Here is an 86,893-nt window from a genome sequence, read left to right on the forward strand (position 1 = left end):
GGACATCGCCGAGTTCCACCTCCATGGCGGCCCGGCCGTCGTTACCGCCTGCCTCCAGGCGATCACCGCGGCCGTCGGCACGCGCCTCGCCGAGGCCGGAGAATTCACCCGGCGATCCTTCGAGAACGGCCGCGTCGACCTCACCGAGGCCGAGGGCCTCGGCGATCTCATCGCCGCCGAGACGGAAGGCCAGCACCGGGCGGCGGTCCTTCAGGCCGGCGGCGCGCTACGGATACTCTACGAAGGTTGGATGGCTCGTCTCACCCAGGCGCGGGCACATCTCGAAGCCTCCTTCGACTTTTCCGACGAAGGCGACGTCAGCGAGGACGTCGCCGACACGGTGAGGGACGAGGTCGCCGAAATCGTCGCCGAGATCCGCGCCCATCTCGCCCGCGCCGATCGCGGCGAGATCCTGCGCTCCGGCTACAAGGTGGCGATCGTCGGGGCGCCCAATGCCGGCAAGTCGAGCCTCCTCAACGCGCTCGCCGACCGGGAGGTGGCGATCGTCACCGAGGTTCCCGGCACCACCCGCGACGTCATCGAGGCGACGCTCGACCTTTCCGGCATCCCGGTGCGGTTTTCCGACACGGCCGGCATCCGCGAGACCTCGGACAGGGTCGAGGCGATCGGCGTCGAGCGGGCCCGCGAGGTGATGGCTAAGGCCGACCTCGTCCTCGCCCTCGTCGATCCCCAGCAGGGCCACGGGCCGCTGGCGCGCTTCACCGAGCTTCTGTCTCACGTGAAACATCCGATGATGCTGGCCGCCGACGCCTCGCTCGAAGACCTCGCCGAGGGCACAGCCAGGGGCCGCCGGCGCATCCTCACCGTCCGCACCAAGGCCGACCAGCCGGCGCCGAGCGGGCTGACCGCCCGCTTCGGCAACGAATGGACCGATTTCCGCTTCGACTTCACGGTGTCGGCGAAGACCGGCGCGGGGCTCGACACCTTGACACAGCGGATCGCCGAACTCGCCGCGGCGGCTGCCGGTGTCGACGGCGGCGGTGAGGTGGCCATCCCGCTGCGCACTCGCCAGCGCGACCTCGTCACCGAGACCCTGCATGTCCTCGAAGAGTTCATCGGCAATTCGGCGTTGCCGGCGGAGGTCGGCGCCGAAACCCTGCGCCGAGCCTCGGACACGCTCGGCCGGCTCACCGGCAAGGTCGGCGTCGAAGACCTCCTCGACGTGATCTTCTCGCAGTTCTGCATCGGCAAGTGAGGGAGAGGCTGATCACGGCGGCCCCCTCGCCGCGCGGCCGAGGGTTTGGACGGCGGGTCGCGGCGATTGACGCTCGTCGTCCCGGACTCCGAGCCGGCCTATGACAGCCAGAAGAGTGAGCATGCGAAGGCCGCCCAAGAGCGTCGCGTTTCATCATCCCTCATCCTGAGGTGCCGCCGAAGGCTCCTGAGCCTGTCGAAGGATCGAAGGGCGAGGGATGACAGGCGCCCCGCCCCGCCCCTCGCCCTTCGAGGCTTCACCGGCCTTCGGCCGGCTCGCACCTCAGGATGAGGGGCTCAGAGCGGCGACCGCCGGAGCGGATGGGCTCGGCGCGGGGAACGGCGTTCTGCAAGGATCCGGGGTTGAAGACGCTTCGGTCTGCTCGATCCTGCGGCCCGGCCATGTCTCGGGGCGTGGGACGACCGCCGAAGCACCAACGAAGCACGCGCGCGAAGCCGTGAACCCGTCGGGCTTGGTAACACGGATCGACCGGCCCCTGCCCGGCCGGAGAGCCCGGACGTCCAACGTCTCGCCAGCGAGCGCCCCCTACGCCGCGCGCTGGTGGATGTCGCGGATTTCCTCGGCGACGAGTTCCTGAAGCCGCCAGAGATTGCGGTCGCGGATGCCGAATTCTTCGAGATGGCGGACGGTGTTGTGGAGATATTCGGCGCAGGAGCCGGCGTGGCCGCAGGCGCGGGCGAGGATCGGCGCGACCTCTTCGAGCGGCAGCCGGCTGGCGATCCGCTCGCCCTTCGGCCCCGCCCAGAAGGTCAGTGCCCGGAGCCGGCCCTGGCTGGTGCGCACCGGCACCCAGCGGGCCATCGAGGCTGCCTGATGGAAGCGGATCTCGCGATAGAGGACCCGCCGGAGCTGGGCCCTGCGGTCCGCGTCCCGGAGCCGGTAGATCACCCCGTCGCAGCGCCCGCCCCGCTCCAGCGCCATCATCAGCCCGGGCTGCTCGGGCGAGCCGCGCCAGCGGGTCATCTTCAGGCAGAAGGAGCGATGCCAGCCATAGGCCGTGGCGAGCTTGTGATCCACGGCGTCGAAGTCCGGCTTCCAGATCAAAGATCCATAGGCGAAGACCCAGACGGGCTCCTCGCCGCTCTCTTCGTCATAGCGCTCCGCCAGCGCGTCCAGCTCCTCGTCGCTCAAAAGGGTCCAGCCCGGCTCGGGCCCGCGTTCCGGCTCCGGCCGGATCGTCAGCGCCACGAGGTCGGGCGTCAAAGCGAGGGGTGAGGAGGCCGGGGCGGTGGAATCGCGATGGTCGGTCATGAAGTCCTGTCGCCAGCTGGTGGATTTGCAGCCACTCGTCAGATCTGCCGCGAAAACGGGCGGATCCGTTGCGAGGGGAGATTAACGCGACGGACTGCGCGGTCCACACTCTTTCTGATCGACGGTCCGTTTCGGATTACCAGCCGATGGTGTCGTCAGCTGAAGGCCGGGGCGACCGGAATGACATACCGGTGAAGCGCGCGGCCCGCCTCATGGCTGGAAAGTCAGCCGGTCATAGAGTTCGGCAAGCGGCAGGTCGATGGAAACGGCGTCGAGGTGGATGACGCCATCGACGCCGAGGATCTCCTCCGGGGTCCAGTCGCTCCCCTCTTCGCCGCCGCGCGACCAGACCAGCACCTGCGGGCGCGTCGGTTCGACCACGACGATGTGGCGCATGGTCGAGACGCGCTTGTATTCGTCGACCTTGCGCAGCCGGTCGAAGTCCCGCGTCGAGGGCGACAGCACCTCAAAGACGACCACCGGTTCGGCGGCGAGATAGCCGTCCGGATCGAAGCTGCCGCAATCGATGCCGGCGTCCGGCCGGCGGATCTGGCCGGGAAGGGTTTCGATGCCGATGTCGGCGGTAAAAACGCGACACGGTTCGCCGCGCAATCGCTGTCCGATTTCACCGATGATGTTCGCAACGGCGAGGTTGTGGCCCATCAGGGAACGGGATTGCAGCAAAGGGAATCCACCGACGAGTTCATATTGCTCCTCCTGCTCCACCTGCCAGGCGAAGAACTCATCGAGCGTCCAGGGACGGGTCTCCAGAAGGCTCATGGTCGTGGTCCTCGCGGCGTCGACCGGGCTCCGGGCGGCAGCGTTGTTCGTGCGGCGCGTTTCCCTTATACGGACGATTGTAAAGCATGAGTGGGCAAAGACCCATATGGGTTTCGGAGACACCTGATATCGGGTTCGACCCCGGGTGGACTGCCGCCGCCTCGTGCTGACCTTGCCACCGTGTCCGCGCAGGACGTCCGCTTGAACTGACCCGAAGACGCAAAGACGATCATGACCGCCACCCGCGCCCCCTCCCCTGTCCCGGCCGCCATGCCCGCTCGCGCCGACGTGGTCGTGGTCGGCGGCGGGCATGCCGGCTGCGAGGCCGCCAGCGCCGCGGCGCGGGCCGGCGCGAACACGGTCCTCGTCACCCATCGCTTCGACACGATCGGCGCGATGAGCTGCAACCCTGCCATCGGCGGCATCGGCAAGGGCCATCTGGTGCGTGAGATCGACGCCCTCGGCGGGCTGATGGGCCTTGCCGCCGACCGTGGCGGCATCCAGTTCCGCATGCTCAACCGGAGCAAGGGCCCGGCCGTCTGGGGCCCGCGCACCCAGGCCGACCGCAAGCTCTACCGCGCCGCCATGCAGGGCCTGATCCGGGAGACGGAGGGGCTGACGGTGGTCGAGGGCGACGTCTTCGATCTCAAGCTTGATGCCTCCGGCGCCGTCTCGGGCATCGTATTTGCCGACGGCCGAAGCATCGCCTGTCGCGCCGTGGTGCTGACCACCGGCACGTTTCTCGGTGGGCTGATCCATATCGGCGATCGACAGATTCCCGCCGGCCGGATGGGCGAGGATCCCTCGCTGGGCCTTTCGGGCACGCTGCGCCGCCTTGGCCTGTCGCTGGGACGTCTGAAGACCGGGACGCCGGCCAGGCTCGACGGCCGGACGATCGACTGGGCGAGCCTCGACAGCCAGAAGCCGGACGAGGAGCCGGTGCCCTTCTCCTTCCTGACGGATCGCATCGACAATCCGCAAATCGACTGCGGCATCACCCGCACGACGCCCGAGACCCACGCGATCATCCGCGACAATCTCGCCCGCTCGGCGCTCTATTCGGGCAAGATCGAGGGTGTCGGGCCGCGCTATTGCCCGTCGATCGAGGACAAGATCGTCAAGTTCGGCGACCGCGACGGCCACCAGATCTTCCTCGAACCGGAAGGGCTCGACGACGACACCGTCTATCCGAACGGCCTGTCGACCTCTCTCCCGGAAGAAGTGCAGGACGCCTTCCTCCGCTCGATTCCCGGGCTCGAAAAGGTGGCGATCCTGAAGCCCGGCTACGCCATCGAGTACGACCATGTCGATCCGCGCGAGCTCGACCGGGCGCTTGCCGTCCGCAAGGCGCCGGGGCTTTTCCTCGCCGGCCAGATCAACGGCACCACCGGCTACGAGGAGGCCGGCGCGCAAGGGCTCGTCGCCGGGCTGAACGCAGCCCGCCTCGCCGGTGGATCGGAGCCGGTCGTTCTCGGCCGCGCCGACGCCTATATCGGCGTGATGATCGACGACCTGACGCGCACCGGCGTCACCGAGCCCTATCGCATGTTCACCTCCAGGGCGGAGTTCCGCCTGTCGCTCAGGGCCGACAATGCCGACCGGCGGCTGACGCCGCTGGCGACGGAACTCGGCATCGTCTCCGCCGATCGGGCCGAGCGCTTCTCCCGTGCCGAAGCTGCCTTCCTGGCGGCCCGAGCGGCGCTGGAAGCGGCGAAGCTCACTCCGTCCGAGGCGGGCCGGCACGGCATCGCCGTCAATCAGGACGGCCGGCGGCGGAGCGCCTGGCAGTTGCTCGCCCAGAGCGCCATCGAGCCGGACCGGCTGGTCGCGGTGTTTCCCGAACTCGCCGCCATCGACGAAAAGACCTTTGCGCGAGCGCGGATCGAGGCGGGCTACGACGTCTATCTCGATCGCCAGAAGAAGGATCAGGAGCGGCTGCGGAAGGACGAGGCGCGCGAAATCCCGGTCGATCTCGATTACACCGGCATTCCGGGGCTCTCCAACGAGCTACGCCAGAAGCTGACGGCCCGGCGCCCTGGCAACGTCGCCGAGGCCGAACGCATCGACGGGATGACGCCGGCAGCGCTTGCCCTCGTCCTTCTCGCCATCCGCCGGAGTTCACTCGCCGATGCGGCGTGATCGCTCGGGCCGCTCGCGTCCTGTGACCGGCGAGCCATCGAACCGGGCGACGCGGCCCGACGGCCGCAACTCCGTCGACCGATCCGTTACGAGCGCCTCGCCAGCCGCCTCCGATGCGCGGCCCCCGAAGCCGCTGGATCTTGAGAATATTGCACTGCAACAAGCTGCCGGCCGCGCGTGGCTCATCGACCATTACGCCGTTTCACGTGAAACGCTGGCGCGGCTCGACGCCTATGTGGCGATGCTGACCGACTGGCAGACGCGGATGAACCTCGTCGCGCCTTCGACGCTCGGCGACGTCTGGCGGCGGCACGTCGCCGACTCGCTCAGTCTCGAACGGCTGCTGCCGGAGTTTTCGCAGGCGGTCGATCTCGGCTCGGGTGGCGGCCTGCCCGCCCTCGTCATCGCGGCCTGCCGGCCGGAGAGCGCTGTCGACATGGTGGAGTCGAGCCGCAAGAAGGCGGCCTTTCTGGCGGCCGCGCGGACGGAAATGGGCGTCATGGGTACGGTCCATCCGGTACGGATCGAGACGGCCGGTCAAGTTCTCGGCCGGGCCGAGGTCGTCACCGCCCGCGCATTGGCGTCGCTGGACGATCTCCTGGCCATGGTCGCACCGCATATTTCACGTGAAACACGGTGCTTCTTTCAAAAGGGGCGCAGTCATGAACAGGAAATAGCGGCCGCGACTGCCAATTGGCGATTCACCATGATAATTCATGAATCACAGGTGGAGGCTGATTCGGTCATCCTCGAGGTCGCCGCCATCGCGCGGCGCCAAGGCTGAGACGGCCCTGCCGACGGGCGATGTCGCCATTCCCGACCTGCGGCGGGCGGGGGTGACCGATGCCGACACCTCAAAAGACTTGGAATTCAGCCGATGGACGTGGCGGAGCCTATGCGGATCATCACGATCGCCAACCAGAAGGGCGGTGTCGGCAAGACGACCACCGCCATCAATCTCGCCACTGCGCTCGCCGCGGTGGACAAGCGCGCCCTCCTGATCGATCTCGATCCCCAGGGCAACGCCTCGACCGGGCTTGGCATCGACAAGGAAGATCGCGAACTCTCCTCCTACGACGTCCTGAAGGAAGACGCTTCGATCAGTCAGGCGGCGATGCGGACGGCCGTGCCGAACCTGTCGATCATTCCCTCGACCATGGATCTTCTTGGCCTGGAGACGGAGATATCCGGCATCCACGGGCGGGCCTACCGGCTGCGCGACGCGCTGCATTTCCATCAGCAGGAAGGCGCCGATTACGACTTCGTTCTGGTCGACTGCCCGCCCTCGCTCAACATCTTGACCATCAATGCCATGGCCGCCGCCGATGCCGTCCTGGTGCCGCTGCAATGCGAGTTCTTCGCCCTCGAAGGCCTGTCGCAGCTCTTGCAGACGGTGGAGCAGGTGCGCGACAGCCTCAATCCGATGCTCGGCCTGCACGGCATCGTCCTGACCATGTATGACAGCCGCAACAATCTCGCCGCCCAGGTGGTCCGGGACGTCCGCTCCTATATGGGCGAGCATGTCTACGACACGGTGATCCCGCGCAACGTCCGGATCTCCGAGGCGCCTTCCTATGGGAAGCCGGCGATCCTCTACGACCTCAAATGCCCCGGCAGCCAGGCCTATATCCAGCTCGCCTCCGAGGTGATCCGGCGCGAGGAAAGGCTCGTCGCCGCGTGAGCCGGACGGACGGGACGGGGACGGGCGGCGAAGCGACGAACAAGGCGGTGCAGACGGAAGATGGGAAGAGGCCAATGACCGAAGACAGATCGCGCCAGAGACTGGGACGAGGCCTCGCCTCGCTGATCGGCGGCGGCGCCTCCGGCCCGTCCCGCCCGGTCCCGGGCTTCGATCCGCAGCCGGCTACTCCCTCCGTGGCGCCCGAGCGGTCGGTGCCGATCGCCAGCATCACCCCCAATCCGCACAATCCGCGGCGCTATTTCCGCGAGGACGAGCTTGCCGAGCTCGCCGCCTCGATCCGCCAGCACGGCGTCGTCCAGCCGCTTCTGGTGCGCCCGCTCGGCAGCGACAGGAGCCGGTTCGAGCTCGTCGCCGGTGAGCGCCGCCTGCGCGCGGCCATCCTGGCTGGGCTATCCGAGGTTCCGGTGGTCCTGCGGGAGCTGAACGACCGCCAGTCGCTCGAAATCGCCATCATCGAGAACGTCCAGCGCGCCGATCTCAACGCCATCGAGGAGGCGCTCGGCTATCAGTCGCTGATCGACGAGCACGGCTATACCCAGGCCGATCTCGCCGAGATCCTCGCCAAGAGCCGCAGCCACGTCGCCAACACGCTGCGGCTGTTGAAGTTGCCGCCCGAGGTGCGGGCGATGGTCGAGGAGGGCGTCCTTTCGGCGGGTGCCGCCCGAACGGTGGTCACCGCCGACGATCCGGTGACGCTGGCAAAGCGCATCGCCTCGGAGAACCTGTCGGTGCGTGAGGCCGAGGCGCTGGCGCGCGATCCGGCGGCGGCCGAGGAAACGCCGAAGCAGGCGGCCCGCCGCCGCGGCCGCAAATCGGCCGAGACCGCCGAAGAACCCAAGAGCGAGGCGATCCTCGGCTATGAGCGCCGGCTCCGCGAGGCGACCGGCTTCGACGTGTCGATCGTCGTTTCCGGCGGCCGGCCGGTGGTCCAGTTCGATCTCGACCGGGAGGCCGATCTGGAGGGGCTCGTTCGGCGCCTCGAGAATCAGGGCGGCTATACGGCGGGGTTCACCAGCCCGCGTTTGCGCTCGCTCTGAAGGCGGGCGCCCAGGGGCGGCTGCTTCTGCTCCCGTCTGCTTGCCCCCTACCCTGCCCGATAGTCCTCGTCGGAGACCTGCTCCAGCCAATCGACGGCGCTGCCATCGACGCGTTCCTGAATGGCGATGTGGGCCATGCCGGTGGTCGCCGTCGCGCCGTGCCAGTGCCGCTCGCCGGGTGGAAACCAGACGACGTCGCCGGCCCGGACCGTCTCTTTCGCCCCGCCCTCCCGGCGCACTCAGCCGCAGCCGTCCGTGACGATCAGGGTCTGGCCGAGCGGATGGGTATGCAGGCGGTGCGGGCGCCGGGCTCGAAGGTCACCCGCGCCATGGCAACGCGCGCCGGCTCCGGCGGGCTGATCAACGGATCGAGCCGCACCCGACCGGTAAAATATTCCGCGGGGCCTTCGCCCGATGGCGTATCGCCGATGCGCTTGATCTCCATGGGTCGTCGCTCCTGCTGTCGCGGCCGGAATGGGGCCGCCTGGCCATGATAGATAAGGCGCAAATGGCGGGAGACACTGGCCGCATCGGCGAGTGCATGACAGGATGATCGTCGGCGCGGAGCGGTGCGCGGCCGGATTGACCGATCTGGAACGGCCGACCCTTTATCGCCGCGGCGAGCAGCGGTGTCGGCGATCGGTCCGAGGCCGAAGGGCAGAGGTGAGGCCGCATGACGGCGCAAATGAACACCCGGGCGTGGAAATCGACGCATGACCGGAGCTATGACGCCGCCCGCGGCATCAAACCGTCAGCCTGACATGGCGGAAGCGACCGAGGCGGCCCGCACCCTCGCCCTGACGGCGGGCGAACTCTCTTTGAACGTCGCCCCGACGGTCGGTGGCGCGATTGCCGCCTTTTCGGTTGGGGCGGTGCCGATCCTCCGCCGGACGCCGCCTTTGGCCCTTGCGGAGCGACGCGCCGGCCTTTGCGGCTCCTATGCGATGATCCCCTATTCCAACCGCATCGCCGACGCCGCCTTCGACTTCGGCGACGAGCGGTTCCAGCTCGCGCGCAATTTCGGCGACAACCCGCACAGCCTCCACGGCAATGGCTGGCAGCGGGCCTGGACGGTGGTCTCGGCCGCCCCCGACGCGGCGGTGGTCGCGCTCGACCATGATCCGCAGGAGAGCGCGGCAAGGGCCGCGGAATGGCCCTTCGCCTATCGCGGCGAGCAGCGCTTCGTCCTGACGCCGCAGGGCCTCGCGGTCACGCTTTGCCTGGAGAACCGCGACGACCGGCCCATGCCCGCCGGCTTCGGCCTCCACCCCTATTTCGACCGACCGGGCGCGTATCTGCGCTTTGCGGCGAGCCGCGTCTGGCAGAGCGACGGGCGCGTTCTGCCGACCGGGCGCATGACCGTGCCGCAATCCTGGGACTGCCGAACGATGCGCCGGGTGGATGGTATCGGCGCGGTGGATCACTGCTTCGAGGGCTGGGACGGGACGGCCGAGATCGCCTATCCGGAGCGTCGCATACTGATCCGTATTAAAACCGATCCCGTGTTCGGCAAGCTGGTCGTCTTCCGCGCCGACGAACGCGACTTCTTTGCCGTCGAGCCGGTGAGCCACATGGTCGACGCGGTCAACCGGGTGGAAACGGGCGATCACGGGCTCCGGGTGCTGGCGCCGGCCGAGCGGATGGAAGGAACCGTCCGTTTCGACATCGAACGGCTCCCCTGATCCGAGGCTTCCTTACCTGGCATGATCGGCGACAGTCGGGCTTGTGGGTCGATCCCTCGCGCCAGGAGGCGGGGGGCAGGACGCCACATGTGGATGCCACGCGCTGACAGGCGCCCGGGCGCGAGGCCGCGGCCTCAAAGCCGCCCGCGGGCCCGCAACCTTGCGGCCTCCACCGCCGTGTCCATCAGCGTCTTGTGGGTGATGGTCAGCGCCAGGCCGGAATCCTTGCGGCTCGACAGGATGTCCGCCTCGATCGCCTGGACGCGGCGGTCGATCGCCGCCAGCGGCCAGGCATTGAGCGCCGCCTCCAGAGCCGGCTTGCGGCGGAAATGCGGGCGGCGGCGTTCGACCGCGCGGGCGACCGGCTCGCCATGCTTCTCGACGCTGTCGCGCAGCGCCTGCAACTGCTGGAAATAGCGCAGCAGCGCCTGATGCAGCTGGAAGGTCGCGGTGCCGGCCGTGGTCAGCCGGTCGATCAGATGCGGCAGGCGCTTGACCTCGCCGGAAGCGGCCGCGTCGATCGCTTCGTCGAGCGCGTCGGCCGAGACGTCGCCGACGATCGCCGCCACGTCCTCCTCGGTCACGGTCGCCGTGCCGAGCGCATAGAGGCAGAGCTTCTTCACCTCGCCGCGCGAGGCGATGCGGTCCGCCCCGAGCCGGGCCTTCAACGCCTCGCGGGCCTCCCGGTCCATCGACAGGCCCGCAGCGGACAGCTCCTCGTCGATCATCAGGTCGAGCGACCGACCCTCGTCCTGATAGCAGGGCAGGGCCATGGCGTGGCGGCCGCGCTCGACATGGGTGCGAAGCCCGGCGCTCTTCTTCAGATCGCCCGCCTCGACGACGATCAGCGTCTCGGCGAGCCGCGTCCCCGCCAGCTCGCCGATCGCATCCGCCAGTGCACGGCCGGCTCCGGCCCCCCGCACCCGGACGAGACGCTTGCCGCCGAGCAGCGACAGCGTGTTCGCCTCGTCATAGAGCCGGCCGATGTCCTTCTCGATCTCGTCGGCCGACAGGGTGACGGCGGAAAACGGGTCGGTCGGATCGACGCCGAAGGCCTTGGCGAGCTTGGCCGAACGCTCCGCGACGAGGCCGGTGTCCGGCCCGTAGAAGAGGACGACGGAGAAGGCGAAGTCCGGCCGATTGAGAAAGGCCTCGACTTCGCCGGCTTTCTTCTGGGCCATGGGGCGGGGTCCTTTCGTCGGCGATGGGGGCGGCAATCGAGCGGCCGGGAGCCCGCCCGTCGAGGGGGCAGGGGCTCGGCATGGCCCTTCGCTATCCTTGCGGCGGGGATGAACCAATGACGACGAAGCCGCTGCTTCGTCGTCACGCAAAGCCCTGCCGCACCCCGCGTTCGCATGTCGGATGAGGGGCGCCGCCATCGGCCTCGCGCCCGCTCCGGCTCCTCACCCCGCGCTGCGCGAAAGCGACGAGGCGATGGCGATTTCGAGCTGGGCGGCGAGCTGTTTGCTGGCCTCTTCGCGGGCGTTCTTCAGCGCCCGCTGGCTGGCATAGAGCTGCACCGTCTGATCGTAGGGGACCGTCGCCGACCGCTCGCCCGTGGCGACCACGACGCGGTCGGAAAGGCGGACCAGCCGATACTTGGCCCTTTCGACGTAGATCACCGAGCGCGAGACGCCATCGCTCTGCACGACCACGCCCCGGGCCTTGCCCGTCACCTCGAGATGAAGCTCGTAAAGCGGGTCGGAGACCGGTGTGCCGCGATTGAGGCGGAACAAAAGCTCGTTGCGCACCAGCTGGTCGGTGCGGGTATCGGCCTCGGTGATGGCGATGCGCCCGGCATAGGGCAGCCGCATGGCGCCGGCGCCGACATCGGTTCCGCCCACCCCGTGGGTGCCGTAGAGCGGCCCTGCGGTACAGCCGGCGAGGAGCGCGGTGCCGAGCAACGCCGCCACGAACGTCCGGCGCGGAGAGGGGGCGGACAGGCCGCCCTTCGGAGCGGCGCGACCGGCGCGATCAGACGACGACATTGACGATTCTCCCCGGCACCACCACCAGGCGTCTGGGCGCCTGGCCGGCCAGCGCGGCGACGACGAAATCGAGCGCCAGCACGGCCTTCTCGATGTCAGCTTTGCCGGCGTCCGCGGGCAGGGTCAAGTCGCCTCGCTTCTTGCCGTTGATCTGCACCGGGAGTGTGACCTGATCGTCAGCCAGAAGGCTCTCGTCGACCTGCGGCCATGGCGCCGAGGCTGCGAGGCCGGCGCCGCCGATCGCCGCCCAGAGGCTTTCGGCGAGATGCGGCATCATCGGCGCGACGATGCGTGCGAGCATCGACATGGCTTCGCGGGCGGCTCCCGCCTGGCTCCGATCGGCCGGGTTCACCTTGGCGAACGACGCCGCCAGCTCGTTGACGAGTTCGTGGACCCGGGCGATCGCCTTGTTGAAGGCGAGGCGCTCGATGTCGTCGGAGACGCCGGCGACGGTACGGTGGGCCGCCTTGCGGATCTCGAGGGCGAGGCCTTCACTGCCCGGTGCCGGAACCTTGCCGTCCGCCGGACCGAGCTTGCCGGCGGTTTCTGTGACCAGCCGCCACAGCCGCTGAACGAAGCGATGGGCGGCCTCGACGCCGGCCTCCGACCAGATCACGTCGCGGTCCGGCGGGGAGTCGGACAGGACAAACCAGCGGGCCGTGTCGGCGCCATAGGAGGCGATGATGTCGTCCGGATCGACGACGTTCTTCTTCGACTTCGACATCTTCTCGATGCCGCCGATCTCGACGGCGGCGCCGGTCGACAGGCGGGTCGCGACGCGCTTGCCGTCCGCCTCTTCGATCCGCACGTCCTCCGGCGGCAGCCATTCGCGGCCGTCCTTGTAGGTCTCGTGCACCACCATGCCCTGGGTGAACAGGCCCTTGAACGGCTCGTCGAGATCGAGATGGCCGCATGCCCGCATCGCCCGCACGAAGAAGCGCGAATAGAGGAGATGCAGGATCGCATGCTCGATGCCGCCGATATACTGGTCGACGGGGAGCCAGGCATTGGCCGCCTGCGGGTCGGTCGGCTCGTCGGTGTGAGGTGCAGTGAACCGCGCGAAATACCACGAGGAATCGACGAAGGTGTCCATCGTGTCTGTTTCACGTGAAGCATCGCCGCCGCATTGCGGGCAGGTGGCCTTTCGCCAGGTCGGGTGCCGGTCGAGCGGATTGCCGGGCTTGTCGAAGTCGATGTCGTCGGGGAGCTTGACGGGCAGGTTCTCGCGCTTCTCCGGCACGACGCCGCAGGCGGCGCAATGCAGGACCGGAATCGGGCAGCCCCAATAGCGCTGGCGCGAAATCCCCCAGTCGCGCAGGCGATAGTTCACCTTGCGGCTGGCCTGGGGCGCGCCGAAGAGCTCAGTCGCTTCCAGCTTCGCGGCGACGGCGTCGAAGGCCTCGTCCGGCGTCTTGCCGTCGAGAAACTGCGAATTGTAGATCGTGCCGTCCTCGACATAGGCCTTGTCCGCCACGGAGAACGCCACCGGATCCTCGTGGGGCGGCAGGACGACGGGTCTCACGGGAAGATTGTATTTGCGGGCGAAGTCGAGATCGCGCTGGTCGTGGGCCGGGCAGCCGAAGACTGCGCCGGTGCCGTATTCCATCAGGACGAAATTGGCCACATAGACCGGCACGCGCCAGCTCGCGTCGAGCGGATGCACCGCCTCGATCGTCGTCCTGTAGCCCTTCTTTTCGGCCGTCTCGATCGCTTCGGCGGTGGTGCCGGTCTTGCGGGTCTCGGCGATGAAGGCGGCGAGCTCGGGATCGGTCCCGGCGGCCTTCTGCGCCAGCGGGTGGTCGGGCGCGACCGCGATGAAGGACGCGCCGAAGAGCGTGTCCGGCCGGGTGGTGAACACCGTCACGTCGCTGGAGCCCTCGGGCGCGGTGCCCTCCGCCAGCGCCCAGCGCAGCATCAGGCCTTCCGACTTGCCGATCCAGTTCTTCTGCATCAGCCGAACCTTTTCCGGCCACTCCGGCAGCCGGTCGAGGGCGGCCGCGAGGTCGTCGGCAAAGTCGGTGATCTTGAAGAACCACTGGACGAGTTCGCGGCTCTCCACCTCGGCGCCGGAGCGCCAGCCCTTGCCGTCGATCACCTGCTCGTTGGCGAGCACCGTCATGTCGACGGGGTCCCAGTTGACCTTCGACTTCTTGCGATAGGCGAGGCCCTTGTCCAACATGTCGAGGAACAGCATCTGCTGGCGATGGTAGTATTCGACGTCGCAGGTGGCGAATTCGCGCGACCAGTCGAGCGACAGCCCCATCGATTTCAGCTGTTTGCGCATCGTGTCGATGTTCTGGTAGGTCCATTTCGCCGGATGGACCTTGTTCTGCATCGCGGCGTTCTCGGCCGGCATGCCGAAGGCGTCCCAGCCCATCGGGTGCAGCACGTTGAAGCCCTTCGCCCGCTTGTAGCGCGCCACCACGTCGCCCAGCGCATAGTTGCGCACATGGCCCATGTGGATGCGGCCCGACGGGTAGGGGAACATCTCCAGGACGTAGTATTTTTCGCCCGCCGCATCAGTCTTGGTCTCGAAGAGCTTCGCCTCGGCCCAGGCGGACTGCCATTTCGGCTCGGCGGTGCGGGGATTGTAGCGTTCGGTGGTCATGTCGGGCATCTCGTCGGAATGTCGGCGCGGGAGCAGGGAACGCTCCGTCTGAAAGCTCCGCAAGGGGTTATCCGGGCCTACGCGAAAGCGCAACGCCGGCCTTCCCAAGCCGCACTCCAGCTCGCATAAATGACGTCAGTGAAGGCAGAAGCAGAAGCGCCGAGGCCAGCCGGCGCTGCCGCGGAGGATGAGGCCCCGCGGCCGTGGCAACGGCTTTGTCTTCATTCGGAGTGACTGTGATGTGGCTCCTACCACTGACTGTCACGCTTAGAGTGAAACGGACCCGAAGCGGCTGGCTGGTCGAACTCCGGGTCCAGATCATCACCTGAGCGAGAGGCGTCGGGGCAATTGCCCCGGCGCCCACTCCGACAAGATAGAACGGAACTCTTTCCGCATCAAGAAAGCGCGACCCCAAGCATGACGACGACAGATCAACTCAGCGGCTACGACGACGTCCGGCAACGCATCGCCAAGGCCGCCGCAAGTGCCAACCGCCCCGCCGACGCCGTCACCCTCGTCGCGGTCTCCAAGACTCATGGCGAGGAGGCGATCCTGCCGGTCATCGAGGCCGGGCAGCGGGTGTTCGGCGAGAACAAGGTGCAGGAATCGCAAGGCAAGTGGCCGGCGCTGAAGCAGCGCTTCCCCGATATCGAACTCCGGCTGCTCGGGCCGCTGCAGTCCAACAAGACGGCGGATGCCGTGGCGCTGTTCGACGTGATCGAGAGCGTCGACCGGGATAAGATCGCCCGCGAGATCGCCAAGGAGATGAAGAAGCAGGGCAGGGCGCCGCGCCTCTACGTCCAGGTCAATACCGGCGAGGAGCCGCAGAAGGCCGGGATCATGCCGACCGAGGCCGTCGCCTTCGTCGAGCGCTGCAGGACGGAGCACGGGCTCTCCATCGAGGGCCTGATGTGCATCCCGCCGGCGGAGGAAAATCCCGGCCCGCACTTCGCGCTTCTGAGGAAGTTAGCCGGCGAAGCAGGTGTTGAAAAGCTGTCCATGGGCATGTCAGGCGACTTCGAGATCGCCGTCGAGATGGGCGCGACCTCGGTGCGCGTTGGCTCGGCGATTTTTGGAGCGCGGGATTACCGGTGAAGGCACACCCATGATTCTCCACGGCCGATCCTGGCCGAAGGCCGTCCGCGCCAGGCCGACGGTCCCGCTAAGCCCGACGCAACGGTGAGGGTGCGCCGGCTTTGCGGGAACCCCGGGAAAGCGGTTGCCGCGCCGTCTACCACGTATAACGCAGCGTTCCACGCACGGTGCGGCCGTCATTGTAGTAGGCGGTGTCGCTGAACGTATCGACATGGGCGACAGTGCGCTTGTCGAAGATGTTGGTGGCGTTGACCTGCAGCGTGGCGGTGTCGGTGATCTTGTAGGTCAGCGCCGCGTCGACCGTGGTGCGGGCATCGAGGTCGATCGTGTTGGCGTCGTCGGCAAAGCTCGGGCCGAAATAGCGCAGGCCAGCGCCGAGCGTCAGGTCGCCGAACATGCCTTCGCCGGGGATGGTGTAGTCGGCCCAGATCGAGGCGAGGTGCTCGGGCACGAGCTGCGGGCGGTTGCCGGCATTGCCGAGGATGTCCTCCTCGATCTCGGCGTCCCAGTAGGAATAGGCGAGGGTGAGGTTCATGCGGTCGTCGAGGGCCATCTTGCCCTCCAACTCGACGCCGCGGACATTGACCTCGCCGAGCTGATACTGCGCCGTGAAGTTCGGGTCCCACTGGGTGACGTTCGACTGGGTGAGGTCGAAGAGCGCCAGCGTGAACAGGGCGTCGACCGCTTCCGGCCGGTACTTCGCGCCGACCTCGTACTGCGTGCCTTCCTGCGGCTCTGCCGGGGCGGCCAGGAAGGCGCGGCTGGTGCCGATCGGCTGGAAGGATTCGGAGTAATTGGCGTAAAGCGATACCTCGTCGGTGGCCTTGTAGGTCAGGCCGAGCCGGGAGGTGAAGGCCTCGTCGGTGACGGCGTCGGTCCCCTGCGAGAGGAAGCCGCCGCCATAGTCGTAATCGTAGTCGTTGGTCTGCTCGACGTGATCGTAGCGGCCGCCGAGCGTCAGGATCCAGCGCTCGTCGATGGTCAGCTCTTCCTGGGCGTAGAGGCCGACGATCTCGATCTCGGTGTTGTCGATGAGCTGGCGGTAGGGGACGACGCAGCCGCGGCCGCAATGGCTCGGCTTGGTGATGTCGATCGGGCTCGCCGTGCCGTCGTCGCGGGTCTCGGTGATGTCGTAATGCGAATAATCGAGGCCGATAAGGGTGCGGCTGTCGAATAGGCCCAGCGACGCGTCATATTGCAGCTGGTTGTCGATCAGGAAGCTCTCGCTCTTGCCGTAGACGCCGAGGGAGGAGCGGGCGATGCTGCTGGAGCCTGAGACCAGGGGCGAGCCCGGAAAGACCGATTCGTAGGTGAGGTCGAGATTGGTGTAGCGGGCGTTCGAGCGGACCTCGAGGCCATTGTCGAAATCGTGGCTGAACAGCCAGCCGATGTTGAACTCCTCGGTGTCCATGGCGTCGTAGTCGCTCTCGCCCAGGAACGTATCGGGATCGATGCCCGAGCCGAAGGGGATGCCGTGGGAGGTGTTGCCTTCGCGCTTGTTGTAGTCGCCGAGGATGGTGAGGCTGGTGGCGGCGTCGGGACTCCATGTGAGGGCCGGCGCGACATAGAGGCGGTCGTCCTGGGTGAAGTCTTCGCCGTTGTTGCCGTCCTGCCATTTGGCGGTCATGCGGTAGGACCAGTCGCCGGTGGCCGTCAGCGGCCCGCCGAAATCCGTCCCGGTCTCGATGTGGCCGTCGCCGAAGCTGGTATAGACCTCGCCGAAAGCCTGGTCCTGCGGCCGCTTGCTGATGGCGTTGACGAGGCCGCCCGGCCCGTTCAGCCCGAACAGCGTCGAGGTCGAGCCCTTCAGGACCTCAAAGCGCTGGGCGCCATAGGGCTCGATCCGGCTGCCGGTGAAGTTCCAGTTCCGGTTCGGCAGGCCGTCGCGATATGTCCCGTAGTTGGACTGGTAGAAGCCGCGAATGAGATAGAAGTCGTAGCGGTCGTCCGAGCCGTAGATGTCGGAGGAAACGCCGGCGGTATAGGCGAGCACCTCGTCGAGATTGTCGACGCCGCGCTGGCGCATCTCCTCTTCGGTGACCACCGAGACGGCCGCCGGCACGTCGAGAATGGGCGTGTCGGTCTTCGAGCCGACGGCGGTATCCCCAGCGACGATGGTGGCGTCGGGACCGACGGCGCCGCCGGTTCCGCCGTCGATGACGACGGTGTCGAGGTCGATCTGGGTGACCGGCGCGCCGGCATCCTGGGCGAGCGCGAGACATGGCTGGATCAGGCCGAGCGCCGTCCCACAGGCGAGAAGGGCGGCCGTGCCGCGAGGCCGGCGCATGCCCCCGTGGCGGGCGGCATGCCCCGCCTTGCGCCCCCGAAATGACCTGTCGCCTGCCCTGGCCTGCCGCTCTTCATGTTCCATGATTCAGCCCCTCACTGTCGTCCCCGACCCTCATGCGACGGAGCCTTGTCGCCCGCCGCGCCGGTCCGTTCGTCCCCGCCGGCAGCCGGAAAGTCCGGACCCCACGCTTTTTCGAGCGACCTGCGGACGGTGGACGCTGCTCGATCGCAGCCGCGTTTCGATAACTTGATAGTGATTGTCCGGTATTGTAGTTTTGGCCGTCTTTGTAGGAATCCCCGGCGGGTTCCCTGTCTCGCCCGACGCCCTGTGGCTTCGCCGCCACTGTCGCCGGCAGGGCCGGCCGAGCATTGAGAGGAAGGATCGAGACTTGCACCCGCCCGCGATCCAACCGGCCCGGCATCGGCCCGGCAGCACAGGCGGTTCACCGCGTTGAGCTTTCGCCATTCCATGCACTGCCGCACCGAGGGCATCCGGCCCATCGAGCCGGTCCGATGGCGAAGCCTCGAGGGAATTGCCGGCGTCTTCTGGGTGGCGGAGGGGCGGCCCGGGGCGACGGGCTACTACCTGTCCCCCGATCCGAGGATCGTCGTCTTCTTCAACGACGTTTCCTCGCACATCCGCATGTGCAACCACGAAGGCCGTCCGCCGTCGCAGTATCGTCCGATGACGCGGGCGATCTACGTGCCCGCGGGCGTGCCGCTGTGGACGGATTTTACCGGCATGCACCGCTTCTCGCATCTGGACCTGCATGTGCATCGCGACCGGATGCTGCGGTTCCTGGCGCCTTCACTGGGCCGTTCGGCCGCCCATGCAGCCCTGCGACGGCCGGCGGAGATCGCCGATGTCGGCCCGGTCGAGACGCTGGCGACGTTGCTCGTCAAGGAGTTGTCCGACCCGGCGAGGCACGGCGTCTATTGCGAAAGCCTCGTCGGCAGCATCGCTTCGGCCCTCCTCGACATCCCGATGGAGACGGCCGAAACCGCAAGCGGGGCAACCGAAAGTCGCAGGCTCACCGAGGCGCAGATGGACCGGTTGATCGCCCGGATCGACGCCGAAGGCGGCCGGCGCCTCACGGTCGCGCAGATGGCGGCGACGGTCGGCCTGTCCGAAAGCTGGTTCACCTCGCTGTTCAAGGCGACCACCGGGCAGACGCCACTGCAGTGGCAGCTGGCGCATCGGATCGCCCTCGCCAAGCAGCTTCTCTTGAGCAGCGATCTGACCGTCGCCGGCATCGCCTCGCAGCTCGGCTTCACCGACCAGGCCCATTTCACCAAGGCCTTCCGGCAGATTGCCGCGGAGACTCCCGCAGCCTGGCGCCAGGCGCGGCGGGCCACCGAACGCGAGCGGTAGAGACGGCGGCTGAGGTCGAAGCAGGCCGCGGCCTCAGGCGCTCAAACGACGGCTTTACGTCGTGACCATGCTCTTTCGTCCTGTCGCGGCAGGATGACCGCACCATATGGCCGCTCATAACGCGAGCGAGCCGGGGGCAGGGTGAAAGACAGGGTCGAGGTCGAACTCACCAAGCGCGCGACGATCGTCACATCCGTGGTTCTGGCGATGACGGCGACGGTCGCGCTGGTCTGGGCGGCGGCCGGCGCGCTTCTGATGATTTTCGGCGGTCTGCTTCTGGCCGCGATCATCGCCGCGCTCGCTCGTCCGCTGCAATGGGCCGGGCTGTCGCGCGGCTGGGCCTTCGGCATCGTCATTGCCTTCCTGTCCCTGGCGATCGCCGGCGGGCTGTTCTACGGCGGGCTGACCCTCGTCAGCCAGTTCAACGAGCTGTGGAATCAGCTGCGCGAACAGCTTCAGGCGTTGGCAAAGACCATGGCCGACATGGGCATCGGATCGGGCGGCGAGGGCGGCAGCGGCTCCGAGGACAGCGGCGAGATCGGCCTCGACACGCTGCTGCCCAACCCGTCCGGCATCTTCTCCTCGGCCTCCCGGGCGATGTTCTCGGTGCTCGGTACCCTCGGCAACGTCTTCATCGTCGTCTTCATCGCGATCTTCCTCGTCGTCCAGCCGGAGCTCTATCGGCACGGCATCGTCAGCCTGTTTCCGCCGTCGAAGCGCAAGCGCCTCGACGAGACCCTCGGCGCTGCGGCGGACGAACTGGTTCTCTGGGTCTGCGGGACCGGGATATCGATGGTGATCGTCTTCGTCGTCACCTGGATCGGCCTCATACTGATCGGCATGCCGAGCGCCTTCGTCCTGGCGCTGCAGGCCGGGCTTCTGGCCTTCATTCCGACCCTCGGCCCGTTCATCGCCGGTATCCCCATCGTTCTCGTCGGTCTGTCGGAATCGCCGTCGATGGCGTTGTGGGGGCTCGGCGTCTACATTCTCGTCCAAGGGGTGGAGAGCAACGTCTCCCAGCCGATCGCCCAGCGCTACACCTCGGCGCTGCCGCCGGCGCTGACGCTCGGCTCGCAGGCGGTCTTCGGCGTCCTGTTCGGCACGCTCGGCATCGCGCTCGCCGTGCCGCTGGTCGCCGTCCTGATGGTCTTCGTGCGGGAGCTCTACGTGAAGGATACGCTCGGCGGGGCCTACGGGGAAAAGACCACGACATAGGCAGCCTGCCTGATCTTTCGTCTTGCGACGGCAGGACCCCGCGGCCTAAATCGCCGTCTCGCCCGCAGTGCAGGAGCCTTGCCGTGAAATTGCCGATGAAATCCCTCGCCGCCGCCGGCCTTGCCGCCCTCGCCCTGCCGGGCTCGGCCGCAGCGCAAGCTCCCGCCGAGCCCTACGCGCCGAAGGTCGTCGTCGTCTCCATGTTCGAGCACGAAGCGAAGAACTGGCGGAAGAACGAGGCGCTCGACCAGACGATCGCCGTTCCTGGCCTGTCGCAGGCGTTTCCGGACCTCTCCTGCAGCGAGGCCGGCCTTTGCCTCGTCACCACCGCGATGGGCTATGCCAACGCCGCCAGCTCGATCGCGGCCCTCGTCTATTCCGACAAGCTCGACCTGTCGCGGACCTATTTCCTGATCGCCGGCATTGCCGGGGTGGATCCGGCAGACGGGACCACCGGCTCGGCCCACTGGGCGCGCTACGTCGTCGACGGCGGCCTGATGTGGGAGATCGACGGACGCGAGGCGCCGGAAGGCTGGACTTCGGGGCGCTTCGGCTTCTTCACGAAGGAGCCGGGCGAAAAGCCGAAATCGGTCTATGGCACCGAGGTCTACCACTTGAACGAGGCCCTGACCGAGAAGGCATACCAGCTCTCCAAGAGCGTCGAACTCGCCGACGACGAGAAGGCCGCGGCCTATCGCAAGAATTACGAAGCGGCGCCCGCCAATGGTGCGCCCATCGTGTCGATCTGCGACACCGTCTCGGCCGACACCTGGTGGCACGGCAAGTCGTTCAGCGACGCGATGAACGAATGGGCGAAGCTCCTGACCGACGGCAAGGCGAACTACTGCACCACCCAGCAGGAGGACAACGCCACGCTGACGGCGCTTTCCCGGGGCGCCGAGATGGGCCGGATCGACATGGACCGCATCGCCGTCCTGCGCACCGCCTCCAATTTCGACCAGCCCTATCAGGGCCAGGCGCCCGACGCCTCGCTCAACGCCCAGTCCGGCGGCTTCGGCATCGCGCTCGAGAACGCCTATCGCGTCGGCTCGAAGCTGACGGACGCGATCGTCGGGAACTGGGATGCGTGGAAGGACGGCGTACCGACGAAGTAGGGTGGCGTTCCTGCCGGCGCCGATCGAGCGCCGCCGGCAGGTGCTGCAGCGTCGCCTGCCCCAACCGGGCCCTCTCACTTCACTCGTCGGAATAGTCCTGCGGACCCTCGGAAAGGAAGGTCTGGAGCGCCTTCTGGCCTTCGGCGGTCGTCTCGATATCCGCCGATTCGGCGCCGGTCGTGGTTTCGGCGTCGGGCATCGTGCATTTCGGCGAGAGCGTCGTTCCCCAGGCGTTGAAGACCACCGACGTCGTCGTCGAGGGCGTATAGGTGAGGTTGTCGGGCGAGCAGGTGACGGTCTTGCCCAGCACGGCCTTGACCACCACCGAATAGGGCGTGCCCTGGACCATCCCTTCGACCGGCAGGGCGATGCAGCGCGTCTTGCCGATCGGGAAGCTGGACGACCAGTCGGTGCCCTGGCCGACCTTGACGCCCATCCAGGCGGCATAGCCGGCGCCGACCAGAAGATTGACGCAGGCGGCCGACTGGGCCGCGGCGGGCGCTGCGCCAAGCGTCGACGCCCCGAACAATGCAGCGGCTGCGACGCCGGCGGATGCGATGCACTTGCGGTTCATCGTTGTGTTCTCCCGTAAAGTGATGCCCGCATAGATTGCATGCAATGCCGAAAAAATACAATCCTTGTTTGTAAAATTATGCTGGGACAATTCGACGAACGCTGTCGCCGCGGGCTTGCCTGATCGTCGGCAATGCCCCTTTCGTCGTTTCCGCATGGCTTGCACGCAACGCCGGGGAGCCGACAGGAGCGTCGCCACGAAGACTACCGGCCGCGTACCGCCGGCGCTTCCGGAAACGAAGCCTTGGCTGGCGCGTTGCGCAAGACGTCCGACTACAGCCCGACAGGAGTCGTTTCATGGGTTTTGCCGCCGCCGCCAATCCGCTGACCTGCCTTCTTGCCGCAGCCCTCGCCTTCGGCTTCGGCTTTGTCTGGCACCGGATGTTCGAGAAGCGCTGGATGACGGCGCCGGGCTATCGCGGCAAGCCGGCCCTGAAGATCGCGCCCCTCGTCATCGTCTTCATCGCCTATTTCGTCATTGCCGAGATGCTCTCCGGCATCACCGCGCATATCGGCGGGATCACGCTCGGCAACGCTCTCACCAACGCCGTCCTCGCCTGGGCCGGCTTCGTGCTGACGACGATGGTCGTCGACCATTCCTACGAGGCGCGGCCGCGCAAGCTGACGCTGATCAATGCCGGCCACTGGCTCGGCGCCTTCGTCATCATGGCGGTGGTGATCGGCCTGATGGGCTGACGGCCTCGCCCTTCTCCCGGCGGGACCGGGACACGAGGCGGACCCCGGCGAAAGTCTAACCCATCGTCAACTGGACCTGCCGGGGTGCTTCGTCCTAAATCTCTTTCGGGAGACCGCCGTCAGGGCGGCAAGGCATGAAACCGGGAGGAAGACGATGACGACGATCCCCGTCAAGGACGAATGGAAGAGCCGCGCCAAGATCGACGACGCGACCTACCGCGCCTGGTACGAGAAGAGCGTTTCCGACCCGGACGGCTTCTGGGCCGAGCATGGCAGGCGCATCGACTGGATCAAGCCGTTCTCTCGCGTGAAGAACACCTCCTTTGCGCCCGGCAATGTCGACATCCGCTGGTTCGAGGACGGCACCCTGAACGTTGCCGCCAACTGCATCGACCGGCATCTGGGCAAGCGCGGCGACCAGGTGGCGATCCTGTGGGAAGGCGACGACCCGAAGGATTCCCGCAAGATCACCTATCGCGAGCTGCACGAGGAGGTTTGCCGCATGGCGAACGTCCTGAAGGCGCGCGGCGTCAAGCGCGGCGACCGGGTGACCATCTACATGCCGATGATCCCCGAGGCGGCCTATGCCATGCTCGCCTCGGCGCGGATCGGCGCCGTCCACTCCGTCGTCTTCGGCGGTTTTTCGCCGGATGCCCTGGCCGGCCGGCTGGAAGGGGCGCAGTCGAGCGTCCTGATCACCGCCGACGAGGGGCTGCGCGGCGGCAAGAAGGTGCCGCTGAAGAAGAACGCCGACAAGGCCTGCGAGATCGCGGCGAAGGCCGGACAGACGGTCGACACCGTCCTCGTCGTCAAGCGCACTGGCGGCGAGATCGCCTGGAGCGAGGGCCGCGACGTCTGGTGGCACGAGGCGCGCGGGAGCGCCGCGACCGACTGCCCGCCGGAAGAGATGAACGCCGAGGATCCGCTGTTCATCCTCTATACGTCCGGCTCCACCGGCAAGCCGAAGGGCGTCGTCCACACCTCCGGCGGCTATCTCGTCTACGCCTCGATGACCCACGAATACGTCTTCGACTATCATGAAGGCGACATCTACTGGTGCACGGCCGACGTCGGCTGGGTCACCGGCCACAGCTACATCGTCTACGGCCCGCTCGCCAACGGCGCGACGACGCTGATGTTCGAGGGCGTGCCGAACTATCCCGATGCCGGCCGCATGTGGGAGGTCGTCGACAAGCACAAGGTCGCCATCTTCTACACCGCGCCGACGGCGATCCGCGCGCTGATGGGCGCCGGCGACGACAAGGTGACCCGTGCTTCACGTGAAACGCTGAAAGTGCTCGGCTCGGTCGGCGAGCCGATCAATCCGGAAGCCTGGAACTGGTACTACCGTGTCGTCGGCGACGAGCGCTGCCCGATCGTCGACACCTGGTGGCAGACCGAGACCGGCGGCATCCTGATCACGCCGCTCCCCGGCGCCACCGATCTCAAGCCCGGCTCGGCGACACGGCCGTTCTTCGGGGTCCAGCCGCAGCTGGTCGACAACGAGGGCGGCGTGCTCGAGGGCGCGACCGAGGGCAATCTCTGCATCACCGATAGCTGGCCCGGCCAGATGCGCACCGTCTATGGCGACCACGAGCGCTTCGAGCAGACCTATTTCTCGACCTACCAGAACAAGTACTTCACCGGCGACGGCGCCAAGCGCGACGAAGACGGCTACTGGTGGATCACCGGCCGGGTCGACGACGTCATCAACGTCTCCGGCCACCGCATGGGCACCGCCGAGGTGGAATCGGCGCTGGTCTCCCATCCGAAGGTCTCGGAAGCTGCGGTCGTCGGCTATCCCCACGACATGAAGGGCCAGGGCATCTACTGCTACGTCACCCTGATGGAGGGCGAGGAAGGCTCCGACGACCTGCGCAAGGAGCTCGTCGCCCATGTGCGCAACGAGATCGGCCCGATCGCCTCGCCGGATAAGATCCAGTTCGCCCCCAGCCTGCCGAAGACCCGCTCGGGCAAGATCATGCGCCGGATCCTGCGCAAGATCGCCGAGGACGATTTCGGGGCGCTGGGCGACACCTCGACGCTAGCGGATCCGGGCGTCGTCGACGATCTGATCGACAGCCGCCAGAACAAGAAGGGCTGACGGTCGACACGAACGATTCGTGCCGTGGTGCGTTGAAACGAAAGGCCTGGGCCGTATCCGCCCGGGCCTTTTTCATGCCGCAGGCCTCCGTGAACGGCGCCGGGTGGCCGATCGAAACGCTCGACGAAGAGGCCACGGCCATGACGCGGAACCCCTACCATTCCGGCCCGATCTCCGACCATTTCGACGGCACGCGCTTCTTCAATCCTGGCCAGCCACGGACCGATCGGCGGTTCAAGGACCTCCTCAAATGGCAGTTCAGCGGCGAGCGGGCGAAATGGCCCGACCATCTGCCGGTCGAGCCGGCGACGCCCGCGGCCCGTGTCGCGGGGCTGAGGGTGACGATGGTCGGCCATGCCAGCGTGCTGATCCAGGTGGCGGGGCTCAACGTCCTGACCGATCCGGTCTGGTCGGATCGCGTCAGCCCCTTCAGCTTCGCCGGTCCAAAGCGGGTCGCAGAGCCGGGCGTCCGCTTCGAGGACCTGCCGCCGATCGACCTCGTCCTCCTCTCGCACAACCACTACGACCACTGCGACGTCGCGACGCTTGAGCGACTTCACACGGAACACCGCCCGAAAGTGATCACGGCGCTCGGCAACGACACCCTGTTGTCGCGGACAATCGCCGGCATCGACGTCGTCGCCGGCGACTGGGGCGACGAGATCGCGTTCGGGGAACAGCCGATCGGTGCGATGGGCCGACCAGACGCTGCGCCTGTCGACGCGTCGGGCGGTGGAGCGGGCGATCGGGCGAGTAAGGCCCAGCGAGCGGCGATTGCCATCGTGCCGGCCCATCACTGGAGCCGCCGCGGGTTCAGCGACACGCGCATGTGCCTGTGGTGCGGCTTCGTCCTCAAGGCCGGGGGGCGAACCGTCTACTTCGCCGGCGACAGCGGCTATGGCGGCGGACGGATCTTTCGCGACATCGGCGAAAGGCACGGCGCGCCGGATCTGGCGCTGATCCCGATCGGCGCCTATGCGCCGCGCTGGTTCATGGAGCCCCAGCATATGAACCCCGAGGAGGCGGTGAAGACCTTCGTCGACGTTCAGGCCCGGCAGGCGGTCGGCATCCATTGGGGAACGGTCCAACTGACCGACGAACCCGTTGATGAGCCGGCTAATATGCTGGTGCGCCATCTTTCAGACGCTGGAATTCGCGCCGACCGCTTTCGTCCGCTGACGCCCGGCGAGAGCCTTGACGTCGGCGAGACGTGACGAGAGCCGGAATTCAGGGGGGCTGAACCCAGCCGGGAGAGCGGTTGGTCAGCCGCTGGACGAGCATCGACTATCCGCCAAAATCTCAACATTGCGCGAAGCTGACGAAAATTGCGGCAGGCTCTTGCGTTGCCTGATTCTGCGCACCATACTCTTCCTCGTGTTCAACGAAGCGAAAGGAGGTGATCCAATGTCGAGTGATTGTCTGAAGCCGGTTGGGTCTTTGATTCTCGGTGTCACGATGGAGCAGTCTCCTCGCTTCGCCTAAGAATTGCAGACGCCGACAACGGTCTCTGACGACCGCCGGCTGATGCCCATCACGGGGCCGCTTTCCTGACAAGGGAAGCGGCCTTTTGATTGTTGAACGGTCCTCTCCGGGCTCGGAGCGCCCGCTTTCGGTGACCAGGGACGCTCTCCCGGCATGGCTGCTGCCCGGCAGCCCTTTTGCCGCGACGAGGCTGCCGAGCCCGGCGGTGGCTGGATGCGCCGACCCGCCGAGCCCTTGGCTGGACCTTGCCCACGGCCCCTAAGGCGCCGCGTCACGACCGTCCGACCTGCGAAGGCGTAATCCGAGGATCAGAGGATCGAGCCGCGACCGGACGTGGGACGGCCCATTCCGTTGCCGGAGCGGGCCGCTTCATGTCGTGCCGCGTGGCGGCTGCAGGTCGCGATGGCCCGACCCCGAAGGGCCGGGCACCGACGTCAGTTCGCCGGAGCGGTCGCGGGCTGCGAGGCATCGCCCGCGGCCGGATCAGTGGGCGCGGCAGCGTCGTCCGCGGCATCATCCTCGCCCTCGGGCTCGCCATAGGCCGGCGCATCCTCGAGCTGTTCGCGCGAGACGTTGAGGACGATGCGGTCGGGCAGGTTGTCGTCGCCGACCACCGGCTCCTCCGGCGCGGCCGCAGGCGCGGGAGCCGCACCGCCAGCCGTGCCTCCGGCCATCCCGGTTCCACCGGCCGTGCCACCCGCCATGCCGGTGCCGCCGGCCGTGCCGGAGGAGGCGCTGGCCGCGGCATTGACTTCTTCCTCTGTCTTCAGCCCCTCGGTCTTGCCCGGGCCGAATTCGAGGGCGCTCATCGAGACGGCGACGTCCTTCTCGCCGATGCCGAGGAAGCCACCGACGCCGACCAGCACCGCGATGACCTTGCCGTCCTCGGAGACCAGCACATCGGTGATCTCGCCGATGCTCTCGCCCTGGGTGTCGTAGACGTCCTTGCCGTCGAGATCCGTGACGCGCCAGGCTCCCGTCGGCGGAACCGTCACCAGCGGACCGCTATCGGCCATCGTGCTGTCCGAAGAGGCGGCGCTGTCGGTGGTGGCGCTGTCTGCCGGGGCAGCGGCGCCGTCGGCCGGAGCGGTGCTGCTGTCCGCGGCACCAGAGGAGCCCATCGAGCCCGCCGACGAGCTGGAATCCGGCGTATCACTCATCGTGCCGGCGTCGCTGCCGCCCGCGGTACCGGCGTCGGAATCGCTTGCAGGTGCGGTGTCCGTGGACTGGGGGGTCGTGGTGTCGGACGCTGCAGGGGGCGTGGTCTCGCCGGCGGCCGGCGGCGTCGTGCCGGAATCCTGGGCGTAGGCCGAAAGCGGCAGGGCAACGCCGGCGAGGAGGCTGATGAAAATTGACTTGCGCATGATCGAAGTCTCCCGATTGGTTATCGAACCGGGAAATTTCCTTGGCCGCTTTCCCGTTCCTTCACGCTTTGTGTGTCTTGGTTACAAGACCATTGGCGATGCGGCGAGCCGGCCGTCGATGACAGACGCTTTCGATCCCTTCGCAGGTGCGGAAAGCCATTCAAAAAGCTCGCCGGACTGAAAGTTGCGCTGCACAACCGCCGGTCCGCCTCCGAACCCGAGGCGCCGCTGCTTCGATCACGAAACGTCTCCCCGAGTCGGTGTGCGGTAAAGCGCCGGTCTCGGCGCGAGGTGCGGCACGTCGCACAGTCGCCTCCGTTGCGATCTTTCTCCGACTCCACGCCAGCCCCCGATACCCGTCGGTGCTGAGCCTCTTGCGAGCGTGAAGCGACCGACCGTTTCATTCGCGCGGGGCATCAAATGTCTTCGTCTTCGGCAAGCCAGGCGACGTGCCGCGCCACCGAGCGTTCGAAGATCTCCCGCCCCTCGGCCGCAACCACCCGGCCCCAGAAGGCGCCGTAGACCGCCTCGAACGGGACGCCGTCGAGCGCCGCCTCGATCCGGCGGACGGCCGGCACGCCAAGCGGAATGAAATTCGGATAGCTGCGCATGAAGCCGAGCCGGTCGCAGCCCGGCGTCACCTGCAGGATGTCGCCGGACAGGATCGCCCCTTCGCCCCGATGAGCGTCCGCCAGATGGAGGACCGTGCCGCCGGCGAAATGCCCGCCGCAGCGAATGAGTGTCGCACCCGGCAGGAGTTCGCGGCGGTCGCCCTCCCAGAGGCGCACGTGCTCGCCCGGGTTCATCACCCATTGCCGGTCCTTCGCATGGATGTGGACCGGCACGTCGAAGGCGGCCGCCCATTCGGCCATGGTCGAGTAATAATGCGGGTGGGAGATGGCGATCGCCGCAAGGCCGCCGAGGCCTTCGATCACCGACACCAGTGCCGGGTCGATCAGCGGGATCATGTCCCACAGGATGTTGCCGGCGGGCGTTCTGACGAGGAGCGCCCGCTGGCCGATGGCGAAATGCGGCGTCATGCCGATGCCGAGGAATTCGCCGTCATGGGAAACCACCGCACGGTGCCCCGCCTGCATCGCCTCGAAGCTCGTCCAGCCCTGGCCGGTCGGCGGCACGAACTGGCGTTCGTCCTGGCAGATCGGGCAGGCGGGCGGCGGCGCGTCAGAGGGTGGATACTGGGTGCCGCAGGCGGTGCAGAGAAACGAGGTCATGCGGGAGATGCCTTTCGGGCGCGAGGGAAAGGGCGGCCGCCGCCGGGGCCGTAGGACCGAAATATCGTCGCGCCGGGAAGCAAGACGAGGGTTTCGTTGCGACGGGATGCCGGCCACCCGCCGTCAAGCCGCTCTCGGGGCCTGCGAGCGCCGCGATCTCGAGGTGACAAGGTCGCGGCGATCTGGCATCGGTGACGGCCATGCAGAGCCTGCGCCGCGTTCTGGAGGATCGTCTGTCGGCGGCCGCGATCGCGCTGATCGCCGCCTGCCTCATGCTGTTCCAGGCGATCGCCGGCCAGGCGGCCGAGATCGGCGCGGCGACCGGAAACGCCACGGGTGTCATCTGCTCGGCGGCGCTCGGCCCGACCATCTCCAAGGCCGGCAGCGAAGAGCGTCAGGGCGCCGCGCTCTGCGCCGAATGCTGCGCCGTCTGCCAATTGTCGCAGTCGCTCGCCCTGATCGCGCCGGTGATGCCGCCGGCGGAGCCGATCCGCCTCGTCGCAAGCCGAACCCTGGCATTGGCGCCGCGCGGCCCGCCGCCGCTTCCTGCGCCGCGCGAAAAGAACGCGCCGACGCGCGGGCCGCCGATCCTGTCCTGACATGTCGCCGCCCTGCCGGGCCGATCCCGCGCGGGCTTGCAGCTCATTTCATTCCTGTCAGGACAATCTCGATGACCGATGTCAGCCTCGGGCGGACGAAGGACGGCGCTGCCGCGCGTTCCGCCACCGATCTCTACCGCGCCGTCTGGCGATGGCACTTCTATGCCGGCCTCCTGGTGCTTCCCTTCCTCGTCTCGCTGGCGATCACCGGTGGGCTCTATCTCTTCCGCGACGAAATCGACGCGATCGTCCATGCCGATCTGAAGCGGGTGGAGATCGCCGAGGGCGCGGCACCCGTGGCGCCCTCGGCCATGGTCGCGGCGGCGCTCCGTGCAGTGCCCGGCACGGCGGTGAAATATACCGACCCGACCGATCCTGGCGCCTCCGCCGAGATCACCGTGGCGACGGCGGAGAAGGGCAAACTCGCCGTCTATGTCGATCCCTACGACGGCAAGGTGCTCGGTTCGCTGCCGGACCGGGGGACGGTGATGTGGACCATCCGCACCCTCCACAGCCTGAAATATTTCGGCACCACCGCCCGCACTCTGATCGAGATCGCCGGCGGCTGGGCGATCCTGCTCGTCGGCACCGGCCTCTATCTCTGGTGGCCGCGAGGCAAGGGCGGCGGCGTCGTCACCCTCCGCGGCGCGCCACGAAACCGGATCTTCTGGCGGGATCTCCACGCCGTCACCGGCCTCTTCGTCGGCGGCTTCATCGTCTTCCTCGCCGTCACCGGCATGCCCTGGTCGGGCGTCTGGGGCGGCAAGGTCAACGAATGGGCGAACGGCAGCAATTTCGGCTATCCGTCGGGGGTCCGCACCGACGTGCCGATGTCGGACGTCAAGCTCGCGGAGACCGGCCAGACCACATGGTCGTTGGAACAGGCGAAGCTGCCGGCCTCGACCGCGCCGGCGACCGCCGATCCGACGCCGATCGGCATCGACCGGGCGATCGCGGTGGTCGAGAAACTCGGGCTTCACCGCGGCTATGCGCTTGCCTTGCCGGCGGGCGCGACGGGGGTCTACACCGCCTCGGTCTATCCTGACGACCTCTCGCAGCAGCGCGTCGTCCATCTCGATCAGTATTCCGGCAAGCCGCTTCTCGACATGAGCTATGCCGACTACGGGCCGCTCGGCCGGGCGCTGGAATGGGGGATCAACACCCATATGGGCCAGGAATTCGGCCTGTTGAACCAGATCGTCCTGGCGCTCGCCTGCCTCGCCATCGTGGTGATGTCGGTCGCCGCCGGCGTGATGTGGTGGAAGCGCCGGCCGAAGGGCTCGCTCGGTGTGCCGCCCTTGCCGGCCGATGCCCGCGCCTTTCGCGGGGTGATCGCGATCCTCATCGTCGGGGGCATCGTCTTCCCGCTGGTCGGCCTGTCGCTGCTGGTGATGCTTGTCCTCGACGTCGGCTTCATCCGGACGATGGCGCGCTCGACGGTCGGCTGAGGCGATCTTGAACGTCGAAGGGGCGGGCTCTGCCTTCGAGCCCGCCCCTTGGCGATGATGTCCGTCGTCCGGACCGCCCGTCGGGGCAGGGCGTCAGCCCTTGATGAAGGCCTCGACGTCGGCATTGAAGCGCTGGGGATCGACCTGGGCGAGGCCGTGGGAGCCGCCCTCGTAGATCTTCAGCGTTCCATTCGCGACGATCTCGGCGCTCAGCTTGCCGGAGGCCGCGATCGGCACGATCTGGTCGTCGTCGCCGTGGATGACGAGCGTCGGCACGGTGATCGCCTTCAGATCCTCGGTGTAGTCCACCTCCGAGAATTCGCGGATGCAGGCATATTGCCCGACGATGCCGCCGGCCATGCCCTGGGCCCAGAAGGCGTCGCGAAGACCCTTGCTGTCCGTCGCGCCGTCGCGGTTGAAGCCGTAGAACGGCGTGGTGAGATCCTGATAGAACTGGGAACGGTTGTTGGCGACGCCGTCGCGGATGCCGTCGAACACCTCGATCGGCGTTCCGTGCGGATTGGTGTCCGACTTCAGCATGACCGGCGGCACTGCCCCGACGAGCACCACCTTGGCGACCCGTCCATTGCCGTGGCGGCCGACATAATGCGCCACCTCGCCGCCGCCGGTCGAATGGCCGATCAGGACGATGTTCTTCAGATCGAGATGCTCGATGAGTTCCGCCAGATCGTCGGCATAGCGATCCATGTCGTTGCCGGTGAAGGGCTGGGCCGAGCGGCCGTGTCCGCGGCGGTCATGGGCGAGGACCCGGTATCCGGCCGCGGCGAAATACAACATCTGCGCATCCCAGGCGTCGGCCGACAGCGGCCAGCCGTGCGAGAACAGGATCGGCTGCCCGGTGCCCCAGTCCTTGTAGAAGAGTTCGACGCCGTCACTGGTGGTGAATGTGGTCATGTCCATCTCCGCGCTCTGATTTCGTTCACGATTAAATCGTGCGCGATCTAAATAGCCGAAGGCGATCGAGACGTCAAGGGTTGCGATTCAATCGCGCGCGATTTAATTACCGCCGATAAGGAGCGCGAAATGCCGAACGATGTCGAACGGGCGGACGAACTGGCAGATTTCCTCTGCTTTTCGGTCTATGAGGCGGGTCACGCCTTCAACCAGCTCTACCGCGAGTTGTTGGCCGAACTCGGCCTGACCTATCCGCAATATCTCGTGATGACGCTGCTCTGGCGCCGCGACGACCGGTCGGTGAAGGATCTCGGCCTCAAGCTGGGCCTGGCGTCGAACACCCTGACGCCGCTATTGAAGCGGCTCGAAAGCAACGGGCTGATCGGCCGCCGCCGCGACCCGGCGGACGAGCGCTCGGTGCGGATCGTCCTCACAAAAGCCGGCCGCGATCTGAAGGCGCGGGCCAAGATCGTCCCGGAGCGGGTGGCGGAGGCGACCGGGCTGACCCAGGCCGAACTCGCCGAACTGGCCGAAACCTTGCGCCGGCTTCGCTCGACGCTTTCCGAACGGGCGCCCGGCTGAGACGATCGTTCCTCGGACGGTGGAAGTCCGTCGCGCTCGCCCGCGCATCTCTGCCCGGCAGCCGTCCGGCTCAGGCGTAGAGATCGCGCCGCGTCGGCGGTAGGCCGCTCGGGCCCTTGGCGCGTTTCGAGGCAAGCGTCTGGTAGATGAGCAGGCCGCCGCGCTCAAAGCCCAATGAGACGCCGGCGAGATAGAGCAGCCAGAGACGGGCCTTGTCCTCGCCGGCGATGGCCGACGCCTCGTCCATGCGCGCCAGCAGCCGGTCGTGCCAGAGCCGGCAGGTGCGGGCATAATGCTCGCGCCAGTTCTCGACGTCGTGGACCTCGAAGCGATGCTTCTCCAGGAACTGCGCCGAATGGCCGACATGGTCGAGCTCGGCGCCGGGGAAGATGTAGCGGATGATCGCCGCATATTCCTTGGTGCCTTGCCGAAACTTCTTTTCGGTCTCCTTGGCCGGCCGGGTGATGGCATGGTGGAGATAGAGCCCGTTCGGCCGCAGCAGCTTGCGGACGGCGGCGAAATAGGCGTCGTGCCTGTCCCAGCCGACATGTTCGAACATGCCGATCGAGGCGACCTTGTCGAACTGGCCGGTCAGTTCCTCGAAGGGTTTCAGCTCGACGGTGACCTTGTCGGCCAGACCCTTGGCGGCGATGCGCTCCTTTGCCAGATCGAACTGCGCCTGGCTGAGCGTCACGCCATGACCGGAGACACCGTAGTTCTCCGCCGCGTGGATCAGCAGCGCGCCCCAGCCGCAGCCGATGTCGAGGAAGCGCTCGCCGGGTTTCAGCCGCAGCTTGCGGCAGATCATGTCGAGCTTGTCGACCTGCGCCTTGTCGATGTCCTCGTGCCAGCCGTCGAAATAGCCGCAGGAATAAAGCATGCGGGTGTCGAGGAAGAGCCGGTAGAAGTCGTTCGAGACGTCGTAGTGGAACTGGATCGCCGCCTTGGACGAGCCGCTGGCCGCGGCGTCCTCGCCGGAGGCGGGACCCTTCGTCTTCGCCCGCCGCGACAAAGCGTAGAGGGAAGGCAGGGCGGCGGCGACCTTCAGCTTGTCGATCCGCTTCATCGCCGCCTTGGTGCGGATGTCCGGCCGGGCGGCGGCGAGATCGAAGATCGTCCCGTGCTCAACGTCGATCGCCTTCGACATCCACAGGCCCACGGCGGTGGCGATGTTCGGGCTGACGGCGAGGCGGGCGATCGCGGCGGGATCGTTGAGGGCCAGCACAGGGCCGCCCGTCGTCGGCCCGAGCCACTCGCCGTTCCACAGCCGGACGGCAATCTTCGGTTCGAGCGCGGCGACCACGTGGCGCACGAGATCCGCCAGTTTCTCCTCGCCACTCGCCATTCGATCTGCTCCGATTTCACGTGAAACTGTTCGCCTTGCCGTGGCTTATCGCGCCGGTGGCGGCGGTGCAATTGCCGCGGGCTGGGGCCGCGCGCTCCTCGCCGCAGGCCCTACAAGGTTTACGCATTTGGTCGAGAGACGGTCGCAGCCATGCCACGGGCTCAGGCGGGCAGACTAAAATTGGCCGAAACCGTCGAAATTGCGTCATCCTTGGGCTTGTCCCAAGGATCTATTGCCGGCTCAACGACAGAATCCGAGCAGAATGGCCCTCTTCCGCGAGGCGCACAACAATCAACCTGCAGTAGATCCTCGGGACAAGCCCGAGGATGACGACGCGGTGATGTGAGCGGCTGAACGATCACATGTCTTAGCGGTTCGATTGGGCTGGAGCCAGCATCCGCATCGAGCGATCATCCGGCGAGAAGTGTGAATGCGGTAGCCGCAGGCCAGCGGATGAATTTTCGGCAATGGTGCTGGCGGCAGGTGACCCGGCTCTATGTTGCATTGCACAAGAACCGCGACAGCGAAGTGGTTCCCCCAAACGAGAGGACGCCGCCATGCGCCTGCCCCTGATCGCGCCTGCCGATCTCACCGCCGAGCAGAAGCCGCTCTACGACGACATGAAAGCCGGCATCTCCAGCAACTTCAACGCCTTCGAGGCCGTGCGCGAGGACGGCGCGCTGATGGGGCCGTGGAACCCCTGGCTGCACGAGCCGAAGATCGGCGGCGCCATATGGGCGCTGACCAAGGCGATGTCGATGGAGGCGACGCTTCCGGACAATGCCCGACAGATCGCCATTCTCGTCACCGGGGCCCATTTCAACGCCGCCTACGAGATCTACGCTCATGTCGCCGTCGCCGAGAAGGAGGGGATGACCGACGAGCGGCTGTCCACCCTCGTCGCCGGGGTCAAGCCGACCGGGCTGGAAGGCGGCGAGGAGGTCGCCTACGACGTCGCCTGGGCTCTGCTCAACGGCGGCGGCATCCTGCCGCGCCCGACCTATGACCTGGCGGTGAAGACCTTCGGCCAGCATGGCGCGAGCGAGCTGATCTATCTCGTCGGGCTCTACAGCCTGGTGTCGGTGACGCTGAATGGCTTCAACGTGCCGGTTCCCGAGAAGGACTGAGCCGACCAAGCAAAGGCTTCTGGCACCGGCTGGCCGGCGCGTCAGCGGCGGGCAAGCGCGAGGGCGGACGGATCGTCGCCGTGCAGCGCGCCGCTGCGCAGATCCGCATCGGCGCACCAGTTGCGGCGCTTGCCGCCTTTGTAGGGGGCGACGAGCCCTTCCTTCAGGAGGGTCCGCGCGAGATCGTCATTGCCCTTGGCCGAAAGTCTGGCCAGGACGCGGCCGAAATACTTGTCGCCCGAAACGTCGCTGAGGCGCACCTCGCCGGCGCCGACGAGCTCCGTCAGCCGCGCCGTCGCGCGGGCGGCGGCGGCCTTTTCGGCCGCGCATTTGCCCCGCTTTTCCGGCGCGTCGATGCCGCGCAGCCGCACCGCGACATGGACGCTCTGCATCGGCCAGACGAAGGCCTCGACCTCGACCGTGTCGCCGTCACGCACCTTGACGACGTTCGCCGCGACGGGTCCGGCGATCTCGCGCTGATAGGCGGCCTCGCCCGCCAGCCCCGGGCTGGCGGCGGCGACACATCCTATGAGGGCAAGGTACGCGATTGCGCGCATCGGGTCGATGCTCCGGTTGAGAACATCTTCCTATGTATGCGGCGACGCTCGATTCGGCAAGACTGCGAGATTCACAGTGCCGAGATGGGATTGTCGACGGTATGGAGGGCGGGCGAAAGAACGACTCGGTGGAGTTATAGGATGTTCACCCTACAACCCCCGCGAGCTGCCGGTTGCGGGCGATCTCAGAAGTCCGAGATGATGCCGTTCTTCTCCCAGTCGCCGTAGCGGATGGGTTCCGGGCCGTTTCGGCCATTCACCTCTTTCGGCATGTCTTCGGGATGAACGGTTTCGGCCGCGCGCTTGCGACGGCGTTCCTCCGCCTCGGCGAGCGCCCGCTGTGCCGCCTGGGTGAGCTGGCGGCCGCCATGGCTTCCCGGCTGTTCGGAGGAAAGGCGCATCCGATCGAGGATATCGTCTTCCCGATCGACCTTGCCGCTCCTGTCGTCGCTCATCGCCGTTGTCCTCGATGCGGGGTGAATGGTTTTCGCCCCTCACATAGTCGGTGGCGGCGCGGCGCCAAAGCCCCGATCGGCCTGAAAATCGACATGACGGCGACCTTCGACAGGCAGCCGCCGGCCGCCGGGCAATTCGGAGTGACTCCGACGAGACTTTGCTAATATTGAAGCGCGGCCGCGAAAACCCCAGATTTCCGGCAATCGGGCGCAATTCGCCCCTGAACTTCTGGGACGCGGGGTCTCGCATGAGCACGATCAAGACGGCGATGCTGATCGCCTTTCTCACCGCCCTCTTCATGGGCGTCGGTCTTTTGATCGGCGGGCGCGGCGGCATGATGATCGCGCTGGTCATCGCGCTCGGCATGAACCTCTTCGCCTATTGGAACGGCGACAAGATGGTTCTGAAGATGTATGGCGCGCGGCAGGTCGATGCCCGCACGGCGCCGGAATTCTACCGCATCGTCGAGGGGCTGGCGGGCCGCGCCGGCCTGCCGATGCCGCGGGTCTTCGTCATCGACAGCGATCAGCCCAACGCCTTCGCCACCGGCCGTAATCCGCAGAACGCCGCCGTAGCGGCCAGTACGGGGCTTTTGCGGACGCTGAGCGAGGAGGAGATCGCCGCCGTCATGGCCCATGAGCTCGCCCATGTGGAGAACCGCGACACGCTGACCATGACGATCACCGCGACGCTGGCCGGTGCCATCTCGATGCTCGCCAATTTCGGCATGTTCTTCGGCGGCAGCCGCGACAACAACAATCCGCTCGGCTTCGTCGGCGTCCTTGTCGCGATCATCGTCGCGCCGCTGGCGGCGATGATGGTGCAGATGGCCGTCAGCCGGACGCGCGAATACGAGGCCGACCGGCGCGGCGCCGAAATCTGCGGCGAGCCCAGGTGGCTCGCCTCGGCGCTCGGCAAGATCGCCGGCGCGGTGCGCCAGCGGCCCAACTGGAGCGCCGAGCGCAATCCCGCGACGGCCCACATGTTCATCATCAATCCCCTGAACGGTCAGCGTATGGACAGTCTGTTCTCCACCCATCCGGCGACGGAAAACCGCATTGCCGCGCTGAACCAGCTGGCGGCCGAGATGGGTGGCGGGGCTCTCGGATATGAGCGCCAGGAGCGGCTCGGCCGGGACCGGGCTGGCAGCCGGGCGGTCGCCGCCGACGGACGCGGGCCGCGGGCGCCATGGGGAAGGGCGGCTTCCGGCGGCGCCAAGGCCGGCCCCTGGGATGGACGGCCCTATGACCCGAGCAAGGACGACGACGATGACAAGCGGCCTGGACCGTGGGGCCGCGGTGGCACCGGCCGAGGCCCGTCGGGCAATCGTTCGTCGCGCAAGGGGCCCTGGGGTTGAGCGCGGGGAAAGGGTCGCATCCGAAAGACGGGGCAGGCAGCATGAAGGCAGCGACCGGGCGCGGCGGCGGCAAGGCCGCTCGCCCTCACACCCCTCGCGACGTCGACGACCGACCGGGGCTCGCGGCCCGTCAGGTGGCGGCGCGGCTCATGGCCGCCGTCATCGACAAGCAGACCTCGCTCGACGGCCTGACCGACGCCGCGACCGGCCACCCGCATCTGCGCCAGCTGGAGCCGCGGGACCAGGCGCTGGTCAAGGCGATCCTCACCTCGGCCCTGAGATTTCGCGGCACCATCGAGGCGGAGATCGCAGCAAGGCTCGAACGGCCGCTGCCTTCGGGCGCGGCCTCGCTGCGGCATGTCCTGCATGTCGGCGCGGCGCAGATCCTCTGCCTCGACGTGCCGGATTCGGCGGCGGTCGACCTCGCGGTCGCCAGCGCCAATGCCGATCCGCGCGCCGCGCGCTTTTCCGGGCTCGTCAACGCCGTCCTGCGTCGGATCGCCCGGGAGGCGAAGCGCCTGCCAGACCTTCAGGCCGATCCGCGCCAGAACTGCCCGGATTGGCTGTGGGGCCGGCTCGTCGAACAATACGGCTCGGAGCGCGCCGCCGGCATCGCCGGCGCCCATCTCGCCCGCGCGCCCATCGACCTGACGGTGAAAACCGACGTGCGAGGCTGGGCGGCGCGCCTCGGCGGGCGGGCGATCGGCACTCATTCGGTGCGGCTCGCCGCGATCGAGGGCCCGATTTCGGGGCTCGACGGCTTCGAGGCGGGGGAATGGTGGGTGCAGGACGTCGCCGCGGCGCTGCCCGTCCGGCTGTTCGGCGATGTGGCGGGCAAGCGCGTCGCCGATCTGTGCGCGGCGCCGGGCGGCAAGACGGCGCAGCTCGCTGCCGCCGGCGCCCGCGTGACGGCGCTCGACCAGTCGTCCTCCCGCATCCGGCGGCTGAAGGAAAATCTCGGGCGCCTCGGCCTTTCCGCCGAGACGCTGACCGGCGACGTCATGGCGTTCGAGCCGGACCAGCGCTTCGAGGCGGTGCTTCTCGACGCGCCCTGCTCGTCGACCGGCACCATCCGCCGCCACCCGGACGTTGCCTATACCAAGGACGATGCGGAGATCGACAAGCTGGCCGGCCTTCAGCTGCGCCTTCTGACCCGGGCGGCGGATCTCGTCGAAGCCGGCGGCATGCTCGTCTTCGCCAACTGCTCGACCGACGGGCGGGAGGGGGAAGACGTCGCCCGCGCTTTCCTGCAAGCGCGGCCAGACTATGCGCTTGAGCCGGTCGCTCCGGCCGAGCTCGAAGGCTTCGAATTCGCCGTCTCGCCGGCAGGGATCCTGCGCACGACGCCCGAGATGCTGGGCGGCGGCGAGGCGGGCGGCGGGCTCGACGGCTTCTTCGCCGCAAGGTTCAGGCGCGAAACAGCTTGATTTTCCCTACGGTCGCGGCTCACATTCCCTTGCGGTAGTCACGGGACTTAAGGGTTTGTTTACCCTATTGGCAGAAACTTGGCGCAAGACGAGCCGCGAGGGATCCTTACCGGGCCCGCGCGGTACCGCCGCAGCGCGAGGAACGGACCGGATCTTCGGCACCGACGACGCGTCGTGTGAATGAGGAGCGTCCTTTGTGCGTCCCGTCGGGCGCACGGCGCTAGGCCGCCCGGGCACGACGTCGCGGGAGCCCGGCCGGGCTGAGCATGGGGTGATCGGAGTGTCGATGTCCTTGGCGGACAAGCCGCAGATCGCGGTTCTGACGATTCAGGAGGCCTGGCGCCGCCTTCGCCGGCGGCTGCGCAACGGGCCGATCCATCGTCTGCGCTTTTCCGGCGCCGGCCCCGATCGTCTCGCCGTGGTGCCGCCGACCTTGTTTCAGGGCGATCCGTTCATTGCCGAGGCGATCTATGGCGGCCGCTTCCTCTTCGCCGGGCGACTGGTGGAAGCCGGCCGCGGCTCGATCTTCCAGCTTGCACCGCCGACCGCAGAGTTCGCCGCCGAGCTGCACGGTTTTGCCTGGCTTTCCCACCATGCGGCCGCCGCCGACGCGCTGTCCGCGCAGAACGCCCGCGCGCTGGTTGCCGACTGGCTCCGCTTTTCCGCTGGCCGTCTCGGCGGCGCGGCCTTCGAGCCGGAAGTGGCGGCGCGGCGGGTGATCGCCTGGCTGAGCCATGCGGACCTTTTGCTCGGCTCGGCCGAATACGATTTCTATCGTCGGTTTTTGAAGAGCCTGACGATCCAGACCCGCTATCTGCGTTCGATCGCCCAGGAGGCGCCGGTCGGCCTGCCGCGGCTGACGGTGCGCATGGCGCTCGCTCTTTCCGCACTCTGCCTGCCGGGTCCGTCGGGGAGGATGCGGGCCGCAGCCCAGCAGCTCGCCGACGAGCTCGACAGGCAGATCCTGCCCGACGGCGGCCATGTCAGTCGCGATCCGGCGGCTCTGGCGACGATCCTCGGCGACCTTCTCCCGATCCGCGAGACGCTGCAGGGCCAGGGCCAGCCGGTGCCGAAGGGGATCTACTCGGCGATCGACCGGATGCTGCCGGCGCTGCGCTTCTTCCGCCACACCGACGGCACGCTGGCGCTGTTCAACGGCACCGGCTGCTCGAACATGCAGCTGATGGCGGCGCTGATGCGCTTCGACGAGACCCTCGGCGAACCGCTGTCGCATGCGCGCCACTCCGGCTACCACCGCCTTGCCACAGGCGGCACCGTGGTGATCGCCGACACCGGCTGCCCGCCGCCGGTGGCGCTGTCGCGCAACGCCCATGCCGGGACGCTGGCCTTCGAATTGTCCTCGGCGGCGGCGCGGATCGTCGTCAATTGCGGCTCGCCGCAGGCGGGCCAGGCGGCGCTGAAGCGGCTCTCCCGCTCGACGGCGGCCCATTCGACGGTGACGATCGGCGACCGTTCCTCCTCGCGCTTCGCCGGCCAGCCGCATCTCGACCGCTTCCTCGGCTCGCCGCTGGTGCCCGGCCCCACCAACGTCCAGCTGGACGAAATCGTCGGCGAAGGCGATCGCACCACCGGTTTCGAGGCGACCCATGACGGCTACGACCGCGACCTCGGCTACCTCCACACCCGCCGCCTCGAACTGGAAAACGACGGCTGGACGCTGTCTGGCCGCGACCGGCTTACCCCGACCCGCAGGCCGCGGGGGCGGGAGGAAGCGCGCGAGGCGGCGCTACGCTTTCATCTTCATCCGCAGGTCAGCGTCGAGACGATCGGCGACATCGCGCGGCTGTCGATGCGCGGCCAGACCTGGCGTTTTGCCGTGGATCGGCCGTTCACCATCGAAGATTCCATTCTGTTCGCCGACAGTTCCGGCCCGCGCCGGACGCTGCAAATCGTCGTCACCGTCGATCCGGGCCTGACGCCGGAGATTTGCTGGAGCTTCGAACGCCTGTCCTGAGGGGCGGGCGACCCGGCAACGGCCGGCCGGCGGGGCTGGATCTCGCCGGCAGGAAGCCCACTTGCCGGTTCCATGACCGTCCGCGCGTTCCTCTTCCTCGCCGCACTCGTCCCGCTGGTCGGCCTTGCCGGCTGCGGCGGGATGAACCGCGCCGTGACCGCTTTGCCGAAGACGTTCGACGACCTCGGGGAGAAGACCGCGCGGCTGCGCGGCGCGGGATCCGGGGATGATTCACGCCCGGTGCGGCAGGAATCGGCGGGCCGGCGCGACGATCCTGCTTCCTCTCGGTGAACCGAATGCCGGGACGAACGTTGCTGCGCTCGTAAATCCTGCTTCCAATCCCTAGATCGTGACGAGGAAAGGGTCTATCGACGCCCCGCGGATGAACGGGGCGATGCCCGACGAGGCCGGTCCACCGACGGCTGCGACGCCGCTTCCCGCGATACCCCCACAAGTTCCGACGATTTCGGGCCGCCCAAAGCGGGTCGCCCCTGTAACGGAGTACGGCCGCCCGGCCGCTCGATCATGATCGACACCCCCATCGGCGGGTCGAAGACCGCACCGGTCTCCAGGCTCGGCCAGCATTCCAGCCGGCAGATGACGCTCACCCTCGGCGCCCTCGGCGTCGTCTTCGGGGATATCGGCACGAGCCCCCTCTACGCCTTCAAGGTCGCCATCGACGCCGCCGGTGGCCCCACCCCGGAAGCGGTCTTCGGCGTCCTGTCGCTGATCGTCTGGGCGCTCGTCCTCGTCGTCACGGCGAAATATCTGTTCTGGATCCTCAGGGTCGACAATGCCGGCGAGGGCGGCATCCTGGCCCTCGCCGCGCTGCTGCGGCTCGACCGGCCGCGCGGGCTGAAACCGCACACGGTCGTCCTTCTCGCCATCGCGCTGGCGGGCGGGGCGCTGCTCTTCGGCGATGCGGTGCTGACCCCCGCGATCTCGGTGCTCTCGGCCGTCGAGGGGCTCGGCGAGATCACCACCAGCCTCGATCATCTGATCGTGCCGGTGGCGCTCGCCATCATCGTCGGCCTGTTCGCCGCCCAGCTTCTCGGGGCGGGGCGGATCGGCAAGGCCTTCGGGCCGGTGATGCTCGTCTGGTTCGCCATGCTGGCGATCTCCGGCGGCATCCAGATCGTCAAGGTGCCGGCGGTGCTGGAGGCGGTGTCGCCGCATTACGCCCTGTTCTATCTCGTCGGCCATCCGGCCACCGCCGCGGCGATCTGTGGCGCCGTCTTCCTGGCGGTGACCGGCGGCGAGGCGCTCTATGCCGATCTCGGCCAGTTCGGCCGGCAGGCGATCACCCGCGCCTGGGTCTTCGTCGCCTTTCCGGCCCTCATCATCAACTATTTCGGCCAGGGCGCCCTGGTCCTCTCCGGGACTGCCGTCGGCGAGAGCACCTTCTACGGCCTGTTCGGCGGCGCCGTTCTGCCCTTCGCGGTGGTTCTGGCGACGCTCGCCTCGATCATCGCCTCCCAGGCGGTGATCACCGGCATCGCCAGCCTTGCCAGCCAGTCGATGCGGCTCGACTTCCTGCCGTCGATGCGGATCCGCTATTTCTCGGCCACCAATCCGCATGATCTCCTGGCGCCGGGGGTCAACACCCTGGTCGGGGTCTGTACGGCCATCGTCGTCCTCTCCTTCGGCTCGTCGGATGCTTTGTCCAACGCCTATGGCATCGCCGTCGCCGGCGCGATGGCGAGCACCACGGCGCTCTATCTCGCCTACCGGCTGCAGCAGAAGGGCCGGGGCGTCTGGCGCGTCGTCTCGATCGCCGTAACGGTGCTTTTCCTGCTCCTCGACGTCGCCTTCGTCGCCGCCAATCTCGGCAAGATCGAGGGTGGAGGCCTCTTGCCCATCGGCCTTGCCGCCGCGGTGGTCTTTCTCGCCGTGTCCTGGCGGTTCGGCCAGATGCGCATGGGAACGCTGCAGGAGGGCGACGAGCAGGACCTGCGCGACTACATCAAGGCCTGCGGCAACCGGCCGCCGACGACCCAGCGGGCGGCGGTCTTCCTGGTCCGACGCGGCGCCAGTGTGCCGCGGGCCCTGGCGGAGCTCAACGAACTGACCGAAACGCGCTTCGCCAAGACGATCCTCGTCAGCGTCAGGACCTGGGCAATCCCGCGGGTGTCGCAGGACGAGCGGATCCAGCGCACGCAGATCCGGCCGGGGCTTTCGCGGATCGTCGTCAGCGTCGGCTACATGCAGCGCATCAACCTGCCCTCGCTGATCGCCGCCGAGCTCCAGGGCCTCGGCGTCGATCCGGACGAGTCGGTCTACATCGCGGGGCTGGAGCGCCCGGTGCCGCCGCCGCTCTTCGCCAAGCCGGAGGGGTTGTTCCTTGCCGCCTATGCGGTGATGGCGCGGCTGGCGCTGCGGCCGCCGGACCGCTTCATGCTGCCGCCCTCGCGCACCCTCGAAGTCGGCATGCCGCGCTATCTGTGAGGCGTGAGCGCCGGCGCGGCGCGCCGCGCGGGGCAGGGAAGGCCGCGAGGGCATCGTCCGGCGCGCCCTCGCCATTGCCGCGACGCGGCGGGCCGACTATCAGGGGAAGAGATCCCGCGCGGGTTCCGCCGAGCCGCCGCCAAGGCCGGCGATGCACCGAGCGCCGCGAAGACATCCACCGAGCCAGCCTGCCGAGGAAGCCTGCAATGTCCGTCCAAGCCAACGCCACGCCGCTGCCCGACCGCGTCCGCATCCGCCGCGCCTTGCTGTCGGTCTCCGACAAGACCGGACTGGTGGAATTTTCAAAGGGCCTCGCGGCGCTCGGCGTCGAACTGGTCTCGACCGGCGGGACGTCGAAGACCCTGGCGGAAGCGGGGCTCGCCGTCCGCGACGTTTCCGAGCTGACGGGCTTTCCGGAGATCATGGACGGACGGGTGAAGACGCTGCATCCCGGCGTTCATGGCGGCCTCCTTGGCATTCGCGGCGACGCGGCGCACCGGCAGGCGATGGACGAGCACGGCATCGCCGGGATCGACCTTCTCGTCGTCAATCTCTATCCCTTCGAGGAAACCCGCGCCTCCGGTGCTTCCCGTGAAACCATCGTCGAGAACATCGACATCGGCGGCCCCGCGATGATCCGCGCCGGGGCGAAGAACCACGGCTATGTCGCGGTCGTCGTCGATCCGGCTGATTACGGCGAGGTTCTCGCCGGCCTCGAAGCGAATGGCGGCGAGACCGACATCGCGCTGCGCCGGACGCTTGCCGGCCGCGCTTTCGCCCGCACGGCGGCCTATGACGCGGCGGTCTCCGGCTGGTTCGCCGAGAGCCTCGGCGAGACGACGCCGAAACGCATCGCCATCGCCGGGGAACTCGCCGAGGCGCTGCGCTACGGCGAGAACCCGCACCAGTCGGCCGGCTTCTACCGGACCGGCGAAAGCCGCTCGGGCGTCGCCACGGCACGGCAGCTGCAGGGCAAGGCGCTCTCCTACAACAACATCAACGACACCGACGCCGCCTTCGAGCTGGTCGGCGAGTTCGATCCCGCCCGCACGGCGGCCGTCGCGATCATCAAGCACGCCAATCCCTGCGGCGTCGCGGAAGGGGGCGATCTCGTCGCCGCCTACAAGGCGGCGCTCGCCTGCGATCCCGTCTCGGCCTTCGGTGGCATCGTCGCGCTCAACCGGCGGCTCGATGCCCGCACGGCGGAAGCGATCGTCAAGGTGTTCACCGAGGTGATCATCGCGCCCGAGGCCGACGACGAAGCGATCGCCATCGTCGCGGCGAAGAAGAATCTGCGTCTTTTGATCACCGGCGGGCTGCCGGACCCGCGCGCTGCGGGGCGCTTCGTCAAATCGGTGGCCGGTGGGCTCCTCGTCCAGTCGCGCGACAATGGCGTCGTCGACGATCTCGATCTGAAGGTGGTGACCAAGCGGGCGCCGAGCGCGGCGGAACTGTCGGACCTGCGTTTTGCTTTCCGGGTCGCCAAGCACGTCAAGTCCAACACCATCGTCTATGCCAAGGGCGGCGCGACGGTCGGCATTGGCGCCGGGCAGATGAGCCGGGTGGATTCGGCCCGGATCGCCGCCCGCAAGGCCGAGGATGCGGCCAAGGCGGCCGGCGCGGACAAGCCCGCCACCATCGGCTCGGTGGTTGCCTCCGACGCCTTCTTCCCCTTTGCCGACGGCCTCTTGTCGGCCGTTGAGGCGGGCGCCACGGCGGTCATCCAGCCGGGCGGCTCGATGCGCGACGACGAGGTCATCGCCGCGGCCGACGAGCACGGCCTCGCCATGGTGCTGACGGGCATGCGGCATTTCCGGCATTGAAACGCGGCTGGCTTTCGGTGCCAGGCGGGAGACGGAAGGGCGGACGCGTCGGCGTCTTGCCCTGGGTCTCGAAATCGGACGGGCGCTCGGTGGTGTCAGGGAGGTCCTTGCCCCGCTATCAGGGCGCGATTTTCGACGCCGTTCGCAAGGCGGGGGTTCTGAAGTAAATGTCGGCGACCTTGCATTTCAGCCCGAAATCCGGAAGCGCGATCTCGTCGTCCGGCGAATCGTAGCGTGACTCGATCCAGCCCTGATCGGTTCGGATCAGGGCCATCACCGCTATCTCGCTCTGGTCGACCACGAGGATCGCCATGCAGGATGGCAGATTTCGGTACCCCTCGAGCTTGATGTCGATCTTCGGGCGAGCAGATCCGGCGATGGGCTTTCGATCGCTCGGGCTGACGACTTCCACCGCAAGATGACAGGTTGCCGTGCTGGTGAGGCCTTCCTGGAGGTCGGCCTCGTCGAGGACGGCGACGTCCGGGACGTAGTTGCCGCCTCCCACGATGCCGGCCGCTTCCATGACGATCGTCACTTCCCTGCAGGCGAGCAGATCCGGAAGGACGTTCGCCAAGGCATCGTTGAGCAGGCGTTCGATGTTCGAGGCGATGACCGAGTGAGGAATGGTGGGCGTGGCTTGCATGACGAAAAGCCCGTCGATCAGTTCCCACGTTTCTCCTTCGGGCCTGCTTGCCACGAAGTCGTCGAATGTCGATGCCGAAAGATGCTCTGGCATGGATTGTGACGGCAATCCCATGACCGGACCTCCCTGGTGACCCCGTTCCGTCATTCGTTAGCACGACGCGGTTGTCGCGTCGCGATCAGATGTTCCGTTGGGCCGAGTGTCGGTCCTACGCCCGTCTCGCCTCGGCGCTGGCGCGCGATATCGGCGTCCTAGACTCCGCAGCGAGACGGGCGCGGTGCAAGGAGACGGCTCAATCCGCCGGAAGCGCTTTCGCGCGTTTCGTGCAGCGACGCCCTTCTAAAAAAGGCGAGAAGTCGTCCTCAGGCCAGCACCGTTTCCGGTTCCATGAAGCGCTTGAGGACGGCGTCCAGCGCCGCCCGGTCGAAGGGCTTGTAGAGGTAGCATTCGACGCCGGCCCGTTTCAGCCGGGTCATCAGTCCGAGATTGGCCTCGACGATCATCGCCACCAGGTGGGTGGAGCTTCCCGCCCGTTCGCGCACCGCCTTGATCTCCTCGACGACCGCCTTGTCGCGGGCGCTGACGCCGACGACGAGGATGTCCGGGGCGCCGTGGTTGTCGATCCAGGCCAGGGCCTCGCCCGGCTTTTCCAGCGTGTCGACGTCGAGACCCTCGCGGCTGAGCAGCCGGAAGGCGATCTTGCGGATGACCGGCGCCTCGTCGATGATCAGACAGGTCTTCATGGGCTCATCCTTTCGACACGGCCGGGCTGGTTCGCGATCCCTCCAGGTGGAAGACGGCCACCCGAAGCCACGGCGGCATCGGCGAGACACCCCGGCGGTGGCAGCGAAAGAGCGCGGCCGGCTTCGGAGTGGAATCGCCCGCCCCGGCAACGCAACGTAACCCGACGGCTTTTCCGAATGGTTGAGAGAAACGGCTAACGTTGGGTAAAATCCGGCCGGTATTCCGGATGGCAGGGCGACGGCGCCCGCGGGCCTATGCGGCCGGCGCGGGACCCGGCCCGGCGGGCTCGTTTGCGGTCGCGGCCGCCTTGGGGCCGATCTTGAAGACGACGCGGTCGTCGGTCTTCTCGTAGGTCACGGCGAGGCCGGATTCCTCGGCGAGGAACAGCGTGTAGTAGGGCTGGATCGCCTGGGCGTCCATCGCCTCCTCGCCCATGGTGCCGTCGAGCATCGCGACGAGCCGCTGCTGCATCCGGATCCGGTCGCCGGTCGCGGTGATGGTGGCGCCGAAGGGTTCGATGCCGTCGATCTGGACGTGGACCTTGCCGCCGCGGCTGATCGAGGCGCTCGCCATGACGATCAGGTTGAGGACGATCTTGGCGCAGTTCTTCGGAACGTAGCCCGGCTCGCCCTCCCAGACGAGGCTCGGTTTCTCGTGCTCCATGTAGCCGGTCGCCACCGTCTTGGCGTCGTTGAGGTCGATCATCGCGGTCTGCGAGCCGGCGGCGCCGAAGGCGATCCGGGCGAACTGCAGCTTGGCGACCGCCGACTTCAGCGACGAGCGGACGAGCTGCATCGATTCCTTGTCGCCCGGCATGTCGTCGAGGAGTTCCAGCCCGCTCTGGATGCCGAAGACCGGCGAGATGATGTCGTGGCAGAGGCGGCTCGACAGGAGCGCCGCAAGATCGGCCGCGGAGATGGGAGGCAGGCTGGTCATGGTCGAACCGTCCGCTGGTTGGGCGATTTTCGTCTGATCGAATTGGCGAATCATCGCCCGTGATGTTCCTCGACCATGATTCCAAGGCGGGTGGCCGTCAACCGAGCCCGGGCGAAACGCGTCGAAGCGCCGCCACGAGATCGAGAAACGTCACCTTCTCGACGGTTCGTTAGTGTTTCGGAAACCACGATCGGCGCAAAATGCGCGAAAGCGGGATTTTGACCGCGTTTTTCGCCGAAACGATCAATCCTCGCGAAAGGAATGGATCATGCGCTCGATCGTCGGAACGTTTCGCAGCCTCGCCGCCGCGGCCCTCATCGGCCTTGCGGCGACGACCGGCTCCACCGCTCCCGCCACCGCCCAGGTCGCGGCGCAGGAAGGCTACACCATGGACGAGGTGGTCGGGACCGGCCACCGCTTCTTCGGCACCACCTCCGGCGGCCTCGCCCAGCTGCTCGAGCGGGCCTTCCAGAGCTACGGCCTGCCGAACGGCTACATCCTCGGCCAGGAAGCGGCCGGTGCCTTCTTCGGCGGTCTGCGCTTCGGCGAGGGCACACTCTACACCAAGAATGCCGGCCAGCGGCGGATCTTCTGGCAGGGGCCGTCGCTCGGCTTCGACGTCGGCGGCGACGGGGCGCGGACGATGATGCTGGTCTACAACCTGCCCAGCATCGAATCGGTCTATGGCCGCTTCGGCGGGGTTTCCGGCAGCGCCTATCTGGTCGGCGGGCTCGGCATGACGGTGCTCGCCCGCGACAACGTCCTGCTGGTGCCCGTGAAGACGGGCGTCGGGGCGCGGCTCGGCCTCAATCTCGGCTATCTGAAGTTGACCCCGATGCCGACCTGGAATCCGTTCTGATTTCGGGGGGCCGCGGCGTGACGCATTCACCATAGCGAGTTGTCTTTATTGCGCAGGAGGGCGCCAGGACGCGCATTTGGCGAGCTTTTGCTCTATATGTCGGGGTGAAGGACGAGAACCCCCGGATATGAGATGATCGCCACCGCCCTGACCTTCGTGTTCGGCTTCCTCGCGGCGACGCTGATCGCGCTCGTCGTCTCGCCGCTATTCTGGTCGCGGACGCGCCGTCTCGCGCTGAGAGAATACCAAGCCAGCATTCCCGCTTCCGCCCGGGAGGTCCGCGCCAGCCTCGACCACGTTCGGGCCGAAGCGGCGCTCACCGCCCGTCGCCGCGAGATGAAGGCCGAGGCCGAGATCGAGAAGGCGGCGCTCGCCCGCATCGAGGCGGGACGGCTGGCGGGGGAAAACGCCGAACTGCGGGCGCGCAATGCGGCGCTCTCGGGTACGCTCGGCGATATGAGCGGTGAACTCCGGGACGCCAGCGAACAGCTCGCCCTGCGTGATGAAGAGATCGAGGAGCTGGGCGCCGAATTGCGGGCTCTTTCCCACGATTTCGACCTGAAATCCGACGAACTCGAGGCGCTCGACGCCCGCTTTGCCGACCTCGGCGCGATCGCCGACGAACGCCGGGCGACGATCGAGGAGCAGGACTTGCGGATCGAGGAGCTGTCCGACGCGCTGCGCGAGGCCGAACGCGAAAGACGCGAGGCCGGCAAGGCGCTCGAGCGCCTGCGTAGCGAGGCAGGTGTGCTCGAGGCGCATCTCGCCAAGGAGCGGAACGCCGTGAAGCGCCTCGACGACAAGGTCGCCCGGCTGACCGGCCAGCTGGCCGAGCGGGACGAGCAGATCGCCCGGCTGCTCGGCGAGGCGGCGAGTTCGGCAGCCGCGTATTCCTCCGACGACCATGCCGAGGTCGAGGCCGCGGAAGCCTTCCGCCTCGACGAGGGCCGGAATCGGCAGGGCGAGGGGCGCCTCCAGGTGCGGCCCGCCATCCGCCCCGCTTTCGGTCGCAGGAGCGACGAAGCCGCCGCGCCTGCGAGCCGGCATGGAGAGACAGGACGAGAACCCGCCGGAAAAGCAGTCGAAGAACCCGAGGGCGACGTCGCGATCGCCGCAGAGGGCCCTGCATCGCCGGCGCTTTCGCCGCAACCTGCCGGTCCCAAGGATCGGCCGAATGCGAACCGCGAGCCGGAGCCCGTCCCCTCCCTCGCCATGCGGCTCGGCCTGCCCGAACGGCCGGAATTTGCCGACGATCTCGGTGATGGCGAGCTGCGCGACAAGGTCGGCGAACTTGCGGCGAAGGTCGTGGCGCTCACCGCCGAGCGAGAAGGCGCACGCTCGCCGCTCGACGCCATCCTCGATGCCGAAGCGACGATGGCGATGCCGCGGCGGCACGATGCCGCCGGCCCGTCGCTGGCCGAGAGGGTGCGGCGGCTGCGCCAGGAGGCGCGCGATCACGCCGCCGAATAAAGCCGCGACAACACGATCGCCGCACTCGTCGCGACGTTGAGGCTGTCGATGCCGGGCGCCATCGCGATCCGGGCCGTCTCCGTCTGGGCGAGAAGCGATTCGGGGAGCCCTCGGCCCTCGCTGCCGAGGAGAAGCGCCAGCCCTTCGCCGGGCTTCAGCTCGGCAAGGTCGACCGTGCCCCGCGGCGACAGGGCGATCGGGCGATGACCGGAGCGCTCCAGAGCCTTCCAGATCGCCTGAACGTCGGCACCATGGTGGAACGGCAGCGTCAGGGCCGTGCCGACCGAGACGCGGATCGCCTTGCGGTAGAGCGGATGGCACGACGCTCCGTCGAGGAGGAGGCCGGACGCGCCGAAGGCGGCGGCGTTGCGGAACAGGGCGCCGACATTGTCGTGGTTGGCAAGGCCGATGGCGACGACAAGCGGGGCGCCCGCACGCCGCGAGCGCGCGAGAAACTCCGCCAGTTCGGCCGTCTCCCCGCCATCTTTCGCCGACTCTCCGGCACGTTGCCGGGCGTTGCGATCGACGGCATGGGCGAGGACGCCGCGATGGATGGCAAATCCTGCCACCGTGTCCATGACCGCGCGTTCGGCGGCGAAGATCGGCACGTCGTGCGGGACCAGCGCCAGCCGGTCGGCGATCCCCGCGACACGGCTTTTCAGGAGGAACAGGCTGGTCGGGCGGAAGCGTTCGGAGCGCAGGAGATGATCGAGGACGACGGTGCCCTCGGCGATGAAGCCGCTGCGGGCGACGAGATCGCGCTCGCGGATGTCGAGATAGTCGGCGATGCGGGGGTCGGCGGCATCGTCGATGTCGACGAGGCGGGCGGCGAGGTCGGGCGCAAGGGTCATGGTTTTTTCCTACGGCATCGGCGTCGTAGAATTAAGAGCCTGCCGGCAACCGGCACCGGCTCATCCCGCCCCACCTGCCGATCTCTCGCCCACGGAGATCAGGCAGCTTCGCAGCTCGCGCCCGTCATCCGGCCGCCGATGGGCGTGGCAACGGTTGAAGGCGCGCTGAAACCCATGCGCGAGATCGATCTCCCCCTTGCGGGGGAGAGGCTCGGCAGGGCAGGAGGGGAGAGTTTGCCGGGGCGCCGCCGCTCGACCGAGGACGCGCGCATCCGCTCCACGTCGCGGCGCCGCGCGGGCGCCGGACGCGTCATCGAAAGGCGAGACCATGATCCTGTTTCCGGCAATCGATCTGAAGGACGGCGCCTGCGTGCGCCTGAAGCTCGGCCTGATGGACGAGGCGACGGTCTACAATCCCGATCCGGCCGGCCAGGCGAGAGCCTTTCACGACGTCGGCTTCTCGCATCTCCACGTCGTCGATCTGAACGGCGCCTTTGCCGGCCAGGCGATGAACGAGCCCGCCGTCGACGCCATCCTCGCGGCGGTCGGCCGCGACATGAAGGTGCAGCTCGGCGGCGGCATCCGCACCATGGCGGACATCGAGCGCTGGCTGGAAAAGGGCCTGTCGCGGGTGATCCTCGGCACCGTCGCGGTCCGCGAGCCGGAACTCGTCCGGCAGGCGGCCGGGCGGTTTGCCGGCCAGATCGCCGTCGGCATCGACGCCAAGGGCGGCAAGGTGGCGGTCGAGGGCTGGGCCGAGACCTCCGAACTCACCGCCATCGATCTCGCCAGGCGCTTCGAAGACGCCGGCGTCGCGGCGATCGTCTACACCGACATCGACCGGGATGGCATCCTGTCCGGTATCAATTGGGAATCCACTATCGAACTGGCCGAGGCCGTGTCGATCCCGGTGATCGCCTCCGGCGGCCTCGCCTCGATCGCCGACGTCGTCCGCCTGAAGATGCCGGATGCCGCACGGCTCGAAGGCGCGATCTCCGGCCGGGCGCTCTATGACGGAAGCCTCGATGCCGGCGAGGCTCTGCGGGTGCTGGCGGGCGAAGGCTGAGGCGCGGCGCGGGTCGTTCCTTCCGGCGAGCCGAAACGAGCGGTCTTCTGGCAAATTGCCGTGACATCGGCCTGTCCGATCATTAGATTAGAATAATTCCAATCTAATCGCGTCCGGCCTGAGCTTGGGGCCTGCCGCCATGGTGAGGCAGCCGATGTTTTCCTTCACGCCCCCGTCCTTCGCGCCCGGCCGCCGCCGGTTTGCCGACCTGTCGGAACGCGAGATCCTGGCGCTGGCCATCTCCGCCGAGGAGGACGACGGGCGCATCTATGACGGCTATGCCGAAAGGCTGGAGGCCGACTATCCGGCCACCGCCAAAGTGTTTCGCGAAATGGCGAAGGAGGAGGACGGCCATCGCCGGGCGCTGATCGCCGAGCACGAGCGGCGCTTCGGCCCGACGATCCCGCTGATCCGGCGCGAGCACGTCGCCGACTACGTCTCCCGCCAGCCGGTCTGGCTGGTCGAAAATCTCGGGCTGGAGCGCATCCGCACCGAGGCCGAGCGGATGGAGAAGGACGCCGCGCGCTTCTACGAGATGGCGGCGCAGCGGGCGGGCGATGCCGGCACGCGTCGGCTGCTCGGCGATCTGGCGGCGGCCGAGCGCGAGCACGAGCACCGGGCCGAGGTGCTGACGGAGGAAAACCTTGCCGGCGAGGACCGCGCCGAGGAGGACAGGACGGCCCGGCGCCGGCTGATCCTGACATGGGTGCAGCCGGGGCTTGCCGGGCTGATGGACGGCTCGGTCTCGACCCTCGCGCCGATCTTCGCGACGGCCTTTGCCACGAAGGACCCGCACACGACGCTGCTTGTCGGCCTCGCCGCGGCGGTCGGCGCCGGCATCTCGATGGGCTTCACCGAGGCCGCCCATGACGACGGCAAGCTCTCGGGCCGCGGCTCGCCGATCAAGCGCGGCCTCGCCTCCGGCATCATGACCACCGTCGGCGGGCTCGGCCATGCGCTGCCCTATCTCATCCCGGACTTCTGGACGGCGACCACCATCGCCTTCGCCGTCGTCTTCCTGGAACTCTGGGCGATCGTTTGGATCCAGCACCGCTTCATGGAGACGCCGGTGATGCGCGCGGCCGTCCAGGTTGTCGTCGGCGGGGCGCTGGTGCTGGCCGCCGGCACGCTGATCGGCGGCGGCTGACCGGGGAGGGCAGGGGGCTCGCCACATGAAAAACGCCGCACCTCTCGAGGAGGCGCGGCGTCTCTTAACTTGCGGAAAACCGGCCGCAGCGGCGGCCGGGGGATATCAGGCGGCGACCTCTTCCGGTTCCCGCAGCACGTAGCCGCGACCCCAGACGGTCTCGATGTAGTTCTTGCCGTCGGCGGCCGTCGCTAGCTTCTTGCGCAGCTTGCAAATGAAGACGTCGATGATCTTCAGTTCCGGCTCGTCCATGCCGCCATAGAGGTGGTTGAGGAACATTTCCTTGGTCAACGTCGTGCCCTTGCGCAGCGAAAGCAGCTCGAGCATCGCGTATTCCTTGCCCGTGAGATGCACCCGCTGGCCGGCCACCTCAACGGTCTTGGCGTCGAGATTGACCAGAAGGTCGCCGGTGTGAATCACCGACTGGGCATGGCCCTTGGAGCGGCGCACGATGGCGTGGATGCGGGCGACCAGCTCGTCCTTGTGGAACGGTTTGGTCATGTAGTCGTCGGCGCCGAAGCCGAGGCCGCGGACCTTGTCCTCGATCCCCGCCATGCCCGAAAGGATCAGGATCGGCGTCTTGACCTTCGAAAGCCGGAGGGTCCGCAGAACCTCGTAGCCGGACATGTCCGGCAGATTGAGATCGAGGAGGATGAGATCGTAGTCGTAGAGCTTGCCGAGGTCGACGCCCTCTTCGCCGAGATCGGTCGTATAGACGTTGAAGCTCTCAGATTTCAGCATCAACTCGATGCTCTGGGCGACCGCGCTGTCGTCTTCGATCAAAAGAACGCGCATCAGAAAGTCCTCTCAGCCAGCCGAGCCGAACCCGGGAAATTCGGCAATGCATTTTTTGTCATCGTTTGGCCCAAACTGGCACTGAATGGTTAACAAATCCTCCTGGCCCTTCATGGACCCGGATCGCGGGGGGACCGCGATCCGACATTGGGTCCGGCGAAGCACCCGAGCCCATGGTCCGCACCGCGGGACCGTTTGGCTTGGATCGGTTTACCCTGCCTTAAACCCTCGACCCTATGATTAACCGTGCGCGTAAACAGACGGTTAAGGGCATAGGCCACGAGCCTTGCCCGAAGCCGTCAAACGCGGAGTTCCAACGTGCCCTGCCTGGCAGGGCCGTGAGTTGAGGGTGTGTGCATGAAACGCGACAACATGGTGCGGCTGACGCGCTTCAAGGTGCTGGAAAAGCGCCGTCAGGTCGAACAGCTCGAGCTCATGATGCAGGATTTTTCGCGGATGGCCGGGGAACTGGATGCGCAGATCATCAACGAGGAAAAGAAGTCGGGGATAACCGACATCACCCATTTCGCCTATTCGACCTTCGCCAAGGCGGCGCGCCTACGGCGCGACAATCTGCAGAACTCGGCCAAGGACCTGAAGGTCCAGATCAACGCTGCACGGCTTTCGCTGGAGGAGGCCGAGGCCGAGCTCGAACATGCCGAGAAGATGGAGCAGCGCGACGGCCTGCGCGACGATCACGAGACGCGGCGCTCGGCGATCGCCTGAGAGGCGAGACATCTTGCAGCCGAAAGCGCGGCCGGATGGCGGCGCGACGTCAGATCGCGCCGCGCCCGCCGGCGCGTCGTCCCTGTCGGCGGCGCCGGAGAAAAACCGGCTGCTCCCGGGCGGAGCCCGGCTTCCTCACCACTTCTTGTAGGGCAAGAACTTTCCGGTCATTTCGACCTTCACCCGGTCGCCCTTCGGATCCTCGACCTTCGAGACGACCATGTCGAAATCGATCGCCGACATGATGCCGTCGCCGAATTTCTCGTGCACCAGCGCCTTGAAGGACGGACCGAAGACTCCGGCGATCTCGTAGAGCCGGTAGATGCAGGGATCGGTGGGCACGTCCCGGCTCCAGTCCTTGCTCGGGCATTCCTGCAGCTCCTCGACGGCCGCCTCGGGCAGGTCGAGCAGCCGGCCGAGGATCTCGGCCTTGTCGGGCGGGCAGGCGCCCATGCCGGTGGCGACCATGTGGGTCCAGATCGGCGACATGCCGAGCTCGGCGGCGATTCCCTCCCAGGTCAGTTTCTTGCGTTTCTTCTGGGCGAGGACGAGGGCGGTGACGTCGTCGCGGCTCATGATGTCGGTTGTCATCGAAAAATCTACTCCTTCACGGGTTGCGGTCGAGGCGGAATCATCCGGCGAGCAGAAGGCCGGCCAGGACGATGACGGCGACGGCGAGGACGGTCGAGACCGCCTGCCAGAAACGGACGGGATCCCGCATGGCCAGCGGCTGGCGCTCGCGCGGGGTGAAGGCGGGGTTCGGATGGGAGAGGTCGTGGACGAATTCGGCGACCTCGGCGTAGCGGCGGGCGGGGTCGATCGAGACCGCCTTCCTCAGCGCCCCCGCGACGAAGTCGGGAACGTCGCGGTCCTCGTCTGCGGCCGGCCGATAGGCGAGGCGGCGCTGCTCGCGTGCGGTGCGGGTTCTCGCCAGCGCTGCCCCATAGGGCAGGCGCCCGGTGAGCATGTGATAGGTCAGCACACCGAGGGAGAAGACGTCGGAGCGCACCCGCCCGACCTCGCCGCAAAGCTGTTCGGGCGCGGCGAACTGCAGCGCGCCGGCCGCCGGCGTGTCGAGCGCGACGGGTCTCGCCTCCTCGACGCCGGCGACCCTCGCGGCGCCGAAATCGACGAGCACGGCGCGGCCTTCGCCGTCGATCATGACGTTTTCGGGCCTGAGATCCTGATGCACCATCTCCTTGCGATGCATCGCCTGGAGGCCCTTGGCGACGTCCGCGACGATCCGCCGGACCTCGGCGAGAGGCATGTGCGACCTCTCGTCGAGAATGGCGCGGAGGGTACGGCCTTCGAGCAATTCCATCGCCGTGTAGAGCGCCGAGCGCGGCCGCTGGCGGGGGAGCGTCCGCATGCAATGGCGGCTGGAGAGCCGCGCGGCGATCCATTCCTCCATCAGCAGGCTGCGACGGGCGGACGGATCGTCGCGAAGCTCCGAGGCGAGGAACTTCAGCGCCGCGCGCTCCCCGGTCGCGGCGTCGCGGGCGGCATAGACGTGGCTGCGCGGGCCGATGTGAAGGCGGCGTTCGATCGCCCAGCCGTCGAAGGTCTCGCCCTCGCCGGGAATGACCGCCGGCGGTTCGAGATCGCCGCCCGCCAGCCATTCGCTGGCCTCGGCCTGGGGCAGCCGGTCGACGCGGAGGATCTGGACGGTGAGATTGTCGCGGCTGCCGCTTGCGAGCGCCTTGGCGGCGATCGCCTTCGCCGCGGAGCCCAGATCGGCGCCGGCTGCAAGGACGAGGGCGGCGAGTTCGGTGGGTGGCAGATGCTCGTGGACGCCGTCGGTGGTGAGAAGAAAGACGTCGTTCTGGCGAAGCGGCAGGGCGCGATAGTCGATCTCGACATTCGGCGCCATGCCGAGCGCCTTGGAGAGATAGCTCTCTGACGACGAGAGAATCAGCCGGTGATCTTCGCTCAGGGGCTCGAAGGTCTGCCCCGAAAGCCGGCTGATCCGGGCGTCGCCGACATGGAAGAGATGCGCCGTCCGGCCTTTCAGGACGAGCGCGCTGAAGGTGGTGACGTGGCCGCGATCGGGATCTGGGCCGTCGGGGCCGAGGCCGGAGCCCGCGTCGAGACGGGCGGCGCGGCGGGTCTCTGCATGCAGCCAGGCATTGGCCGCGTCGATGACCCGGCTCGCCGAATGGCGGACGCTCCAGGCCTCTGAGGTGCAGTAATAATCGGTGAGGAAGCTCTTCACCGCGGTTTCGGCGGCGACGCGGCCGTGGCGCGAGGAGGAAATGCCGTCGGCGATGGCGACCGCGATGCCCTTGGCGGACAAAGCCGCGCCGCGCGGCACGACGGCGCCGTAAAAATCCTGGTTCGCCGGCTTGGCGCCGGCCTCGGACCAGCCGCCGAGAGAGACGGCGAGGGTGTCGATGGCCGGGTTCGCCGGGTCTTCGGTTTGGCGCGGGACCGCGTGCGCGACCGGATCGGCAGGCCGCTCCTCGGGCCGTTGTTCCGATCGCCGCTCGGTCCGGCCTCCAGTCCGACCGTCGCCGGCCGGTGGTCCACCGGGGGGCGGGCTTTTGTCGGGCTTCGGCGCGGCCGTTCTTCCCGCCGGTCCGTCGGACGGCGGGAAGATCTCTTGGAGGGAGCGCAGCAGCGGGCGGGTCATCGTCTTTGCGACGCCTCTCGCCTCACTCGGCCGGCTGGGCCAGCGGGCTGACCGGGCCGGCGGCGTTGCGAGCCTGCTTCGTGCCGTAGTGGGTCGAATAGAGCGTCGCGCCGACGAAGGTCAGGCCGCCGACGATGTTGCCGATGATCGTCGGGATCTCGTTGAAGAGGAAATAGTCCATCCAGGTGAACTGGCCGCCGAGGATGATGCCGGACGGGAACAGGAACATGTTCACGATGGAATGCTCGAAGCCGAGATAGAAGAACACCAGGATCGGCATCCACATGGCGACCACCTTGCCGGTCACCGAGGTCGACATCATCGCCGCGACCACGCCGGTCGAGACCATCCAGTTGCACATCACGGCGCGGATGAAGAGCGTCAGCATGCCGCCGAAGCCGGCCGCCGCATAGCCGAGCGTGCGGCCCTCGCCGATATGGCCGATCTTCTGGCCGACGGCGTCGGGCTCCTGCGTGAACCCCATGGTGAAGATGATCGCCATGAACAGGGCGACGGTCAGCGCACCGGCGAAATTGCCGAGGAAGACCAGGCCCCAGTTGCGGGCGAGGCCCTTCATGTCGCAGCCCGGCCGCTTGTCGAGGAGGGCGAGGGGCACGAGGGTGAAGACGCCGGTGAGGAGGTCGAAGCCGAGCAGGTAGAGCATGCAGAAGCCGACCGGGAAGAGCAGCGCGCCGATCAGCGGATTGCCGGTGTTGACCGTGATCGTCACGGCGAAGGCGGCGGCGAGCGCCAGGATCGCGCCGGCCATATAGGCTCTTATCAGCGTGTCCTTGGTGCTCATGAAGATCTTCGCCTCGCCGGCGTCGACCATCTTGGTCACGAATTCCCTGGGTGCGAGATATGACATCGTGTCGAATTCCCCTGCTTGAAGTTGATTTTGGTCGTCGGTCTCACGCGCGAGGGGCGGTTCCCCCGCCGTCCTGGCGCCGGTCCTCCCCCACGGGTGTCTCGCCGCTGTCTCTGCGGGCTGTGCGCTTCCCGGCCCCAGAGCGGGGACTTGCCGTCATTCGGCGGCTTCCCGGATGGCTGCCGCCTCGTCTTCGAGCGAAAGCTCGATCACCTCGGTGAGCGGATCGACCCTGGTGGCGAAGACGCGCACCCGGCCTTCGTCCGGTCCGCGCATCTCGCCGCTCTTGAGCGAGATCACCGCGTTGTGGAGCGGGCAGGTGACCGAGGAATCGTGGACGATGCCCTGGGACAGCGGCCCGCCCTTGTGGGGGCAGCGGTCCTCGGTGGCGAAGATCCGGTCCTCGGCCGTGCGGAACACCGCGATGCGGCCGAAGGGGGAATTGACGCAGCGGGCGCCGCGCCGCGGAATGTCGGTGACGAGGCCGATCCGGTGCCAGTCGCTCATTCGGCGGCCTCCTGGAACGGGATGTCGGCCATCGGCTTGAACTCGTGGCTCGCCATGCCGCCGCTCGCCCGGTCGGCCCAGGGATCGCGTTGGGAGAACTTTTGGCTGTAGATGAAGCGGTCGAAATAGACCCGGCGCTTCGCCGGATCGTCGACGACGGCCGCCTTGATCGACGCCATGCCGACCCGCTTCAGCCATTTGTAGATGCGCTCGAGATAGTGGCCCTGCTCGCGATAGAGCTGGACGAGGGCGACGATCATCTCGAGCGCCTCGTCCTCCGTCTTCACCTGGGTGAGGACCTCGGTGCCCTTGATGTCGAGGCCCGCCGCGCCGGCGAAGTGGATCTCGTAGCCGGCGTCGGTGCAGATGACGCCGACATCCTTGCACGTCGCCTCGGCGCAGTTGCGCGGGCAGCCGGAGACGGCCATCTTCACCTTGGCCGGCGTCCAGGAGCCCCACATGAACCGTTCGACCCGGACGCCGAGGCCGGTGGAATCCTGCGTCCCGAAGCGGCACCAGTCGGTGCCGACGCAGGTCTTCACCGTGCGCAGCGCCTTGCCGTAGGCGGCGCCCGAGACCATGCCGGCGGCGTTGAGATCGGCCCAGACGGCGGGCAGGTCCTCCTTCTTCACGCCCAGCATGTCGATGCGCTGGCCGCCGGTGCATTTGACCGACGGGATCTGGAACTTGTCGACCACGTCGGCGATGGCCCGGAGCTCCTGCGACGTCGTCATGCCGCCCCACATCCGTGGGACGACGGAATAGGTGCCGTCCTTCTGGATGTTGGCGTGGACGCGCTCGTTGATGAAGCGCGACTGGTCGTCGTCGACATATTCGCCCGGCCAGTCGGCGAGGAGATAGTAGTTCAGCGCGGGCCGGCATTTGGCGCAGCCGCAGGAGGTCTTCCATTCGAGCTCCTGCATGACCTCCGGGATCGACTTTAGAGTTTTGGCGACGATCAACCGGCGCACGTCGGCATGGGAGAGGTCCGTGCAGCCGCACATCGGCTTGACGGCCTGCGGGTTGAACGCATCGCCCAGGGTCAGCGCCATCAGCTGCTCGACGAGGCCGGTGCAGGTGCCGCAGGAGGAAGAGGCCTTGGTATGGGCGCGGACCTCGTCGAGGGAGGTCAGGCCCCTGGCGCTGATCGCCCCGGTGATCTTCGACTTGCAGACGCCGTTGCAGCCGCAGATCTCCGCATCGCCCGGCAAGGCGGCGACGGCGGCGATCGGATCGAGCGGGGAGCCGCCCTGGTAGGACTGGCCGAAGATCAGCGTTTCTCGCATCTCCGAGACCGGCGTCTTTTTCTTCATCAGGTCGAAGAACCAGGCGCCGTCCGCCGTCTCGCCGTAGAGCACCGCGCCGATGATGCGGTCGTCCTTGACCACCAGGCGCTTGTAGACGCCGGCGGAGGCGTCGCGCAGGACGATCTCCTCGCGGTCGTCGCCCTCGGCGAAATCGCCGGCGGAGAACAGGTCGATGCCGGTGACCTTCAGCTTGGTCGAGGTCACCGAGCCGAGATAGCGGGATTCGCAGGGCCCGCAGAGCTGCGAGGCGACGACCTCGGCCATCTCGTAGAGCGGCGCGACGAGGCCGTAGCACTGGCCGCGATGTTCGACGCATTCGCCGAGCGCGAAGATGTCCGGATCCGACGTGCGCATGTCGTCGCCGACTTTGATGCCGCGCCCGACGTCGAGCCCGGCCGCCTTGGCGAGATCCGTCGAGGGCCGGATGCCGACGGCCATGACGACGATCTTGGCGTCGATCACCGTGCCGTCGTCGAGCTTCACGCCCTCGACCTTGTCCTCGCCGAGGATGGCGTGGGTGTTGGCCTTGGTGACGACGTCGATGCCGCGCGCCTTCAAGGAGCGCTCCAGGAGATAGCCGGCGGCGGGGTCGAGCTGACGCTCCATCAGCGTCGGCATGAGATGCAGGACGGTGACATCCATGCCGCGCATCTTCAGACCGGCCGCGGCTTCGAGGCCGAGCAGGCCGCCGCCGACGACGACGGCGCGGCCGCCGGTGCTTGCGGCTTCCAGCATCGTCTCGACGTCGTCGAGGTCGCGATAGGTCAGGACGCCGGTAAGGGTGGAGCCGGGGATCGGCACGATGAAGGGGTTGGAGCCGGTGGCGACGATCAGCTTGTCGTAGGGGGCCGTGGTCCCGTAGGCGGCCGTAACGGTCCTGGCCGCCCGGTCGATCGTCTCGACTCGCTTGCCCTTGTGGAGCGTGACGCCGTGAGACGCGTACCAGGCGTCGTCATGGGTGACGATGTCCTCGTAGGTCTTTTCGCCGGACAGGACCGGCGAGAGCATCAGCCGGTTGTAGTTGACCCGCGGCTCGGCGTTGAAGATCGTCACCTCGTACTGGCCGGGGGCCTTTTCGAAGAGGTGTTCCAGCGCCCGGCCGGGTGCCATGCCGTTGCCGATGACGACGAGTTTTTCAGGCATGGGCGAAAGGCTCCATGGATTGACGGCTTGGATCGGTTGGCCGAAGGGATCGCGCGACCGCGGCAGAAAGGGCCGTCAGCCCGATTCCGGCCTCTTGCCTGAAGCCGACGAGCGGCCCTGCGATGAAGCAACGACGGATGATCACGGCCAGGATCGGCATTCGGCAAAGCTCTCCCGTCGCCGGGCGTAGAAACGCACCGGCCTGGTGAAATTTTGGACAAAGAAAAAGGCTGCCCGACCCTTCTCGTCACGACCCCTGGTCTGTGACGGTGCAAAGAAGTGTCGGCAGCCTTGCCAGTGACGCCCGCCTTTGGACGCCGAATGTTTCGAGACGACTCTGATCGCCTCACGGCATAGTGTTAGAACAGCTTGCAGCCCTTCGCAATGCGGAAGAGGCCATTTTCGCGAGTTTTTTAGGCTTTTCTATTACATGCACAAAATATCGTCATTTTGGAATCGGATCGAGCAGCCGGGGCGCCCATGATGTAGGCATCTGCCTTGCGGGGCATCCAAGTCTCGCCTTCCAACCCATCCGACACGCGACGAGAGCGGCGGCTCAGTCCTCGGCGTCGAACAGTCCGGCCGGCCGCTCGCCGGCTTCCTGCGAGGCGTCGCTGTCCGCGGCGAAACCCATCGCCACGTCGAAGAGGGCCGGCGAAAACGTCTCGTCGGCGATCCTGAGGCCCGCATCGGAGAAGGGCGCGTCGCCCCAGCGGGCCATCTGGCGATAGAGCCAGCGGCCGTGGCGGGGTTCGGGGCGGTTGGCGCCGCCGCCGGCGAACACCATGAAGTCTGCGATCGCGCGGAAACGGCCCGGCGCCGTCTCCAGCCGGCCGGCAAGGCCTGGCATCAGCGCCGCCTCGTCGACGTCGATCCGCTCGGGCCCGGCGAGGAGCCTGGCAAGGCCATCGAAATTTTCCGGGTCGGCGCACCAGGCGGCAGCGTCGCAGAGCGCCCGGACGAGGTTCGACAGCGTCTCGGGATTTTCCTCGGCGAAGGCCCGCCGGACGCCGAGTACCTTTTCCGGCCCGCGCCGCCAGATCTCCGCCCGGCTGGTGACGATCCGGCCTGCCTTGCGTTGCACCGCGATCGTGCCCCATGGCTCGCCGGCGCAAAAGCCGTCGATGCCGCCACCGGCCAGCGCGTCCGGCATCAGCGGCGGCGGGACGACGGTGATCTCGACGTCCTTCTCCGGCACGATGCCGCAGGCGGCGAGCCAGTAGCGAAGGTCGTAGTTGTGGCTCGAATGGGGATGGACGACGGCGAGCCGCAGCGGCGCCTCGCCGGCCTCGACGCGGCGCCGCACCACGGCCGCGAAGGCGCGGCCGGCGCTCAGCGGCGCCCTGTCGAAATCGCCCGGCGCGCTCTGGTCCATCGTCTCGGCGACGGCGTTGGATACGGTGATGCCGTTGCCGCCGAGCGCCAGCACCATCGGCGCCAGCATCGGCACGGGCAGGGGCCCGAGGCCGAGATTGGCGGCGATCGGCATTGGCGCCAGCATGTGGGCGCAGTCGAACTGGCCGACGCCGATCCGGTCGCGGACCGTCGCCCAGGAGGTTTCCCGCTGCAATGAGAGGAAGACGCCGCGCTCCTCGGCAAAGCCCTTTTCGACGGCGGCGATCAGGACGGCGCTGTCGAGCAGCGGGACGTAGCCCGCGCGGATGAAACTCGGCCCGGCCATCAGTCGTCTCCGAGAAGGGTGTAGGCGGAGACGAGGCTGGCGGCGACCTCGCCGATCCGGCGGTTCTCGTTCATCGCGGTGCGGCGCAGCAGCTTGTAGGCGCCCGCCTCGTCGAGCTTCTTGGCCTTCATCAGGATGCCCTTGGCGCGGTCGATGGTCTTGCGCTCGGCGAGCTCGGACCTTGCTTCGGCGAGCTCGCGCGAGAGGCGGCTGACCGCGTTGAAGCGCGAGATCGCCATTTCGAGGATCGGCTTGATCCGCTCCTTCTTCAGCCCGTCGACGACATAGGCCGAGACGCCGGCCTCGATCGCCGCCTCGATCTCGGCGGTGTCGGAGCGGTCGACGAACATCGCCATCGGCCGCTTCACCACGCGTGAGACCTGGAAGAAATGTTCGAGCTGGTCGCGATTGGGGTTTTCCAGATCGACGACGATGACGTCGGGTTCCAGCATCTCGATCCGCTTCACCAGCCCGGCGACCGTGGTGACGACCGACACGTTGCCGTAGCCGGCCTCCCGCAGGCCTTCCTCGATGATCGAGGAGCGCAGGCCATTGTCGTCGACGAGGAGGATCGTGAGCGGCTGCGGCATGCGGGGAATATTGCACCTGCGAAAATCAAATGCGCAACGGCAAAAAAGCCGGTCGTGCGCTACGGCCGCAAGCGTCTCGCCGGCACTCCCCGCGGCGACCGACCGTCTTGCCGCGAAAAACACCGGGCTTGATCCCGATCAATGTTCCTGCCGCTGCCGGCTCTAGTCTGGGTCCAACCGAATGGAGTTTCCGACATGACCCAGATGATGAAAGCCGCCGTCGTCCACAGGTTTGGCGAGCCGCTGGTGCTTGAAGACGTCGCCGTGCCACGGCCAGGCCCGGGCGAGGTCCTGGTGAAGGTCGCGGCCTGCGGCGTCTGCCACACCGATCTCCACGCCGCCGAGGGCGACTGGCCGGTCAAGCCGACGCTGCCGTTCATTCCCGGCCACGAAGTGGTCGGCACCGTCGCGGAACTCGGCGCGGGCGTCAGCGAACTCGCGCTCGGCGACCTCGTCGGCGTGCCCTGGCTGCACGATGCCTGCCGGGCCTGCGAATATTGCGAGACCGGCTGGGAAACCCTGTGCGAGCACCAGCACAACACCGGCTACAGCGTCAACGGCGGCTTTGCCGAATACGTCATCGCCGCGGCCCCCTTCGCCGCGCGCCTGCCGGCCGGCGTCGATCTGGCCGCGATGGCGCCGATCCTGTGCGCCGGCGTCACGACCTACAAGGGGCTGAAGGAGACCGACGCCAAGCCCGGCCAATGGGTGGCGATCTCGGGCATCGGCGGTCTCGGCCATGTCGGCGTGCAATATGCCAAGGCAATGGGGTTCAACGTCGTCGCCCTCGACATCGCGGCGGACAAGCTGGAACTGGCCAAGCGCGACGGCGCCGACGTCGCCATCGACGCCTCGGCGCCGGACGCGGTCGAGAAGGTTCTCGAGGTCACCGGCGGCGGCGCCCATGGCGTCCTCGTCACGGCGGTTTCCGTGCCGGCCTTCAACCAGGTGCTCCACATGGTGCGTCGGCGCGGCACCGTCAGCCTCGTCGGACTGCCGGCCGGCGAGTTCCCGACGCCGATCTTCGACGTCGTCCTGAAGCGCATCACCGTGCGCGGGTCGATCGTCGGAACGCGGGCCGACCTCGACGAGGCGATCGCCTTCGCCGTCGCCGGCAAGGTGAAGAGCCAGGTTCGAACCGCCCCGCTCGACGCGATCAACGACATCTTCGCGGATCTGAAGTCCGGCAAGATCGAGGGCCGCGTGGTCCTCGACATCGATATCGCCGGGGCGACGCGACAGGCCGCGTCAACGCCCCACGCCGCGTGAACACCGGGAGAAGAGCATGTATCGGACCATCCTCGTCTGTCTCGATTCCGCCGAGCGCGTCGATCGGCTGCTCGACGTCGTCCTGCCGATCGCCGAGAAGCACGCGGCCCATGTCGTCGGGCTGCACGTGACGCCGAGCGCCCTCGCAGATCTCGCCACGGAGATCTCGGTCGAATATCTGGAGGAGACGCGCAAGTCGCTGCGTCATGCCGCCGATGCGGTCCGGGCCGCCTTCGAGGCGCGGGCGGCCGCCACCGACGTTTCAATGGAATGGCGCTGCGAGGAGCCGGTCGCCCCGGACTATGCCCGGGCCGTGACCCGGCATGCCCTGTGCGCCGACCTCGTCGTCGTCGCCCAGTCGCACACGTCGGAATGGTACGGCGGCGGGCTGGTGACCGACGTCCTGTTCGAGACCGGCCGGCCGATCCTCTTCGTGCCCCGGGAGGGACGCTACGCCACGGTGGGCGAGCGACCCGTCGTCGCCTGGAACGGGACGCGGGAATCGGCCCGCGCCGCCTTCGACGCGATCCCGCTTCTGTCGGCGGCCGAGCTCGTGCGGGTCATCGCCGTCGATCCGCATCGCAGCGATGCCAAGACGGGGCTGGCGCCCGTCGGCGATCTCGCCGCGGCGCTGGCGCGCCATGGCCTGAAGATCGAACAGAATATCACCCACAGCGGCGAAATCGCCGTGGCGGACGCGCTGTTGAACTATCTCGCGGACGTCGGCGCCGACCTCCTGGTCATGGGCTGTTATGGCCATTCGCGCATCCGCGAGATGCTGTTCGGCGGCGTCACCCGGAAGATCCTGCAGCAGATGACCGCACCGGTGTTGATGTCGCGATAAGCAAAGCCGGGTGGGCGGATCGTAATCCGGTCCTGCCCTGATATCGGCGATAACACCGCACCGGGAGGGGCAGAGGTCTGGGGCGGCGACGCGTCAGGCCTCAATTTGCATTGCCGGAGGGGTGCCGTCTGCGACGCCTCTCGTCATCGCCGGCCAGACTGAGCGGGGCATCAGGCGCATTGGCCCTGGTTCGCTCGCGGATGACGGGCGGTGTCGCCGTCGTCCGGCCTGCGCGCCGATCAGACGTAGCGGTCGAACATCTCGCGGTTCAGGCCGAGGCGGCGCAGAGCGGCTTCCGGGGGCTTGCGGCCGGCCTCGAGCGCGGCGGCGCAATGGCGGGCTGCCCGAACGTCCCCGAAGAAATCGACGACACCGGCGACGAAGCCTCTTTGACGTTTCATTTTTGAAGTCCTTGTCAAGTTCGATTGTCCTTGAAGATAGACTTCGGACCTCACGGCTTGAAGCGACGATCGTAGGGTTCTGCCATGCGATAATCGCATGTCTGTCGCTGCCGGTTTGTTAGGAAAGCATAGGGTGCCGTCTCGCGCACGGTGGCCAAGACGCTGTGCAAGGCCGCCGCCCCGCGATGAGTGCTCTTCGATTCGACCTCGCTCCGACTTCGGTGGTCGGGCCTCGGCGATCAGTCTTCGGAAATGACGGTCGAGACCGCCAAGCGCTTGGCGAGGGGGCCGATCGGCTCGGGCCTGCCGAAGAAATAACCCTGTGCCAGGCAAATGCCCGTCGCGGCGATCGCCTCGACCTGAACCTGGCTCTCCAGCCCCTCGGCGACGACCGTAAAGCCGATGCGCTCGGCGAGGTGCTGAACCAGTTCGACGATCGAGCGCGAGGCGTCGTTCTCCAAGATGACGCTGGCGAAGCTGCGGTCGATCTTGACCTTGTCGAAGGAATAGGTGGCGAGGTAGCCGATCGAAGCGTAGCCGGTGCCGAAGTCGTCCAGCGAAAAGCGCACGCCCAGGGCCCTCAGTTCCGCCATCGTCGCCAGCGTCTGTTCCGTATCGTCGACGAGGACGGATTCGGTGAGCTCCAGCTCGAGCCGCTCTGCCGGCACATGCCGGTCTTCGATGATCGACCGTATCGCCGCGACGAGGCGCCCGGGCTGGCGAAACTGCATGGGCGAGACGTTGATCGAGACCGACACTTCGCTCGGCAGCCGGACGATGTCGGCGGCGGCGCTCCTCAACACCCATTCGCCGAGATCCGAGATCAGGTCGCTGCGCTCGGCGATGGGGATGAATTCCGCCGGCGAGATGCGGCCCTTGGCCGGATGGTTCCACCGCAGCAGCGCTTCGAGGGCGACGACCCTGCGAGAAGCGATCTCGACGATCGGCTGGTAGTGAACTTCGAATTGCCCGCTCCCCAAGCCCTCGCGCATCTCGTTTTCGAGTTCGGTGCGGCGCTTGAAGGAAGATGCCATTTCCGGCTGAAATTGGCTGGCGCGGTTCTTGCCGGTGGTCTTCGCCTCGTAAAGCGCCAGGTCCGCGGCGGTCATCAGCGAATCGCCGTCGAGGCCGTGTCTGGGGCCGATGGCGATGCCGATGCTGGCGCCGATCGTGAACTTGCGGTCGCCAACGATGACCGGCGGGGCGAGCGCCAGCATCAGGCGTTCGGCGGCAGCGAGGCTGATCTCGCCATCGGCGGAGGGAATGATCGCGACGAACTCGTCGCCGCCGAAACGCGCCAGGAAGTCGGTCTGCCGGAAGGCCGAACGGATACGCTTGGCGATCGCGACGAGCACCTTGTCGCCGACGCCGTGGCCGAGCGAATCGTTGACCGTCTTGAAGTCGTCGAGATCGATGTAGAGGATCGCGACCGAGCCGATGCCTTCCCTGAAGCCCGGACCGATCGACGCCAGCATGCGGTCGAGTTCGTGACGATTGGCAAGGCCGGTCAATGGATCGGTCCGTGCCAGCGTCTCGATCTTCTGCTGGGTCAGCTTGCGCTCGGTGAAGTCCTCGGTGACGAGGAGGACGCCGCCCGTATCGGTTGGTTTGGCATGGACGAGCAGGGTCGAGCCGCACGGCGTCGTCAGTTCGCGGGCGCTGGTCGCCTGTTGCCTGAGGGTCCGGTTGACGTCCTGGCGGATCAGCGTCGCATCGCTGCGCGACAGGCGTCGGGCCTTGATAGCGCCGGCCAGCATCGCTTCGAGATCGTTCGTCTCGGCACCGACGCCGTAAAGGTCGCCATGGCGGTCGTTCTGAAGCTCGCACACGAGGCTGGCGTCGAAGGTGACGAGGCCGTGGGTCATCGAACGCAGCGCCAGATGGGCCTGTTCGGCATGCTTGCGCGAGGACGCTTCCTTGTCCTGCGCGGCCGCGCTGGCGTCCGCCAGGGCCTTCAGATTGCGGTTCAGCGACAGGACGATGACGAAATTCGTCATCATGTAGAGGATGATGAAGATCGCAATGGTCCGGTAGCTGGGCTGGTTCGACCGTTCCAGCGCCACCATCATCGGGATGCACAGGCACAGGACCTGGATTATCACGTATTTCGGCCTCGCCGCGTTGCGAGCGACATATCCGGAGGCGAAGGCCACGGCGGCGATCACATTGAGGATCTGCACGGCGGGCAGCGTCGTTGCGGCGATGGCGTGAAAGCAGCAGATGCCCTGCAGCACGGCAAATAGCGTCGCGCCGATCTGGAATTCGAGATCCCAGCGCCGGAGCGCTTGGTGACCCTCCCCCTCGTGGCAGGCGAGACGATAGCGCACGAGCGTCGCCATACGTCCCAGAAGCACGAGGATCGCGATGGCGGCCAGCGCCGAGAACGTCCCGTCGCCGGTCCATTGCCAGGAGATCAGCATCACCAGGATGCCGACGGCATTCGAGAGGACGATCGAGGCCGGAGAAGAGAACAGCGAGGCGACGAGAATGCTCTCTCGCGACGCCGGAACGCCGCGTCGTTCTTGCGTCGGTTGGCGGCTCGTCTTCTCCGTCTCCGCAGGCCGCGAGGCGAAATGACCGTTCGTTGGGATCGACACCGCCCGTCCATCATGGTGAGCCATTATGCCGCACCTTAGAACGTAGATATTAACGCTTGGCTGAAAGGAGATGGAAAGGCCACGAGAATTCATGAACCTTGCAGCCAGTGGCCAGGCGCTTGTCCCGCGCCCGGCGGACGCTCATCCGAGGACCCGGGCGAGCAGGCGCTGCTGGGCCTGGATGATGCGCTGAAGCCGGGCGGTCTCGGCCTCGCTCAGAGCGAGCATGTGCTCGACCCAGGCCGCGCCGGCAATCGCCAGTTCGCTCGCAAGGTCTGGTGCCATCCGATCGAAGGCGGTGGCGATGGCGATGCGCGAGCGCCGGCTCGAGGCCGATTTCGTGCAGAACTCGCGCACCCACATGGCACTGGCGCCGTCGCCGACGACGGCTTCGAGCGCGCCTTTCCCGTAGAATTCCGCTGCGGTGAAATTCCGGCCCGACAGGAGCATACGCTCCGCCTCCACGGCCCCGATCCGGCGGGTGAGGATCGGCGCGGCGGCGATCGGAAAATGATTGTAGTTGATCTCGGGATAACAGAACGTCGCCGATTCCTCGGCCACCATGACGTGACACGCCCGGGCCGGATCGATGCCTCCGCCGAGTGCCCGGCCATGCACGGCCGCAACGGTGGCGAAATGGCCGCCGAAACCGGTGAGGTTGCCCTCGATCACGGCGCAGGCCGTCTCGGCATAGCGGACGAGACCGCCCCGGTCGCGCCTGGCGAGACAATCGAGATAGTAGTCGAGATCGCCCCCCAGCGAGAAGGCCGGTCCGGCGGTGCGATAGGCAACCACTTCGACCGGCATCGGCTCACCGGCGTCGATCATCGACCGGAGCGCCCTTTGAACCCGCAATACGCTGTCGACCAGAGGCAGGGTGAAGACCGGCTTCGGCTCCGGATGCATGACGAACCACAAGAGCCGGTGCTGCTCTTCGAACATCAGCTGGAGCTGGGGCAGGGGGCCGGTCCGGTCGACGATGCGGTCGACGATTTGCGAAGCGGCGCAAGATGCCGCAAGACCTCCGTGGCTGGTATCGGCTAGATGAACCTGCGACATCGGTACAATCTCCACGCGACGGATGACCAATGTTAAACTCTACAATCGCAGTCTGTAAAATTGCAATCTAATATAAGGTTAACATACGGGCCTTCGGTAAGGTTTTCTCAACCATGTCGCCGGGCCTGGGCCTGCGCACGTCCGTTGCTGGTGGGCGAGAAGATTCTCCGCATCCCTCGATCCAACGTGCCGATGTCGAGGGCGACCGCAGGCCAGCCTCGCCCCGGCAGCGGTTCTTTGCCGCGCCTCCGGGCATCGGGCATCGGGATCCGTTCGGCCGGTCGCGGGCGTCGGGGCCGGCGACCGGCCGGCGCCGTCAGAAGGTCTTGGCGCCGTTCACCGGCAGCCTGATCCCGTAGAGGGACGTGGTGCCGCAGACATAGAGATAATTGCGCTTGGGGCCGCCGAAGCAAAGATTGGCGACGACTTCGGGAACGCGGATCTTGCCGATGAGCGTTCCGTCCGGATCGTAGCAGTGGACGCCGTCGGCGGCGCTCGTCCAGACCCGGCCGGCATCGTCGAGCCGCAGTCCGTCGAAGAGGCCGCTGGTCGAAACGGCGAAGACCTCGCCGCCGGACAGCCGCCCCTCGTCCGACACGGCGAAGCGGCGGATGTGCCGCGGGCCGTCCTCGACATGGGTCGCGCCGGTGTCGACGATGTAGACGTGGCGTTCGTCGGGGGAGAAGGCGATGCCGTTTGGCTGGACGAAGTCGTCGGCGACGACGACGAGACTGCCGTCCCGCGGATCGAGGCGGAAGACGAGGCTTCCCGCCTGTTCGCTGTCGCTGCGGTGGCCCTCGTAGTCGCTGTCGATGCCGTAGGTCGGGTCGGTGAACCAGATCGTGCCGTCGGATTTCACCACCACGTCGTTCGGGCTGTTCAGCCGCTTGCCGTCATGGCGATCGGCGAGGGTGACGATCCGACCGTCGAACTCGGTGCGTGAGACCCGCCGGCCGCCGTGCTCGCAGCTGACCAGCCGGCCGGCCCTGTCGACGGTGTTGCCGTTGGAATGGCCGGCCGGCTGGCGAAACACCCCGACCGTGCCGGTGCATTCGTCGTAGCGCAGCATCCGGTCGTTCGGGATGTCCGACCAGACGAGCGAGCGGGCGGCGGGAAAATAGGCCGGCCCCTCGGCCCAGCGGCAGCCGGTGAACAGCGTGTCGAGCCGCGCGGTCGGCACGAAAAGGCGCGAGAAGCGCCCGTCGAGAATTTCGAAAATCCCTGAATTCGTCATCGCTGCATCCTCCCGCTCGTATCGCCCGCGTCTCCCGGCGCGGCGCTGCCGTCGAAGGTGGTCTCGCACGTTTCCGTCTCGATCCGCCCACCGTCACGCAGAGAGCCTTAGGATCTCACCGCGTCGTTGTCACGGGCGAGGCCCGCGCTTCGGCAATGCGTCCGGGACGCTTCATGGAAAGTCCGGAGGATCCCATCGGGATGTGGGATCGAGGTCCGGCGATCGCCGCGCGGCGCGATCCGCGATCCGGCCCGGGCGATCGGACGACGCCGGATCAGGCGATGCGGCGGACCGCGGCGGCGGCGCGCGGGCCTTTGCCGAAGCGATCGTTGCGGCGATAGCCGACGAGGAATTTCTCGGCGGTCTCGCGGGCCGGGAGCGGCTTGCCGAAGAAATAGCCCTGCAGCTGATCGCAGCCGAGCGAGGCGAGGAAGTGGGCCTGTTCCTCGGTCTCGACGCCTTCCGTCGTCACCTTCATCTTCATCTGATGGGCGAGCGAGACGATCGTTGCGACGATTTCCTTGACGTTCGGCTCGCCGTTTTCGAGCGCCTGCATGAAGGACTGGTCGACCTTCAGCTTGTCGAAGGGGAAGCGCCAGAGATAGCCGAGCGAGGAGTAGCCGGTCCCGAAATCGTCCATGTCGACGGAGATGCCGAGCTGCTTCAGGGCGAAGAGCTGGTCGAGGATGGCGGTCGATCGCTCGAGCATCAGCGATTCGACGACTTCGACCTCGAGCCGCTCGCCGTCGATTCCCGCCGCATCGAGGGCGCTGCGAATGATGGCGACGAGATCGCCGTCGACGAACTGCACGGCGGACAGATTGACCGCGACGAACAGCGGCGCCGGCCACTGGGCGATCTGCCGCGTGGCTTCCTGGATGACCCAGCTGCCCATCGCCTTGACGTAGCCGCGCGCCTCGGCGATCGGCACGAATTCCGACGGCGGGATCAGAACGCCCTTTTCGTCGCGGAGCCGTGCCAGCGCCTCGAAACCGACGAGCGAGCCGTCGGCGCCCCTGACGAGCGGCTGATAGAACAGTTCGAACCCGTCGTTTTCGACCGCGCGCTTGATCTGCGCCTCGACGTAGCGCCGGCGGTGCATGACCTCGTCCATCTGCGGCTCGAAGAAGACCAGCGGTCCCTGCCGGTCGGCCTTATGGTGGAAATGCGCGATCTCGGCATGCTTGACGAGTTCGGAATGGGTGCGCCCGTGGTCCGGCGCGAAGGCGCAGCCGATCGAGATCTTCGGCACGATCTTGTGACCGTCGATCTCCACCGGCTCGCCGACGGCCTCGGAAAGCCTGCGTGCAAATTCGCCGACGAGACGCCGGTCGGTGACCCGCCGGCGGACGATGGCGAAATCGTCCGGGCCGACACGGGCAACCAGATCCTCGTCCTCGAGGCTTGCAGCGAGCCGGCGGGCGACGATGCGCAGGATCTCGTCGCCCCGCGCCTGGCCGCAGCGATCGTTGATCTCCGCCAGGTCGTCGAGGTCGACATAGAGATAGGCGAGTTCCTCGCGCGTCGCCCGGAGCTTGAACAACAGCTGGTCGCAGGCTTCCTGCATGCGGCGGCGGTTCAACAATTGCGTCAGGGAATCGTGGTCGGCGAGGAAGCGGATGCGTTCGTCCGCCTCGGCGATCTTGCGGCGGCGCAGATGGAAGAGGATGAACGGCACGATGGTCGCGGCGAGGACGATGGCGATGACGAGGGCGTAGGTCCGGGCGAGCGTCGACTGGTAGTGGTAGCGTTCGGCGATCATGTCGGCGACGACCGACAGGTAGCCGATCGTCCGGCCGTCGCGAATCAGCGGCATGATCACGGACGGATTGCTCTCGCCGTCGTCGGAGACCACTTCCCACGCCCCCGGTCGCGAGACGGTCGACGCCGACAGCTTGTCGCCCATCGAAACCCCGCCCGGACGGTCCCGGAGCAGCCATTCGTAACGTTCCGACCGCGATCGGAAGACTTCGTTGCCGTTCCGGTCGAAGAGCACGTAGCTGTCGATACTCGAAAGGTCGGCCACCCGGCGCACGAAGTTTTCCGCCTCGGGGTCGCGGGCGATTCCCGTCAGCATTGCGTCGACATAGCGCTCCGGGCCGATAAGGAGGTCGGCGAAGCTCTGGCCACGGGTGCGCATCTCGGCCTCGACAAGCCTGCCGACGGCCTCGTGTCCGATTGCAAAAACGCTTCCCGCGACGAAGCCGAAGATGGCCGTCGCCCCAAGACAATTCGTCCAGAACAGCCGTTTGGCCAAAAGTGAAATCATGAACCGTGCCACTCGCCCATGCCAAGACACTGATGGATAGAGGTAAATTTTTCGGTGACTGGACGAAAAGAAAATAAGGTTCGTGTAGCTTGGGGCTGACGGTCCGATGATTGAAACTGCAACGGCACCGCGGGCAGATATTGCGTTTCGTCATGTATTGCGCCCGCCGGAGAGTGGAGAGGTGCCGGGGTGGGGGCGAGCCGTGACGGCGAGCGTTCGCCGTCGGCCCTACCTCACGTGCTCTACCCCTTCACCTTCTGGTAGGCGGCGAGCGCACGCCGGCGGCCTTCGCCATGGTCGACGAGCGGCTTCGGATAGGTCTTTCCGAGGGTCACGCCGGCCGTCGCCAGGACCTCGTCGTCGGCCTCCCATGGTGCGTGGATCGCCTTTGCCGGCATGTCCTTCAACTCCGGCACGAAGCTTCGGATATAGGCGCCGTCGGGATCGAATTTCTCGCTCTGGGTGATCGGATTGAAGATCCGGAAGAACGGCTGGGCATCGGCCCCCGATCCCGCGACCCACTGCCACTGCGAGGTGTTGCTGGCGATGTCGCCGTCGACCAGCGTGTCCCAGAACCAGCTCTCGCCGTCGCGCCAGTGGATCAAAAGGTCCTTGGTCAGGAACGAGCCGACGATCATCCGGACGCGGTTGTGCATCCAGCCGGTCTGCCAGAGCTGTCGCATGCCGGCATCGACGATCGGATAGCCGGTGAGGCCTTTCTGCCAGGCCTGCAGGTCCGCGGCAGAGCGGCGCCAGGAAAAGCCGTCGAAGCGGTCGTTGAAGTTGTCGCGTTCGAGCCGGCCGAAATGGTAGAGGAGATGATAGTTGAAGTCGCGCCAGACGAGCTCCCGGCGAAAGGTGCGGATGGCCGCGTCGGGGATGGTCTTGCGCCGCGAAGCATAGGCGTTGGCCGTGTGCCAGGCGCGGAAGGGCGAGATCTCGCCCCAGCGCAGACGCGGCGAAAGCTGAGAGGTCTCGTCGGCGAAAGGTCTGTCGCGACCGGCTTCGTAGTCCTGAAGCAGCTCGTCGCAGAAATGCTCGAGCCGCTCCTGCGCTGCCTTTTCGCCGGGCGTCCAGACATCCTGAATACCGCCCGACCAGTCCGGCTTCGTCGGCAGCAGATCCCAATCCTTCAACTGTTCGGACTTCGGGAAGTCGTCCGGTTGCTTCAGCCCCTTCGGCGGATCCATCGGATCGCGGAAGCCGGTTTCCGAGACGTTCTTCCAGAACGGCGTATAGACCTTGTAGTACCCGCCGGACTTCGTCTGGACCGCTTCCGGCTCGTGCAGGATGTTGGCGGTGAAGCGCTCGACCGCGACGTCTGCGCCGAGCGCCTTCTCGATGGCGTCGTCGATCCCGCGGGATGCCGGATCGTAGCGGCGGTTGAAGAACAGCGACGTCGCGCCGGTCGCCTCGATGACGTCGAGGACATGATCCTCCGCCTTGCCCCGGCGCAGCGTCAACTGCGATCCGATACCCCGCAGCGAGGCGGCAAAACTCTCCAGCGAATGGTGCAGCCACCATTTGTGGGCGCCGCCGAGAGACCGGACGCCCTGCGATTCCTCGTCCAGCACGACGAGCGGCACGACAGGACGGCCGGTTTCGGCGGCATGGGCGAGTGCCGGATTGTCGTCGAGCCTCAGATCGTCGCGGATCCAGACGACGATCGGCCCTCCCGGCGCTTCTTCGGCCCGCTTTTCCCGCTTCGGCATCGGCTGTCTCGACTCCATGGCACGTTCGATGGTGGGCTGCGTAACTGGAACCAGTCTGCGCGGTTGCGACCCGCTGCGACGATCCGTCAGGAAGAAACAGGTAACGGCCGTTCACAAATCGACGACAATTCGTCACGGATCGTCCTCTGCCGGTCGGGCGGGTCGATGCCTTATCTTGCAGCCACACAACCAACGGAGGCGACCATGAGCCTGACTCTGACCGGCATCCATCATCTCACCGCGATTACGGCCGACGCGCCGGGAAACCTCGACTTCTACAAGCGCGTGCTCGGCATGCGGCTGGTCAAGAAGACCGTCAACCAGGACGACACCTCGGCCTACCACCTCTTCTATGCCGACGGCCTGGCGTCGCCGGGGACGGACGTGACCTTCTTCGACTGGCCGGCGCCGCGCGAGACCCGCGGCACCCATTCGATCGCCCGGACCTCGCTGCGCGTTTCCGGCCAGGCCAGCCTCGACTACTGGGCCGGGCGGCTGAAGGAGAATAGCGTCGAAGTTGGCGAGATTCGCAGCCTCGACGGCCGCGCGAGTCTCGACTTCGAGGACCCGGAAGGCCAGCGGCTGCGGCTCGTCGGCGACGGGGGGGCAGGCGACGCCAATCCCTGGGACGGCAGCAGCGTTCCGGCCGAGCACCAGATCCGCGGCCTCGGCCCGATCGTCCTGTCGGTGCCGCAGCTGGCGCCGACCGAGGCGCTGCTCGTCAAGGTGATGAACATGCGCGAGGTCCGGCGATACGAGGAGGCGGGAGCGACCGTTCACGTCTTCGAGATGGGCGAGGGCGGTCCGGCGGCCGAGCTGCACGTCGCCGTCGAGCCGCATCTTCCGCCGGCCGGCCAGGGCGCCGGCGGCGTCCACCATGTCGCCTTCCGGACGGGCGACAATGCCGAGCTCACCGAATGGGCGAAGCGCGTGCGCGAATACCGGGTGCCGTCGAGCGGCGAGGTGGAGCGCTACTACTTCCGCTCGCTGTATTTTCGCGAGCCGAACGGCATTCTCTTCGAGATTGCCACCGACGGGCCGGGCTTTGCAGTCGACGAGCCGCTGGCGAGCCTCGGCGAAAGCCTGTCGCTGCCGCCCTTCCTCGAGCCGAAGCGGGCGGCGATCGAGGCGAATCTGAAGCCGCTTGCCTGAGGCACGGAGCCGGCCGGCCGGCGGTTTTGAACGAAGCCGCCGGCCGGCCACCGCGCCGGATGCCGTGAGAGGGCGAGGACGTCCCCTCCCATCCACAAGCCATTCTCCCGCCGCCATTGCCGGCAACGATCCTCGTTCGAGAAGGAAGTTTTCGATGTCTGAAATCCGCCTGACCGGGCCGCTAGCAGAAAGCGGCCTCCTTGCCGCCGGCAGCGCCCCGAAGGACGCCCGGCTCGCCGTCGTCTGTATTCACGGTCGCGGCGCCTCGGGTGCCGACATCATCGGCCTGTCCGATGCGTTCGGCCTGCCGGATGTTTTCTACGTGGCGCCCGACGCACCGGGCGGGGCCTGGTATCCGGCGCCCTTCACCCAGCCCCTGTCCGCCAACGAACCCTCTCTCTCCAACGCGCTCGGGCGGATCGGGGAAATCCTGGCGGGCCTCGAGGCCGAGGGATTCGGGCCGGAGCGCACGGTGCTCGCCGGCTTCTCCCAAGGGGCCTGCCTGTCGCTCGAATATCTGGCGCGCAATGCCGGGAGCCTCGCGGGCGTGCTCGGCTTCTCCGGCGGCCTGATCGGCCCCGACGCGGCGAACCGGCCGGAGACCGAGAGCCTCGCCGGCACGAGGGTGTTTCTCGGCTGCAGCCGAACCGACCCGTTCATCCCGGCCCTGCGGGTGATGGAAACCGAGCGTCATCTGGCGTCGCGCGGCGCCGAGGTCGAGGCGGTGCTCTATCCGGAGCCCGGCCACTCCATCAACGCCGACGAGATCGCCAGGGCCGTCGCTCTGTTGCAGGCGATCGGCTGAGGCAGCGGCGCTGTGGCAGCGGCTCGCCGATCCCGCGTGTCATCGTCCTCTGTGGCGGGCTTCGCCGTCGGTGACGACCGGTCGCCCAAAGGCGACCGGCGCTCGGGCGTTTCAATCGGAGAAGATCGCCAGGACGTGGGACGCATCGGCCAGTTCCGGGACGAATTGCTGGCGCCAGACCGGCGAGCCCGCCCGTCGCAGCGTCAGGCCGAGAGGCCGTGCACGACGCAGGCCCCGTAGCGTGACCCGGGCCGCATCGCGCCGATGGCCGAGCAGCCGGCCCATCGCCGCCTCGATCTCCACCTCGTCGTCGCGATCGGCGAGCGTCAACCGTTCGTTCAGCAGCCCCCGGCGGAAATAACGCGCCTCGTGCAACAGGTCCTCGGCAGCGACGTTGGCGGCCTCGATCGTCATGTCTCGCGTCAGAAGCACGACCGGCGACGAGACCCGGTCCCAGACGCTCTCGATCGTCGGGCGGCTCGGCTGGTCCGGGCTGCCGGTCGCGTGAGAGACCATGAAGGCGGGAACGAGATCGTCGGCGAGACGGTTGAGAAGCGTCAGGACCGGCGGCAGGAACTCGTCGCGGCGCTGCGGCGGAGCGGAGACGGTCAGAAGCCAGCTCTGCTGCACGCAGTCGTGGAGAACGAGACCCGCGCCGGCCGGCTCGCAGTCCACCGCGAGATCCGGCCGGGCGAGCCGGTCGAGTTCGTCGAGGCGGAAGACCGTGCCGGCTTCGAGCCGGGGATGGAAATCGTCCTGCCAGCTGCCATCGGAATAGCGAAGTCGCGTCCGATTGGCCGCGGAGAGGACGCGACGGGCCACGAGGCCGCGCCGCGCGACGTTTCGATCGATGCGCCTCAGCCGGGCCTCTGCACCGGGCATGACCTTGGCGATCGATCCGAGGAGTGGCGTCCATGACGATGGACACAGCGAAGCCTGGCCGACACGCTCGCGAACGAGGTCCAGCCGTCCTGGAAACTGGAGTAACATTGAAGCATGCCGTTTCTAGGCCCCACCGATATGATTCCACCGACCGCGAAAAATTACAAGTGCGCGTGAACACACCGAGTGTTCCTCGTCGAGGCTGTGGCAAAAAATAGTCTCTGCGGCTTAGTATCTTCGCTGGAGCAGCGCCGCTCTTGCTTGGTGATCGTCCATGCGTTGCAACGGGGCGACCCCGTTCCCAGTAGATGAACGAGGTGTGCGGGGGGCGGAGGGCGGTTGCCATGGTGCCCGATCCTTGGTCGGTAGTCGGCCGCCGTACCGGCCGCAGAGCCCCGACCTGGGCGACTGGGAGACCTGACGATGAGCCTCTCGCCGACCGGGATAACCCGTGTGTCGCGGACATCGACCAATCCGGCTCTTGAAGCGGCGGCCGAAGCGGGGTATATGAGGCGCATATTCTCTGCGGTGATGTCGTGAGAGTGGGTCCGACCGGTCCCGCTCTTTTTTGTTACCAAACGTCGGGACGGCCGATACGACCCGAGTGAAACGGCGCCGCTGCGGAGATTGGGAGATCGAAATCGTGCCGGCAGCCATCGGCGGCAGGCGCCGCGATCCCCGGACCATCCGCGCCGGCCCGGCCGGCGGCGGTTCCCCGGGTGTTCGAGCGGCGCGGCCTCGAGGCACCGACGCGCTGGGACCGATCGGCAAAGACGATTCGGGGCCGATCGGCAAAGGAGCATCAGTCTGAGCGACATGCGCATCGTCCGCGAACAGGGCCTCGAAGCCAAGATCGCCGACGTCGTCGAGGCGACGATCGAGGACGCCGGCTATCGCCTCGTGCGTGTCCGCATCTCCGGCCTCAACGGCATGACCCTGCAGATCATGGCGGAGCGTTCGGACGGGACGATGACCGTCGAGGATTGCGAAAAGGTGTCGCGGGCGATCTCGCCGGTGCTCGACGCCGTCGATCCGCTCGACCGGGAGTATCACCTCGAGGTCTCCTCGCCGGGCATCGACCGGCCCTTGGTCCGCAAGAGCGATTTCGAGACCTGGGCCGGCTATCTGATGAAGCTGGAAACCAGCCGGCTCGTCGGCGACCGCAAGCGCTTTCGCGGCAAGATCGTCGAGGTTTCGGAGACGGCCATCCGGGTCGAGCGTGACCAGCCCGCGTATGGCGAGCCGAGTGCCCTGGAAGTTCCCTTCGACGCCATCGGCGACGCGCGTCTGGTGCTGACCGACGAACTCGTGGAGGCCTCGCTGAAGGCCGACAAGGCGGCGCGCAAGCGCCGCGGCGAGCCGGAGGAGCCGGGCGAGGACGAAACGGAGGGATCCGGCCCCGGGGGCCTGCCCGGCGGCGTGCATTGAAGACGCGGTGCCGGACGATCCGACGCCGCGCCGCGCGGACGACAGGCGGCCGCGAACAGTAAAATTGCCCGGGTGATCTGCGGGCGAGAAACGAACGCTTCAGGGCGAACGCGCGGGAACGAGCCCGGCCGCGATCGTCCGATCAGGAGACTTGAAAAAATGGCAGTCAGTGCGAACAGGCTCGAGCTTCTGCAGATCGCGGACGCGGTGGCGCGGGAAAAATCGATCGACCGCGACATCGTCATCGGCGCCATGGCCGACGCCATCCAGAAGGCCGCCCGCTCCCGCTACGGCCAGGAGACCAACATCCGCGTCGACATCAACACCAAGACCGGCGAGATGAAGCTGCAGCGCCTGCTCGAGGTGGTGGACGACGTCGAGAACCCGAACACCCAGATCTATCTGGAACTCGCCCGCGACAAGAACCCCGATGCCGAGCCCGGCGACTTCATCGCCGAGCAGCTGCCGCCGATGGATTTCGGCCGCATCGCCGCCCAGTCGGCCAAGCAGGTGATCGTCCAGAAGGTGCGTGACGCCGAGCGCGACCGCCAGTACGACGAATTCCGCGACCGGGTGGGCGAGATCGTCAACGGCACGGTCAAGCGCGTCGAATACGGCAACGTCATCGTCGATCTCGGCCGCGGCGAGGGGATCATCCGCCGCGACGAACAGATCCCGCGGGAGATGTTCCGCTACGGCGACCGGGTCCGCGCTTATGTCTACGACGTGCGCCGCGAGCAGCGTGGGCCGCAGATCTTCCTGTCGCGCACCCATCCGCAGTTCATGGCCAAGCTCTTCACCATGGAAGTGCCGGAGATCTACGACGGCATCATCACCATCAAGGCGGTGGCGCGAGATCCGGGCTCGCGGGCCAAGATCGCGGTGGTTTCGTCGGATTCCTCTGTCGACCCGGTCGGCGCCTGCGTCGGCATGCGCGGCTCGCGCGTCCAGGCCGTGGTCGGCGAGCTCCAGGGCGAGAAGATCGACATCATCCCCTGGTCGCCGGATGCCGCCGCCTTCCTCGTCAATGCGCTGCAGCCGGCGGAAGTCGCCAAGGTGGTGCTCGACGAGGATGCCGAGAGGATTGAAGTCGTCGTCCCCGATGACCAACTTTCTCTTGCGATCGGACGCCGCGGCCAGAATGTGCGCCTCGCCTCGCAGCTCACCGGCTGGGACATCGACATCCTGACCGAGGAAGAGGAATCCTCGCGCCGCCAGAAGGAATTCCAGGAGCGGTCGGAGACCTTCATGGAGGCGCTGGACGTCGACGAGATGGTCGGCCAGCTGCTGGCCTCGGAAGGTTTCGCCACCGTCGAGGAAGTGGCCTATGTCGATGCCGACGAGGTCGCCGCGATCGAGGGCTTCGACGAGGACACCGCAAACGAGATCCAGACCCGGGCCCGCGAGTATCTGGAACGGCGCGAGGCGGAATTCGACGCCAAGCGCAAGGAACTCGGCGTTGCCGACGAGTTGAAGGAGATCGACGGGCTGACGACGGAGATGCTCGTCGCGCTCGGCCAGGACGACGTCAAGTCGCTCGAGGACTTCGCCGGTTGCGCCGTCGACGACCTGACCGGCTGGAGCGAGCGCAAGGACGGCGAGACGAAGCGCTATCCCGGCACGCTGAGCCCCTTCGAGGTCTCGCGCGCCGATGCCGAGCAGATGATCCTGTCGGCGCGGCTGAAGGCCGGCTGGATCACCGAGGCGGACCTCCGGGGTCCTGACGTCGAAGAGGAAGAGGGCGAGGAAGCGGTCGAAGACCACGCGGCTTGAACGGCGAGCGGATAGGTTCTGCGGTGGCGGGGCGCGATGACGAGGCGGGACGGGGCGAGGCCCCGGACGAGAGCGATTTCGCGGGAGAGGATCTTCTGAACCCGCGCACCTGCATCGTCACCCGGCAAAGCCTCGATCCGGCCGAGCTCATCCGGTTCGTGCGCGATCCCGAGAACCGGGTCGTGCCGGATCTGAAGCGGCGGCTCCCCGGGCGTGGCGCCCATGTCTCGATCAGCCGCGAGGCGGTCGAGACGGCGGTCAAGCGGCGGCTGTTCGCCAGGGCGTTTCGCGTTGCGGTGGAAACGCCGGCCGACCTGGGCGCGATGGTCGATCGGCTCCTGGCGAGCCAGGCGATGGGCTCTCTCGGCCTTGCCCGCAAGGCCGGTCAGCTGGTCGCCGGCGCGGCCAAGGTGGAAGGCGCCGTCCGCACGGGACGGGCCGTCGGCCTCCTCCAGTCTCTGGAGGCGGCCGAAGACGGAATGAGAAAGATCGAGGCCGTTCGGCGCGCCAGACAGCGCGAGACCGGCCACCCGGTCGCAAGGTTTCGCCTCTTTGGCACCGACGAAATCAGCTTGGCGTTGGGCGGGGGGAATGTGATACATGCAGCCATCCTTGCCGGTGATGCAGGCTCGGCTGCTCTGAAGCGCTTGGAAGCGCTGGCCAGATATCGGGGTGAGTTCCCCGACGAGGCGATCGACGGCGCCGTCCGCGGCGACTCGTCGCCGGAACATTGAGACTGCAACCGATTGGAAGCGCCTGGTAAAGCGCGCTTCCGGGCAAGACGAAGGGCGCGGGACCGATCCCGCGCAGGAAGTGGAAGCGTAGATGAGCGATACCAAGTCCGGCGACGACAAGACGCTCCATGTGAGCTCGAAGAAGACCCTGACCCTGAAGCGCGGCGGCGTCGAGCAGTCGACGGTGCGCCAGAATTTCAGTCACGGGCGCACCAAGAATGTCGTGGTCGAGACCAAGAAGCGGCGGATTCACAAGCCGGAAGAGACGGCGGCTCCCAAGCCGAACGTCGCTGCCGGCCTGAAGCCGCGCGCCAGCGAGCCTGCGCCGGCCCAGCCGACGCCGCCGCAGGAGCGTGCGCCCACCGGCACCGTCGCGCCGAAGATCGCCCCGGCGCCGCAGCCGCTGAACAGCGGCGGTCGCCCGAAGCAGATCGAATTCCCGCCGAAGCCGGCTCCAGCCGCGGCACCCGAAGCCGTCGAGACCCCGGCGGCTGCCGCGCCGGAAGCACCCGCCGCCGAGGCGCCCGCGGCCGCGAGCGCTCCGGCCGAGGCGCCGGCCGCAGCCGAGGCTCCCGCCCCGAAGGCGCCCCCGCAGGAAACCGTTGCCGAGGCCAAGCCGGCTGAGGCCGCTCCGGCAGAGCCGGCGCCGGTCGAAGCGCGTGCGGAATCAGCTCCGGCTCCGGCAGCGGCTCCCGAAGCACCGCGTGCGGCGACGACGGCACCCGCCGCGTCGGCGACCAGCGCGCCGCAGCGCACCGGCGCAACGGCTCCGCGCCCCGGCCAGGCCTCTCCCTCGCAGGCGCCCGCGCAGCGGGGCCGCGACGGCGCAGGCCGGGATGGCAATCGTGGCCCGCGTCCGGACAATCGTGGCGACAACCGCGACAATCGGGGCGGCCAGAACCGTTCCGGTGGTCGCGACGATCGCCGCGGCGCTCCGCAGGCGGCGCCCTCCGGGCAAAGGCAGCCGCGCGGCGCCGTGCTTTCCGATCTCTCGTCGCGGGAGATGGACGCGCGCCGCAGGGCGCTCGAACTCGCCAAGCAGCGCGAGGCCGAGGCGCGCCGCGTCTTCCAGGAGGACGAAGCCCGCCGCATCGCCGACGACGAACGTCGCCGGGCCGAGCGCGAGGAATCCGAGCGCCGCCAGGCCGAGGAACAGGCCCGTCTCGAGGCCGAAGCCGAAACCAAGCGCAAGGCCGAAGCCGACGCCGCGACGCGGCGCAACAACAAGCCCGCGCCGACGGCCAAGGAAGCCGCGCCCTTGTCTCCGGCCGACGCCGAGGCGGCAGCGGCTCGTGCCGAACGCGGCGAAGGAAGACGCCGCCCGATCGGCGACGAGGAGGAGGGCGCGCGCCGCGGCGCCGCCAGCCCGCGTCGCAGCCCGCGTGGCGGGGCACCGGCCGAAGCACCGAAGCCGGCCCGGCCGACGCGCGACGAAGGCCGCCGCAGCGGCAAGCTGACCCTCGACAAGGCCCTGACGGCCGAAGAGGGCGGCCGTGGTCGATCGCTGTCGTCGATTCGTCGCCGCCAGGAGAAATTCAAACGCTCGCAGCAGAACACGCCGCGAGAGAAGATCATACGCGAAGTGATACTGCCAGAGACGATCACCATCCAGGAACTCGCCAACCGCATGTCGGAGCGTTCCGTCGACGTCATCAAGTTCCTCATGAAAGAGGGGCAGATGATGAAGCCGGGCGACATCATCGAGGCCGATCTCGCCGAGATCATCGCGTCCGAATTCGGGCATACGGTGAACCGCGTTGCCGAGTCCGACGTCGAAACCGGCATCTTCGGGGTCGAGGACAATCCCGAGAAGCTGGTGTCGCGGCCGCCGGTCGTCACCATCATGGGCCATGTCGACCACGGCAAGACCTCGCTTCTCGACGCGATCCGCAAGACCAAGGTGGTTTCCGGCGAGGCCGGCGGCATCACCCAGCACATCGGCGCCTATCAGGTCGAGCAGAACGGTCACAAGATCTCGTTCATCGACACGCCCGGTCACGCGGCCTTCACGGCGATGCGTGCCCGCGGGGCCCAGGCGACCGACATCGCGGTGCTGGTGGTGGCGGCGGACGATAGCGTCATGCCGCAGACGATCGAGTCGATCCGGCACGCCAAGGCGGCCGGCGTGCCGATCGTCGTGGCGATCAACAAGATCGACAAGCCGAGCGCCGACCCCGCCAAGGTTCGCAGCGGACTGCTGCAGCACGAGGTGTTCGTCGAATCCATGGGCGGCGAGGTACTCGACGTCGAGGTCTCTGCGGTCAAGGGCACCGGTCTCGACAAGCTTCTGGAGGCGATCCTCCTGCAGGCCGAACTCCTCGACCTGAAGGCCGATCCGACGCGCACCGCCGAAGGCGTCGTCATCGAGGCGCAGCTCGACAAGGGCCGCGGCCCGGTCGCGACGGTCCTCGTCCAGACCGGCACGTTGAAGGTCGGCGACATCGTCGTTACCGGCGATGAATGGGGCCGGGTGCGCGCGCTGATCAACGACAAGGGCGAGCAACTCAAGGAAGCTCCGCCGTCGCTGCCGGTCGAGATCCTCGGCATGCAGGGGACGCCTCTGGCCGGCGATCGCTTCGCGGTGGTCGAGAACGAGTCCAAGGCCCGCGAGATCTCCGAGTATCGGCAGCGGCTCGCCCGCGAGAAGCAGGTGGCCAAGTCGGCCGGCCAGCGCGGCTCGCTCGAGCAGATGATGTCGCAGTTGCAGGATACCGGCCTCAAGGACTTCCCGCTGGTCATCAAGGGCGACGTGCAAGGCTCGATCGAGGCGATCATCGGCTCGCTCGACAAGATCTCGACCGACGAGGTGCGCGCTCTCATCGTCCATTCGGGCGCCGGCGCGATCACCGAGTCCGACATCTCGCTGGCCGCCGCCTCGAACGCGGCGATCATCGGCTTCAACGTCCGCGCCAACAAGCAGGCGCGCGAGGCGGCCGAGCGCGAGGGCATCGAGATCCGCTACTACAACATCATCTACGATCTCGTGGATGACGTGAAGGACGCGATGTCGGGCCTGCTTTCGCCGGAGCGGCGCGAGACCTTCCTCGGCAATGCCGAGATCCGCGAGGTGTTCAACATCACCAAGGTCGGCAAGGTCGCGGGCTGTCTCGTCACCGAGGGCGAAGTCGAGCGTGGCGCGGGCGTTCGCCTGATCCGCGACGGCGTCGTCATCCACGAGGGCACGCTGAAGACGCTCAAGCGCTTCAAGGACGAAGTGCAGAAGGTCATCAGCGGCCAGGAATGCGGCATGGCCTTCGAGCGCTACGAGGACATCCGCCAGGGCGACGTCATCGAGTGCTTCCGTGTCGAGCACGTGGCGCGCACCCTCTAAGCTCGATCGATCGAGCGATTGGACGCAACGGGAGGACGGCAACACTGCCGCCCTCCCGTTTTCGCATGTGCGGCCGGGTTTTTCCCACCAACGGCCGGGTTTTCGGCCGGGCGGCTCGTCACCGGGAGGAGGATCGTGCGCAACGCGGCGGTCGCTGCGCGGTGGCGGCATTGCGGCGGGGGGCGATCAGGTGAAGCTGCGTCGCCGTGTTGTTTCCGCATCTTCGGCCAGCGGTGACGCCGGCGCTCCGTCGCCCTTCGGCAAGTCAGCCGCGAAACCCTGCTGTGGAGGGGGGAGGGAGCCGCGCCAATGCGGAACGGGTGTCCTCGTCGGCCGGGTAGAAGCATTCGAGCGTCAGCTCTGCGAGCGTCACGTCCGTCGCGGTGCCGAAGACGGTGGTGGTGGAAAGCAGCGAGAGCGTTTCACCGCCTGCCGGGGAGCGGAGCACCAAGGGAACGGCAATCGGGAGCTCCGCTAACTGCCTTGCAGCTGGCGGAGCAGGTGGCGCCGGGAGTGCCTGCAATTCGTCGCAAAGCCTGAAGAGTGCTGGATCTCCGGACGCCGCCGCGTCGCGGCGAAGACGGTCCGTGAGATGCCGTCGCCATGCGCCGTAATTGAGGATCGAGGGCGCGAGCCCGTCCGGTTCCAGGGTAAGGCGCAAGACGTTGACCGGCGGCGTCAGCAGCCGCGCCGATACGCCGCGAAGCAGCGACATGATCGACCGGTTGGCGGCGACCAGCGTCCAATGCCGGTCGACCGCAACCGCCGGAAACGGCTCGTGCGCGGTCAGAACGGCTTCCACGGCCTGGCGTGCCATCCGCATGTCCGGCGCATCGAAGGAACGTTCGGGAAACTGGGGCGCCAGGCCGCCGGCCAGGAGCAGGCGGTTGCGTCCGCGAAGCGGCATGTCCAGCGCCCCGGCGAGCCGCAGGAGAACGTCGCGGCTCGGCGACGACCGCCCGCTTTCGACGAAGCTGAGATGTCGAGTGGAAATCTGCGCTTCGGCGGCAAGGTCGATCTGGCTGAACCGGCGATACCGGCGCCATTCGCGCAGAACGTCTCCCACGGTTTCGCTCGCCAGGCCGATCATGTCGCCCATCCTACACGGCAGCCGCCGCCAGACCATGACCTTCCAGGTAATCGCGTCTCGGTGCTCGCTGCGCCATCATCGCCGCGCAACCACTGGAGAGTGCCATGGGGCCGAGCCATACCCAGCCGAAGACATCGTCTCGATCCATCTTGCGGCGGCTTCATCGCTCGCGGTTCAGCGTGAGCACGCTGCCGGTCATGTCCGATTTCGGAGCGCGGCGATGAGCGTAGCCTATGTCATCGAATTCTGGGTACGGGCGCCGGAGCGCGAGCGTTTTCTGAATTTACTGGGCGGCGTGATCGCGGCGATGCAGAGCGAACCCACCCATCTCGGCCACACATTCCATGTCGATCCGGCCGATCCCCTGCACTTTCTTCTTCACGAAGTTTGGCAGGACCATGGGGAGGTTGTCGCCGTCCAGCTCGGCCGTCCGTACCGTCAGGAGTGGCACGCGGCGCTGCCGGAACTTGTGGCGAAAGATCGCCTCGTCACGGTCTGGGAGCCGATGGGGAACACAGTCGCCGGAATAGCTGGCATGGCGGCAAGCCCGTGAGACATCGCCTCGGCGGTTGCATCAGCCCCGCGCGGTGCGGGCGAGCGTCACGCCGCGGCGCTTGGTCAGCGCGGTGTCGTGGTCATCGAAGATGCCGTGTTCGGTTGCCTGCTGGTAGAGCATGTCGCCTTTGGTGCCGGCGAGGATCCGCAGTTCCTTCAATTCGCAGAGAAGCGTGATGCGGAAGGCGAGATCGCGCAGATGCACACGATTGTAGCAGAAGAAGGCGAGCCTTGCCCGCTCCATCGCGGGGATGGCGCGGATCAGATCGTTGCGTAGGTCCCCCTCGCAACGCAGCAGCCTGGCCAGGAGATCGAGAGAGACCGGACAGGTGGCCTCGTTCGGAATAAGGTCGCGGTTGGCAGCCATGTCATCCTCTCTTTCCGGCGCTCGAACCTTTTTGCCCATTCGACACTGTTCGTCCGATTTCAACAGCCTAACGGCGCTGGCTTGCCCTGACCTTGATCACCGCTTCGTGACGGACTGTATTTTTCAAGAGGAAATTTCGCATCGCACTAACCGCGGAATGCAAAGTCGTCGTGAAGTTTTGCCTTGCGAATGATAAATCTGCAACAGAAATCGCGAGGCAACTGCGACTGCGCGATATTGATGCAGATCAATTTTCAATGTCGCGGTATTGGGACCCAGTATTAAGGCTCTTGCGCAGGTTGTGTGGTCACATGGCTCGGCGACTCTTTCTAACACCGCAGATGATGCGGTGGAGAGAGCATGCTTCAGATTTCTATGGTGCCCGGCTGCCTTTGCGGCCAGATCCGGCGGG

At 67.3% G+C, this 86,893-nt stretch carries 72 protein-coding genes and 1 pseudogene (1 of these 73 running past the window's edge); 38 read left to right on the top strand and 35 right to left on the bottom strand.

Features of this window, described 5'->3' with window-relative positions; translation table 11 throughout:
- Positions 1-1,216: the 3' portion of a tRNA uridine-5-carboxymethylaminomethyl(34) synthesis GTPase MnmE gene (gene mnmE, locus GTK09_RS17460; RefSeq protein WP_163464752.1), read on the top strand. 224 nt of this gene lie to the left of the window's left edge; 1,216 of the gene's 1,440 nt are visible here — the last part of the coding sequence; the start codon falls outside the window, past its left edge; it ends in the stop codon at positions 1,214-1,216.
- Between the two features lie 546 nt (positions 1,217-1,762).
- Here the strand turns inward: mnmE and GTK09_RS17465 are convergent.
- Both GTK09_RS17465 and GTK09_RS17470 read right to left on the bottom strand, forming a co-directional pair.
- Entirely contained in the window at positions 1,763-2,488 is a 726-nt protein-coding gene (locus GTK09_RS17465; RefSeq protein WP_163464753.1) for a gamma-glutamylcyclotransferase, read from the bottom strand.
- A gap of 210 nt (positions 2,489-2,698) precedes the next feature.
- The gene (locus GTK09_RS17470; RefSeq protein WP_163464754.1) at positions 2,699-3,268 is read right to left on the bottom strand and encodes a Uma2 family endonuclease; all 570 of its coding nucleotides are present in this window, start codon (positions 3,266-3,268) and stop codon (positions 2,699-2,701) included.
- Between the two features lie 270 nt (positions 3,269-3,538).
- Between GTK09_RS17470 and mnmG the strand changes: the two genes are divergently transcribed.
- The 4 genes from mnmG (at position 3,539) to GTK09_RS17490 (ending at position 8,146) form a co-directional block, all read left to right on the top strand.
- The gene (mnmG, locus tag GTK09_RS17475) at positions 3,539-5,407 is read left to right on the top strand and encodes a tRNA uridine-5-carboxymethylaminomethyl(34) synthesis enzyme MnmG (protein WP_163464818.1); all 1,869 of its coding nucleotides are present in this window, start codon (positions 3,539-3,541) and stop codon (positions 5,405-5,407) included.
- Positions 5,397-6,191 carry a 16S rRNA (guanine(527)-N(7))-methyltransferase RsmG gene (gene rsmG, locus GTK09_RS17480; protein ID WP_163464755.1) on the top strand — a complete coding sequence of 265 codons (795 nt, stop codon included), beginning with the start codon at positions 5,397-5,399 and terminating at the stop codon, positions 6,189-6,191. The genes mnmG and rsmG overlap by 11 nt, the downstream gene beginning before the upstream one ends.
- 111 nt (positions 6,192-6,302) lie before the next feature.
- The gene (locus GTK09_RS17485) at positions 6,303-7,088 is read left to right on the top strand and encodes a ParA family protein (RefSeq protein WP_376768011.1); all 786 of its coding nucleotides are present in this window, start codon (positions 6,303-6,305) and stop codon (positions 7,086-7,088) included.
- 74 nt (positions 7,089-7,162) lie between these two features.
- Complete coding sequence (locus GTK09_RS17490) at positions 7,163-8,146, top strand: ParB/RepB/Spo0J family partition protein (protein ID WP_163464756.1); 984 nt, start codon at positions 7,163-7,165, stop codon at positions 8,144-8,146.
- A 47-nt stretch (positions 8,147-8,193) separates the two neighbouring features.
- On the opposite strand, the pseudogene GTK09_RS17495 reads toward GTK09_RS17490, so the two are convergent.
- Positions 8,194-8,591 (bottom strand): annotated as a pseudogene (locus GTK09_RS17495) ((R)-mandelonitrile lyase).
- A 268-nt stretch (positions 8,592-8,859) separates the two neighbouring features.
- Between GTK09_RS17495 and GTK09_RS17500 the strand changes: the two are divergent.
- Positions 8,860-9,828: an aldose 1-epimerase gene (locus tag GTK09_RS17500; RefSeq protein WP_163464757.1), complete on the top strand. Its 969-nt coding sequence runs from the start codon at positions 8,860-8,862 to the stop codon at positions 9,826-9,828.
- Positions 9,829-9,962: 134 nt separating this feature from the next.
- Here GTK09_RS17500 and holA read toward each other — a convergent pair whose 3' ends face one another.
- The 3 genes from holA to leuS form a co-directional block, all read right to left on the bottom strand.
- Positions 9,963-11,009, bottom strand: a complete 1,047-nt coding sequence (gene holA / locus GTK09_RS17505; RefSeq protein ID WP_163464758.1) for a DNA polymerase III subunit delta — start codon at positions 11,007-11,009, stop codon at positions 9,963-9,965.
- Positions 11,010-11,231: 222 nt separating this feature from the next.
- Entirely contained in the window at positions 11,232-11,816 is a 585-nt protein-coding gene (locus tag GTK09_RS17510) for a hypothetical protein (protein ID WP_163464759.1), read from the bottom strand.
- Complete coding sequence (gene leuS, locus GTK09_RS17515) at positions 11,803-14,424, bottom strand: leucine--tRNA ligase (protein ID WP_163464760.1); 2,622 nt, start codon at positions 14,422-14,424, stop codon at positions 11,803-11,805. The genes GTK09_RS17510 and leuS overlap by 14 nt, the downstream gene beginning before the upstream one ends.
- Positions 14,425-14,841: 417 nt before the next feature.
- Between leuS and GTK09_RS17520 the strand changes: the two genes are divergently transcribed.
- Positions 14,842-15,519 carry a YggS family pyridoxal phosphate-dependent enzyme gene (locus GTK09_RS17520; RefSeq protein ID WP_163464761.1) on the top strand — a complete coding sequence of 226 codons (678 nt, stop codon included), beginning with the start codon at positions 14,842-14,844 and terminating at the stop codon, positions 15,517-15,519.
- Between the two features lie 136 nt (positions 15,520-15,655).
- On the opposite strand, the gene GTK09_RS17525 is transcribed toward GTK09_RS17520, so the two are convergent.
- Positions 15,656-17,890 carry a TonB-dependent siderophore receptor gene (locus GTK09_RS17525; protein ID WP_246217976.1) on the bottom strand — a complete coding sequence of 745 codons (2,235 nt, stop codon included), beginning with the start codon at positions 17,888-17,890 and terminating at the stop codon, positions 15,656-15,658.
- Positions 17,891-18,259: 369 nt separating this feature from the next.
- On the opposite strand from GTK09_RS17525, the gene GTK09_RS17530 reads away from it, so the two are divergent.
- The 3 genes from GTK09_RS17530 to GTK09_RS17540 all read left to right on the top strand — a co-directional run bounded on the left by GTK09_RS17530 (position 18,260) and on the right by GTK09_RS17540 (position 21,510).
- Entirely contained in the window at positions 18,260-19,180 is a 921-nt protein-coding gene (locus GTK09_RS17530; RefSeq protein WP_203561085.1) for a helix-turn-helix transcriptional regulator, read from the top strand.
- A gap of 141 nt (positions 19,181-19,321) precedes the next feature.
- Complete coding sequence (locus GTK09_RS17535) at positions 19,322-20,395, top strand: AI-2E family transporter (RefSeq protein WP_163464762.1); 1,074 nt, start codon at positions 19,322-19,324, stop codon at positions 20,393-20,395.
- Between the two features lie 95 nt (positions 20,396-20,490).
- Positions 20,491-21,510, top strand: coding sequence for a purine-nucleoside phosphorylase (locus tag GTK09_RS17540; RefSeq protein WP_163464822.1), 1,020 nt, complete (start codon positions 20,491-20,493; stop codon positions 21,508-21,510).
- Between the two features lie 79 nt (positions 21,511-21,589).
- Here GTK09_RS17540 and GTK09_RS17545 read toward each other — a convergent pair whose 3' ends face one another.
- Entirely contained in the window at positions 21,590-22,084 is a 495-nt protein-coding gene (locus GTK09_RS17545; RefSeq protein WP_163464763.1) for a hypothetical protein, read from the bottom strand.
- A gap of 296 nt (positions 22,085-22,380) precedes the next feature.
- Here GTK09_RS17545 and GTK09_RS17550 point away from each other — a divergent pair, with 296 nt between their 5' ends.
- From GTK09_RS17550 to GTK09_RS17560, 3 genes are all read left to right on the top strand, one after another.
- Complete coding sequence (locus GTK09_RS17550; protein WP_163464764.1) at positions 22,381-22,779, top strand: DUF1761 domain-containing protein; 399 nt, start codon at positions 22,381-22,383, stop codon at positions 22,777-22,779.
- Between the two features lie 154 nt (positions 22,780-22,933).
- Positions 22,934-24,883 carry an acetate--CoA ligase gene (gene acs / locus GTK09_RS17555; RefSeq protein ID WP_163464765.1) on the top strand — a complete coding sequence of 650 codons (1,950 nt, stop codon included), beginning with the start codon at positions 22,934-22,936 and terminating at the stop codon, positions 24,881-24,883.
- A 74-nt stretch (positions 24,884-24,957) separates the two neighbouring features.
- A complete protein-coding gene (locus GTK09_RS17560; protein WP_312869916.1) occupies positions 24,958-26,097 on the top strand; it encodes an MBL fold metallo-hydrolase in 1,140 nt (379 codons plus the stop codon).
- Between the two features lie 702 nt (positions 26,098-26,799).
- On the opposite strand, the gene GTK09_RS17565 is transcribed toward GTK09_RS17560, so the two are convergent.
- Positions 26,800-27,729 (bottom strand): PRC-barrel domain-containing protein, encoded by a 930-nt coding sequence (locus GTK09_RS17565; protein WP_163464766.1) that lies wholly within the window; start codon positions 27,727-27,729, stop codon positions 26,800-26,802.
- On the opposite strand from GTK09_RS17565, the gene GTK09_RS17570 reads away from it, so the two are divergent.
- On the top strand, positions 27,710-27,910 hold the full coding sequence (locus GTK09_RS17570) for a hypothetical protein (RefSeq protein ID WP_163464767.1): 201 nt from the start codon (positions 27,710-27,712) through the stop codon (positions 27,908-27,910). The two genes, GTK09_RS17565 and GTK09_RS17570, sit on opposite strands and share 20 nt — an antisense overlap.
- Positions 27,911-28,145: 235 nt before the next feature.
- Here GTK09_RS17570 and GTK09_RS17575 read toward each other — a convergent pair whose 3' ends face one another.
- Positions 28,146-28,961, bottom strand: coding sequence for an MBL fold metallo-hydrolase (locus GTK09_RS17575; protein ID WP_163464768.1), 816 nt, complete (start codon positions 28,959-28,961; stop codon positions 28,146-28,148).
- Positions 28,962-29,161: 200 nt separating this feature from the next.
- Here GTK09_RS17575 and GTK09_RS17580 point away from each other — a divergent pair, with 200 nt between their 5' ends.
- A complete protein-coding gene (locus GTK09_RS17580; RefSeq protein ID WP_163464769.1) occupies positions 29,162-29,560 on the top strand; it encodes a DUF2946 family protein in 399 nt (132 codons plus the stop codon).
- Between the two features lie 71 nt (positions 29,561-29,631).
- The gene (locus tag GTK09_RS17585; protein ID WP_163464770.1) at positions 29,632-31,008 is read left to right on the top strand and encodes a PepSY-associated TM helix domain-containing protein; all 1,377 of its coding nucleotides are present in this window, start codon (positions 29,632-29,634) and stop codon (positions 31,006-31,008) included.
- Positions 31,009-31,101: 93 nt separating this feature from the next.
- On the opposite strand, the gene GTK09_RS17590 is transcribed toward GTK09_RS17585, so the two are convergent.
- Positions 31,102-31,923, bottom strand: coding sequence for an alpha/beta fold hydrolase (locus GTK09_RS17590; protein ID WP_163464771.1), 822 nt, complete (start codon positions 31,921-31,923; stop codon positions 31,102-31,104).
- A gap of 129 nt (positions 31,924-32,052) precedes the next feature.
- Between GTK09_RS17590 and GTK09_RS17595 the strand changes: the two genes are divergently transcribed.
- A complete protein-coding gene (locus GTK09_RS17595; RefSeq protein WP_163464772.1) occupies positions 32,053-32,505 on the top strand; it encodes a MarR family winged helix-turn-helix transcriptional regulator in 453 nt (150 codons plus the stop codon).
- A gap of 70 nt (positions 32,506-32,575) precedes the next feature.
- On the opposite strand, the gene GTK09_RS17600 is transcribed toward GTK09_RS17595, so the two are convergent.
- Entirely contained in the window at positions 32,576-33,850 is a 1,275-nt protein-coding gene (locus tag GTK09_RS17600) for a class I SAM-dependent methyltransferase (RefSeq protein WP_163464773.1), read from the bottom strand.
- 557 nt (positions 33,851-34,407) lie between these two features.
- Between GTK09_RS17600 and GTK09_RS17605 the strand changes: the two genes are divergently transcribed.
- Entirely contained in the window at positions 34,408-34,977 is a 570-nt protein-coding gene (locus GTK09_RS17605; protein WP_163464774.1) for a carboxymuconolactone decarboxylase family protein, read from the top strand.
- A gap of 41 nt (positions 34,978-35,018) precedes the next feature.
- Here the strand turns inward: GTK09_RS17605 and GTK09_RS17610 are convergent, their stop codons facing one another.
- A complete protein-coding gene (locus GTK09_RS17610; RefSeq protein ID WP_163464775.1) occupies positions 35,019-35,534 on the bottom strand; it encodes a thermonuclease family protein in 516 nt (171 codons plus the stop codon).
- A 185-nt stretch (positions 35,535-35,719) separates the two neighbouring features.
- Complete coding sequence (locus tag GTK09_RS17615; protein ID WP_163464824.1) at positions 35,720-35,935, bottom strand: DUF1674 domain-containing protein; 216 nt, start codon at positions 35,933-35,935, stop codon at positions 35,720-35,722.
- A gap of 302 nt (positions 35,936-36,237) precedes the next feature.
- Here GTK09_RS17615 and htpX point away from each other — a divergent pair, with 302 nt between their 5' ends.
- The 6 genes from htpX to purH all read left to right on the top strand — a co-directional run bounded on the left by htpX (position 36,238) and on the right by purH (position 45,017).
- A complete protein-coding gene (gene htpX, locus GTK09_RS17620) occupies positions 36,238-37,347 on the top strand; it encodes a zinc metalloprotease HtpX (protein ID WP_163464776.1) in 1,110 nt (369 codons plus the stop codon).
- Positions 37,348-37,388: 41 nt separating this feature from the next.
- Positions 37,389-38,774: an RsmB/NOP family class I SAM-dependent RNA methyltransferase gene (locus tag GTK09_RS17625; protein ID WP_163464777.1), complete on the top strand. Its 1,386-nt coding sequence runs from the start codon at positions 37,389-37,391 to the stop codon at positions 38,772-38,774.
- 286 nt (positions 38,775-39,060) lie between these two features.
- Complete coding sequence (locus GTK09_RS17630) at positions 39,061-40,749, top strand: heparinase II/III family protein (protein WP_163464778.1); 1,689 nt, start codon at positions 39,061-39,063, stop codon at positions 40,747-40,749.
- Between the two features lie 72 nt (positions 40,750-40,821).
- Complete coding sequence (locus GTK09_RS17635) at positions 40,822-41,040, top strand: hypothetical protein (RefSeq protein WP_163464779.1); 219 nt, start codon at positions 40,822-40,824, stop codon at positions 41,038-41,040.
- Between the two features lie 234 nt (positions 41,041-41,274).
- The gene (locus GTK09_RS17640) at positions 41,275-43,194 is read left to right on the top strand and encodes a KUP/HAK/KT family potassium transporter (protein WP_163464780.1); all 1,920 of its coding nucleotides are present in this window, start codon (positions 41,275-41,277) and stop codon (positions 43,192-43,194) included.
- 206 nt (positions 43,195-43,400) lie between these two features.
- Positions 43,401-45,017: a bifunctional phosphoribosylaminoimidazolecarboxamide formyltransferase/IMP cyclohydrolase gene (gene purH, locus GTK09_RS17645; protein ID WP_163464781.1), complete on the top strand. Its 1,617-nt coding sequence runs from the start codon at positions 43,401-43,403 to the stop codon at positions 45,015-45,017.
- 118 nt (positions 45,018-45,135) lie between these two features.
- On the opposite strand, the gene GTK09_RS17650 is transcribed toward purH, so the two are convergent.
- The 3 genes from GTK09_RS17650 to chpT all read right to left on the bottom strand — a co-directional run bounded on the left by GTK09_RS17650 (position 45,136) and on the right by chpT (position 47,394).
- On the bottom strand, positions 45,136-45,807 hold the full coding sequence (locus GTK09_RS17650) for a Uma2 family endonuclease (RefSeq protein WP_312869917.1): 672 nt from the start codon (positions 45,805-45,807) through the stop codon (positions 45,136-45,138).
- 215 nt (positions 45,808-46,022) lie between these two features.
- Positions 46,023-46,403: a response regulator gene (locus tag GTK09_RS17655; protein WP_163464783.1), complete on the bottom strand. Its 381-nt coding sequence runs from the start codon at positions 46,401-46,403 to the stop codon at positions 46,023-46,025.
- 253 nt (positions 46,404-46,656) lie between these two features.
- Positions 46,657-47,394 (bottom strand): histidine phosphotransferase ChpT, encoded by a 738-nt coding sequence (gene chpT, locus GTK09_RS17660; RefSeq protein ID WP_246217977.1) that lies wholly within the window; start codon positions 47,392-47,394, stop codon positions 46,657-46,659.
- 214 nt (positions 47,395-47,608) lie between these two features.
- On the opposite strand from chpT, the gene GTK09_RS17665 reads away from it, so the two are divergent.
- Both GTK09_RS17665 and GTK09_RS17670 read left to right on the top strand, forming a co-directional pair.
- On the top strand, positions 47,609-48,199 hold the full coding sequence (locus GTK09_RS17665; protein ID WP_163464784.1) for a DUF1134 domain-containing protein: 591 nt from the start codon (positions 47,609-47,611) through the stop codon (positions 48,197-48,199).
- A 132-nt stretch (positions 48,200-48,331) separates the two neighbouring features.
- Complete coding sequence (locus GTK09_RS17670; RefSeq protein WP_163464785.1) at positions 48,332-49,669, top strand: coiled-coil domain-containing protein; 1,338 nt, start codon at positions 48,332-48,334, stop codon at positions 49,667-49,669.
- Here GTK09_RS17670 and GTK09_RS17675 read toward each other — a convergent pair.
- The gene (locus GTK09_RS17675) at positions 49,654-50,520 is read right to left on the bottom strand and encodes a TrmH family RNA methyltransferase (RefSeq protein ID WP_163464786.1); all 867 of its coding nucleotides are present in this window, start codon (positions 50,518-50,520) and stop codon (positions 49,654-49,656) included. The genes GTK09_RS17670 and GTK09_RS17675 overlap by 16 nt on opposite strands.
- Before the next feature lie 328 nt (positions 50,521-50,848).
- Between GTK09_RS17675 and hisA the strand changes: the two genes are divergently transcribed.
- Positions 50,849-51,586 carry a 1-(5-phosphoribosyl)-5-[(5-phosphoribosylamino)methylideneamino]imidazole-4-carboxamide isomerase gene (gene hisA, locus GTK09_RS17680; protein WP_163464787.1) on the top strand — a complete coding sequence of 246 codons (738 nt, stop codon included), beginning with the start codon at positions 50,849-50,851 and terminating at the stop codon, positions 51,584-51,586.
- Between the two features lie 154 nt (positions 51,587-51,740).
- Positions 51,741-52,733 carry an iron exporter MbfA gene (gene mbfA / locus GTK09_RS17685; RefSeq protein ID WP_163464788.1) on the top strand — a complete coding sequence of 331 codons (993 nt, stop codon included), beginning with the start codon at positions 51,741-51,743 and terminating at the stop codon, positions 52,731-52,733.
- A 105-nt stretch (positions 52,734-52,838) separates the two neighbouring features.
- Here mbfA and ctrA read toward each other — a convergent pair whose 3' ends face one another.
- Positions 52,839-53,528: a response regulator transcription factor CtrA gene (gene ctrA / locus GTK09_RS17690; RefSeq protein ID WP_163464789.1), complete on the bottom strand. Its 690-nt coding sequence runs from the start codon at positions 53,526-53,528 to the stop codon at positions 52,839-52,841.
- Between the two features lie 357 nt (positions 53,529-53,885).
- On the opposite strand from ctrA, the gene GTK09_RS17695 reads away from it, so the two are divergent.
- Positions 53,886-54,254, top strand: a complete 369-nt coding sequence (locus tag GTK09_RS17695; RefSeq protein WP_163464790.1) for a flagellar export protein FliJ — start codon at positions 53,886-53,888, stop codon at positions 54,252-54,254.
- A 135-nt stretch (positions 54,255-54,389) separates the two neighbouring features.
- On the opposite strand, the gene cynS is transcribed toward GTK09_RS17695, so the two are convergent.
- From cynS to GTK09_RS17730, 7 genes are all read right to left on the bottom strand, one after another.
- Positions 54,390-54,845, bottom strand: coding sequence for a cyanase (cynS, locus tag GTK09_RS17700; RefSeq protein WP_246217978.1), 456 nt, complete (start codon positions 54,843-54,845; stop codon positions 54,390-54,392).
- Between the two features lie 40 nt (positions 54,846-54,885).
- Complete coding sequence (locus GTK09_RS17705; RefSeq protein ID WP_163464791.1) at positions 54,886-56,883, bottom strand: bifunctional protein-serine/threonine kinase/phosphatase; 1,998 nt, start codon at positions 56,881-56,883, stop codon at positions 54,886-54,888.
- 22 nt (positions 56,884-56,905) lie between these two features.
- Entirely contained in the window at positions 56,906-57,751 is an 846-nt protein-coding gene (locus GTK09_RS17710; protein WP_163464792.1) for a formate/nitrite transporter family protein, read from the bottom strand.
- Between the two features lie 156 nt (positions 57,752-57,907).
- Positions 57,908-58,258 (bottom strand): nitrite reductase small subunit NirD, encoded by a 351-nt coding sequence (gene nirD, locus GTK09_RS17715; protein WP_163464793.1) that lies wholly within the window; start codon positions 58,256-58,258, stop codon positions 57,908-57,910.
- On the bottom strand, positions 58,255-60,708 hold the full coding sequence (gene nirB, locus GTK09_RS17720; RefSeq protein WP_163464794.1) for a nitrite reductase large subunit NirB: 2,454 nt from the start codon (positions 60,706-60,708) through the stop codon (positions 58,255-58,257). Before nirB ends, nirD begins: the two co-directional genes overlap by 4 nt.
- A gap of 556 nt (positions 60,709-61,264) precedes the next feature.
- Positions 61,265-62,389 (bottom strand): CmpA/NrtA family ABC transporter substrate-binding protein, encoded by a 1,125-nt coding sequence (locus tag GTK09_RS17725; RefSeq protein WP_163464795.1) that lies wholly within the window; start codon positions 62,387-62,389, stop codon positions 61,265-61,267.
- A complete protein-coding gene (locus tag GTK09_RS17730) occupies positions 62,389-62,979 on the bottom strand; it encodes an ANTAR domain-containing response regulator (protein WP_163464796.1) in 591 nt (196 codons plus the stop codon). The genes GTK09_RS17725 and GTK09_RS17730 overlap by 1 nt, the downstream gene beginning before the upstream one ends.
- A 195-nt stretch (positions 62,980-63,174) precedes the next feature.
- On the opposite strand from GTK09_RS17730, the gene adhP reads away from it, so the two are divergent.
- Both adhP and GTK09_RS17740 read left to right on the top strand, forming a co-directional pair.
- Positions 63,175-64,248, top strand: coding sequence for an alcohol dehydrogenase AdhP (gene adhP / locus GTK09_RS17735; protein WP_163464797.1), 1,074 nt, complete (start codon positions 63,175-63,177; stop codon positions 64,246-64,248).
- 16 nt (positions 64,249-64,264) lie between these two features.
- A complete protein-coding gene (locus GTK09_RS17740; protein ID WP_163464798.1) occupies positions 64,265-65,092 on the top strand; it encodes a universal stress protein in 828 nt (275 codons plus the stop codon).
- Positions 65,093-65,331: 239 nt separating this feature from the next.
- On the opposite strand, the gene GTK09_RS17745 is transcribed toward GTK09_RS17740, so the two are convergent.
- The 6 genes from GTK09_RS17745 to GTK09_RS17770 all read right to left on the bottom strand — a co-directional run bounded on the left by GTK09_RS17745 (position 65,332) and on the right by GTK09_RS17770 (position 74,382).
- Entirely contained in the window at positions 65,332-65,493 is a 162-nt protein-coding gene (locus GTK09_RS17745; RefSeq protein WP_163464799.1) for a hypothetical protein, read from the bottom strand.
- A 239-nt stretch (positions 65,494-65,732) separates the two neighbouring features.
- Positions 65,733-68,114, bottom strand: coding sequence for a putative bifunctional diguanylate cyclase/phosphodiesterase (locus GTK09_RS17750; RefSeq protein WP_163464800.1), 2,382 nt, complete (start codon positions 68,112-68,114; stop codon positions 65,733-65,735).
- 117 nt (positions 68,115-68,231) lie between these two features.
- Entirely contained in the window at positions 68,232-69,149 is a 918-nt protein-coding gene (locus GTK09_RS17755; protein ID WP_163464801.1) for a crotonase/enoyl-CoA hydratase family protein, read from the bottom strand.
- A gap of 316 nt (positions 69,150-69,465) precedes the next feature.
- Complete coding sequence (locus GTK09_RS17760; protein ID WP_163464802.1) at positions 69,466-70,383, bottom strand: SMP-30/gluconolactonase/LRE family protein; 918 nt, start codon at positions 70,381-70,383, stop codon at positions 69,466-69,468.
- 274 nt (positions 70,384-70,657) lie between these two features.
- Positions 70,658-72,652 carry a putative bifunctional diguanylate cyclase/phosphodiesterase gene (locus tag GTK09_RS17765; RefSeq protein ID WP_246217979.1) on the bottom strand — a complete coding sequence of 665 codons (1,995 nt, stop codon included), beginning with the start codon at positions 72,650-72,652 and terminating at the stop codon, positions 70,658-70,660.
- Positions 72,653-72,894: 242 nt separating this feature from the next.
- On the bottom strand, positions 72,895-74,382 hold the full coding sequence (locus GTK09_RS17770) for a cryptochrome/photolyase family protein (protein WP_246217980.1): 1,488 nt from the start codon (positions 74,380-74,382) through the stop codon (positions 72,895-72,897).
- Between the two features lie 186 nt (positions 74,383-74,568).
- Between GTK09_RS17770 and GTK09_RS17775 the strand changes: the two genes are divergently transcribed.
- Positions 74,569-75,516 (top strand): ring-cleaving dioxygenase, encoded by a 948-nt coding sequence (locus GTK09_RS17775; RefSeq protein WP_163464803.1) that lies wholly within the window; start codon positions 74,569-74,571, stop codon positions 75,514-75,516.
- A 154-nt stretch (positions 75,517-75,670) separates the two neighbouring features.
- Positions 75,671-76,321: an alpha/beta hydrolase gene (locus GTK09_RS17780; protein ID WP_163464804.1), complete on the top strand. Its 651-nt coding sequence runs from the start codon at positions 75,671-75,673 to the stop codon at positions 76,319-76,321.
- 111 nt (positions 76,322-76,432) lie between these two features.
- On the opposite strand, the gene GTK09_RS17785 is transcribed toward GTK09_RS17780, so the two are convergent.
- Complete coding sequence (locus GTK09_RS17785; protein ID WP_163464805.1) at positions 76,433-77,203, bottom strand: nitrogen regulation protein NR(II); 771 nt, start codon at positions 77,201-77,203, stop codon at positions 76,433-76,435.
- 816 nt (positions 77,204-78,019) lie between these two features.
- On the opposite strand from GTK09_RS17785, the gene rimP reads away from it, so the two are divergent.
- The 4 genes from rimP (at position 78,020) to infB (ending at position 84,469) form a co-directional block, all read left to right on the top strand.
- Positions 78,020-78,631 carry a ribosome maturation factor RimP gene (gene rimP / locus GTK09_RS17790; RefSeq protein ID WP_163464806.1) on the top strand — a complete coding sequence of 204 codons (612 nt, stop codon included), beginning with the start codon at positions 78,020-78,022 and terminating at the stop codon, positions 78,629-78,631.
- A gap of 159 nt (positions 78,632-78,790) precedes the next feature.
- Positions 78,791-80,404: a transcription termination factor NusA gene (nusA, locus tag GTK09_RS17795; RefSeq protein WP_163464807.1), complete on the top strand. Its 1,614-nt coding sequence runs from the start codon at positions 78,791-78,793 to the stop codon at positions 80,402-80,404.
- 95 nt (positions 80,405-80,499) lie between these two features.
- Positions 80,500-81,138, top strand: a complete 639-nt coding sequence (locus GTK09_RS17800) for an RNA-binding protein (RefSeq protein WP_163464829.1) — start codon at positions 80,500-80,502, stop codon at positions 81,136-81,138.
- 91 nt (positions 81,139-81,229) lie between these two features.
- Complete coding sequence (gene infB / locus GTK09_RS17805; protein WP_163464808.1) at positions 81,230-84,469, top strand: translation initiation factor IF-2; 3,240 nt, start codon at positions 81,230-81,232, stop codon at positions 84,467-84,469.
- Between the two features lie 265 nt (positions 84,470-84,734).
- Here the strand turns inward: infB and GTK09_RS17810 are convergent, their stop codons facing one another.
- The gene (locus GTK09_RS17810) at positions 84,735-85,559 is read right to left on the bottom strand and encodes a helix-turn-helix domain-containing protein (protein WP_163464809.1); all 825 of its coding nucleotides are present in this window, start codon (positions 85,557-85,559) and stop codon (positions 84,735-84,737) included.
- A gap of 220 nt (positions 85,560-85,779) precedes the next feature.
- On the opposite strand from GTK09_RS17810, the gene GTK09_RS17815 reads away from it, so the two are divergent.
- Entirely contained in the window at positions 85,780-86,112 is a 333-nt protein-coding gene (locus GTK09_RS17815) for a putative quinol monooxygenase (protein WP_163464810.1), read from the top strand.
- A gap of 21 nt (positions 86,113-86,133) precedes the next feature.
- Here the strand turns inward: GTK09_RS17815 and GTK09_RS17820 are convergent, their stop codons facing one another.
- Complete coding sequence (locus tag GTK09_RS17820) at positions 86,134-86,481, bottom strand: hypothetical protein (protein ID WP_163464811.1); 348 nt, start codon at positions 86,479-86,481, stop codon at positions 86,134-86,136.
- Between the last annotated feature and the right edge of the window lie 412 nt (positions 86,482-86,893).

The sequence above is a fragment of the Jiella pacifica genome (genome assembly GCF_010500815.1).
GTDB classification, from domain to species: Bacteria; Pseudomonadota; Alphaproteobacteria; order Rhizobiales; family Rhizobiaceae; genus Jiella; species Jiella pacifica.

What these genes read in the sequence shown, in the direction of transcription:
- GTK09_RS17775 (WP_163464803.1), top strand. Translation starts at nt 74,569, where the DNA reads ATGAGCCTGACTCTGACCGGCATCCATCATCTCACCGCGATTACGGCC.
- GTK09_RS17485 (WP_376768011.1), top strand. Translation starts at nt 6,303, where the DNA reads ATGCGGATCATCACGATCGCCAACCAGAAGGGCGGTGTCGGCAAGACG.
- infB (WP_163464808.1), top strand. Translation starts at nt 81,230, where the DNA reads ATGAGCGATACCAAGTCCGGCGACGACAAGACGCTCCATGTGAGCTCG.
- GTK09_RS17770 (WP_246217980.1), bottom strand. Translation starts at nt 74,382, where the DNA reads ATGGAGTCGAGACAGCCGATGCCGAAGCGGGAAAAGCGGGCCGAAGAA.
- GTK09_RS17590 (WP_163464771.1), bottom strand. Translation starts at nt 31,923, where the DNA reads ATGACCACATTCACCACCAGTGACGGCGTCGAACTCTTCTACAAGGAC.
- GTK09_RS17560 (WP_312869916.1), top strand. Translation starts at nt 24,958, where the DNA reads ATGCCGCAGGCCTCCGTGAACGGCGCCGGGTGGCCGATCGAAACGCTC.
- GTK09_RS17705 (WP_163464791.1), bottom strand. Translation starts at nt 56,883, where the DNA reads ATGACCCGCCCGCTGCTGCGCTCCCTCCAAGAGATCTTCCCGCCGTCC.
- GTK09_RS17670 (WP_163464785.1), top strand. Translation starts at nt 48,332, where the DNA reads ATGATCGCCACCGCCCTGACCTTCGTGTTCGGCTTCCTCGCGGCGACG.
- ctrA (WP_163464789.1), bottom strand. Translation starts at nt 53,528, where the DNA reads ATGCGCGTTCTTTTGATCGAAGACGACAGCGCGGTCGCCCAGAGCATC.
- GTK09_RS17470 (WP_163464754.1), bottom strand. Translation starts at nt 3,268, where the DNA reads ATGAGCCTTCTGGAGACCCGTCCCTGGACGCTCGATGAGTTCTTCGCC.
- rsmG (WP_163464755.1), top strand. Translation starts at nt 5,397, where the DNA reads ATGCGGCGTGATCGCTCGGGCCGCTCGCGTCCTGTGACCGGCGAGCCA.
- GTK09_RS17755 (WP_163464801.1), bottom strand. Translation starts at nt 69,149, where the DNA reads ATGTCGCAGGTTCATCTAGCCGATACCAGCCACGGAGGTCTTGCGGCA.
- GTK09_RS17640 (WP_163464780.1), top strand. Translation starts at nt 41,275, where the DNA reads ATGATCGACACCCCCATCGGCGGGTCGAAGACCGCACCGGTCTCCAGG.
- GTK09_RS17500 (WP_163464757.1), top strand. Translation starts at nt 8,860, where the DNA reads ATGACCGGAGCTATGACGCCGCCCGCGGCATCAAACCGTCAGCCTGAC.
- GTK09_RS17525 (WP_246217976.1), bottom strand. Translation starts at nt 17,890, where the DNA reads ATGGAACATGAAGAGCGGCAGGCCAGGGCAGGCGACAGGTCATTTCGG.
- GTK09_RS17710 (WP_163464792.1), bottom strand. Translation starts at nt 57,751, where the DNA reads ATGTCATATCTCGCACCCAGGGAATTCGTGACCAAGATGGTCGACGCC.
- GTK09_RS17585 (WP_163464770.1), top strand. Translation starts at nt 29,632, where the DNA reads ATGACCGATGTCAGCCTCGGGCGGACGAAGGACGGCGCTGCCGCGCGT.
- GTK09_RS17725 (WP_163464795.1), bottom strand. Translation starts at nt 62,389, where the DNA reads ATGGCCGGGCCGAGTTTCATCCGCGCGGGCTACGTCCCGCTGCTCGAC.
- GTK09_RS17750 (WP_163464800.1), bottom strand. Translation starts at nt 68,114, where the DNA reads ATGGCTCACCATGATGGACGGGCGGTGTCGATCCCAACGAACGGTCAT.
- nirB (WP_163464794.1), bottom strand. Translation starts at nt 60,708, where the DNA reads ATGCCTGAAAAACTCGTCGTCATCGGCAACGGCATGGCACCCGGCCGG.
- GTK09_RS17730 (WP_163464796.1), bottom strand. Translation starts at nt 62,979, where the DNA reads ATGCCGCAGCCGCTCACGATCCTCCTCGTCGACGACAATGGCCTGCGC.
- GTK09_RS17540 (WP_163464822.1), top strand. Translation starts at nt 20,491, where the DNA reads ATGAAATCCCTCGCCGCCGCCGGCCTTGCCGCCCTCGCCCTGCCGGGC.
- GTK09_RS17820 (WP_163464811.1), bottom strand. Translation starts at nt 86,481, where the DNA reads ATGGCTGCCAACCGCGACCTTATTCCGAACGAGGCCACCTGTCCGGTC.
- GTK09_RS17605 (WP_163464774.1), top strand. Translation starts at nt 34,408, where the DNA reads ATGCGCCTGCCCCTGATCGCGCCTGCCGATCTCACCGCCGAGCAGAAG.
- adhP (WP_163464797.1), top strand. Translation starts at nt 63,175, where the DNA reads ATGACCCAGATGATGAAAGCCGCCGTCGTCCACAGGTTTGGCGAGCCG.
- GTK09_RS17815 (WP_163464810.1), top strand. Translation starts at nt 85,780, where the DNA reads ATGAGCGTAGCCTATGTCATCGAATTCTGGGTACGGGCGCCGGAGCGC.
- GTK09_RS17630 (WP_163464778.1), top strand. Translation starts at nt 39,061, where the DNA reads ATGTCCTTGGCGGACAAGCCGCAGATCGCGGTTCTGACGATTCAGGAG.
- GTK09_RS17695 (WP_163464790.1), top strand. Translation starts at nt 53,886, where the DNA reads ATGAAACGCGACAACATGGTGCGGCTGACGCGCTTCAAGGTGCTGGAA.
- GTK09_RS17650 (WP_312869917.1), bottom strand. Translation starts at nt 45,807, where the DNA reads ATGACGGAACGGGGTCACCAGGGAGGTCCGGTCATGGGATTGCCGTCA.
- GTK09_RS17520 (WP_163464761.1), top strand. Translation starts at nt 14,842, where the DNA reads ATGACGACGACAGATCAACTCAGCGGCTACGACGACGTCCGGCAACGC.
- mbfA (WP_163464788.1), top strand. Translation starts at nt 51,741, where the DNA reads ATGTTTTCCTTCACGCCCCCGTCCTTCGCGCCCGGCCGCCGCCGGTTT.
- GTK09_RS17550 (WP_163464764.1), top strand. Translation starts at nt 22,381, where the DNA reads ATGGGTTTTGCCGCCGCCGCCAATCCGCTGACCTGCCTTCTTGCCGCA.
- hisA (WP_163464787.1), top strand. Translation starts at nt 50,849, where the DNA reads ATGATCCTGTTTCCGGCAATCGATCTGAAGGACGGCGCCTGCGTGCGC.
- GTK09_RS17765 (WP_246217979.1), bottom strand. Translation starts at nt 72,652, where the DNA reads ATGATTTCACTTTTGGCCAAACGGCTGTTCTGGACGAATTGTCTTGGG.
- GTK09_RS17615 (WP_163464824.1), bottom strand. Translation starts at nt 35,935, where the DNA reads ATGCGCCTTTCCTCCGAACAGCCGGGAAGCCATGGCGGCCGCCAGCTC.
- GTK09_RS17595 (WP_163464772.1), top strand. Translation starts at nt 32,053, where the DNA reads ATGCCGAACGATGTCGAACGGGCGGACGAACTGGCAGATTTCCTCTGC.
- GTK09_RS17565 (WP_163464766.1), bottom strand. Translation starts at nt 27,729, where the DNA reads ATGCGCAAGTCAATTTTCATCAGCCTCCTCGCCGGCGTTGCCCTGCCG.
- GTK09_RS17570 (WP_163464767.1), top strand. Translation starts at nt 27,710, where the DNA reads ATGAAAATTGACTTGCGCATGATCGAAGTCTCCCGATTGGTTATCGAA.
- GTK09_RS17810 (WP_163464809.1), bottom strand. Translation starts at nt 85,559, where the DNA reads ATGATCGGCCTGGCGAGCGAAACCGTGGGAGACGTTCTGCGCGAATGG.
- GTK09_RS17675 (WP_163464786.1), bottom strand. Translation starts at nt 50,520, where the DNA reads ATGACCCTTGCGCCCGACCTCGCCGCCCGCCTCGTCGACATCGACGAT.
- cynS (WP_246217978.1), bottom strand. Translation starts at nt 54,845, where the DNA reads ATGACAACCGACATCATGAGCCGCGACGACGTCACCGCCCTCGTCCTC.
- GTK09_RS17655 (WP_163464783.1), bottom strand. Translation starts at nt 46,403, where the DNA reads ATGAAGACCTGTCTGATCATCGACGAGGCGCCGGTCATCCGCAAGATC.
- GTK09_RS17510 (WP_163464759.1), bottom strand. Translation starts at nt 11,816, where the DNA reads ATGTCGTCGTCTGATCGCGCCGGTCGCGCCGCTCCGAAGGGCGGCCTG.
- htpX (WP_163464776.1), top strand. Translation starts at nt 36,238, where the DNA reads ATGAGCACGATCAAGACGGCGATGCTGATCGCCTTTCTCACCGCCCTC.
- GTK09_RS17740 (WP_163464798.1), top strand. Translation starts at nt 64,265, where the DNA reads ATGTATCGGACCATCCTCGTCTGTCTCGATTCCGCCGAGCGCGTCGAT.
- GTK09_RS17545 (WP_163464763.1), bottom strand. Translation starts at nt 22,084, where the DNA reads ATGAACCGCAAGTGCATCGCATCCGCCGGCGTCGCAGCCGCTGCATTG.
- rimP (WP_163464806.1), top strand. Translation starts at nt 78,020, where the DNA reads ATGCGCATCGTCCGCGAACAGGGCCTCGAAGCCAAGATCGCCGACGTC.
- GTK09_RS17785 (WP_163464805.1), bottom strand. Translation starts at nt 77,203, where the DNA reads ATGCCCGGTGCAGAGGCCCGGCTGAGGCGCATCGATCGAAACGTCGCG.
- GTK09_RS17610 (WP_163464775.1), bottom strand. Translation starts at nt 35,534, where the DNA reads ATGCGCGCAATCGCGTACCTTGCCCTCATAGGATGTGTCGCCGCCGCC.
- nirD (WP_163464793.1), bottom strand. Translation starts at nt 58,258, where the DNA reads ATGAGCGACTGGCACCGGATCGGCCTCGTCACCGACATTCCGCGGCGC.
- leuS (WP_163464760.1), bottom strand. Translation starts at nt 14,424, where the DNA reads ATGACCACCGAACGCTACAATCCCCGCACCGCCGAGCCGAAATGGCAG.
- GTK09_RS17665 (WP_163464784.1), top strand. Translation starts at nt 47,609, where the DNA reads ATGCGCTCGATCGTCGGAACGTTTCGCAGCCTCGCCGCCGCGGCCCTC.
- GTK09_RS17625 (WP_163464777.1), top strand. Translation starts at nt 37,389, where the DNA reads ATGAAGGCAGCGACCGGGCGCGGCGGCGGCAAGGCCGCTCGCCCTCAC.
- GTK09_RS17635 (WP_163464779.1), top strand. Translation starts at nt 40,822, where the DNA reads ATGACCGTCCGCGCGTTCCTCTTCCTCGCCGCACTCGTCCCGCTGGTC.
- GTK09_RS17745 (WP_163464799.1), bottom strand. Translation starts at nt 65,493, where the DNA reads ATGAAACGTCAAAGAGGCTTCGTCGCCGGTGTCGTCGATTTCTTCGGG.
- GTK09_RS17575 (WP_163464768.1), bottom strand. Translation starts at nt 28,961, where the DNA reads ATGACCTCGTTTCTCTGCACCGCCTGCGGCACCCAGTATCCACCCTCT.
- holA (WP_163464758.1), bottom strand. Translation starts at nt 11,009, where the DNA reads ATGGCCCAGAAGAAAGCCGGCGAAGTCGAGGCCTTTCTCAATCGGCCG.
- GTK09_RS17600 (WP_163464773.1), bottom strand. Translation starts at nt 33,850, where the DNA reads ATGGCGAGTGGCGAGGAGAAACTGGCGGATCTCGTGCGCCACGTGGTC.
- GTK09_RS17465 (WP_163464753.1), bottom strand. Translation starts at nt 2,488, where the DNA reads ATGACCGACCATCGCGATTCCACCGCCCCGGCCTCCTCACCCCTCGCT.
- GTK09_RS17760 (WP_163464802.1), bottom strand. Translation starts at nt 70,383, where the DNA reads ATGACGAATTCAGGGATTTTCGAAATTCTCGACGGGCGCTTCTCGCGC.
- GTK09_RS17490 (WP_163464756.1), top strand. Translation starts at nt 7,163, where the DNA reads ATGACCGAAGACAGATCGCGCCAGAGACTGGGACGAGGCCTCGCCTCG.
- chpT (WP_246217977.1), bottom strand. Translation starts at nt 47,394, where the DNA reads ATGATTCGCCAATTCGATCAGACGAAAATCGCCCAACCAGCGGACGGT.
- nusA (WP_163464807.1), top strand. Translation starts at nt 78,791, where the DNA reads ATGGCAGTCAGTGCGAACAGGCTCGAGCTTCTGCAGATCGCGGACGCG.
- purH (WP_163464781.1), top strand. Translation starts at nt 43,401, where the DNA reads ATGTCCGTCCAAGCCAACGCCACGCCGCTGCCCGACCGCGTCCGCATC.
- mnmG (WP_163464818.1), top strand. Translation starts at nt 3,539, where the DNA reads ATGCCCGCTCGCGCCGACGTGGTCGTGGTCGGCGGCGGGCATGCCGGC.
- GTK09_RS17580 (WP_163464769.1), top strand. Translation starts at nt 29,162, where the DNA reads ATGCAGAGCCTGCGCCGCGTTCTGGAGGATCGTCTGTCGGCGGCCGCG.
- GTK09_RS17780 (WP_163464804.1), top strand. Translation starts at nt 75,671, where the DNA reads ATGTCTGAAATCCGCCTGACCGGGCCGCTAGCAGAAAGCGGCCTCCTT.
- acs (WP_163464765.1), top strand. Translation starts at nt 22,934, where the DNA reads ATGACGACGATCCCCGTCAAGGACGAATGGAAGAGCCGCGCCAAGATC.